Source organism: Gemmatimonadales bacterium, assembly GCA_041390145.1.
Classification (GTDB): domain Bacteria; phylum Gemmatimonadota; class Gemmatimonadetes; order Gemmatimonadales; family GWC2-71-9; genus SPDF01.
On the sequence record JAWKQM010000006.1, the window covers coordinates 1 to 115,054 of the forward strand.

Annotated in this window: 107 protein-coding genes and 5 tRNA genes; 94 read left to right on the top strand and 18 right to left on the bottom strand. The window is 68.4% G+C overall.

Annotated elements, in window-relative coordinates:
• From R2910_06100 to R2910_06115, 4 genes are all read left to right on the top strand, one after another.
• A partial coding sequence (locus R2910_06100; protein MEZ4412538.1) for a hypothetical protein occupies positions 1–1,043 on the top strand: 1,043 nt, incomplete at its 5' end.
• Entirely contained in the window at positions 1,040–2,386 is a 1,347-nt protein-coding gene (locus R2910_06105) for a hypothetical protein (GenBank protein ID MEZ4412539.1), read from the top strand. The genes R2910_06100 and R2910_06105, both read left to right, overlap by 4 nt.
• Positions 2,383–2,595, top strand: coding sequence for a hypothetical protein (locus R2910_06110; GenBank protein MEZ4412540.1), 213 nt, complete (start codon positions 2,383–2,385; stop codon positions 2,593–2,595). Before R2910_06105 ends, R2910_06110 begins: the two co-directional genes overlap by 4 nt.
• A 697-nt stretch (positions 2,596–3,292) precedes the next feature.
• Positions 3,293–3,709, top strand: coding sequence for a hypothetical protein (locus tag R2910_06115; protein MEZ4412541.1), 417 nt, complete (start codon positions 3,293–3,295; stop codon positions 3,707–3,709).
• A gap of 250 nt (positions 3,710–3,959) precedes the next feature.
• Here R2910_06115 and R2910_06120 read toward each other — a convergent pair whose 3' ends face one another.
• The 4 genes from R2910_06120 to R2910_06135 all read right to left on the bottom strand — a co-directional run bounded on the left by R2910_06120 (position 3,960) and on the right by R2910_06135 (position 10,181).
• Positions 3,960–5,123, bottom strand: a complete 1,164-nt coding sequence (locus R2910_06120) for a hypothetical protein (protein ID MEZ4412542.1) — start codon at positions 5,121–5,123, stop codon at positions 3,960–3,962.
• 127 nt (positions 5,124–5,250) lie between these two features.
• Positions 5,251–8,385 (bottom strand): hypothetical protein, encoded by a 3,135-nt coding sequence (locus R2910_06125; protein MEZ4412543.1) that lies wholly within the window; start codon positions 8,383–8,385, stop codon positions 5,251–5,253.
• A 226-nt stretch (positions 8,386–8,611) separates the two neighbouring features.
• Entirely contained in the window at positions 8,612–10,030 is a 1,419-nt protein-coding gene (gene gltX, locus R2910_06130; protein MEZ4412544.1) for a glutamate--tRNA ligase, read from the bottom strand.
• A 59-nt stretch (positions 10,031–10,089) separates the two neighbouring features.
• Positions 10,090–10,181: transfer RNA gene (locus R2910_06135), tRNA-Ser, on the bottom strand.
• A 126-nt stretch (positions 10,182–10,307) separates the two neighbouring features.
• Between R2910_06135 and R2910_06140 the strand changes: the two genes are divergently transcribed.
• Together R2910_06140 and R2910_06145 are read left to right on the top strand one after the other, a co-directional pair.
• Positions 10,308–10,943 carry a DUF4136 domain-containing protein gene (locus R2910_06140; protein MEZ4412545.1) on the top strand — a complete coding sequence of 212 codons (636 nt, stop codon included), beginning with the start codon at positions 10,308–10,310 and terminating at the stop codon, positions 10,941–10,943.
• The gene (locus tag R2910_06145) at positions 10,940–11,554 is read left to right on the top strand and encodes an outer membrane beta-barrel protein (GenBank protein ID MEZ4412546.1); all 615 of its coding nucleotides are present in this window, start codon (positions 10,940–10,942) and stop codon (positions 11,552–11,554) included. Before R2910_06140 ends, R2910_06145 begins: the two co-directional genes overlap by 4 nt.
• A 98-nt stretch (positions 11,555–11,652) precedes the next feature.
• Here the strand turns inward: R2910_06145 and R2910_06150 are convergent.
• The 10 genes from R2910_06150 to R2910_06195 form a co-directional block, all read right to left on the bottom strand.
• Positions 11,653–11,739: transfer RNA gene (locus R2910_06150), tRNA-Ser, on the bottom strand.
• A 27-nt stretch (positions 11,740–11,766) separates the two neighbouring features.
• Positions 11,767–13,932: a DUF2723 domain-containing protein gene (locus R2910_06155; protein MEZ4412547.1), complete on the bottom strand. Its 2,166-nt coding sequence runs from the start codon at positions 13,930–13,932 to the stop codon at positions 11,767–11,769.
• 10 nt (positions 13,933–13,942) lie between these two features.
• A complete protein-coding gene (gene purH / locus R2910_06160) occupies positions 13,943–15,472 on the bottom strand; it encodes a bifunctional phosphoribosylaminoimidazolecarboxamide formyltransferase/IMP cyclohydrolase (protein ID MEZ4412548.1) in 1,530 nt (509 codons plus the stop codon).
• Positions 15,473–15,502: 30 nt separating this feature from the next.
• Positions 15,503–16,096, bottom strand: a complete 594-nt coding sequence (purN, locus tag R2910_06165) for a phosphoribosylglycinamide formyltransferase (protein ID MEZ4412549.1) — start codon at positions 16,094–16,096, stop codon at positions 15,503–15,505.
• Positions 16,097–16,123: 27 nt separating this feature from the next.
• A complete protein-coding gene (locus R2910_06170) occupies positions 16,124–16,735 on the bottom strand; it encodes an HAD family hydrolase (protein MEZ4412550.1) in 612 nt (203 codons plus the stop codon).
• On the bottom strand, positions 16,732–18,105 hold the full coding sequence (gene selA, locus R2910_06175) for an L-seryl-tRNA(Sec) selenium transferase (GenBank protein ID MEZ4412551.1): 1,374 nt from the start codon (positions 18,103–18,105) through the stop codon (positions 16,732–16,734). The genes R2910_06170 and selA overlap by 4 nt, the downstream gene beginning before the upstream one ends.
• Positions 18,102–19,376, bottom strand: coding sequence for an Ig-like domain-containing protein (locus R2910_06180; GenBank protein ID MEZ4412552.1), 1,275 nt, complete (start codon positions 19,374–19,376; stop codon positions 18,102–18,104). The genes selA and R2910_06180 overlap by 4 nt, the downstream gene beginning before the upstream one ends.
• Positions 19,373–20,311, bottom strand: a complete 939-nt coding sequence (locus R2910_06185) for a class I tRNA ligase family protein (GenBank protein MEZ4412553.1) — start codon at positions 20,309–20,311, stop codon at positions 19,373–19,375. Before R2910_06185 ends, R2910_06180 begins: the two co-directional genes overlap by 4 nt.
• On the bottom strand, positions 20,218–22,056 hold the full coding sequence (locus R2910_06190) for a valine--tRNA ligase (GenBank protein MEZ4412554.1): 1,839 nt from the start codon (positions 22,054–22,056) through the stop codon (positions 20,218–20,220). Before R2910_06190 ends, R2910_06185 begins: the two co-directional genes overlap by 94 nt.
• Complete coding sequence (locus R2910_06195) at positions 22,053–22,478, bottom strand: BON domain-containing protein (GenBank protein MEZ4412555.1); 426 nt, start codon at positions 22,476–22,478, stop codon at positions 22,053–22,055. The genes R2910_06190 and R2910_06195 overlap by 4 nt, the downstream gene beginning before the upstream one ends.
• A 99-nt stretch (positions 22,479–22,577) precedes the next feature.
• Between R2910_06195 and R2910_06200 the strand changes: the two genes are divergently transcribed.
• The 20 genes from R2910_06200 (at position 22,578) to R2910_06295 (ending at position 41,737) form a co-directional block, all read left to right on the top strand.
• Positions 22,578–22,730 carry a hypothetical protein gene (locus tag R2910_06200; protein MEZ4412556.1) on the top strand — a complete coding sequence of 51 codons (153 nt, stop codon included), beginning with the start codon at positions 22,578–22,580 and terminating at the stop codon, positions 22,728–22,730.
• The gene (gene thrS, locus R2910_06205) at positions 22,727–24,658 is read left to right on the top strand and encodes a threonine--tRNA ligase (GenBank protein MEZ4412557.1); all 1,932 of its coding nucleotides are present in this window, start codon (positions 22,727–22,729) and stop codon (positions 24,656–24,658) included. The genes R2910_06200 and thrS overlap by 4 nt, the downstream gene beginning before the upstream one ends.
• A gap of 72 nt (positions 24,659–24,730) precedes the next feature.
• Positions 24,731–25,918: an acetyl-CoA C-acetyltransferase gene (locus tag R2910_06210; GenBank protein ID MEZ4412558.1), complete on the top strand. Its 1,188-nt coding sequence runs from the start codon at positions 24,731–24,733 to the stop codon at positions 25,916–25,918.
• Positions 25,915–26,484, top strand: a complete 570-nt coding sequence (locus tag R2910_06215) for a biotin transporter BioY (protein ID MEZ4412559.1) — start codon at positions 25,915–25,917, stop codon at positions 26,482–26,484. The genes R2910_06210 and R2910_06215 overlap by 4 nt, the downstream gene beginning before the upstream one ends.
• Positions 26,481–27,368: a type II CAAX endopeptidase family protein gene (locus R2910_06220; protein MEZ4412560.1), complete on the top strand. Its 888-nt coding sequence runs from the start codon at positions 26,481–26,483 to the stop codon at positions 27,366–27,368. The genes R2910_06215 and R2910_06220 overlap by 4 nt, the downstream gene beginning before the upstream one ends.
• A complete protein-coding gene (locus R2910_06225; protein ID MEZ4412561.1) occupies positions 27,365–28,213 on the top strand; it encodes a 3-hydroxybutyryl-CoA dehydrogenase in 849 nt (282 codons plus the stop codon). Before R2910_06220 ends, R2910_06225 begins: the two co-directional genes overlap by 4 nt.
• A gap of 67 nt (positions 28,214–28,280) precedes the next feature.
• Positions 28,281–29,342, top strand: coding sequence for a Glu/Leu/Phe/Val dehydrogenase dimerization domain-containing protein (locus tag R2910_06230; protein MEZ4412562.1), 1,062 nt, complete (start codon positions 28,281–28,283; stop codon positions 29,340–29,342).
• 75 nt (positions 29,343–29,417) lie between these two features.
• The gene (locus tag R2910_06235; protein ID MEZ4412563.1) at positions 29,418–29,864 is read left to right on the top strand and encodes an RpiB/LacA/LacB family sugar-phosphate isomerase; all 447 of its coding nucleotides are present in this window, start codon (positions 29,418–29,420) and stop codon (positions 29,862–29,864) included.
• Positions 29,861–31,120 (top strand): serine hydroxymethyltransferase, encoded by a 1,260-nt coding sequence (gene glyA / locus R2910_06240; GenBank protein ID MEZ4412564.1) that lies wholly within the window; start codon positions 29,861–29,863, stop codon positions 31,118–31,120. The genes R2910_06235 and glyA overlap by 4 nt, the downstream gene beginning before the upstream one ends.
• Positions 31,117–31,515, top strand: a complete 399-nt coding sequence (locus R2910_06245) for a hypothetical protein (GenBank protein MEZ4412565.1) — start codon at positions 31,117–31,119, stop codon at positions 31,513–31,515. The genes glyA and R2910_06245 overlap by 4 nt, the downstream gene beginning before the upstream one ends.
• A gap of 14 nt (positions 31,516–31,529) precedes the next feature.
• Positions 31,530–31,724, top strand: coding sequence for a hypothetical protein (locus R2910_06250; GenBank protein ID MEZ4412566.1), 195 nt, complete (start codon positions 31,530–31,532; stop codon positions 31,722–31,724).
• A gap of 92 nt (positions 31,725–31,816) precedes the next feature.
• Positions 31,817–33,364 carry an NAD(P)H-hydrate dehydratase gene (locus tag R2910_06255; GenBank protein ID MEZ4412567.1) on the top strand — a complete coding sequence of 516 codons (1,548 nt, stop codon included), beginning with the start codon at positions 31,817–31,819 and terminating at the stop codon, positions 33,362–33,364.
• A 44-nt stretch (positions 33,365–33,408) separates the two neighbouring features.
• On the top strand, positions 33,409–34,986 hold the full coding sequence (locus R2910_06260) for a hypothetical protein (GenBank protein ID MEZ4412568.1): 1,578 nt from the start codon (positions 33,409–33,411) through the stop codon (positions 34,984–34,986).
• Complete coding sequence (gene thiL, locus R2910_06265) at positions 34,983–35,948, top strand: thiamine-phosphate kinase (protein ID MEZ4412569.1); 966 nt, start codon at positions 34,983–34,985, stop codon at positions 35,946–35,948. Before R2910_06260 ends, thiL begins: the two co-directional genes overlap by 4 nt.
• Complete coding sequence (locus R2910_06270; GenBank protein ID MEZ4412570.1) at positions 35,945–36,661, top strand: lysophospholipid acyltransferase family protein; 717 nt, start codon at positions 35,945–35,947, stop codon at positions 36,659–36,661. The genes thiL and R2910_06270 overlap by 4 nt, the downstream gene beginning before the upstream one ends.
• Before the next feature lie 81 nt (positions 36,662–36,742).
• A complete protein-coding gene (eno, locus tag R2910_06275) occupies positions 36,743–38,023 on the top strand; it encodes a phosphopyruvate hydratase (GenBank protein MEZ4412571.1) in 1,281 nt (426 codons plus the stop codon).
• Positions 38,020–38,304, top strand: a complete 285-nt coding sequence (locus R2910_06280; protein ID MEZ4412572.1) for a septum formation initiator family protein — start codon at positions 38,020–38,022, stop codon at positions 38,302–38,304. Before eno ends, R2910_06280 begins: the two co-directional genes overlap by 4 nt.
• 48 nt (positions 38,305–38,352) lie before the next feature.
• Positions 38,353–38,426, top strand: a tRNA-Met gene (locus R2910_06285).
• Positions 38,427–38,674: 248 nt separating this feature from the next.
• A complete protein-coding gene (locus R2910_06290; protein ID MEZ4412573.1) occupies positions 38,675–39,007 on the top strand; it encodes a PadR family transcriptional regulator in 333 nt (110 codons plus the stop codon).
• Positions 39,008–39,019: 12 nt separating this feature from the next.
• A complete protein-coding gene (locus R2910_06295) occupies positions 39,020–41,737 on the top strand; it encodes an ABC transporter permease (GenBank protein MEZ4412574.1) in 2,718 nt (905 codons plus the stop codon).
• 55 nt (positions 41,738–41,792) lie between these two features.
• Here R2910_06295 and R2910_06300 read toward each other — a convergent pair whose 3' ends face one another.
• Together R2910_06300 and R2910_06305 are read right to left on the bottom strand one after the other, a co-directional pair.
• The gene (locus R2910_06300; GenBank protein MEZ4412575.1) at positions 41,793–42,629 is read right to left on the bottom strand and encodes a sulfurtransferase; all 837 of its coding nucleotides are present in this window, start codon (positions 42,627–42,629) and stop codon (positions 41,793–41,795) included.
• 17 nt (positions 42,630–42,646) lie between these two features.
• Entirely contained in the window at positions 42,647–44,140 is a 1,494-nt protein-coding gene (locus tag R2910_06305) for a transporter substrate-binding domain-containing protein (GenBank protein ID MEZ4412576.1), read from the bottom strand.
• Between the two features lie 170 nt (positions 44,141–44,310).
• On the opposite strand from R2910_06305, the gene R2910_06310 reads away from it, so the two are divergent.
• From R2910_06310 to R2910_06345, 8 genes are read left to right on the top strand one after another with little or no spacing between them, the layout of a single operon-like run.
• Positions 44,311–44,484, top strand: coding sequence for a hypothetical protein (locus R2910_06310; GenBank protein MEZ4412577.1), 174 nt, complete (start codon positions 44,311–44,313; stop codon positions 44,482–44,484).
• A 13-nt stretch (positions 44,485–44,497) separates the two neighbouring features.
• The gene (locus R2910_06315; protein MEZ4412578.1) at positions 44,498–45,595 is read left to right on the top strand and encodes a cysteine synthase family protein; all 1,098 of its coding nucleotides are present in this window, start codon (positions 44,498–44,500) and stop codon (positions 45,593–45,595) included.
• Positions 45,592–46,224, top strand: a complete 633-nt coding sequence (locus tag R2910_06320; GenBank protein MEZ4412579.1) for a 1-acyl-sn-glycerol-3-phosphate acyltransferase — start codon at positions 45,592–45,594, stop codon at positions 46,222–46,224. Before R2910_06315 ends, R2910_06320 begins: the two co-directional genes overlap by 4 nt.
• Before the next feature lie 5 nt (positions 46,225–46,229).
• Positions 46,230–46,931, top strand: a complete 702-nt coding sequence (locus R2910_06325; protein ID MEZ4412580.1) for a DUF1295 domain-containing protein — start codon at positions 46,230–46,232, stop codon at positions 46,929–46,931.
• A complete protein-coding gene (gene msrA / locus R2910_06330; protein MEZ4412581.1) occupies positions 46,928–47,464 on the top strand; it encodes a peptide-methionine (S)-S-oxide reductase MsrA in 537 nt (178 codons plus the stop codon). The genes R2910_06325 and msrA overlap by 4 nt, the downstream gene beginning before the upstream one ends.
• On the top strand, positions 47,461–48,981 hold the full coding sequence (locus R2910_06335; GenBank protein ID MEZ4412582.1) for a DUF3943 domain-containing protein: 1,521 nt from the start codon (positions 47,461–47,463) through the stop codon (positions 48,979–48,981). Before msrA ends, R2910_06335 begins: the two co-directional genes overlap by 4 nt.
• Before the next feature lie 46 nt (positions 48,982–49,027).
• Positions 49,028–50,542, top strand: coding sequence for a DUF3943 domain-containing protein (locus tag R2910_06340; GenBank protein MEZ4412583.1), 1,515 nt, complete (start codon positions 49,028–49,030; stop codon positions 50,540–50,542).
• 26 nt (positions 50,543–50,568) lie between these two features.
• Complete coding sequence (locus tag R2910_06345) at positions 50,569–50,985, top strand: hypothetical protein (GenBank protein MEZ4412584.1); 417 nt, start codon at positions 50,569–50,571, stop codon at positions 50,983–50,985.
• 15 nt (positions 50,986–51,000) lie between these two features.
• Here the strand turns inward: R2910_06345 and R2910_06350 are convergent, their stop codons facing one another.
• Positions 51,001–52,350, bottom strand: a complete 1,350-nt coding sequence (locus tag R2910_06350) for a M28 family metallopeptidase (GenBank protein MEZ4412585.1) — start codon at positions 52,348–52,350, stop codon at positions 51,001–51,003.
• A gap of 42 nt (positions 52,351–52,392) precedes the next feature.
• Between R2910_06350 and R2910_06355 the strand changes: the two genes are divergently transcribed.
• From R2910_06355 to R2910_06370, 4 genes are read left to right on the top strand one after another with little or no spacing between them, the layout of a single operon-like run.
• The gene (locus R2910_06355; protein ID MEZ4412586.1) at positions 52,393–53,166 is read left to right on the top strand and encodes an MliC family protein; all 774 of its coding nucleotides are present in this window, start codon (positions 52,393–52,395) and stop codon (positions 53,164–53,166) included.
• A gap of 42 nt (positions 53,167–53,208) precedes the next feature.
• Positions 53,209–53,580 carry a VOC family protein gene (locus tag R2910_06360; GenBank protein MEZ4412587.1) on the top strand — a complete coding sequence of 124 codons (372 nt, stop codon included), beginning with the start codon at positions 53,209–53,211 and terminating at the stop codon, positions 53,578–53,580.
• A 20-nt stretch (positions 53,581–53,600) separates the two neighbouring features.
• On the top strand, positions 53,601–54,248 hold the full coding sequence (locus R2910_06365; GenBank protein MEZ4412588.1) for a nitroreductase family protein: 648 nt from the start codon (positions 53,601–53,603) through the stop codon (positions 54,246–54,248).
• Between the two features lie 5 nt (positions 54,249–54,253).
• Positions 54,254–54,478: a (4Fe-4S)-binding protein gene (locus tag R2910_06370; GenBank protein ID MEZ4412589.1), complete on the top strand. Its 225-nt coding sequence runs from the start codon at positions 54,254–54,256 to the stop codon at positions 54,476–54,478.
• 9 nt (positions 54,479–54,487) lie between these two features.
• On the opposite strand, the gene R2910_06375 is transcribed toward R2910_06370, so the two are convergent.
• Entirely contained in the window at positions 54,488–54,772 is a 285-nt protein-coding gene (locus R2910_06375) for a hypothetical protein (GenBank protein ID MEZ4412590.1), read from the bottom strand.
• Positions 54,773–55,121: 349 nt separating this feature from the next.
• On the opposite strand from R2910_06375, the gene R2910_06380 reads away from it, so the two are divergent.
• The 56 genes from R2910_06380 (at position 55,122) to R2910_06655 (ending at position 115,002) form a co-directional block, all read left to right on the top strand.
• The gene (locus R2910_06380; GenBank protein MEZ4412591.1) at positions 55,122–55,970 is read left to right on the top strand and encodes a TspO/MBR family protein; all 849 of its coding nucleotides are present in this window, start codon (positions 55,122–55,124) and stop codon (positions 55,968–55,970) included.
• A gap of 8 nt (positions 55,971–55,978) precedes the next feature.
• Positions 55,979–59,005 (top strand): DUF6067 family protein, encoded by a 3,027-nt coding sequence (locus tag R2910_06385; protein ID MEZ4412592.1) that lies wholly within the window; start codon positions 55,979–55,981, stop codon positions 59,003–59,005.
• Positions 59,006–59,032: 27 nt separating this feature from the next.
• Positions 59,033–59,296: a hypothetical protein gene (locus R2910_06390; GenBank protein MEZ4412593.1), complete on the top strand. Its 264-nt coding sequence runs from the start codon at positions 59,033–59,035 to the stop codon at positions 59,294–59,296.
• Entirely contained in the window at positions 59,293–59,769 is a 477-nt protein-coding gene (locus R2910_06395) for an SRPBCC family protein (protein ID MEZ4412594.1), read from the top strand. The genes R2910_06390 and R2910_06395 overlap by 4 nt, the downstream gene beginning before the upstream one ends.
• Before the next feature lie 200 nt (positions 59,770–59,969).
• Complete coding sequence (locus tag R2910_06400; GenBank protein ID MEZ4412595.1) at positions 59,970–60,446, top strand: DUF411 domain-containing protein; 477 nt, start codon at positions 59,970–59,972, stop codon at positions 60,444–60,446.
• A 115-nt stretch (positions 60,447–60,561) separates the two neighbouring features.
• Positions 60,562–61,095 carry a hypothetical protein gene (locus R2910_06405; GenBank protein MEZ4412596.1) on the top strand — a complete coding sequence of 178 codons (534 nt, stop codon included), beginning with the start codon at positions 60,562–60,564 and terminating at the stop codon, positions 61,093–61,095.
• On the top strand, positions 61,079–62,041 hold the full coding sequence (locus tag R2910_06410; GenBank protein MEZ4412597.1) for a hypothetical protein: 963 nt from the start codon (positions 61,079–61,081) through the stop codon (positions 62,039–62,041). The genes R2910_06405 and R2910_06410 overlap by 17 nt, the downstream gene beginning before the upstream one ends.
• Positions 62,042–62,079: 38 nt before the next feature.
• Positions 62,080–63,018: a hypothetical protein gene (locus R2910_06415; protein ID MEZ4412598.1), complete on the top strand. Its 939-nt coding sequence runs from the start codon at positions 62,080–62,082 to the stop codon at positions 63,016–63,018.
• A gap of 179 nt (positions 63,019–63,197) precedes the next feature.
• Positions 63,198–64,202, top strand: coding sequence for a carboxypeptidase regulatory-like domain-containing protein (locus R2910_06420; GenBank protein ID MEZ4412599.1), 1,005 nt, complete (start codon positions 63,198–63,200; stop codon positions 64,200–64,202).
• 41 nt (positions 64,203–64,243) lie between these two features.
• Positions 64,244–65,617, top strand: a complete 1,374-nt coding sequence (tilS, locus tag R2910_06425) for a tRNA lysidine(34) synthetase TilS (GenBank protein MEZ4412600.1) — start codon at positions 64,244–64,246, stop codon at positions 65,615–65,617.
• Positions 65,610–66,155 (top strand): hypoxanthine phosphoribosyltransferase, encoded by a 546-nt coding sequence (hpt, locus tag R2910_06430; GenBank protein ID MEZ4412601.1) that lies wholly within the window; start codon positions 65,610–65,612, stop codon positions 66,153–66,155. The genes tilS and hpt overlap by 8 nt, the downstream gene beginning before the upstream one ends.
• Positions 66,156–66,206: 51 nt before the next feature.
• Positions 66,207–68,144, top strand: a complete 1,938-nt coding sequence (ftsH, locus tag R2910_06435; GenBank protein ID MEZ4412602.1) for an ATP-dependent zinc metalloprotease FtsH — start codon at positions 66,207–66,209, stop codon at positions 68,142–68,144.
• Complete coding sequence (gene folP / locus R2910_06440; protein MEZ4412603.1) at positions 68,141–69,319, top strand: dihydropteroate synthase; 1,179 nt, start codon at positions 68,141–68,143, stop codon at positions 69,317–69,319. The genes ftsH and folP overlap by 4 nt, the downstream gene beginning before the upstream one ends.
• A 56-nt stretch (positions 69,320–69,375) precedes the next feature.
• Positions 69,376–71,691, top strand: a complete 2,316-nt coding sequence (locus R2910_06445) for a DUF2723 domain-containing protein (GenBank protein MEZ4412604.1) — start codon at positions 69,376–69,378, stop codon at positions 71,689–71,691.
• A gap of 45 nt (positions 71,692–71,736) precedes the next feature.
• The gene (locus R2910_06450) at positions 71,737–72,423 is read left to right on the top strand and encodes a YggS family pyridoxal phosphate-dependent enzyme (protein ID MEZ4412605.1); all 687 of its coding nucleotides are present in this window, start codon (positions 71,737–71,739) and stop codon (positions 72,421–72,423) included.
• On the top strand, positions 72,420–72,944 hold the full coding sequence (locus R2910_06455) for a DivIVA domain-containing protein (GenBank protein ID MEZ4412606.1): 525 nt from the start codon (positions 72,420–72,422) through the stop codon (positions 72,942–72,944). The genes R2910_06450 and R2910_06455 overlap by 4 nt, the downstream gene beginning before the upstream one ends.
• 23 nt (positions 72,945–72,967) lie before the next feature.
• On the top strand, positions 72,968–76,162 hold the full coding sequence (ileS, locus tag R2910_06460; GenBank protein ID MEZ4412607.1) for an isoleucine--tRNA ligase: 3,195 nt from the start codon (positions 72,968–72,970) through the stop codon (positions 76,160–76,162).
• Complete coding sequence (locus R2910_06465; GenBank protein ID MEZ4412608.1) at positions 76,159–76,542, top strand: TraR/DksA C4-type zinc finger protein; 384 nt, start codon at positions 76,159–76,161, stop codon at positions 76,540–76,542. Before ileS ends, R2910_06465 begins: the two co-directional genes overlap by 4 nt.
• Positions 76,526–77,035: a signal peptidase II gene (gene lspA, locus R2910_06470; protein ID MEZ4412609.1), complete on the top strand. Its 510-nt coding sequence runs from the start codon at positions 76,526–76,528 to the stop codon at positions 77,033–77,035. Before R2910_06465 ends, lspA begins: the two co-directional genes overlap by 17 nt.
• A 10-nt stretch (positions 77,036–77,045) precedes the next feature.
• Positions 77,046–78,056, top strand: a complete 1,011-nt coding sequence (locus tag R2910_06475; protein MEZ4412610.1) for an RluA family pseudouridine synthase — start codon at positions 77,046–77,048, stop codon at positions 78,054–78,056.
• Entirely contained in the window at positions 78,049–78,522 is a 474-nt protein-coding gene (locus R2910_06480) for a chemotaxis protein CheW (protein MEZ4412611.1), read from the top strand. The genes R2910_06475 and R2910_06480 overlap by 8 nt, the downstream gene beginning before the upstream one ends.
• 18 nt (positions 78,523–78,540) lie before the next feature.
• Entirely contained in the window at positions 78,541–78,903 is a 363-nt protein-coding gene (locus tag R2910_06485; protein MEZ4412612.1) for a response regulator, read from the top strand.
• Between the two features lie 4 nt (positions 78,904–78,907).
• A complete protein-coding gene (locus R2910_06490) occupies positions 78,908–80,866 on the top strand; it encodes a chemotaxis protein CheA (GenBank protein MEZ4412613.1) in 1,959 nt (652 codons plus the stop codon).
• Positions 80,867–80,876: 10 nt separating this feature from the next.
• Positions 80,877–81,497, top strand: a complete 621-nt coding sequence (locus tag R2910_06495; GenBank protein MEZ4412614.1) for a chemotaxis protein CheC — start codon at positions 80,877–80,879, stop codon at positions 81,495–81,497.
• Between the two features lie 3 nt (positions 81,498–81,500).
• Positions 81,501–84,194: a tetratricopeptide repeat protein gene (locus R2910_06500; protein MEZ4412615.1), complete on the top strand. Its 2,694-nt coding sequence runs from the start codon at positions 81,501–81,503 to the stop codon at positions 84,192–84,194.
• Positions 84,195–84,197: 3 nt separating this feature from the next.
• Positions 84,198–85,355 (top strand): DUF4388 domain-containing protein, encoded by a 1,158-nt coding sequence (locus R2910_06505; GenBank protein MEZ4412616.1) that lies wholly within the window; start codon positions 84,198–84,200, stop codon positions 85,353–85,355.
• Entirely contained in the window at positions 85,345–86,193 is an 849-nt protein-coding gene (locus tag R2910_06510; protein MEZ4412617.1) for a tetratricopeptide repeat protein, read from the top strand. Before R2910_06505 ends, R2910_06510 begins: the two co-directional genes overlap by 11 nt.
• Complete coding sequence (locus R2910_06515; GenBank protein ID MEZ4412618.1) at positions 86,190–86,540, top strand: roadblock/LC7 domain-containing protein; 351 nt, start codon at positions 86,190–86,192, stop codon at positions 86,538–86,540. The genes R2910_06510 and R2910_06515 overlap by 4 nt, the downstream gene beginning before the upstream one ends.
• Positions 86,540–87,001 carry a hypothetical protein gene (locus R2910_06520; protein MEZ4412619.1) on the top strand — a complete coding sequence of 154 codons (462 nt, stop codon included), beginning with the start codon at positions 86,540–86,542 and terminating at the stop codon, positions 86,999–87,001. Before R2910_06515 ends, R2910_06520 begins: the two co-directional genes overlap by 1 nt.
• Before the next feature lie 3 nt (positions 87,002–87,004).
• The gene (locus R2910_06525; GenBank protein MEZ4412620.1) at positions 87,005–87,607 is read left to right on the top strand and encodes a GTPase domain-containing protein; all 603 of its coding nucleotides are present in this window, start codon (positions 87,005–87,007) and stop codon (positions 87,605–87,607) included.
• Complete coding sequence (locus tag R2910_06530; protein MEZ4412621.1) at positions 87,604–89,592, top strand: DnaA/Hda family protein; 1,989 nt, start codon at positions 87,604–87,606, stop codon at positions 89,590–89,592. The genes R2910_06525 and R2910_06530 overlap by 4 nt, the downstream gene beginning before the upstream one ends.
• Positions 89,592–91,211, top strand: a complete 1,620-nt coding sequence (locus tag R2910_06535) for a tetratricopeptide repeat protein (protein ID MEZ4412622.1) — start codon at positions 89,592–89,594, stop codon at positions 91,209–91,211. Before R2910_06530 ends, R2910_06535 begins: the two co-directional genes overlap by 1 nt.
• On the top strand, positions 91,208–92,029 hold the full coding sequence (locus R2910_06540) for a protein-glutamate O-methyltransferase CheR (GenBank protein MEZ4412623.1): 822 nt from the start codon (positions 91,208–91,210) through the stop codon (positions 92,027–92,029). Before R2910_06535 ends, R2910_06540 begins: the two co-directional genes overlap by 4 nt.
• Positions 92,026–92,514: a chemotaxis protein CheD gene (locus R2910_06545; protein ID MEZ4412624.1), complete on the top strand. Its 489-nt coding sequence runs from the start codon at positions 92,026–92,028 to the stop codon at positions 92,512–92,514. Before R2910_06540 ends, R2910_06545 begins: the two co-directional genes overlap by 4 nt.
• 16 nt (positions 92,515–92,530) lie before the next feature.
• A complete protein-coding gene (gene cheB / locus R2910_06550; GenBank protein MEZ4412625.1) occupies positions 92,531–93,571 on the top strand; it encodes a chemotaxis-specific protein-glutamate methyltransferase CheB in 1,041 nt (346 codons plus the stop codon).
• Positions 93,568–94,005, top strand: coding sequence for a chemotaxis protein CheW (locus tag R2910_06555; GenBank protein ID MEZ4412626.1), 438 nt, complete (start codon positions 93,568–93,570; stop codon positions 94,003–94,005). The genes cheB and R2910_06555 overlap by 4 nt, the downstream gene beginning before the upstream one ends.
• Positions 94,002–94,463 (top strand): chemotaxis protein CheW, encoded by a 462-nt coding sequence (locus R2910_06560; GenBank protein MEZ4412627.1) that lies wholly within the window; start codon positions 94,002–94,004, stop codon positions 94,461–94,463. The genes R2910_06555 and R2910_06560 overlap by 4 nt, the downstream gene beginning before the upstream one ends.
• Positions 94,460–95,332 (top strand): tetratricopeptide repeat protein, encoded by an 873-nt coding sequence (locus tag R2910_06565; protein ID MEZ4412628.1) that lies wholly within the window; start codon positions 94,460–94,462, stop codon positions 95,330–95,332. The genes R2910_06560 and R2910_06565 overlap by 4 nt, the downstream gene beginning before the upstream one ends.
• A complete protein-coding gene (locus R2910_06570; protein MEZ4412629.1) occupies positions 95,269–96,276 on the top strand; it encodes a peptidase MA family metallohydrolase in 1,008 nt (335 codons plus the stop codon). Before R2910_06565 ends, R2910_06570 begins: the two co-directional genes overlap by 64 nt.
• 225 nt (positions 96,277–96,501) lie before the next feature.
• A tRNA-Val gene (locus R2910_06575) sits at positions 96,502–96,575 on the top strand.
• A 72-nt stretch (positions 96,576–96,647) separates the two neighbouring features.
• Positions 96,648–98,360, top strand: a complete 1,713-nt coding sequence (locus tag R2910_06580) for a hypothetical protein (protein MEZ4412630.1) — start codon at positions 96,648–96,650, stop codon at positions 98,358–98,360.
• 47 nt (positions 98,361–98,407) lie between these two features.
• Positions 98,408–98,482: transfer RNA gene (locus R2910_06585), tRNA-Asp, on the top strand.
• 76 nt (positions 98,483–98,558) lie between these two features.
• The gene (gene rsmH, locus R2910_06590; GenBank protein MEZ4412631.1) at positions 98,559–99,467 is read left to right on the top strand and encodes a 16S rRNA (cytosine(1402)-N(4))-methyltransferase RsmH; all 909 of its coding nucleotides are present in this window, start codon (positions 98,559–98,561) and stop codon (positions 99,465–99,467) included.
• Positions 99,457–99,750 (top strand): hypothetical protein, encoded by a 294-nt coding sequence (locus R2910_06595; protein ID MEZ4412632.1) that lies wholly within the window; start codon positions 99,457–99,459, stop codon positions 99,748–99,750. The genes rsmH and R2910_06595 overlap by 11 nt, the downstream gene beginning before the upstream one ends.
• Positions 99,750–101,702, top strand: coding sequence for a penicillin-binding transpeptidase domain-containing protein (locus tag R2910_06600; GenBank protein MEZ4412633.1), 1,953 nt, complete (start codon positions 99,750–99,752; stop codon positions 101,700–101,702). Before R2910_06595 ends, R2910_06600 begins: the two co-directional genes overlap by 1 nt.
• A gap of 2 nt (positions 101,703–101,704) precedes the next feature.
• Entirely contained in the window at positions 101,705–103,162 is a 1,458-nt protein-coding gene (locus tag R2910_06605) for a UDP-N-acetylmuramoyl-L-alanyl-D-glutamate--2,6-diaminopimelate ligase (protein MEZ4412634.1), read from the top strand.
• Positions 103,159–104,511: a UDP-N-acetylmuramoyl-tripeptide--D-alanyl-D-alanine ligase gene (murF, locus tag R2910_06610; GenBank protein MEZ4412635.1), complete on the top strand. Its 1,353-nt coding sequence runs from the start codon at positions 103,159–103,161 to the stop codon at positions 104,509–104,511. Before R2910_06605 ends, murF begins: the two co-directional genes overlap by 4 nt.
• A 6-nt stretch (positions 104,512–104,517) precedes the next feature.
• Positions 104,518–105,645, top strand: coding sequence for a phospho-N-acetylmuramoyl-pentapeptide-transferase (mraY, locus tag R2910_06615; protein ID MEZ4412636.1), 1,128 nt, complete (start codon positions 104,518–104,520; stop codon positions 105,643–105,645).
• Positions 105,645–106,994, top strand: a complete 1,350-nt coding sequence (gene murD, locus R2910_06620; protein MEZ4412637.1) for a UDP-N-acetylmuramoyl-L-alanine--D-glutamate ligase — start codon at positions 105,645–105,647, stop codon at positions 106,992–106,994. The genes mraY and murD overlap by 1 nt, the downstream gene beginning before the upstream one ends.
• On the top strand, positions 106,991–108,133 hold the full coding sequence (locus R2910_06625; GenBank protein ID MEZ4412638.1) for a putative peptidoglycan glycosyltransferase FtsW: 1,143 nt from the start codon (positions 106,991–106,993) through the stop codon (positions 108,131–108,133). The genes murD and R2910_06625 overlap by 4 nt, the downstream gene beginning before the upstream one ends.
• A complete protein-coding gene (gene murG / locus R2910_06630; GenBank protein MEZ4412639.1) occupies positions 108,130–109,218 on the top strand; it encodes an undecaprenyldiphospho-muramoylpentapeptide beta-N-acetylglucosaminyltransferase in 1,089 nt (362 codons plus the stop codon). The genes R2910_06625 and murG overlap by 4 nt, the downstream gene beginning before the upstream one ends.
• Positions 109,219–109,300: 82 nt before the next feature.
• Positions 109,301–110,641, top strand: coding sequence for a UDP-N-acetylmuramate--L-alanine ligase (gene murC, locus R2910_06635; protein ID MEZ4412640.1), 1,341 nt, complete (start codon positions 109,301–109,303; stop codon positions 110,639–110,641).
• Positions 110,638–111,330, top strand: coding sequence for an FtsQ-type POTRA domain-containing protein (locus R2910_06640; GenBank protein ID MEZ4412641.1), 693 nt, complete (start codon positions 110,638–110,640; stop codon positions 111,328–111,330). Before murC ends, R2910_06640 begins: the two co-directional genes overlap by 4 nt.
• The gene (gene ftsA, locus R2910_06645; protein ID MEZ4412642.1) at positions 111,327–112,580 is read left to right on the top strand and encodes a cell division protein FtsA; all 1,254 of its coding nucleotides are present in this window, start codon (positions 111,327–111,329) and stop codon (positions 112,578–112,580) included. The genes R2910_06640 and ftsA overlap by 4 nt, the downstream gene beginning before the upstream one ends.
• A gap of 23 nt (positions 112,581–112,603) precedes the next feature.
• A complete protein-coding gene (gene ftsZ, locus R2910_06650; GenBank protein MEZ4412643.1) occupies positions 112,604–113,758 on the top strand; it encodes a cell division protein FtsZ in 1,155 nt (384 codons plus the stop codon).
• On the top strand, positions 113,758–115,002 hold the full coding sequence (locus tag R2910_06655; protein ID MEZ4412644.1) for a M23 family metallopeptidase: 1,245 nt from the start codon (positions 113,758–113,760) through the stop codon (positions 115,000–115,002). Before ftsZ ends, R2910_06655 begins: the two co-directional genes overlap by 1 nt.
• Positions 115,003–115,054 lie beyond the last annotated feature (52 nt).

Genomic DNA, 115,054 nt, shown 5'->3' on the forward strand with positions numbered 1-115,054 from the left:
GGAGCACGGCGGGTGTGAACCAGGTGCGGGCCAGCACGGTGGAGGGATCGCAGGCGGACTTCGAGTCCACAGGGGAGGCATTCAAGGTTGATCAATTGGCCTCGGCGTGGGGCATGGGGTGCGGCCTCGTCTCCGGTGCAGTCTGGTGCTGGAATTTCAGTGGGCCTGGCGATCCGCCCTCACGAAATCCCGGATGGGGACAGCTCAGTCGTGCCCCAACACTCGTGGACGACACGCACGAATTCATTGACTTGGCTGTCATGGGAGGTGCAGTCTGCGCGCTCGACATCCAGCACACCGTGTGGTGTGCGCGCTCGGGAGAGCAGTCGCTGGTGCTTCAGAGTGGGCTGCCATTGATGAGAAGTATCGCCAGCTCACCGGACGGATTTGGGTTCCTTTCGGATGAGTTGTGCGGACTCGCCGAGGCTGACTCTACCGCGTGGTGCTGGGTATACGGGGGAGCCGGCGTACAGTTGCCGAGATCGCCGGCATTCATCAAGCTGTGGATGGACCCTGGAATTGCATGCGGACTTCGGGTCGACTCGACGGCGGCCTGCTGGGGAAGTGGCCCCCTCGGCGACGGAACAACTGGCGCCTCGGATACGGCGGTGGCCGTTAGCGGCGGGCATCGATTCCTGGAGCTCGCGCTCGGGGTGGCGGTCGGGAGCGCGGGGGCGTGTGGCAGGACCACGACTCGCGAGATCTGGTGCTGGGGCTCCAGTGGTTCCTCACCAGATGTATTGACCCCCATTTTCCTCGAGTCTAACTCGTACGGTGTTGGCATGACCGACAATGTCATCGCCAGTTACTCGTTCGGGCAGAGCATGAATCAGTGGTGGTGGCTCGGGGCTACGAAGAGCGTGATGCGAGTCGGCAGGGGACTGGAGGACTTGCCGGTGAAGGGGTTCTCGACGAATAACAGTCCCTCCTGTGTCCATCTTGTTGACCGGCAGGTCTATTGCTGGGACATCATGTGGGATCAGACGTCCCGCATACCGACCGAAACATACTCCCCGGTGCAACCGGTGAGATCGTTGCCGTGACCCGATGCCTCCTCCGTCTGATCAGCAACCCAGCGCTCGGCCTTAGCGTTGCTCTGCTGGTTTCCGCCTGCCACGACCAGCCGACTGAGCCGGCGCCGGCGGAGCTGATCATCGTCCAGGCGCCCTCCACCGTGGGGGCACCGGGATGGGAGCTGATCGATACGCTCATCGTTCGCGCGGTAGATCCGTCGGGGCAGCCGAGGGCGGGGGTCAAGCTGGCGTGGGCGGTCCGGCAGGGCGGGGGGAGCATCGCGCCGACCGCCGAGGCGACTGATGCGGACGGCTACGCGAAGGCGGTGTGGACGCTGGGGAGCACGGCGGGTGTGAACCAGGTCCGGGCGAGCACCCTTGAGGGCTCGCAGGCCGAGTTTGAGTCCACGGGGGAGGCGTTTCGGGTGGATCGACTGGCATCCAATGGAGGAACAGGTTGTGGGCTGGTCAGTGGCGCACTCTGGTGCTGGAACTTCATCACGAATGGTCCGGCGCCATCGCTGCATCCGGGCTCGGGCCGAAGGAGCGACAGCCCCGCGCTGGTCGATGACAGTCACAACTTCGTCGACCTGGCAGTCAGCGGCGTCGCGGTATGCGCGCTCGACTCCCAGCACGCCGTCTGGTGTGCGACCCAGGCCCAGCCGTCCATGACCCTTCAGGGCGGCCTTCCTCCACTGTTCAGCCTGGCCAGCGACGGGGATGCGTGGGACGGAGACGAGTTGTGCGGGCTCGCGGTCAGCGACTCCACGGCATGGTGCTGGAGGGTCGGCCAGACCGGCAGCGCCGTACCGGGGTCGCCGGCCTTCACCAGGCTCTGGTCGTCTCCTTCGCGCACTTGCGGACTTCTGCAGGACTCCACAGCGGCGTGCTGGGGAGCAGCGCCCCTTGGTGATGGCTCGGCGAGTTCTTCCGATTCCGCCGTGGTGGTGAGCGGTGGCCATCGATTCGTAGACCTGGTGGTTGGAAACAGCCTCGCCTGTGGCCGGACGCGCGCGCTGGAGCTCTGGTGCTGGGGTACCCCTGACCTGCTGACGCCGGCGCTGCTCGAGACGGAGTCGTGGGGAGTCGCCACCTGGACCGGCGACATGGCGAGCCTCCGTCCTGATGGTGAGATGTATCGCTGGATTTGGGACGGGGTGCTCCAGTCTGAGCCGGGGTTCGCGACTGGACTGGAGGGGCTCCAGGTCGCCGCGTTTTCCATTAACAATTGCCTTTCCTGCGTTCGTCTCGCCAATGGACAGGTCTACTGCTACGACCTCATGTGGGATTACTCGTCAGACGTACCGCTTCGGCAATACGTGCCGGTGCAGCCGACGAGGCGCGTTCCACACACATCGGTGGTGGTCCAGTGAACCAGTCCGCCAACCGACTGCTCATTGGGGTGCTCTCCCTGTGGGCTTCTGCCGCCTGCAACGACCAGCCGACCGAGCCGGGGCCGGCGGAATTGGTCATCATGCAGGCTCCCTCCACGGTCGGTGCGCCCGGGTGGGAATTGATCGATACGCTCATCGTCCGCGCGGTGGACGCATCGGGCGCTCGCCAAGGGCGGGCGTGGGGGTGACGTGGACGGTGCGCCAGGGCGGGGAAGCATCGCGCCGACCGCCGAGGCCACTGATGCGGACGGCTACGCGAGGGCGGTGTGGACGCTGGGGGCTACCTCCGGTGTGAACCAGGTGCGGGCCAGCACGCTGGAGGGATCGCAGGCGGACTTCGAGTCCACGGGGGAGGCGTTTCGGGTGGATGAGCTGGCCGCCGCGTGGCCGATGGGTTGTGGCTTGATCAACGGTGCCCTGTGGTGCTGGGGCTTTACCTCAGAGGGCGCACCGTCGTCTCGGCATCCGATCTCGGGCCGTTCCAGCGAAAGTCCGGTCCTCGTGGACGATACCCATGCCTTCACGGACTTGGCGGTCATGACAGGCTACGTCTGTGCATTGGACGCTCAACATGCCGTATGGTGTTCGACGGGGGCTGAGCCTTCGATGACGCTTCAGGGCGGGCTCCCTCCGATACGGAGCGTGGTGAGCAACGCAGATGGGTATGAATTGCTTGGCGACCGGCTTTGCGGGCTCGCTCAGGGCGACTCCACCGCATGGTGCTGGCCGGCGGGCGGAACCCCTGTGCAACTGCCAAGTTCGCCGCACTTTGTCCGGCTTTCCGTGGCGCCCTCACGGGCGTGCGGGTTGCGCACCGACTCGACGGCAGTCTGTTGGGGTTCCGGACCCCTCGGCGATGGGTCCAGCAGCGCATCGGATACCGCCGTGGCGGTCGCCGGCGGCCATCGGTTCGTGCAGATCGCGGTTGGGCAGAAATTCGCGTGCGGCCGGACCGTTTCCTTGGAAGTGTGGTGCTGGGGACAAGCGACCCCGGATGTCTTGACACCGATCCTGCTCGAGACGAACGCGTACGGAGTCTCATCCGTCGGCGGTGACGTGGCGACGTTCTCGCCTGGAACTGCTTTGCAGATCTGGACCTGGGGAGGGGCGACGAAACAGTTCCCGCTGGTTTCGAAAGGCCTGGAGGGATTATCTGTGGCAGGATTCGCCGCAAACAACAGCCAGTCTTGCGTTCACCTGGCGGATGGACAGGTCTACTGCTCCGATGTGATGTGGGATCACACAACCTCGGTGCCGTATGACTACTATGTGCCGGTACAGCCCGTGAGAACCATTCCGTAGCTCGAAGCCTCTTCCTTCGTCTAGGGCGACCTAGCCTCAAGCTGGCCCGCGTGATGCGCCTCACCGCTTGGAAGGGCCAGCCGACCGAGCCCGCGCCGGCTGGGCTGGCTGCTGTCGTACCCGCAATGTGCGTCCTGGCTTCGCGCCACCGAAACCACTGAGCTCCAGGAGGGTCTACAGACCCGTATCGCAGACCGGAGCCGCGCCCGCCGCCCTGCTCGCACAGGCCGGCGGACGCCCTGATCACCGATCAGTTGGGCAGGTGACGTGAGATGTGTAGGCCGAATGCGTTGCGGCCCTGTCCTCCCACGATGATGCGCCCCTGACTATCCAGCAGCACCGCGCGCGCGTCGTCCAGGATGCCCTCCAGCAGGTACCCACCCACCGCGAAGCCGGCGTCCAGCACACCATTGGCCGACATCCGCACCACCAGCTGGTCGTAGCGGCCCGCGCCGGTGCGCTGGTAACCAGCAATGACCAGTCGGCCCTGCGCATCCTCCCTCACGTCCTGGAAGCGGTCCGGCAGGCCGAAATCGTACGTCGCATAGCCGCCGGTGCCGAACGACCCGTTGAGCGAGCCGCCGGGATTGAGTCGAATCGCGAGCGCATCGTTGCCGTTGACGCCCACGGCCATGATGTCCCCATCGTTGAGCAGGCGGATCTTGAGCACATTGCTGAGTGGATAGCTGACCAGGCCGCTCGCGCCGAAGGTCGCGTCGCGGGTTCCGGAAGTGGTGTAGCGCCGCAGTTGCGACGCGTTGCCCACCAGGACCCGTCCGTCCGGCTGCACCGCCAGCATCAGGGGCGCCAGCCCGCCATCCTCGAAGACGATGCCTCCGCTACCGAAGGCCGGATCCAGCGTGCCGTCGGCGTTCAGGCGGATGATGCCGACCTGCTCCGTCAGTCCGCCAGCGTGGCCGGCCACGATGATGTCCTGGCTGGCCCCGTCCTGGTAAAATCCGATGCCCGCGGGGCGAGCGCTGTTGCGGGTTCCCCCCACGGCAACCTGGACCACGCCGTTGGTACCGAACGTGCCGTCGAGCGAGCCGTCCGGGTTGAATCGCGCAACGATCCAGGGATAGGGTGTCGTGATGCTGGGGGCGGCTACCACGAGCTTGCCGTCCGCCTGCACACCGAGCGAGGTGGCTCTTCCCCCCATCGCCGCGAGCACGTCCACCTTTCCGCCCGTCCCGAAGGAGGAGACAAGGTTCCCGCTGGCGTCGAACCTGCTGAGATAGGTATCACCCAGGGTCGCGACGTCGTTCCCGACGGGTACCATGTCGAGGAAGTACGCCTGATTCGAGGACTCTGCGATCTTCAGATATCCCAACCCTGCAGGGCCAAACGACGGATCCATCCGACCAACACCCGTGCCGAGGCCGAGCCGGTAGTCCCGTAGCCCCAGTGATTTCACGCTGATCTGGTACGCGCCGGTTGTGGGGAGAGGACCACCAGGTTTTCTGACGACAGCTCCGTGGCTCGAAACGGCAGGGTGCTCCCTTGGGTCGGGGGAACCAGTTGACCGGTAGGACCGGCGACCGTCAGTTCCGCCGGTCAGCTGGCGGCGCCTTAGGTGGACAGACCGACCGCCGCAGCTGCCGACTGGCGGAGCCCGCGACCACGGAGAGTCTGCCCGCCGGCAGCGGACGCTGGATGACCTGTCCCACGGCATCGGCGTGGGGCCGCTCTGGGAGACCGTCGTCTTGGTGCGGACGTTGCTGGACAGGTCGGCGGTTGATACGCCGGCGGGGACCACGATCGTGGCCTCCGCCGAGACCGTCTGTCCCGCGGTCGGGAGCACGGCGACCACGTCCACATCCAGAACCAGTCCGGGTTGCAGCGCCAAGCGGGCAACCGACGCCTCCCGCAATCGGCGAGCAGGCCAGGCTCGAGCGTACATACTGCGCATCGCCGGTGAACAGCAGGCGCAGCACCGCGCCGTCGATGGCCGTGGTGGTGCCCATGGCGATCGCCTGAATCTGATACGTTACCTCGTCCCCGGCGTCGACCGGGTCCGGGCTGTCGGTGAACTGGTCGATGCGCAGGTCGGCGCTGGAGGCGCTCGCGGTCACCGTGGTCTCGAACCTGTTGTTGGCGGGGTTGGGGTCGGATGCCGACGAACCAGGCGAGACCCACACCGTGTACGTCCCCGGACTCTGGGGAACGAACGCCGCTGGCGGGGCCAGCGTGACACTGTCGGCGTCGAGGGTCCCGACGACGCAGACAATCTCCACATCGGCGACGGCCGGCACCGACGTCTGCGTGCACGCCGGGTTCAGTGCTCCTGCCACAGCATCCCCGAAGATCTGGTAGTACACCACCGCGTCGTCGACGGCGTTTGGCCCGAGGTTTTGCAGCGTTGCGCGGTAGGTGACCGACTGGCCGGGGTCGACGGGGTCGGCCGACTCCGACAGGTTGGCGATCGTCAGGTCCGCCGAACCGCCGAAGCCGATGGTGGTCGTCTCTGCCTGGAGATTGTTCGACGGGTCGGGGTCCGTGATGGGGAAGGGGGCGATGATCGTCGCGGTGATCACGAGCTCGTCCACACCGTCGGCGGGGAGCAGCGTGATCGTCATTCCTTCGATCAGGCCTTCCACGAGCGTGCCAGCGGGACAGGTCACGAAGGTCGCGAGTGGTGCACACCCGTCGACGCTTGCCGACACGAAGGTCGCGTTCCCGCCGTGGACAAGCCGGATGAGCGCGCCGTCGACCGGTTGGGCCGCGTGGGCGCTCACGTATTCGACCGTGTAGACGATGGGGACGCCGGCGCCCGCAGGATCGGGTGCGTCGAGGATGCTCTGCATTGCCAGGTCTGCCTGGCGTTCCAGCACCGCGACCGCGAGCTCCTGCCGGTTGTTGGCAGCGTTCGGGTCCGTCGCCAATGACCCGGAGCTGACCCAGACTGTGAAGTCCCCGACCCCCTGTGGAACGAACGACGCGGTCGGAGCTTGCGCTGCGGCGCCGGCCGCCAGGTCGCCGATGATGCACGTAATCTCGACATCGGCGACGAGGGGGGCGCTGGCCACGGTGCACCCCGGAAGCACCGGGCCGGCCACCGCGTTGCCGAACATCGAGTAGACGACCTGGGCCCCCGGCGCCGTGTCGGGCCCGAAGTTCTGCATGGTCGCCGTGAAGCCGACGGGGAGGCCGAGTTCGATCGTGTCGGAAGATGCGACCACCGCGTTGATGGCCAGGTCCGCGTTTAGCGTCGCCGCCACGGCCGTGTATGTCTCCGTAAAGCGGTTGTTGCCCGGGAGAGGGTCCGTGGTCCCGGAGGAGCCCGGGTCAATCCAGACTTCGAACTCCCCTTCCGACTGCGGAACGAACGATGCCGGGGGCGCTTGGTCACTGGCACCGGCTGCGATGGCACCAACCTCACATCGGATCACGACGGTCGCGAAGACCGGCGCTGGGTCCTCCGCACATCCCGCGCTCAGCGTGCCAGCGACCACATCGCCGAACCCCTGGTACAGCACGAACGCATCGGTCACGCTGCCGGGGCCGACGTTGGTGATCGTCGCGGCATAGGTCACCGCTTCGCCGGGCGCCACCTGGTCGGTGGAAGCTCCTGACCGGCTGATGGCAAGATCGGCCTCGATCGTCTCACGGAAGCCGACGAACCCGTAGGAAAAGTGATCGAGCGGCGCCGTGATCGTGTTGGCCACGACATCCACGGTGCCGACCCGGTCATAGGGAATCACCCCGTTGATGAGCCAGACGCCCAAGAGGTGTTCGTCGGTGCCAGGGGGGAGGTCCTCATCCCGGTACCGCAGCGTCACGGTTCCTGATTTCTGGAACCGCAGGCCATCGGGACTGAAGTCCCACAACGTTCCGGGAATCGGACGGATCCCGGCCAGGGTGGGAAGCAGGTCGAGGTTGGCGTCCAGCGAGAGCCCGGTGCTCCCTGGCACGGCGGCCGCGGAATCGGGCCCGCGCGTGGCATCCGGCGCCGCAAACGGCCATCCGAGTTCGGTAATGTGAGCCTGGATCTCTTCAACGGTTGCCGGCGTGATGGTGATCAACACCGGTTCTGTGAGTGCGCCTGCAGGGATATCGAGTATGGCGTTCCCGTCGGCGGAAGTGACGCGGCCTCCGTCTGGGCCGACGGTGCCCGAGGCGCAGGTGGCGATCCGGTAGGTGAAGTACATCGCCCAGTCGCGTCCCGGCGAGATCGGCTCGCCTTCGGCCCAGGACGGCAGGAGGCCGATCTGCGCGAAGGCGGCGATGACGACGTCTCCGTCCGGCAGGTCGGTCAGGGGGATCTGCCAGATGACCGCTTCGGTGCCCCTCGGGTGGCCACTCTTGTAGGGGAAACGCAGGATCTGTGGGAGGCCCCACCGGGACGTGGGGATCTCCGACGCAGACGATCCGGCGAAGAGCGCGGTGGCCAGCACCGAGCGTCCGGTTTCGCCCTGGTACCTGACGTAGAGGTTCGCATCATCGTTGGTGACCTCGACCGAGCCGGTTCGAAGGTCCGGTCCAAGCATCAAGCCGACTTCCGTCGGGATGCCGCAGCCCGCCGCACTGGCGTCTACGATAAGCGGGGAGATCGGCAATCCAGAAAGATCGGGCAACTCGGAGGCGCCGTCGGTTTCCACGGGTGCCGAGGTCGGTTCAGAGCAGGACCCGGCCGCGAATACCAGGAGAATGAGCAGCAAGTTGCGGAGTGCGCGCATGGGATCTCCAGGGAAGTCGTAACAGAAGAGCGCCCTCGTATCGAGGGTGTCAGTCTGTTGAACGCAATCGAGTCCCAGATCCCGCCATGTGCGCCAGACGCCGTCCGAAGCGAGCCATGTCCGTGGCCGCGAAACGGCGTGCCATTTCTTGCAGTTGAGTGGGGGCTACGCGTGAGGGGGGAGGTTCAGGAGGGTGTCCCGGCACCGCAGACTTGGCGCGGCTTCGCTACCCGGTGGGCTCCTGCCCGATCCGCTTCAGGCTCTCGTCCCGGCCGATTACCACCAGCAGGTCGTTGACCGGCTCCGACACCGTGGAGCCCGTGAGCACCACCCGCACCGGCTGCATCAGGTCGCCCAGCTTGGCGCCCTGCGCCTCGGCCAGCGCCTTGACGTCGGCCAGGATCCGCTCCGAGTTCCACTCGCCGGCGGGGATGGCCTGGAGTGCGCCCGCCACCAGCGCCAGGTTGGCGTCGAACGCGGGCCCGAGCTTGGCGGCCAGCTTCTCCCCCTTCTCGTCCCGCACCACCCGGCTGGCGTCGAGCCGGACCGCCACCTGTTCGGCGATGTTGAGGATGGTGCGCGAACGCGCCTTCACCGAGTCGATCAACGGCTTGAGGTCGCGGCCGCCCGTGGCGACACCCATCCGCTCCAACTCGCGCTCGGTCGGCGCCAGGAGTTCGTCGGCGGAGCGCTGCGACAGGTACTGGCCGTTCATCCACTCCAGCTTGGCGGTGTCGAACACTGCCGGCTTCTTCTGGATCCCCTCGAGTGAGAACGCCTCGATCAGCTCGGCCTCCGACATAATTTCCCGGTCGCCACCGGGGCTCCAGCCGAGGAGGGCGAGGAAGTTCCGCATGGCGGCGGGGAAGATCCCCTTGTCCTGGTAATCGCCGACCGCCGTGGCGCCATGGCGCTTCGAGAGCTTCTTGCCGTCGTCGCCCAGGATCATCGGGACGTGGGCAAAGACCGGCGGCTCGTGGCCCAGCGCGCGGTAGAGCGCGATCTGCTTCGGGGTATTGGAGACATGGTCGTCGCCGCGGATCACGTGGGTGATTCGCATCTCGATGTCGTCGGAGACCACCGCGAGGTTATAGATCGGGGTGTGGTCGCTGCGAAGAATGACCAGGTCGTCGAGGTCGTGGCCCTGGAAGCTGATCCGGCCGTGGACCGCGTCGTCCCAGGCAATCTCCCCCTGCGGCATCCGGAACCGGATGGCACTTGGCGCCCCCGCGGCGACGCGTGACGCCACCTCATCGGGGGAAAGGCGACCGCAGCGACCGTCGTAGCGGAAGGCCGTCTTCATGTGCGCCATCGCCTTGCGCTGGGCATCGAGGTCGTCCGTGGTGCAGAAGCAGCGGTACGCCTTCCCCTCGGCCAGCAGCCGCTCGGCGTCGGCCCGGTGGCGGTCGCCGTAGGCCCCCTGGAAGAACGGGCCCTCATCCCACTCGACGCCCAGCCAGCGCAGCCCGTCCAGGATGACCTGGGTGTGCGCCTCGGTGCTCCGCTGCCGGTCGGTATCCTCGATCCGGAGGACGTGGACACCGCCCATCTTGCGGGCGTAGAGCCAGTTGAAGAGGGCGGTGCGGGCGCCGCCGACATGGAGGTAGCCGGTGGGGGAGGGGGCAAAGCGGACGCGGACGGTCATCGGGTCACCATAGAAAAAGGACTGAGGACATTCATCCTCAGTCCTCATTGCCTGCAGCACGGAGCGGGGGGGATTCGAACCCCCGATAGAAGCTTTAGACCCCTATGTCGGTTTAGCAAACCGGTGCCTTCAGCCACTCGGCCACCGCTCCAACGCGCGAGGAAACTGCCACCGGGGAAGGGTTTACGCAACCCCGCCCCCGGTGTGTGACGGGTGGTTCCTGCGGCGTCATATGGGTATCTTGGGAATACCCTGTCAATCACTCATGGAGCCATTGATGCGCCAGTTCCTGCGGGCGACCGGGCTTGCCGTGGCAGTCGGAGCGGTGCTTGCCGCCTGCTATCCCGACCGCGCCAGCCAGCCAAATGTGTACTCGTCGGTCACGACGCTCTACGACACCCTCTTCGCGTTCGATTCCGCCGTCACCTTCTACATGCCGGACAGTGTCGTGCACCTTGGCGGCACCGACAACATCAGCCACGTCTACGACAGTCTGATCATCGCCACGACAGCGGAAAACATGGTGGGCCGCGGATACACCCGGACAGCCGATCCCACCGCGGCCGACCTGACGCTGAATCCCGCCGTGACGGTCAAGAACAACTACGACTACACCATCGATGACTGGTGCGCCATCTGGGCGGACTGGTATCCCTGGATCTGCACCGGCTGGATTCCCGAGTATCCGGGCGACGTGGTCGGCTACACCTACAGCACCGGTACCCTCTTCATCGCGATGGCGGACCTGACCGGTGGCGTGCCGCCGAACCCTGCCCGGCCCCCCGTGGTCTGGCTGGCCGGCATGAACGGTCTGGTCAAGAATGGATCGACCGCTGCAATCGCCAAGGATATCGTCGACGGCATCGACCAGGCCTTCGACCAGTCTCCCTACATCTACCGGGTGAACCGATGATGCCCCGTCTCCGCGTCGCGACGCTCCTCGTCGCCCTCGGCCTGGCCGGGGCCGCTCCCGCCAGTGCCCAGGTGCTCGGCGGCCTGACCTATTCCTGGTCCAAGCCGGTCGGCGACCTCTCGCGCGACTACATCAGCAACGACAGCTGGCTCTCGTTCACCGTCGAAGGTCGGCGCTTCATCAACCCGAATGCGACCGTCGGCGTCTCGCTTGGGTACACCGCCTTCTACGAAACCACGTCCGACCAGATCTTCTTCCCCGGGGCCACCGTGTCGGGGGAACAGTACCGGTCACTCAACGTCTTCCCCCTGCTGGTGACGGCGCACCTGTACAGCAAGGCGGGAGGGAGGATCCAGACCTATATCGGCCTGGGCCTCGGCGTCTACTACATGAAGCAGTTGATGGACATCGGGCCGGGTACGGTCGAGACCTCCAACTGGATCATGGGGTTCGCCCCCGAACTCGGCTTCATCCTGAACAAGGGAGCTGAAACCGAGGTCGCCGTCTTCGGCCGCTATAACTATCCCGCCAATGCCGGCAAGTTCCTGGGCGGCGAGTCGGCGAGCTACCAGTACCTGAGCGTGGGCCTGTCGTTCATGGGACACCGCTAGCACACACTGGTACCCCTGACGGGACGAGGGCGGGGAGGACGACGGGGCCAAGTGCCCCAGCCGTCCCCTCCGCCCTCGTTCATGTCCATCAATGCCAACGGCGTGGGTGAGATTCGAACTCACGGAACCGTTGCCGGTTCGGCGGTTTTCAAGACCGCTGCCTTAAACCACTCGGCCACCACGCCTGTCCTGACAACGGAAGCGGAGCGCCCCTAGTTCCGCTCCCCCTTCATGATGTTCTGCTGCACCATGGTGGAAATCGAGTCGGCCCGCGCCGCCTCGTCCACCAGCCCCTCCGAACGCAGGATCACGCCCGTCTCCCGGTAGATGATGCCGTAGAGCTGCAGGATGGACGATGACGGCACGTCCACCCAGCCGCGCGGGCGATCCCGGGTGGCGCTCTGCCAATGGTAGGTGTCCCACAGCAGCTGCCGGGTGACCGGCACGTCCACGAAGCCGAGCGTCTTGCTGAGGACGATCCCGTTCCCCTCCTGGATCGGCTTCGGCATCAGCTTCCGCACCAGTCCGGTGGTGAGCAGGTACTCGGTCAGGCCGAAGGTGGCGTCGGGGTAGTTGCCGTCGCTCCAGCTAAAGTAGATGGGGCGCTTGCCGAGGTTGTCACGGATCAGCGCCACGGTGGCGATATCCTGCAGCGTCAGGTAGTCCTGCCCGAAGGCCACCACCAGGCTGTCCACCCGGAGCCCCGACCCCTTCTTGACGGCGATGGCCTCGGGCAGGCTGTCCATCTGCGCTTCCGAAAAGCTGCTGAAGACGGAGCCCTCTGGCTGCGGCCACTCGGGCGACGGTGCCTTCGCCGCCGTGGTGTCGGTCAGCGCCATCCCGGTTTCGGCCGGCCCCGGGCGCCAGACGCGCGCCGCCTTGGCGGCGTCGAATTCAGGCGTCGGACGGCGCTGCAGCTGCCGGAGATGCCACCGGGTGTTCATCAGCGAGAGGTTGGCCAGCGTCACGTCCGGCCGGACGCCGAGCACTTCCTGCGCAAACCAGAGCGGGAAGGTGTCGTTGTCGCCGGCCGTGATCAGGATGCCATACGGCTCGATCGATTCAAGCATGTCGATCGCGAGGTCGCGCGCGAGGTACTCGTTGGCGCGCGTGGCCGAGGCGTGGTTGCCGGCCAGCGGAATCAGGGCCACCAGGAAAACGGGCGACGCGTAGAGCCAGCGCTTGGCGTCGGGAACCCGGGCCGTGAGGGAATCGGCGATCCCGCGGTAGAGCGCACCGAGCCCCAGCGCCACCAGGACGCCGAAGTACGAGAACGACCCCATGAAGAAGTAGTCGCGCTCGCGCACCTCGCGGGGCAGGTCCCGGCCAAGGTGCATCGAGAAGCCGTACTTGAAGTTGAGGTAGAAGACCAGGGCCACGGTCAGGGTGCCGAACATGGCGAGCGCGGCGAAGCCGGCGCGCTTGTCACGCCGGATCAGCTCCCAGAGGCCGTAGAGCCCGAGCATGCCGAACAGCGCCGCGGCGGCGCCGGCGGCGTTGCCCCAGTCGCGGGCGAACTGCCACCGGAAGTACTGCAGGTAGTTCCCGTACTGCGAGAGGAGGTCGGCCTGCCGGTCCATGACCGGGGGCTTGGCGTACTGCACCCGGTTGATGACGTCCATCAGCGCCTTGCTGAAGAAGCCGACCGGCTCTCCCTCGTTGATCGGCGGGAACATCCCGGCCCGGATCGGGAGGAAGAGATAGTTGAGCGACACGCCCACGACGATGGCGGTGATGACGCCGACCACGACCCAGGGCCGCGTGATGACCTTCCAGTCGGTCCAGAGGATGTAGATGGCCACCGCGGGGGCTGCGAGGAGCCCCATCAGGTGGTTGGTGGTGGAGAGGGCCAGGATATAGGCGATCAGGATGACCCAGCGGTCGCGATGCGGACCGGGCTTGTCGTCGCCCCAGTGCACCGCGAGCCAGGTGACCAGTGCCATCGAGAGCAGGGACGCGGTGTACACCTTCTCGTTCACGGCCGACTGGTTCCAGACGGTCCACGAGGTGGCGGAGACCAGCGTGCCGGCGGCGGCGGCAAGGAGGCGACCCCAGCGGACCGGGACGATCTCGCGGAGCCAGCGCTCGGCGATCAGGAACCAGAGTGCGGCCGCCGCGGCGCTTGTGAACGCCGCGAAGAGGTTGATCCGCTTCGCATACTCGCCCGCCAGCGGCAGGAGACCCCAGGTATGGGCCAGGATCACGAAGAGCGGATTCCCCGGCGGGTGGGGAATGCCGAGCACCTTCGCCGCGGCGATGTATTCGGAGGTGTCCCAGAACGCCGTGGTCGGCGCCAGGGTGATGAAGTAGATGCCGAAGACCGCCAGCCCGACCAGGGCGGCCCAGCGGTATGGGGTCGCGGGTTTGCTGTTCGTCACGAAGTCTCCGTTAGTGCCTGAACTGCCGCGATCCGGTGAGGACCATGGCGATGCCACGCTGGTCGGCGGCGGCGATCACGTCGTCGTCCTTGACCGAACCGCCGGGCTGGATGATGGCGGTGATGCCCGCCTCGGCCGCCGCCTCGACGCCGTCGGGGAAGGGGAAGAACCCGTCGCTGGCGAGGACGGCACCGCGCGGGTCGTGCCCCTGCTGCCGCGCCTTGTGCACCGCCAGGAAGGAGGCGTCGACCCGGCTCATCTGGCCGGCGCCGATGCCGATGGCCGCCTCGCCGCGTGCCAGCATGATGCCGTTCGACTTGACCGAGGCGACGCCGGCCCAGGCGAAGCGGAGGTCGCTCCACTCCTGTTCGGTCGGGTGCCGCACCGTCGGCACCCGCCACGCTTCCTCGGAGTGGTCGAAGCGGAAGCGGTCCTGGACCAGGAACCCGCCGCGCACGCACTTGTAGTCCAGCCCCTGTTCGCCGTGGCTGACCGGCAGCTCCACCACGCGCAGGTTCTTCTTCGCCGAGAGGACCTTCAGCGCCTCGTCGTGAAACGAGGGCGCCACGATCACCTCGAGAAACATCTCGACCATCTCCTCGGCGGTGGCCTTGTCCACCACCGTGTTGAACGCCACCACGCCGCCGAAGGCCGACTGGGGGTCGGTCGCCCGCGCCCGGCGCCACGCCTCGAGCGCCGAGCTGGAGACGGCCAGCCCGCAGGGGGTCGTGTGCTTGATGACGGCGCAGGCCGGTCGGTTGGTCCAGGGCGCCACGGCCGCCATCGCGCCGTCGAGGTCGAGGATGTTGTTGAAGGAGAGTTCCTTCCCCTGGCGCTGCTTGAGGTCCCGGATGCCGCGCGGCTCCTCGGTCACATAGAGCGCCGCCCGCTGGTTCGGGTTCTCGCCGTACCGCAGCGACGCCATTCGCTCCAGCGACCCGCCGAGCCGGGCGGGAAGTCCTTCTTCCCGCGGCGTCAGGTACCCGGCGATCGCCGTGTCATAGTCCGCAGTGTGCGCGAAGACCTTGGCCGCGTACGCCTGCCGGATCTCGATCGGCACCTCGCCGGCGCGGAGGAGCGCCAGCACTTCGGGGTAGTCGGAGGGCTCGACAACCGGGAGGACGAATTCGTGGTTCTTGGCCGCGGAGCGGAGCATCGACGGGCCGCCGATGTCGATGTTCTCGATCGCGTCCTCGAACGACACATCCGGCTGGGAAATCGTGGCACGGAAGGGATAGAGATTGACCGCCACGAGGTCGATCGGCGTGATCTCGTGCTCGGCCATGGCCCGCTGGTGGACGGGGTTGTCGCGCCGTCCGAGCAGGCCGCCGTGCACCATCGGATGGAGCGTCTTGACCCGGCCATCGAGCATCTCGGGGAACTTCGTGATCGACTCCACCGACTGCACCGGCACCCCCGCGGCCTTCAGCGCCGCCGCCGTCCCGCCGGTCGAGATGATGTCCCAGCCCATCTGGACCAGGCCCTGGGCGAATGCGACGACGCCCCGCTTGTCACTGACAGAAAGCAATGCCCTCGGCATGGTACTCCCAGGTAGAATCCGACTGCTGAGTCACTCCACGTTCGACATCGGGACCGGCCGGCCCGCCCGGGCCGCCGCCAGCACGGCCGCCGGCAAGAGGCGGTGCTCCTCGGCCAGCACCCGCGCCGCCAGCGCGGCAGGGGTGTCTCCCGGCAGCACCGGCACCCGGCGCTGCGCCAGGATAGCGCCCCGATCATACACCTCGTCCACCAGGTGCACCGTCGGTCCGGACTCCGTGGCGCCACTGGCGATGACCGCCTCGTGCACCCGCTTCCCGTACATGCCCGGCCCGCCGAAGGCGGGGAGCAGGGCAGGGTGGACGTTGACGATGCGACCGGCGTACTTCTGCACGACCCCGGGCGGTACCAGTTTCAGGTAGCCGGCGAGTACCACGAGATCGACATCCCGCCGGCCGAGCCGGGTGATCCACTCAGACGCATCGGCTGGGTCGGCCAGCACCTCGGCAGGGATGCCTGCCTGTCGGGCCCGTTCAAGGCCGCCCGCGTCTGCCCGGTTGCTGAGCACCAGAACGACCCGCGCCGGCTCCTCGCCTTGGAGTCGGTCGAGGAGCGCCTGCAGGTTGCTGCCCCCGCCCGAGACACAGACCGCCACGCGATACGACATAACCCTGAAAAGTAAGGGGGCGACCCCTCACTCCCTAGGGGCCGCCCGGGGCCCCATCGTCCCCAGGATGTGGTCCACCGCCGCGGCTAGATCGGCCACGATGGTGAACCCGGCTGCGAGCGCCTCCGCCTCGTGCTTTCGCCCTGCTCCCGTCCGCACCAGGAGGCCCTGCCCGCCGAGTTCGCGCACCGGTTCGAGATCCGACACCCGGTCCCCGGCGCCCCAACTCGCCCCCAGATCGAGCCCCCACTCCTGCGCGGCCCGCCGATAGAGCAGCGTGCCCGGCTTGCGACACGCACAGGGCCCGCCGACGGCGGGATAGTGGGGGCAGTGATAGGTGGCGTCGAGCCGGGCGCCGGCCTCGGCGAATCGCGTGGTGACGGCTCGCTCCACCGCCTCATACTCCGCAGGGGTGATCAGCCCCCGGGCGATTCCCGACTGGTTGGTGACGACGATGACGGCGATGCCCGCCGCGTTCAGGCGCGCCACCGCGGCCGGGGCCCCCGGCAGGAGCTCCACCGTGGCGGGATCGCGCTGGAAGCCGGGATCGTTGACGAGGGTACCGTCACGATCCAGGAAGGCAGCGGGCCGACGGTTGGGCAGGGTGGCAGGGAGGCCGGGAGGCAGGGGGTCGGTCATTCTGTGATCGCCCTGGCAACAGCCTCAGCCACGATCGGGTGACAGTCTTTGGGCAACGTCCTCGGATCGAGGACGACCGTGCCGCTTTCCACCCGGGCCACGACCGGCGGGTCGCCGAGTCGGAGGGCGAGCGCCAGGGCGTCGGCGCCGCGCGGGCCTGGATCCAGCACCACCAGCGTCGTCGGCAGGGTGGCCGAGGGGAAGGAGCCACCGCCAGTCACTGACATTCCGTCGGTGAGGCGGGGAAGCGGGGAAGCGGGGAGGGCTGCCGCGATGGTGTCCGCGAGGCGCTGTGCCCGGAGTTGCAACTCATCGCTCGACAGCGTCAGCATCCGCAGGACCGGGATCTCGCGGAGCGCGAGTGCAGGGTCGCGATAGAGTTCGAGCGTCGCCTCGAGCGCGGCGAAGGTCATCTTGTCGGCCCGTGCCGCGCGCGCGAGTGGATTGGCGCGGCACCGCGACAGGAGGTCCGCCCGTCCCACCATGCACCCCGCCTGGGGGCCGCCGAGCAGCTTGTCGCCGGAGAAGATGACCAGGTCCGCCCCGTCGGCCACGGCGTCCGGCACCCGCGGCTCGGTGCTCAATCCGAACCGGGATAGGTCGGCCAGCAATCCGCTGCCGATGTCGTGGAGCATGGGCAGCCCATGTTCCCGCGCCAGTCCGGCGAGATCCGCGGCGGCGGGCTCGTGGACGAACCCCGATTGCGAAAAATTCGACCGATGAACCTTCAAGATGGCCCCGGTGCCGGGTCCCAGCGCGCGCCGATAGTCGTCGAGGTGGGTGCGGTTGGTGGTGCCTACTTCGACCAGTCGTGCACCGCTCCGGGCGAGGATGTCTGGAATCCGGAAAGAACCGCCGATTTCCACCAGCTCGCCGCGGGAAATGACGACTTCCATCCCCGCCGCGACGGTGTTGAGGGCCACCACCAGGGCCGCTGCGGCGTTGTTCACCACCAGTGCATCGTCTGCGCCGGTCAGTTCGGCAAGCAGTCGGCGGCCGTGATCGGTGCGGTGGCCGCGCACCCCGGCCTCGAGGTCGAACTCCAGCGCGCTGTAACCCGAGGCGACCGCCGTGACGGCCTCTACGGCGGCACGGGCCAGGGGCGCGCGCCCGAGGTTGGTATGCAGCACGACGCCGGTGGCATTGAGCACCGGGCGCAACGACCGGCGGCCGATGCGGTCGGCGCGCTCGGCCACGTCTGCCGCCCAGTCCTCCGGCACGTCGGACCGGCCGCGTCGAGCCACCGCCACTGCTTCACGAGCGGCCGCGACCACGACGCTGCGGGGAATGGTGTCGAGCAGGCGGCTGATCGCCGGCTCCTGCAGCAGCCGGTCCACGGACGGCAGATGGCGTCGCGGATCGTCGATCATCGGCTCGGCGGTGTCGGCGGCACCGAATCGCTCTTCGGCACCGGCGGTCGGGTGGAGTCCGGCGGGGTCGGCGTCGAGTCGGCAGCGGCCCTGGCCGAATCGGACGGCGCGACGGTGGTGTCGGCCTTTGCTTCCGGCACTTCCAGCGGTCCGCGAATGTCCGCGGCCGCGCCGTTCGCGTTGCGGATAGAGTCCACCTCGATCACGTAGGTGGAGCCGGGCTTCCATGCCTCTGCCACGCGCAACAGCAAGGCGGTATTGAGCGGCGTTCGCGCCGGCTTGGTGCTGTCCCCGACCACCGGGAGGGGCGGCTTGGCGGCGCCCTGCTTCGGCGGGGCGGCGTTCGAGTCGGGTGGCGGCGGTGGTGGGCGATACACCGAATCGTGCTCCCCCCTCGGGAGCAGCGAGAGCACTTCGACCGCGACAGAATCGGGGAGGAGGAGCACGCGGACCGACCCCGGTGCAAACCGCTGCGTCGGGTCGAGCGGCTGCGTGAAGGTGAGCGACGCGGAGAGTGAGTCCGTCACCGCCGCCTTCGAAAGGCGTGGTCCAATCGAGTCATGCGGAAACACCCACAGCTCCGGTACCGCGGTGCTGTCCCTCGGCATCGGTGCGGAGTCCCATGCTTCGCGGCGGTCGAACCGCGCGTTCTTGTTCTGGTCGATGGCGCCGTAGACGATGTAGTCGCCGGACGGCAGCGGTCCGAAGTCGAACTTCCCCGCGCTGTCCGTGATCATCCGGTAGCGCAGGCTGTCCGGCAGCAGGAGGGCAACCACGAGCGACTGGGGCGCCGGGCGCGCCGTCGTCCAGTCCCACACCTGTCCGGTGAGGTGCAGCTCGGGGAGCGGCGCGCCGGTGGTGAAGGTGACGATCCGCGTGCTGTCGTAGCGGTTGCGCCGGAGGTCCATGACACCGGGCAGGAGCTGGACACGATAGACGGTGTTGGGTTGCCAGCCTTCCGCCGGCCGCACCGTCACGCGGCTCCGCTTCCACCGCACCTTCGGGACGCGGTCGCTCGGCGAGAGAATGACGAGCTTCTCGAGGTCGCCGGTGCCGAGACCCATGTTCGGGTTCCCGCCCTCGGAGACGGTCTCGTTGAAGAGAAACTCGACGTCTCCAGAGAAATCGGGCAGGACGGCGAGGGAGTCGGGGACGGTCGCGACCAGCCCTGGCGGAGTTCGGTCAGGCGGGCCGCCCGGCGGGGGCTCCATCTTGGCGCATGCCGCAATGGCCAGCGCCAGGATCGCTCCCGCCAGGCGACGGGCGTTCATCCGCAGCCCAGCCGTCGGCGGTTGTCGGCAAGGGCGTCGGCCTGCGCCAGCCAGGTCGCGAGCTTCTGACGTTCTCCCTCGACCACGGCGGCGGGGGCGCGCGCTACGAACTGCGCGTTGCCGAGCTTTTTCTCCTGGGCCATGACCAGCTGCCGGAGGTGCGCCTCTTCCTTGGCCAGCCGCGTGCACTCCCGCTCCCGGTCGGCGGCGCTCAGCTCAATGGACACCTCGACGCCACCGGGAAGGACGGCGGTCTTGCGGCCGGCGTCGCCGGTGGGTCCGGCGGTGCGGACGGACACGTGGTCGAGGCGCACCCTGCCCAGCCGCGCGATCATTTCCAATTGCGGTTCCAGTCGATCGGCGGCGCGACGCGACCCGGTGGTCAAGGCACCTTCCGCCTTCTCACCAGGGCGCACACCGGCGTCGGCGCAGAGCTGGCGGAAGCTGGTCACGATCTGCTGCACTTCGGCAAACCCTGCGAGGGCTTCGTCATCGGTGGCGCGGTCGTCGGGGCGGGGCCACGGTGCGACGGAGATCGAGGCGTTGGCGTCCCGGCCGGGGAGCCGCTTCCCGAGGGTCTCCGTTACGAACGGCATGACGGGGTGCAGCAGGCGCAGCGCCACGTCGAAGGTCTGGGCAAGCACCGCGCGCGCCACATCGCCGCCCGGTTGCTGGCCGTAGAGCCGCGGCTTGGCCTGTTCGATGTACCAGTCGGCCAGGTCGCTCCAGAGGAAGTGGTACACCGCCGCGGCGGCGTCGTTGAGGCGGAAGCGCTCGAACGCTTCCGTCGCGGTGCGCACCGTGGCGTCGCAGCGGGCGATGATCCACCGGTCGGGCAGGGTCAGCTCGTCCCGGCGACCACGTCGGCATGGGGTCCGGCCAGCGGGCGGGTGGGGCCGTCCAGCGTACCCAGCGCAAAGCGGCCGGCGTTCCAGAGCTTGTTGGCGAAGTTCCGGCCGGCCGCGAACGACGACTCGAGGTCGGCGGGGTCGAGGATGAGGTCGGTGCCGACCGCCATGCCGGAGATGACCGTGTAGCGGAGCGCGTCGGCGCCGTAGCGCTCGATCACTTCCAGCGGGTCGATCCCGTTGCCCAGCGACTTCGACATCTTGCGGTGCTGGGTGTCGCGGACCGTGCCGTGCAGGTACACGGTGTGGAACGGCACCTTCCCCTGGAATTCCAGCCCCGCCATGATCATCCGCGCCACCCAGAAGAAGAGGATTTCCGGGGCGGTGACCAGCGTGTCGCCGGGATAGAACCGCTTCAGGTCCGCGGTCTGCTCGGGCCAGCCGAGACTCGAGAAAGGCACCAGCCAGGAGGAGAACCAGGTGTCGAGGACGTCCTCGTCCTGTCGGACGGCACCGCCGCAGCCGGGGCAGGCGGTCAGGTCGGTGCGGGAGACGCTGATCTGCTCGCACCCGGGGGCGTCGCAATACCAGACCGGGATCCGGTGGCCCCACCAGAGCTGACGGGAGATGCACCAGTCGCGGATGCCCTCCATCCACTGCGCGTACTCGGTGCCGCGGCGCTCGGGAATGAAGCGGACGTCGCCCGTCTTGTACGCCTGGAGGGCGGGGGCCGCGAGCGGCGCCATGCGCACGAACCACTGCTCCGACAGCCGCGGTTCGACCACGGTCCCGCACCGATAGCAGTGCCCGACGGCGTGATGGTGGTCCTCGATCTTGTCGAGGAGGCCCAGCGCCTCGAACTCCCGCACCACCGCCTTCCGCGCCGCTTCGCGTGTCAGCCCCTGGAACCGCGCCGGCGCATTTTCATTGATGTGCGCGTCGGGCGTCAGGATGTTGAGGGCTTCGAGGCCGTGCCGTTTCCCGATCTCGAAGTCGAGCGGGTCGTGCGCCGGCGTCACCTTGACCGCGCCGGTGCCGAAGGCGGGGTCGATTTCGTCGTCGGCGATGATCGGGATGTCCCGGTCCACCAGGGGGAGCCGGATGGTGCTGCCGATCAGGCCCGCGTACCGGGTGTCGGAGGGATGCACCGCCACGGCGGTGTCGCCGAGCATCGTCTCTGGACGCGTGGTGGCCACGGTCAGGTGCCGGCCGTCACTGAGCGGATAACGGAGGTGCCAGAGCTTGCCGTCCTCCTCTTCCTTTTCCGCCTCCTCGTTGGAGAGGGCGGTCAGGCAGCGGGGGCACCAGTTGATGATGTAGTTGCCGCGGTAGATGAGGTCCTTCTCGTACAACCGCACGAAGACCTCGCGCACGGCGCGCGAGAGCCCCTCGTCGAGGGTGAAATAGGTCCGGCTCCAGTCGCAACTGGAGCCGATCGCCTTCAGCTGCTCGAGGATCGTGGCACCGGTCGTGTCCACGTGCTCCCACACGCGCGCCACGAAGGCCTCGCGGCCGAGATCGAACCGGGTCTTTCCTTCGGCGGTGAGGACCCGCTCGACCACGTTTTGCGTGGCGATGCCGGCGTGGTCGGTGCCCGGCAGCCAGAGCACGTCCCGTCCCCGCATCCGTTCGAACCGGATGACCGCATCCTGGATGGTGTTGTTCAGCCCGTGCCCCATGTGCAGCTGCGCGGTCACGTTGGGCGGTGGCATCATGATCACGTAGGGCGTGCCATCGCCACGCGGGGCGAAGAGCCCCGCGTCGGACCACCAGCGGTAGAGTGCCTGCTCGATGTCGCCGGGCTGGTATTGCGGAGCGAGGTCCGTGGTCATGCCGACCGTCCTTCGAGGGTCAGCTCGACAGGGGCGAGGACGTCGTCCTCGCCGTGCACGAGGATGCTGTTGATGATGTCGACGAGACCGGGGGTCTGGGCGGCGATCCGGACGGCCTGCGCCCGCGTCCGGCGGTCGGGCACCCAGCCGGTCAGCTCGACGGTCCCGCGCGTGACGGGGGCAGCGTGCAGCCCATGCTCAGCGAGCGTGGGGTCGGCCTGCAGGGCGGACTGGACCGCTGCGGCGAGGGCCACACTGGACACCCGGCCAGGCGCGCGGAACGCCCGGACCTCGTCGCTGATCCGGCCCCGCGTCACACGACCCAGCCAGCCGGCGGCCCAGAGCCCGCCAACCAGTCCCGCCCCGAATCCGACCATCGGCCAGCCCAGCGTTTCCGCCGTGCTCAGACGCTCCCGCTTCACGCGCGTGCTCCTTGTGCAAATATTGGCTAAGACGCGTTAAGTTAACATGTTCGCGGGTGATCTCGCAGGTATCGTTTCCCCTCATTCCCGGGGTGTCTCATGGCCGACGAACGCTCCAGGATTCCCGGTGGCGAACTGGGCCGCTGGCTCTTCGTTGTGGTCCTCCTGCTCGTCGGGATTGCCCTCTATTTCCGCTATGCTCCCCACGCTGACCCGATCGTGACGCCGACCATGCAGGACACCACACCATGACGCAGATCCGCCTGACCCTGCCCGACAACTCCGTGCGCGAAGTGCCCGCGGGCACCACGAGCCGTGAGGTAGCGCAGATGATTGGCCCGGGGCTGGCCAAGGCCGCGCTGGCCGCGCGCGTCGACGGCGTCATCTGGGATCTCGACCGCCCCATCGACCGGGACGCCGCCTTTGCCGTCCTGACCGACCGCGATGCCGCTTCGCTTGAAATGCTGCGGCACAGCACGGCCCACATCATGGCCACCGCCGTGCGTGAACTCTTTCCCGGCGCCGGCATCGGGTTCGGCCCGCCGATCGAGGACGGCTTCTACTACGACTTCGACGTGCCCCGCCCGTTTACACCCGAGGACCTCGCCGCCATCGAGCAGAAGATGGCCGAGGTGGTGGAGCGGGACTATCCCTTCCGCCGCGAGGTGGTGGATCGAGCCGAGGCCAACCGGCGCTTTGCCGACGATCCGCTCAAGCTTGAGCGGATCAGCGAACTCGGCGACGACGAGGTCATCACGGTCTACACCGACGGGCCGTTCCAGGACCTCTGTCGCGGGCCGCATATCCCATCCACCGGCCGGCTGAAGCATTTCAAGCTCCTGCACGGGGCCGGCGCCTACTGGCGCGGCGATGAGCGTCGCCAGATGCTGCAGCGGATCTACGGGACCGCCTGGTTCAAGAAGGAAGACCTTGCCGCCTACCTGCACCGGCTGGAGGAGGCGCGCAAGCGCGATCACCGCCGGCTCGGCAAGGAACTCGATCTCTTCCTGTTTCACCCCTCGTCGCCGGGGTCTGCCTTCTGGACCGACCGGGGGACGACGATCTACCGCGAGGTCAACGATTACATCCGGGAGTTGCAGCAGGCCGCCGACTACCAGGAGATCAAGACCCCGATCCTGTACAACAAGATTCTCTGGGAGCGCTCGGGTCACTGGGGCAAGTATCGCGAGAACATGTTCATGGTCCTCGACAACGAGTCGGGGGAGCACGACTACTCCATGAAGCCGATGAACTGCCCCAGCCACCACCTGCTCTACGGGCTGCGCAAGCATTCCTACCGCGAACTGCCGGTCCGCTATGCCACCTTCGACGTGCTGCACCGGAACGAGCTGACCGGCGCACTCTCCGGGTTGACGCGCGTCCGCCAGTTCCAGCAGGACGACTGCCACATCTACCTCCGGCCCGACCAGGTGCCGGCGGAGGTCCGGGCGCTCACGAAGATGATCCTCGAGGTGTATGCCACCTTCGGGCTCACGGCGACCCTCAAGTTTGCCACCCGGCCTGAACAGCGGATCGGCGACGACGCGATGTGGGACCGCGCGGAGGCCGACCTGCGCGCGGCGCTCGAGGCGACCGGCCTGCCATACGAGCTCAAGGAAGGGGACGGCGCCTTCTACGGGCCCAAGATCGACTTCGACGTGTCGGACTCGATCGGCCGGAAGTGGCAGCTGGGCACGATCCAGCTCGACTACGCCGCGCCCGAACGGTTTGATCTCGGCTACGTCGGCGAGGACAACGCCGAGCACCGCCCGGTGGTCATCCATCGCGCCATGTGCGGCTCGTTCGAGCGGTTCATCGCGATTCTCATCGAGCACTTTGCCGGGGCGTTCCCGCTCTGGCTTTCACCCGAGCAGGTCCGGGTGCTCCCGATCTCCGATGAGCAGGCCGACGCGGCGGCGAAGGTCGTGGCTCGCCTCCGGGCAGCGGGCGTGCGTGCCACGCTTGGCGCCGGCAACTCCACCCTGAACTACCGGATCCGCGAAGGCGAGGTCGGCAAGGTGCCCTACATGGCGGTGGTCGGGCAGCGCGAGGCCGAGGCGGACACGGTGGCCATCCGGGTGCGCGGGGCGGGGAATAAGCAGGAAGTGATTCCGGTGGAGGAGTTCGTGGCGCGGGTCACCGAGGAGATTCGGTCCCGGGCCCTCGGCACCGTGATCTAGGTCGTCACCTCGCGAAGGTCCTTTTCGGCGAGTATCTTTGGGCAGTCGATTACCTCAACGGATGGATGAATCGTGAGCGACTCCACAACCCCCGTGCTTGTCTCCGCCGTTCGCACTCCTATTGGCCGCTATCTCGGTGGCCTGTCGTCCATGTCGGCCCCGCAGCTTGGGGCCGTCGTCATTCGTGACGCCCTCAAGCGAGCCGGTGTCGATCCTGCCGCCGTGGACGAGGTCATCATGGGCCACGTCCTGCAGGGCGGTGCCGGCCAGGCCACCGCCCGGCAGGCGATGATCCACGCCGGCGTTCCTGGCGTGGTGCCCGCGCTGACCATCAACAAGGTCTGCGGATCGGGGCTCAAGGCCGTCATGCTCGCCGCGCAGGCCATCAAGGCTGGCGATGCCCAGTGCATCGTGGCGGGGGGCCAGGAGGCGATGTCCGCCTCGCCGCACTATGTGTACGGCATGCGGACCGGGATCAAGGCCGGCAACCAGACCATGGTTGACGGGATGATCCACGACGGGCTCTGGGACAGCTTCGGCGACAATCACATGGGAGTCTACGCGGAGTACACCGCCACCAAGGCCGGCATTTCGCGCGAAGACCAGGACAAGTTCGCGTACGAGAGTCACCAGAAGGCGGTCGCCGCCATCGAGGCAGGGGAGTTCAAGGCCGAGATCGTGCCGGTCGAGGTCCCGGGCCGGAAGGGCCCGACCATCGTCGACACCGACGAGTCGCCGCGCAAGGACACCAATCTCGAGGCGCTGGCCAAGCTCAAGCCGGTCTTCCAGAAGGACGGCAGCGTCACCGCGGGCAACGCCCCCGGGCTGAACGACGGGGCCAGCGCGCTCGTGGTCACTTCCCTCGCCTTTGCCAAGGCGAACGGGCTGAAACCGCTCGCGCGGGTGACCGGGTACGCTACCGGCGGCGGCGAGCCCAAGGATCTCTTCTTTGCCCCGATCCTCGCCGTGCAGAATCTGATGAAGAAGACCGGCGCCACCATCGGCAACTACGACCTGATCGAAGCGAATGAGGCCTTCGCCGTGCAGGCGCTGGCCGATGGCCGCGCCCTCGGCTGGGACTGGACCCGGGTGAACGTCCGGGGCGGTGCCGTGGCCCTGGGCCACCCGATCGGTGCGTCGGGTGCCCGTGTGCTTACCACCCTGCTCTACGCCATGAAGGACCGCGGCGTCGGGACAGGCCTCGCAACCCTTTGCCTCGGCGGTGGCAACGCCGTGGCGCTCAGCGTGGAGGCAATGTGATCAGCAAGACCCAGACGCCGACCCTGGCGGCCGCACCCGTGTCGTCCACCGGGCGCCGCGTCGTCGCCATCGCGATCGGCGCCCTCGTCGTGGCGGTGGCCGCGCAGGTGCGGATCCCGCTGCCCGTCACGCCCGTGCCCGTCACCCTGCAGGACCTCGCGGTGCTGACGGTGGGCGGACTGCTCGGTCCCGCCGCCGGTGTCGCGGCGCTCATTACCTACCTCGGCCTCGGCATCGCCGGATTGCCGGTCTTCTCCGGCGGCGCGTCGGGCATCGCCTGGCTGCTCGGCCCGACCGGCGGATACCTGCTCGCCTTCCCGGTGGCGGCGCTGGTCATCGGGACCCTTGCCAGGCGCGGAGGCTTTGGTCGCGCCCTGCTGGGGGCGTTCCTCGGCATGCTGATCATTCACGCGGGCGGCGTCGCGCAGTTGGCCATCCTGACCGGTGACCCCGCCGCGGCGTTCCAGCTCGGTTCGCTGCCGTTCCTGCCGATGGGCCTCATCAAAGTGGTGCTGGCCGCGGCACTGGTCTCCAGGATGTCGCCGAAGCTGGCCAAGCTGCTTTGAGCCGCCGCGACATCGGCCGCGGCTGGAAGGGCCTGCTCAAGGCGATCGGCTGGTCGGTCGCCTTTGGCGTTGAAGGGTTCGTCATTGGTCTTGCGGCGGCGGTCGGCATCGGCGCCCTCTTCACCGGCTCGATCGAGCCCGATTGGTTCCTCGCGCCGGGACTCGCGCAGGCGATGGCCCAGGGAGCGGGGCTGATCATCGGGTTTGGGATCGCCACCTTCCACATCGGACGACAGCTCCTCGGACGATCGTGGGAAGAGTTGCGATGGAAGGCCCAGGCCACGCGCGCCGGCTGGTTTGGGCGGGGCATGGTGGTGGGGCTGGTGGCCGCCGCCCTGGCCATGGTGATGGGGCTGGTGGTGGCCGGGGCGGGGTGGACGACCGGTGACGGGACCGTCATCGAGTGGCTTCGCTCCGCGGCGCTGACAGGCGCGGCGCTGAGCCTGCCGGCCTTGAGCGAGGAGATCGTGTTCCGCGGCGTGCCCCTTGTGCTCCTGGCAGGGGTGATCGGTCGGTGGCCGGCGGTGGTGGCCACCTCGATCCTGTTCGGGCTTTCGCACCTGGGGAATCCGGACGTGACACCGCTGGGGCTCGCCAACATCAGCCTCGCGGGCATGCTGCTCGGCGCGGTGTTCTTCAGCCCCGGCGGCATCTGGGCGGCGTGGGGTGCCCATCTCGGGTGGAACCTGTCGCTGGCGGCGCTCGGCGCCCCGGTGAGCGGGCTGCCCCTCGCGATTCCGCTGCTGGAGTATCATCCCGGCGGCCCCGCCTGGGTCAGCGGCGGCGCCTTCGGACCGGAGGGCGGGATCCTGGCCTCGGTGGCCATGATCGGCGCCATCATTCTCGTGTCACGCTGGACACCGAAGGGGGAGGGGGAGGTATGAAGCGAGCAGCTGTCGTGGGCGCCGGGACCATGGGTAACGGCATCGCCCACGTCTTTTCCCAGCACGGCTGGGAGGTGGCACTCATCGATGTCGCCCAGCCGGCCCTGGACAAGGGCTTGGCCACCATCCGGGGCAATCTTGACCGCCAGGTCAAGAAGGGGACGCTCACCGCGTCCCATGCCGACGAGGTGATGGGCCGCATCCGCGGGCACCTCACGCTGGAGGCGGCCGCGTCCGCCGACGTGGTCGTCGAGGCGGCGTCCGAACGCCCTGACGTCAAGTTCGCGCTGTTCGCCGAACTCGACCGGGTTGCGAAGCCCGAAGCCATTCTCGCCACCAATACCAGCTCGATCTCCATTACCGAGATCGCGGCGCGGACGAAGCGGCCCGGCCAGGTCATCGGCATGCACTTCATGAACCCGGTGCCGGTCATGCAGCTGGTGGAGGTCATTCGCGGTCACGCGACCACCGATGCCACGGCCGAATGGACGATGGAAACCTCACGGTCGCTTGGCAAGACGCCGGTCGAGGTGAACGACTATCCGGGCTTCGTGTCCAACCGCGTCCTGATGCCGATGATCAACGAGGCGATCTTCTGCGTGATGGAGGGGGTGGCCACGCCAGAGTCGATCGACACCGTGATGAAGCTCGGCATGGCTCACCCGATGGGACCGCTCGCCCTGGCCGACTTCATCGGACTCGACGTCTGCCTCGCCATTTTGGAAGTGCTGCATCGAGGCCTCGGAGACGACAAGTACCGGCCCTGTCCACTGCTTCGCCGCATGGTCGCGGCGGGGTACCTCGGCCGGAAGAGCGGCCGCGGCTTTTACGAGTACACCAAGTGACGCTGTCGACGACCGGCCGGATGTTCCGGACCGGTCCCTCAACCGCCATTTCCCAGTGAGCGCCGCCATGGATCTGTTCAAGGACATCGCCGGATACGGCCACGAGCAGGTGGTCTTCTGTCACGAACCCGCCTGCGGCTATTTCGGCATCATCGCCATCCACGACACCACCCTCGGCCCCGCCCTCGGCGGCACCCGGTTCTGGCAATACGACTCCACCGACGCCGCGATCACCGACGCCCTCCGGCTCGCCCGCGGCATGACCTACAAGGCGGCGGTGGCCGGGCTCAGCCTCGGCGGCGGCAAGTCGGTCATCATCGGCGACAACAAGCGCACCGACCGGGAGGCGATATTCCGCGCCCACGGCCGCTTCGTCGAATCGCTCGGCGGCAGGTACATCACGGCTGAGGACGTCGGCACCAGTCCGGCCGACATGGAGTTTGTCCATTACGAGACCAACCACGTGGCGGGACTCACGGGCCTCTCGGGCGATCCGTCGCCGGTCACGGCGCACGGGGTGTACGTCGGGATCAAGGCGACCGCCAAGGCGAAGTGGGGAAGCGACTCGCTGACCGGCAAGACCGTCCTCGTCCAGGGGTGCGGGCACGTCGGGCAGTATCTCTGCACCTACCTGCAGGCCGAGGGCGTGAAGCTGATCGTGTCGGACGTCGACGAGGTCAAGGTGAAGCGCGTGGTCGAGCTCACGGGAGCGACTGCGGTGGCGCCGGACAAGATCTACGACCAGGCGGCCGACGTCTACGCGCCCTGCGCGCTGGGCGCCACGATCAATGACGACACCCTCAAGCGGTTGAAGGTCGGCATCGTGGCCGGCGGCGCCAACAACCAGCTGGCCGAGGAGCGCCACGGCGACGCCCTGGACGCCAAGGGGATCCTCTACGCGCCCGACTTCGTGATCAACGGCGGCGGCCTGATCAATGTCTACGGCGAGATCCACGGGTGGACGGCCGAGCGCTCCAAGAAGAAGGCGGGGGAGATCTACGACACCCTGCTGCGGATCTACGACCTCGCCGCCGCGGAGAAGATCCCGTCGTACCTCGCCGCCGACCGCCTCGCCGAGGGGCGGCTCCAGCAGGTCGGCGGGATGCGGCCGATGTGGATGCCGGTATAGGCGGGGCCGCGGGGCGGGGAGGCAGCGGGGCAGGCCGCCCCGCATCCCCGCCCGGGTACCCTTACATTGATGACAATGCCAGAAATCATTCCGATTGCTTCAGACCACGCCGGCGTGGAGCTCAAGGAGCGGCTGAAGGACGAGCTCACCGCGCTCGGCTACTCGCCGCTCGACATGGGCACCAACGGCGCCGAGTCGGTGGACTATCCTGACTTTGCACACCCGCTTGCGGCGAAGGTGGAGCGGGGCGAGGTGAAGCGCGGTATCCTGCTCTGCGGCACCGGGCTCGGGATGGCGTACGCCGCCAACCGACACCACGGGGTGCGGGCGGGCGTGGTCTGGACGCCGGAAGTGGCCGCCCTGGCGCGGGAACACAACGATGCCAACGTGCTGGTGCTGCCGGCGCGGTTCGTGAACGAGACACAAGCGGTGGACATTCTCAAGCGCTGGCTGGACACTCCGTTCGCCGGAGGCCGGCACGGCCGTCGGGTTGCCAAGATTGAGGAAGGGGAGGGGACGTGAGTCGTCACAATACCGCCGGTCTGCGGGAAGCTGATCCGGCCGTGGCCGCCATCGTGGACCGCGAACTGCGCCGTCAGCGGGATGGCCTGGAGCTGATCGCGAGCGAGAACTTCGCCAGCCGCGCCGTCATCGACGCGATGGGCACGCCGCTGACCAACAAGTACGCCGAGGGCTATCCGGGGCGCCGCTACTATGGCGGCTGCGAGGTGGTCGACGAGGTGGAGCGGCTGGCCATCGAACGGGCCAAGCGCATCTTCGGCGCGGGGCACGCCAACGTGCAGCCGCACAGCGGCGCCCAGGCCAACCTCGCGGCCTACATGGCCCTCATCGCGCCCGGCGACCTGCTGATGGGCATGTCCCTCCCGCATGGCGGTCACCTGACTCATGGCGCGTCGGTCAACCACAGCGGCATGATCTTCCGCGCGGTGCAGTACGGGGTTGACCCGGCCACCGGACTCATCGACTACGACGCGGTACGCGATCTGGCGCGCGCCGAGCGGCCCAAGCTGATCATCGCCGGCGGCAGTGCCTACGCCCGGATCATCGATTTTGAGGCGTTCCGCAGCATCGCCGATGAAGTCGAGGCGTACCTCCTGGTGGACATGGCGCACTTCTCGGGACTCGTGGCCGGGGGTGTGTACCCGTCGCCGATTCCGTTTGCGGATGTGACCACCAGCACCACGCACAAGACGCTGCGCGGCCCGCGGGGCGGCATGATCCTGTGCGGCGAGGCCCTGGCCAAGCAGGTGGACAAGTCGGTCTTCCCGGGGCACCAGGGCGGTCCGCTGATGCATGTCATCGCCGCCAAGGCGGTCGCCTTCGGTGAGGTGCTCGAGCCCGACTTCCGCATCTACGCGCGGAGGGTGGTCGAAAACGCCAAGGCGCTCGCCGTCGCGCTGCAGGGCCGGGGCTTCGACATCGTGTCGGGGGGCACCGATTCCCACCTGATGCTGGTCGACCTCCGGCCCAAGGGGCTGACCGGCAAGCTCGCCGAGCAGCTGCTTGACCGCGCCGGAATCACCGTCAACAAGAACACCATCCCCGACGATCCGCAGTCGCCGTTCGTGACCAGCGGCATTCGCCTCGGCACCCCGGCGCTCACGACGCGCGGCATGGGGACGGCGGAAATGAAGCGGATTGCCCAGCTGATCGACCGCGTGCTCGTGGGCCAGGACGACAGGACCATCGAGACCGTCGGCCGTGAGGTGCAGGAGCTGGCCCGCGCCTTCCCGCTCTACCAGGCAGACCCCGCGTGAACGACCTCACGTTCGTCGCCGACGTCCTGACCCGCTTGCGTTCGCGGGGCGGTCCGTTCGACGAACGCGCCTACCTCTTCGTGCTGGGCGCCATCGAACATGTGCAGTCCCGGCTCCCGGCGCGGCGGCATCTCGCCGGGGCCGAGGTCGCCTGGGCGTGCCGCGACCTTGCCTGGGAGCAGTTCGGACTCCTCGCGCCGTCGGTGCTGGCGCACTGGGGTATCACGTCGACCGACTCGGTCGGACGGGTGGTGTTCGCGCTCGTGGAGTCGGGGCTGCTGGTGGCGCAGCCCGGTGACTCGGCGGATGATTTCATCGGGGTGTACGACTTCGCGGAGGCGTTCCGGACGGGCTATGTCTGGCAGGGCGCCGCGTCGGGACAGGTCGAGACCTAGACTGGGAGGGCATCATGGAAGGGAAAGACTGGCCGGTGTGCCAGAAGTGCGCCGACGGAAAACTGATCCCGCTGTCCGACTACGGTCGCGAGGGCGCGCCGATCACCTACAAGGCCTGGGTGTGCACCAATCCGGAGTGCGGGTTCAACCTGCGCATCGATAACGGCGAGATCTCCTTCGGCCGAGTGATTGGTCAGTCCTTTAAGTAGGTGGCCCGGGGACGTGGGTCCGTTGCCTTAAGGGGTCGATGCGCGTCCACAGGCTCTCATCGCCGGCCCCACGCCCTCGTGTGGAAGTGACCATGCACATCCCGGTAATCACCCCCGCACAATCCGCCGAGTGGGATCGTCGTGCCGAGGCGGCCGGTATCGCCGTCGCGACGCTGATGGATGCCGCGGGGCGGGCGAGTGCGGCCGTGATCGCCACCAGGTTTGGGCCGGCCCTGCGCGGCGGCGTCCTGGTGGCGGCGGGGACCGGCAACAACGGCGGCGACGGGTGGGTGGTCGCACGCACGCTCCACAAGCACGACATCCCCGTCTGGGTCGCGCCCCTGCCCGGCGCCGCCTCCTCTCTCAATACGCAGGTTCGCGCCATCGCCCTCGCCGAGGGTGTCCGGCAGGTGTCTCCTGAAGGACCGTGGCCGACCGTGGCGCTTGCCGTGGATGCCGTGCTCGGCACGGGGGCGTCGGGCGCCCCCCGCGGCGCGGTCGCCATCCTCATGGAGCGCCTGCGCGATCTGCGCGTGCCGCTGGTCGCGCTCGATGGACCGACGGGCGTCGATCTGCTCACCGGCGCCGCCTGGGGTCCCGCCGGCGCGGATCTCTCCATCTCGTTCGGTGCGCCGCGACGGGGCCACCTCCTTGCGCGCGATGAAGTCGGTGACGTCGTCATTGTGGATATCGGTCTCCCGGCGGCGGACCCCGCCTGGCCGGTCCTGATGACCGACGCCCAGGCGGCGGAGTGGTTGAAGCCCTTTCCCGCCCGCGCGCACAAAGGCAATCGGGGACGGATCGTGGTGATCGGTGGCAACGTCGGGATGACCGGCGCCCTGCGGATGGCGGGACGGGGCGCCTTCGCGACGGGTGCGGGGCTGGTCTACGGCGTGGCGCCGGCGGAGTCGACCGCGGCACTGACCGGCGCAGAGCCAGACCTCCAACTGCGTGCCCACCCGTTCCAGGGGACGCCGAGCGCCGACCTCCTCTCGCTCGTGGGGGAGGCCAATGCCGTGGTCATCGGCCCCGGGCTGGGCCGTTCCCGTGACAGCGCCGGGTTCGTCGAGGCTATCCTGAGGGGCTCTTCTGCCGCGGTGCTCGACGCCGACGGGCTGGTGGCGTTCCACGGCGCGCTGCCGCTCCTCCGGGAGATTGCGAGTGGACGGGAACTTGTTCTCACGCCGCATCCGGGTGAGTTCCGCTCGCTCTTCCCGCACCTGGCCGGTACGCTGGACACCGATCCTTGGGGTGCCGCGGAATCGGCGGCGCAAGAGACGGGGGCGACGATCCTGCTCAAGGGGGTGCCGAGCGTCGTGGCCAGCCCGGGGCGTGCCACGCAGTCGATCGCCGTCGGCACTCCCGGCCTGGCCACTGGTGGCAGCGGCGACATCCGCTCCGGCATCTGTGGCACCATGCTCGGAACCGGGCTCCCGGGCGCGCAGGCGGTCGCACTTGCGGCCCAGGCCCTTGGCCGTGCCGGTGAACTGGCCGCGCGGCGTCACACGGCGCGAGCGATGCGACCGATGGACGTGGTGGAAGCCCTTCCGGACCTCTGGCGCGCATGGGCCCTCCTGCGCTCCAGTCCTCCCCGTCCCATTTTGCCGGTGCTGGTAGAACTCGACCGCCCCCGGTCCTGAGCTTCGCCGGCGCCGGTCAAACCGGAATGCGATACCTTTCCTCCATGCGACTGACTTACGCGCTTGCACTGCTCCTCCTCGGGGCTTTTTCTCCGCTGACCGCCCAGGTCTCGCGGAACTGGCGCCCCGACGAGCGGGTCGTGATCGGGGACTGGACGGTCATCCGCGCGGTCGCCGCGGGCCCTGAGCGTGTCTTCGTGGTCTCGCCCGATGCCGTCCTCTCGTGGAACCCCGTCGTCCGTCGCTGGGAAGGACCCTTCGAGGCACCGGTGCCCGGCGCGCTGGAGCGGGTGACCGCGGGCATGATCGACCCGCTCGACAACAGCCTCTGGCTCGCCACGATGACCGGGTGGGTGCATTTCCAAGCCGACCTGCAGCTCTGGGAGCGGGGGGAGGTGGACAGCCGTGTCCTCCAGATCGCCTTCGACATGGCCGCCCCGTACGATGGGCTCTTCATCCGCACGGCAGGCGGGTGGCTGAAGGTTCCGCGTGGAGGGTTCACCGCGGTGCCGTCGGCGGCCCCCATCCGTCCGGTCTCGCCGGCCACCGTGGCGCAGGCAATCGCCTCGAATCCGGCGCTCGGGGGCTCGTCCTCCGCGTTCTTGCTCGACCCCTCCATGCGGACCGCGCGTCTGACCTCCGCGGCGCGCTCGTTCGACAACCTCGGCTGGTACCTCGGCAGCGACGGGGTCGGGGCGCTCTGGGTGCCGGACGGCACGGTCGTTCCGCAGCGGCTCAGCTTCGGGCTTCCCGGTTCGGTGGTGGGCGCCATCTACGCGGTACCGGGAGGCATCTGGGCAATCACCGACGGGGAGGAGTCCTCCCCGGCCGCACTGACGTTCATCTCGAGCGACCTCTCCGAGTTCCGGGTGTTCAGCGGTCCGGCCGCGACCGGCCTGCCATTCACCCGTGCGCGGCGTCTCATCGGGGTCGGGTCGGCGCTCTGGGCCGCGACCGACGCGGGCCTCCTCAAGTTCAGTTCCGACAACCCCGCCAACTTCACCCGGTTCGCCGAGGCGCAGGGACTCCCCGATCGCCGTATCACCACCCTGGCATCACGCCGGGGGATCATCGTTGCGGGCACCGCGCGTGGGCTGGCCCGTCTTGTCGACAGCACTGGCGCCGAGGCACTGGCCCCGGATTACGCCGGTTCGGTGAGCGCCCTGGCCATGGGCGCCGACACGGTGTGGGTGGGCACTCCCAACGGACCCCGCGGCGCCGTACCCGACCAGTCCGCCCTCATCCGGCCAGTGTCTGTGGAGGAGACCGCGGCGTTCGGACGCTCGATCTACGACTTCGCGTGGATGGCGGACACGCTGGTCGGGGTGACGAGCGACCAGTTCGTCTGGAAGGCCCCTGGGGAGGACCGCTGGACGCTGGGTGCGCCGATTTCCGGTGTGCTCGGCCCGCTGCGGCGGCTCGTGGCCGAGGGGGATGGGTTCTGGGTGGCAGGAGATCTCGCGGTCGGTTGGACTGGGTTGGACGGGATCCCGGTTCGGCCCCTGCTTGTCGGGGCCGACCTGCCCGGCATCCCGCTCGACATGGCGGTGGATGCGGACAACCTCTGGGTGGCGACGACGGCGGGCCTGGTGCGCTTCCGTCTCCAGGCGGTGCGGCCATGACGGACATTCCCCTCGGCGGTGGCGCAGAATTCGACCGGATCAGGGCGATCGCTGCCGCACTAGGGCCCGCCGCGACCGGGCTGGGGAACGACTGCGCGGTGCTGCCACCGGGCTTTGGCGAGGTCGTCCTCAGCACCGACCTCAGCGTCGAGGGGGTCCATTTTCGCCGCGAGTGGCTGTCGCTGCAGGAGATAGGGTGGCGGGCCGCCGCCGCGTCGCTCTCGGACCTCGCCGCCGCCGGGGCGGAGGTGGTCGGGCTGACCGCGAGCGTGGGTGCCCCTGGCGATGCCTCTTCTGATGACCTGGTCGAGCTGATGCGAGGGGTGGGCGCCGCCGCCGCCGCCGCAGGAGGGCGGGTGCTCGGGGGCGATCTTGCCCGCTCGCCGACCTGGGTGGTGGACATCACGGTCGTGGGGCGGTCGGCTCGTCCGGTGTCCCGCTCGGAGGCGCGTCCCGGTGATACGCTCTGGGTCACAGGGACGCTGGGGGGCGCTCGCGCGGCGCTGCACGCCTGGGAGCGCGGCGACTCCCCGGCGCCAGGGGCGCGTGAACGGTTTGCCCACCCGGTGCCACGGATCGCCGAGGGGCGGTGGTTGGCGGCGCACGGCGCGCACGCGATGCTGGATCTTTCGGACGGCCTCGGCGGCGACGCCGCGCATCTTGCCGCCGCGTCCGAGGTTCGCATCGAGATTGACCTGGAGCAGATCCCGGTGCATCCCGACGCCGTGACCTGCGCCTTGGCCCGGGGCGACGCCATTCAGGCCTTCGCGGCGCGGGGCGGGGAGGACTACGAGCTGCTGGTGGCGTTGCCGAAGACCTTCGACGACGCCGAGGCGCGCCGGTTCCAGCAGGATACCGGCACGGTCCTCACCAGAATCGGCCGCCTCAAGCGGGGCGCGGGGGTCGCCGCCACCTTTGCCGGGGTCCCCGTCGCGCTCTCCGGTTACGATCACTTCGCGTGACCTTCCTCCGGACGGCATGGCTGCTCCTCGTCGCGCTGCCCGTGACAGCGTTTTACGCCACCTGGTCGGTCCTCGCATCCTGGGTCGGCATCCGATACGCGCCGCACAATGTGTACGACCGCATCATGATTGGATGGTCCCGCATCCTGCTCAGGGCGAACGGCGTGCGGGTGGTCGCCGAGGGCCTGGAACATATCGATCCAGCCGCATCCTACGTGTTCATCGCCAACCACACCTCCATCGTGGACATCTGGGCCCTCCTCGTCGCGCTGCCCAACAGCTTTCGGTACGTGGCCAAGCGCGAGTTGTCCCGCGTCCCGGTCTTCGGCCGGGCCATGTCATCCGCCGGCAACATCTTCATCGATCGCGCCAACCTGGCCTCCTCCTTTTCGAGCTATGACGCCGCGGCCGCGATGCTGAACAACGGGCGCTCGGCCATGGTCTTCGCCGAGGGGACCAGGAGTCTCGATGGCCGCCTCCTTCCGTTCAAGAAGGGACCCTTCGTCCTCGCCATCCGCGCGGGGGTGCCGTTGGTGCCGGTCTGTATCCGCGGTGCCTTCGAGCGAACCCCCAAGGGGGTCCTCAGTGTCCGGCCCGGCGAGGTCATCGTCCGCGTCGGCGAGCCGATCGGCACCGTGGGCATGGCCTACGAGGATCGCGACACCCTGAGCAGCACGGCGAGGGCGGCCATCGAGGCAATGGCGGCGCGTTGACGGCGTTGCAGGCGCACGGGTAGTTTGAGGCGCAGGAGTCAGGAGCGCAGGCAAGCGCAATCACCACTTACCGGTCCATTCATGTCTACGATCATTGAAGTCCATGCACGCGAAATTCTTGACAGCCGGGGCAACCCCACCGTCGAGGCCGACGTCATCCTCTCCAGCGGTGCCAGCGGGCGTGCCGCGGTGCCGAGCGGGGCGTCCACCGGCGAGCATGAGGCGTCGGAGCTCCGCGACGGTGACGCGAAGCGTTTTGCCGGCAAGGGCGTTATGGAGGCGGTCCGCAACGTCAACGAGCTGATCGGCCCGCGGCTCGAGGGGATGACGGCGGAGGACCAGATTCTCATCGACAGCGAGATGATGGATCTCGACGGGACCCCTAACAAGAGCAAGCTGGGCGCCAACGCGATCCTCGCGGTGTCGCTGGCGGTGGCGCGGGCGGCGGCCGAGGATGTGGGCCTCCCGCTCTATCGTTATCTCGGCGGCCCGATGGCGCACGTCATGCCGGTGCCGATGATGAACATCCTCAACGGCGGCGCGCACGCCAGCAACAACGTGGACGCCCAGGAGTTCATGATCGTGCCGATCGGCGCCGAGACCTTTCCGGAGGGGCTCCGGATGGGGGTTGAGGTGTTCCACTCGCTGAAGAAGGTCCTGACCGGCATGAAGCTCTCGACCGCCGTGGGCGACGAGGGCGGGTTCGCGCCGATGCTGCCGAGCAATGAGGCGGCGCTCGACGTGGTGATGCAGGCCATCGAATCGGCGGGCTACCAGCCGGGCAAGGACGTGGCGATCGCGCTCGACGTGGCCGCGTCGGAGCTGTACAAGGGTGGGAAGTACGTGTTCAAGAAGGGCGACGGCAGCGTGCGCACCGCCGAGGAGCTGGTGGATCTCTACGCGCAGTGGGTCGACCGGTATCCGATCGTCTCCATCGAGGACGGGCTGGCGGAGGACGACTGGGACGGCTGGGCCACGTTGACGGAACGGCTGCACGACCGGGTCCAGCTGGTGGGCGACGACCTCTTCTGCACGAACGTGGACCGACTGGCGCGGGGGATCGAGGCGGGCACGGCCAACGCCATCCTGATCAAGGTCAACCAGATCGGGACCCTGACCGAGACGCTCCAGTGCATCGAGCTGGCCAAGGGGAGCTCCTACGGCGTGGTGATCAGCCATCGGTCGGGGGAGACGGAAGACACCTTCATCGCCGACCTGGCGGTGGCCACGGGGGCGGCGCAGATCAAGACGGGGAGCGCCAGCCGGACGGACCGGGTGGCCAAGTACAACCAGCTGCTCCGCATCAATGAGGAACTGGACGAGGTGGCCCATTACCCTGGCCGGGACCTTTATCCGCTGTGAGCCGAGTCGCCATTGCCCGGATCGTCATTATTGTCCTGGCCGCAATCTTTGCGCTGCAGGGCGGGGAATACAGCGTCTGGAACTGGTGGGAACTGCGGCAGGCGGAGGCGCGGGAAACGGCGGCGGTGGCGGAGCTGGAGGAGGCCGTTGACTCGCTGGAACAGGCGGCCAAGGCTATCGAGACCGACCCGCGGGTCCAGGAGCGGGTGGCGCGAGAATCGTTCGGCATGATCAAGAACGGCGAGTTTCTGTTCCGGGTGCTCCCGCCCCAGGAACCTTGATATCCGGCTCGCGCGCGGCTAGGATTGCCGCCCAGTCGTTGCGGTGTTGGCAGGGTAGCTCAGGTGGTTAGAGCACGGCACTCATAATGCCGGGGTCGCGGGTTCGAGTCCCGCCCCTGCTATGCCCCCGAAAGGGGGCCTTTGTTTTTGGGCCTCGGTCTTCGGCTCGAGTCCCGCCCCTGCCAGGCCCCCGAAAGGGGGCCTTTGTTTTGGGCCTCGGCCTTCGGCTCAAGTCCCGCCCCTGCCAGGCCCCCGAAATGGGGCTCTTGCCTTGGACCTGCCGGTATGCTTCTCCCTCTCCTCTTGATTACCGAGAGAAGGATGGCTACTGTCGTTGTACCACCTGGTGCACCTCAGACTCGGAGTCCTGATGTCCCGCCCAAAATCCGACATGATCAAGGGCACCCTCGATCTGCTGATTCTCCGCGTCCTCGCCCGCGAGCCGACCCACGGCTGGGGGATTTCGGAGCGGATTCACCGAATCTCCGAGGATGCGCTGGCCGTCAACCAGGGTTCGTTGTACAGCGCCCTCCATCGGCTCACCCGCGACGGCTGTATCCGCTCCTACTGGGAGGCCACGGAGAACAACCGCCGCGCACGCTACTACGCGCTGACCCCGGCGGGCGCCGCTCAGCTGGAGACGGAGACCGATCACTGGCATCGCCTCTCCGTTGCCGTCCACAAGATTCTCGCCACCGGCTGAGCTGGAGGAATGATGCGGCGCATCTCTGATCTGCTGTTCAGGATCCGCGCGGTGTTTGGTGCAGATCGCATGGAGCACGACCTCGCCGAGGAGCTGCAGTTTCACGTCGAGATGGAAACCGAGAAGTACATCCGGCAGGGCGACGCGCCGGAGGTGGCCCGGGCCCGCGCCGAGCGTGCCTTCGGGAACGCCACCCGTCGCAAGCAGGCGATTCGCGACGGCTGGGGTGTCGGGCTGGTCCGCGACGCCGTCAACGACCTGCGCCACGCGACACGGCAACTGCGCCGCAATCCCGGCTTCACGGTGACGGTGCTGTTGACACTCGCCCTGGGTATCGGCGCCACGACGGCGATCGCCAGCCTCGTCCGCCAGGTCTTGCTGCGCCACGCCCCGGTGGCGGAGCCGTCGCAACTCGCCGCGCTGTACACCTCCTGCCGTCGAGGCGACCTGCGCTGCTCCAGTTCGTATCCCGATTTCATCGACTATCGCGACCGTTCCCGCCTCTTCACCGGCATGGTGGCCGCCAGCCCGCTGTCGCTCAACATCGGGACGGAGGGAAGCGCCCGGCTCGTCACCGGCGAGGTCGTGTCGGAAGGCTTCTTCGAGCAGCTCGGCCTGGCCCCGTCCCTGGGTCGTCTCCTGATGCCCAGCGATGGGGAGCGGGGAAATGCCCAGGCGGTGGCGGTCGTGAGCCACGACTTCTGGCGCGAGGCGTTCGGGGGTGATTCCTCGATTGTCGGACGCGACGTCCTCATCAACGGCGCCCCGTTTACGGTCGTGGGGGTCGGTCCGGCAGGCTATCGCGGCCTCAGCCTCACCACGCCGCGCGATGTCTGGCTGCCGATGCACGCGGCCACCTTCCTCGGACCGTCGGGTGGCTCCGCAAGTCAGCTCGACAATTACGACTCCCGGAACTCCCGGTGGATCGGCACGATCATCGGGCGACTGGCGCCAGGGGCCACCATCGAGGGCGCGCGCCAGGAAATGGCGGGCATTGCGGCACAGCTCGGCGAGGAGTTTCCTGAGGAACGCGCCGCGATCGGAGGGCCGAGGAAGATCACCGTCGATCCCGCGGGACGGTACATCCTGCCGGTGGGCCGCGAGGCGGAGCTCCGCAACTTCCTGGCGCTCCTGGTCGGGACCGTCCTCTTCACCCTCGTACTGGCCTGCGCGAACATCGCCAACCTGCTGCTGGCACGGGCCACGGCCAGGGGCCGGGAACTCGGGGTGCAGCTGGCCATCGGCGCGTCGCGGGGACGGGTCGTCCGGATGCTGCTCACGGAGAGCATCCTCCTCGGCGTGCTCGGCGCGGCCGCAGGACTGCTGGTCGCCGCGGTGATGATCCGGTGGCTCTCCGCCTACGAGCTTCCCGGTGGCGTGGGCATCGGGGCGATGGATGTGACCATGGACGGGACCGTGCTGACCTTCGCGCTGCTGCTGGCGGTCGGGACGGCAATGCTCTTCGGACTCGTCCCGGCGCTGCACGCCAGCCGGCAGGATCTGGTCGGCGTGATCCGGGGCGATCCCCCTCGCCGCGAAGGGATGGCGATCACGCAGGTACGGCGTGGGCTGGTGGCCCTACAGGTGGGGTTGTGCCTGGTGCTGCTGGCCGGATCGGCGATCTTTGCGCGCACGGTGCGCAACAGTCTTGATGCCGACCTGGGCTTCGACGGATCGGGCACCGTGCAGTTGCGGTACAACGCCGGGCTGCTCGGGATGAGTCCGGAACAGCAAGCCGGCGCGCGACGCGTGCTGCTCGACCGGGTACGGGCAATCCCGGGCGTCTCGGCGGCGTCCCTGGCTTCGCTGACGCCGCTGCAAGGCGCCGGGTTCCAGGGGTTTTTCGCCGAGATCGATGGGTATGCGCCGAAGCCCGATGAGGAGATCCGGTTCGACGCGGTCTTCGTCAGCGCCGGGTACTTCGCGGCTCAGGGGATGACCATCCTGGAAGGCCGCCCGATCGAGGACCGGGATGCATCCGGCGCCCCGCCGGTGGCGCTGGTCAACCAGTATGCGGCGCGGCGGTACTGGGGCGACCGGTCAGCGATCGGCGGCCGGCTCCGGCTACCCGATTCCACAGAGGTCGTGATCGTCGGAGTGGTGGCCGACCCCACGTGGGATGCCATCGGTGAGGAGACGACACCCTTTGTCTTCGTGTCCCTGGACCAGTTTCCCCAGTTCGCCTCCAGGGGCTTCCTGACGCTCTCGGCGCGCGGCCCAGGCGATGGACTGGCATTGATCCCTGCGGTGCGGGGGGCGTTTCGGGAGGTGCTGCCGGGATTGTCGCCGAGCCGGGTCGGGACCATGACGGCGCAGGTCGAGTCCGTGCTCATGCCTCAGCGCCTCGGCTCGCTGTTGCTGACGATATTCGGCGGCCTCACGTTGCTGCTGGCGGGCGTCGGGATTTACGGTGTGGTGGGCTACAACGTCCTGCGCCAGGCGCGAGAACTGGGTATCCGCATTGCCGTCGGGGCCTCGTCGGCGACCATCCTGCGGACGGTCGTGGCTGGCATGACGGGGCCGGTCCTGCTCGGCCTCGCGGTGGGACTGGCGGCGGTGATCGTCATCGGGAAGAGCGTCGCCGGATTCCTTTACCAGGTCGGTCCGGCGGATCCCGCAAGTCTGGCGCTCGCTGCCGTTGCCTTGTTGTTCGTCGCGCTGGTCGCCGTGTTGATCCCGGCGTGGCGTGCAACGCGAATCGATCCCGCCAAGGTGCTGATGGCGGAGTAGGGAGGGGGAACCGGCGGGCCCGAGCGGGAGCCCGCCTCTCCTGCCGCTCCCCTGGTCACTGCGCCGAGGGTGCCCCGGTCTCGATCGGCGCCCCCGGCACCCCGGTCCACTCCGCCATCGAGCCGTCGTACATCTTCGTCTCATAGCCCAGGTAGCGGGCCACGAAATAGAGATAGCTCGCCTGCATCCCCGACCGGCAGTAGGTCACCACCTGGTCTCCGCTCCGGACGCCGGCCGCGCGAAACATCTCCTCCAATGCGCCGCGGCTGAGCAGGACCGGCGGGCTCCCTCCCATCGTCGTCTTCCAGAAGATGCTGCGTGCGCCTGGGATGTGTCCCGCCGAGAAATCGGAGGCGGGCCGCGCATCGAGGAACGCGACTCCCGGGCTGTGGAGATGGTCTTTCACCCACTCGGCGCTGACCACGAGTTCCGGCTGCGGATCCGGGGTCAGCGTGCCCCGGTGCGCGGGGACCGTCGCGGTATTGACCGGCCAGCCTCCCTCCACCCACATCTCGGTGCCGCCATCGAGCAACGCCGCCTGGTGGGAATGCCCCAGGTAGTCCAGCGTGAAGAAGAGGCGGGCGGCCGAGAGCGGGTCGCCGGTGACAATGACTCGGGTGTCGTCCCCGATCCCGACCGACTCAAGGACGGAATCCAGGGCGGCCACGGAGGGGAGCTCGTTCGGCACACCGTCTCGTTCGACGATGATCGACGAGAGGGGGAGGAACTGGCTCCCCTCGATGTGCCCGGCGTCAAATGCGGTCCGGTTCCGGTCGACATGCACCACGACCACGCCCGGATCGCCGAGGTGCGCAGCGAGCCACGCGGGGCTGACCAGGACAGTGTCGGCCCCGAGGAGCGTGACAGCCAGCAGGGAAAGTACGGTCAACATGGGATGCTCCGAATGCGTTAGCGGTCGGCCTTGAGCGCGGAATCACGTTGGGCTTCCTGCTCCATGACCAGAGTGTAGGCGACATAATACTTGTGGATATTGGACACGTAAGTGACCGTCTCGCGGCCAATTTCCTGGGCGGCCACCAGTTCAACGTTGCCTTGCCACCTGTTGGGGTCGAGCCCTCGCGCGGCCGCCTTCTTCCGCAATCCTGCCACTCGCGCTGGCCCCGCGTTGTACGCCGCAAAGGCGAAGAGCATCCGATTGAAGGCGTCGAGGGAGTCGTCGCTGAAATGGTCGTCGATCAGCTTGCGGACGTACTTGACGCCGGCGTGGATATTCGGCTCGAGCTGGTGCACGTCACCGACGCCGAGCGACCTCCCGGTGGCCGGCATGACCTGCATGACGCCGATCGCCCCCACCTGGCTGTGGGCGTTCTGGTCCAGCCGCGATTCCTGGTATCCCTGCGCCATCATCAGCAGCATGTCGAGGTCGTACTGGGCCCCGTACTTCCGGAAGAGGTCCACTACCTGGTGGAACTTCCGCATCTCCGATTCGGCGGTCGCGTTCGTGACGAACCGGGTGCTCTTGAGGTAGCGGTGGAGCAGGGTGTTACGCGTCGCGGAGCCGGCCGGATAGTCGGCGAGAAACCGGTTGATCTCGGCCTTGAGTTGCGGGCTGTCCTTCCGGATCATCCAGGCGATGTCGGCGCCGGTCTTGACCGTCAGCCCCGGCCGCGGCGTGATGTCCGGGAGGACCTGCTGCCAGAAATTGGCGATCACGTCGTTCATCACCACGAGCTTGACCAGCCCGGCGTTGAGCATCTCGAGGAGGTCCTCATCCTCCAGCGCCTCCGGAGCCGCCCGGAGGCGCACCGGGGGGAGCCCGCGACGCTTGAAGCTCTCGTTGAGGGCTTGGAGGCTCTCGTAGTATGCGGATGAGGGCCGAACGAAGACCTCCTGGCCCGCAAGGTCCTCAATCGAGTCCAGCCGGGGAGAGGCGGGACCGGTCACCACGACCTCGGAGATGCCCGACACGGTCGGCGCCGAGAAATCTGCCACTGCCTGGCGCTCCGGTGTGATCGTCAGCCCAGCCGCGACGATGTCGCCCTGGCCGGCGAGCAGCGCCGGCAGGAGCTCGTCAGGGCGGACAGGGAGGAGCACGACTTGAATCGGGTCCGCCCCGGTCTGGAACTGCTTGTTAAGACTCTGCTGAAAGAGCGCGGCCGCATCCACCGCGAGCCCACGGGGCCGCCCCTCGTCAACGAAGTACTGGGTCCTGCTCGGGACCACGAGCATCCGGATGGCACGTCGGGCCCGCATCGAGTCGAGGTCTCCCAGCCGCGGCTGCGTCAGCGCCACGAGGGCGGAGTCCGTGGGGACTGCGGCCACGGTGGTGTCGGCAGCCTCGGCATCCGGGCGTACGTCCGTGCCGCCGCATCCCCCAACGGAGATCACCGCCGCAACAAGGAGGCAGAAGGGAAGGGGTGTCGACGACAGGCGACGCGGCATGGGACTCACGTTCAGGAGGATGCTGGAGTTTAGCCCGAATCTCCATCGGAGTGAAGCATCGGGCGGTGCCGCGTGGCGCGTGCCCCCCGGTCCCGAATTGGGTAAGTTTGTGCGTGGTGGGCACCTGGCGTCGTCCGCCACGTCTTGGAGACTCGGACCGGGAGAACATCATGGAATACCTCAGCGGTGGGTATGCCGTGGGCTGGGGCACACTGGCCCTGCTCAACGCCGGACTGGCACAGGCCAAGGGGAAGAGCGGTCTCCTCTGGGGGCTGCTGTCGCTCTTCATCGGCCCGTTTGCGACGCTGATCCTCGTCACCATCTACGCGACATCCAAGCCCTGATCGGGAGCTTCGCATGACTGACCACCGGCCGCAGGAGCGACTGGATGGACTGGCCAGCCTGATCGGCAACACGCCCCTGCTCGCCATCGAATTTGAGTATCAGGGTGCGCGGCGGACCGTGCATGCCAAGGCCGAGCACCTCAACCTGTCGGGGAGCATCAAGGATCGGATGGCGATCCACATTCTCCGCCGGGGCTACGCCACGGGGGCGCTGAAGGCCGGCGCCATGATCATCGAGGCCACCAGCGGCAACACCGGAATCGCATTCGCCTCGATCGGTCGCGCGCTTGGGCATCCCGTCACGATCTTCATGCCCGCCTGGATGAGCAGCGAGCGGATCAACCTCATCCGGAGCCTGGGCGCCAGCATCGTGCTGGTCAGTCGCGAGGAAGGGGGCTTTCTCGGCAGCATCGAGATGGCCGAGGAACTGGCGCGGAGAACGCCGGGCGCCTTCCTGCCGAGGCAGTTCTCCAACCGGGATAACTGCGACGCGCACTACCAGACGACTGGTCCGGAAGTCCTGGGACAGTTGGCGGCGTGGGGGCTGGTGCCGGCAGCGTTTGTTGCCGGGGTCGGCACCGGCGGGACCATCATGGGCACCGGCAGCTACCTGCGAGAAAAGGCTCCGGGCATCAAGTTGCATCCGGTCGAACCTTCGAATTCGCCGACGTTGTCCACCGGACACAAGGTCGGACATCATCGCATCCAGGGGATCTCGGACGAGTTCATTCCGGCCATCGTCGAACTCGACACGCTCGATGGAATCCTCGCCATCGACGATGGCGACGCCATCCTGATGGCGCAGAAACTCGCCACGGAGCTGGGGCTCGGCGTCGGCATCTCCTCGGGCGCCAACTTCCTGGCCGCCATCCGGGCCCAGGACGCCATCGGGGTCGACGCCGTTGTGGCCACCGTCTTCGCCGATGACAACAAGAAATATCTGAGCACCGACCTCCTGCGTGAGGAGCCTCGGCGCGACGGGTTCCTGTCGCCCGAGATCGAGCTCCGTGGCCTCTCGGCGCTCCGCCGCACCTGCCAGACCTGCCACTATCCCGACCCGGCCCCCGCGGGCTGGGAATCGATCGGTTCCCGGCCGGCCTCGGCACGGTGAGTTCCGCGCCACGCGCGTTCCCCTCGGGCGGGGGCGGGCCCCTCGTGCTCGTGGGCCGGGCCGCGCTCCGCCTGATGGGATGGCGGATGGTGGGGGCGCTGCCGCTCCTGCCCCGATACATCCTCATCGTGGCTCCCCACACGTCGAACTGGGACTTCTTCGTCGGGCTCGCCGCCAAGTTCGCGCTCGGACTTCACGCCCAGTGGCTGGGAAAGCACAGCCTCTTCCGTGGGCCGATCGGTTGGATGCTCCGCGCCCTCGGGGGGATCCCGGTCGACCGATCCAAGCCCGATGGGGTTATCGAGGGAGTCCTGGCGGGCATGCAGGACGCCCCGACGTTCGTGCTGGCACTCGCGCCCGAGGGCACGCGCAAGTACATCGATCACTGGAAGACCGGGTTCCACCGCATCGCGGTGGCGGCCGCGGTGCCCGTCGTGCCGGTCGCCTTCGACTGGTCGACCCGCACCATCGACCTGACGCAACCGCCGTTCAGCGTGACCGGCGATGCCTCCGCCGACATCGCGCACCTGCGCGCCCTGTATCGCAAGGAGATGGCGCGTCGACCCGAATACTTCGCGGATGTGCGCGACGTGCCGCTTCCCCCTTCCCGTGGGCGGGACCCCGCGTGAGCGGGATGCCGCGGTGGGCGGACGCGCTGCATCGCGCCAACCGGTACGTGAGCACGGACCTCTTCGGGGGACCGCGGGTCGTGAAGCTGGCATGGGTCATCAATGCGCAGAAGCTCGGCTCGCCGCCCTTCGTGGCCTTCCTGATGTGGTGGTACGGCGACTGGTCACTCGTGGCGTGGATCTACCTGGCGCTATACGGCAGCTACGGGGTCTGCTGGTTCCTGAAGGACATGGCCTTTCCAGACGCGAACTGGCAGCGGCGGGTAACCTGGGGCGGGGGAGCGGCAGCGTTCCTGCTGGGGTTGGCACCCTACTGGATCCTCCCCTGGCTGTTGATCTCGGGGCGGGGACATCCGCCGGCATCCACGCCGGTGCTGGCGTTCGCCGTCGTGCTGCACACCCTCGGGCTGTTCTTGATGACGGCCGCCGACGCGCAGAAGACCTTCACGCTGCGCGCTCGGGGCGGGCTCATCACCGACGGGATGTTCCGGCTGGTTCGCCACCCGAATTATCTCGGCGAGATGATGCTCTACGCCGCCTATGCCGTGCTGGTGGGCCACTGGGCCGCATGGGCGATCCTCCTGCTCATCTGGGGCGTGGAGTTCGTGCCGAACATGCTGGCCAAGGAGGCATCATTGTCGCGGTATCCTGAGTGGGCTGACTATCAATCGCGCACCGGCGCGCTGCTGCCGAGGATCTGGAGATGACGACGGAACTCGCGACGTTCGGCGGGGGTTGCTTCTGGTGTCTCGAGGCGGTGTTCGAACAACTGCGTGGTGTGGAGCGTGTGGTGTCCGGCTACGCAGGGGGAACGGTCGATCACCCCACCTACGAACAGGTGTGTGGCGGGAGGACGGGGCACGCCGAGGTGGTGCAGATCACCTTCGATCCGGCGGTCATCACCTACCGTGACCTGCTCGAGATCTTCTTCTCGATGCATGACCCGACCACGCTCAACCGGCAGGGTGCGGACACCGGGACCCAATATCGCTCGATCATCCTCACGCACTCCCCATCGCAGGCTGCCGAGGCGGCGGAGGTCATCCGGCGTCTGGGCGGGGAAGGGCTGTGGCCCGATCCCATCGTGACCCAGGTGGTGCCGCTGACGGTCTTCTACCCGGCGGAAGCCGGGCACCAGGGCTATTACCGCCGGAACGAGGGCCAGCGTTATTGCCAGGTCGTCATCGCGCCCAAGGTCGCGGCGCTGCGGAAGAAGCACCTCGATCGGTTGCGCGGGTGACGCTGGGCGTTGTGGTGGGCCGGGTGGTCCTGCTGGGTGCGCTCCTGGGAGTGACCGTGCCGGTCGCCAGCGCGGCGGCGCAGGGGACGTCGCTGGTGGAGACCGGTCCCCCGGGGGGCCGTCGCATTCCCGGCCCGCAGCCGATCAATCCCGTGCTGCTGGGGCTCGAACCGCCCGCGAATGACTCGGCCCCCGCGGCCGACTCCCTGCCGTGCCCCGATTGTGACCCGCCGAAGGCGTTCTGGATGGGCATGGGGGGCGTGCTGATCGCCCAGACCGTTCCCTTCCTGGTGAGCAACTACGTCACCAAGGAGACGTGGGCCAAGGTCAGCCCACAGACCTGGGCCAACAACTTCAACTATCCCTGGCAGTGGGATGACAACGACTTCCAGAACAACCAGTTCGCGCATCCCTACCAGGGCAACCTCTACTTCAATGCAGGCCGAACCAACGGCTATGACTTCTGGGCGTCCTCGGCGTGGACGCTGGGGGGGAGCCTGACCTGGGAGTACTTCTTCGAGGCATGGGCGCCCGCGCCGAACGACGTGGTCAACACCACCATCGGCGGCATCGTCCTCGGCGAGTCGCTCTACCGCATCTCCCGGCTGGTGCTCGACAACGAGGCCACGGGGAAGGAGCGGGTCTGGCGGGAGATCGGGGCGGCGGTGCTCAACCCGGTTGGGGGCCTCAACCGTCTCCTCCGGGGCGAGACTCACAAGATCACCGCGAATCCTACCAACTGGCATCCGAGCGCCATTCTCGGCGTCCTGGACTTCGGGTACCGCCGGACAACCCAGTCCATCGGCACGGGTGTCATCAAGACAGGGTCCAACCAGTGGAATGTCTCGTTTCTCCTCTCCTACGGCGACCCGGTCAAGGACCTCTCACGGAAGCCCTTTTCCTACTTCGCCATTCGCGCAGACCTCGCGGGACCCGGCAACGAGGGTGTCATCAACCAGGTCAGCGCGCGGGGGAGCCTCGCCGCCTGGCCGTTGGGCGGCAAGGGACGGCACCAGCTCGCGCTGAGCCTGGAGTACGACTACTTCAATAATCCGGCATTCGAGTACAGCGGGCAGAGCGCCCAGCTCGGTGTCGTCAGCAACATCGGCAAGCCGGGACAGACCTGGTGGGGGCAGACCCAGGTGCTCTTTAACGGAGTGCTGCTGGGCGCCGTGCAGTCCGATTACTACGCTTCTGTCGAGGGCAGGGACTATGACTACGGTCCGGGCGTCGGTGGTATCTTCGCCGGCCGGATCCTTTACAAGAACAAGCTCCAGGGCACCGTCGGATACACCGGCCTCTGGATTCACACGATCGAGGGCACCGAGTCGGCCCACTACCAGGACGCCCTTCTGATCGAGGCGCGGTACTGGGCCAGCCGGAAGATAGGCGTCGGGTTGAGTTATATTGGCTACACGAGGCACAGCGACTATGTGGATCAGCCGAATGTCGCCCAATCGGCTCGATTCCTACGGTTCTTCATCACGAAGGCCATACCAGGTCTGCCGCTCCCCTGAAACGGGGAGGCCGGACCGTCCGCCACCCGCTCACCCGGGCACCATCATGCGACGCGCAACCGCCCACCCTGCGACCACCGTCATCCTCGCTGCACTCTTCGCGTGCGCCGTCACCCCGGCACTCGCCCAGGGTCCCCGGCCGACCTCCAGCCTGGCGCTCACGGCGCAGCAGCTGGCGCGGCCCGCGGCGCTGCCGTCCTGGATGCGCCAGGCCGGGGACAGTCCGATGGCGGCGTCGAGTGACACCCTGCGGTGCCCCGACTGCAATCCCCCCAAGCGGTTCTGGGCAGCTGCCGGTGAGTTGATGCTGGTCCAGCTGATCCCGCATTTCTACAATGCGGATGTCCGTGATGCCGTCTGGGCCCAGGTGAGCGCCCAGAGCGTCAAGAACAACCTCACCTACGCCTGGCAGTGGGACGACAACCAGTTCGTGAACAACCAGTTTTCCCATCCCTATCACGGCAGCCTCTACTTCAACTCGGCGCGGACCAACGGCTACAATTTCTGGGAGTCGTTCGCCTGGCCGTTCGTCGGGAGTGCCATGTGGGAGATCGCCGGCGAGGCGTGGGCGCCGGCGCCGAACGACTTCCTAAACACCAGCTTCGGCGGCGTGGTCCTGGGCGAGACGCTCTTCCGGCTCTCCTCCCTGGCGCTGGACAACACCGCGACCGGCAGCGAGCGCACCTTCCGCGAAATCGGGGGTTTCCTCCTCGATCCGCTCCGCGGCTTCAACCGGCTGATCCGCGGGGAAACGCATGGCGTCTCCGCCAATCCGCCGGACTGGCGGCCGAGCAGCATCTTCGGGGTGCTCGACGTCGGGTATCGGCGCACCGCCAACCAGTTTTCGTTCGACAGCGTCAAGACGGGCATCGACCAGTGGGACCTCGGGTTCAAGCTGGCGTATGGCGATGCGGTGACGGACCTCCGGGGCAAGCCGTTCTCCTACTTCGGGGTGGCGGCCGAGGTGGCCGGCCCGCCGCCGGACAGTGCCCGGCGGCTCAACCGGCTCTCCGCCCGCGGCAGCCTCGCGGCCTGGCCACTCGGTTCGTCGGGCCGTCACCAGTTCGCGCTCATGATGGAGTATGACTACTTCAACAATCCCGCCATCGAATACGGGGGGCAGAGCGTGCTGGCGGGAGTGGTCTCGACCTTCGGGGAGAAGGGCAAGAACTTCTGGGCCCAGACCAGCGTGCTGTTCGACGGTGTGGTCATCGGCGCCACGAAGTCGGACTACTATACCACGCTGGAAGGCCGGGACTACGACTACGGACCCGGGCTCGGCGCATCCTTGAGCGGGACGCTCTTCTACAAGCACCACCTCCAGGCAAACCTGTCGTACCTCGGCATCTGGATCCATACCATCGACGGGTCCCAATCCGCCCACTACCAGGATGCGCTCAGCTTCGAGGCCCGTTACTGGATGAACCGGCGCCTCGGGCTCGGGGCCAGCATTACCCGGTACTCACGGACCAGCGACTACACGGGACAGCCCGACGTGTCCCAGGACGCCGGTTTCCTCCGGGCATTCGTCAGCACTGCCATCCCCGGCATTCCGGAATGAACTCGTATCGCCGCAGGAGCCATGACATGATCCGTAACGCGCGCCTCGTGGCCGCCGCCAGCCTGCTGGTCGCCGCGGCGGTCGGCTGCAGCAATCCGAGCGAGACGCTCGGCCCGAATAACAACGTGGCGGTGACGAACCTGGTCGGGCATTTCCAGCTCACCGCCGAGAATATCCAGAACGTCACTACGACCATGACGTATGCCTGGCAGAATCCCGGGATCTACGCCGCCATCCAGCACCTCAGCTTCATGCCGCATGGTACCACCCTGCTGATCATCAAGGATGCGGACGGCACGGAGGTCTACAACGGGAAGCTGCTCTACGAACTCGACGACCGGACGCTGAACGGCACGCCGGGGAAGTGGACGGTGACCTTCAGCCTCGACAAGAGCGTCGGGCAGATCGACGTGATCCTCGACGCGGCGTACCCGCCGGATTGAGGCAGTTCCGGCGGCTCAGCTGCCACCCGGGAAGGCGACGACGCTGGTATACCCCTCCGGGCTCACGCTCGCCACGCCGAAGAACCAGTTGTCCACGACCAAGCCATCGAACCGGTGGCTTGTTGTCATTCCGACGTCCTCCCAGTGGTCCCAGGTCGCGGCGTCGGTCCGTCGCCAGTAGACCCGATACCCCGCCACGGCGGCGGAGTCCGCGGGCGGCTTCCAGCTGAGCGTGGCCGCCGGCTGGACCGCCCCGCGCAATCGGACCTGCCGTGGCGCCTCCGGCGCCCACGAGAGCGAGGCCAGAACGGCGGCGTCCAGCGCCGTGATCCGCCGCGCGTAGTTGAAGTCGATCCCCTCGATCACGTCGCCATAGGCCACGCCGTCCTCCACCCGGATGTCCTGGTGCTGGCGGGTGTAGTTCTCATGGGCCTCCATCAGCCGGACCGCGGGGTAGCCGAGGTCGGCAAAGGGACGGTGATGCCCGCCGCGCCCGAACCGGTCGAGCCGGTAGATCAGCCAGACATCCAGCTCGGGAAGGACCACCCCGGCGGTCGCCTTGATGTAGCGCGCCAGCTGTCGGGACGCGCCGTCCACCTCGCCACCGGTGTACCGGCGGGCGCGTCGGGCGGAATCGGTCTCGATCGGGGAGGTGCCCTCGGAGAAGACACGCACCGTGGTGGTGTCGTGGATCCCGTCGCCACCGTTGACGTTGCCGATCATGTCGTTGTTGATGACCGCGGTCAGGCGCCAGTCGTCCTCCATCGCCTTGGCGGCAAGGGTCTGGCCGCCCAGCAGGCCGTTTTCCTCGCCGGAGAGCGCGGCATAGACGATCGACCCGCGGAACCGATGGCCAGACAGCACCCGGGCTGCTTCCAGCACCGCGGCCACGCCGCTCGCGTTGTCGTTTGCTCCCGGGCTGGAGTCGGTCGCGTTCATGATGTCGGACACCCGGCTGTCGATGTCGCCGCTCAGCAGGACGTACCGGTTGGGGTCGGTCGAACCGCGCTGGATGGCGACGATGTTGACGACGCTGGTTGGTCCCGGCACCCGGGGCAGCCCCGTGAACACCTCCGAGACGTCGATGACCTCCAGGCACCCGCCGCATCCCGCCGAGATGCGCTCGAACTCTGCGCGGACCCAGCGCCGCGCCGCCCCGATGCCGCGGGTGGCCGAGAGCGTGTCGCTCAGCGTGTGACGGGTGCCGAAGCCGACCAGGGTCCGGACCGTGGACTCCAGGCGGGCGCTCGAGACGGCGTCGGCAATCCCGCGCAGCGAAGCTGCGGTCCGGTCTTCGGTGCCCTGGGCGTCGAGGCGAGTGGTCGATACCAAAAGGAGGATCAGGAACAGGGGTGTTCGATGCACGGCGCGCCTCCGATTCGGTCCTTGCCGCCCCGCCTGTGGGGCATGATCTTCCGAAAGGTATCCCTCTCTTCGTTTGCCCTGCACGCTGGAGGACCTCTGTCCCCCCTCCGGATCATCCCGGTCACGGCGCTGCTGGCCGCCGCGGCCTGTTCGCGGCCCATCGCCCCGACAACCTACCGCTGTCCGGGTGGGGAGGAGATCGTCGTCGGGGTGGGCCCCCGGTACGCGGAACTCCACCTGCCACCTGACCGCACCGTACGCCTGTATCCCGTGCGTGCCGCCTCGGGGGTCCGGTACAGCGATGGCCGCTACGCCGTCCACATGAAAGGCGGAGAGGCGCTCCTCGAGCGGAGCGGGACAGTTCTCCTCAGTTCCTGCCGGGTGGCCGGCGCCACTCCCGCGCCTGATTCGGCCGCGAATCCGGCACGGGCCAGGCAAATCGTGGACTCCATCGACCGGGTCACCGCGGAACTCCAGCCGCAAACCCGCCAGATCCAGGTGGAAGCTCGTGGGGCGCCGCCGCGCGTGCTCTCCCTCTGGGCGGATAGCGGGCGCGCCATCAAGCTGGCGGTCTCCGAGCCAGGCGAGCCTGGCGCGACGAATGGCCTGACCGGATACTACTTCATCGACGGACGCCTTGAGGTCGTGCGCGGGCCGGTGTCGCAGTACCTCTTCCGCGACACGACACTCATTCTCTGGACGACCGACTCCACGCAGCACGTGGCGGAGATGCCGCTGCGCGACATGGTGGCCCGCCAGAATTTCGTGCTTGGGGAGGTTCGACAGTACCTGGCGATGTTTGGCATCGAGCAGTAGGAAAGCGGGCCGCAACGTGCCGCTTCGACAGGGGGAGGGACGATGAAAGAGTTCCTTGGGCTTCGGACGGCGGCCTACACCGTGGCACACCTGGCCGCGGCCAAGTCCTGGTACACCAAGGTCCTTGGTTTCGGGCCCTATTTCGATGAGCCGTACTACGTCGGATTCAATGTCGCGGGATACGAACTGGGACTCCTGCCGGAAGAGAATGCGGCGACGGTTCGCACGCCGGCGGGCGTGGCTTACTGGGGCGTGGCGAACGCCGAAGCGGCCTGGGCGCGATTGATCGAACTGGGGGCGGCGCCCTTCGAACCCATCGAGGATCATGGCGTCAAGATCGGCACCGTGCGCGACCCATTCGGCAATATCTTCGGGATCATCGAGAACCCCGCGTTCAAGGCGGAGTCGGACTAGTGCCGGATGAGCCCCAATTCGTGCCACTGACCACCTGGCGGCCGCTCGCACCGGAGGAGATGCAGGGCCGGGGCAGGGAATTCGCCGACGAGCTGGCCCGCCGGCGCACGGTGCGCCAGTTCAGCGACCGCGAGATCCCTGACGGCGTCCTCGAGGACTGCCTGCGGGCGGCCGCGAGCGCGCCGAGCGGCGCCAACCTCCAGCCCTGGCATTTCGTCGTCGTGCGGGATCCCGCGCTCAAGCACCGCATCCGGGAGGCGGCGGAGCGGGAGGAACGGGAGTTCTACGCCACCGCGCCGGCGGAATGGCTCGAGGCGCTCGCGCCGCTGGGGACCGATGACGTGAAGGCTTATCTCGATGTGGCGCCCGCGCTCATTGCCGTCTTCGCCGAGCGCTATGGCGTGCGACCCGACGGAACCCGGGTCACCCACTACTATGTACAGGAGTCGGTGGGAATTGCGATGGGGATCCTCATCGCCGCGCTGCACCATGCGGGGCTCGTCACGCTGACCCACACGCCGAGCCCGATGGGCTTCCTGAACGAAGTGCTGGAGCGGCCGGCCCGGGAAAAGGCCATGCTCCTGCTGGTCGTTGGATTTCCGGCGGCGGACGCCACAGTGCCCGACATTGTCCGGAAGCCGCTCAATCAAGTCACCACGTGGAGGTGAGACCCATGCCGAAACGACTCCAGAGCTACGAGAGCGACGACATCGTGGTCACGTTCGACCCGAATGTGTGCATTCATTCGGGGGAGTGTATTCGGGGGCTTCCGTCGGTGTTCGATGTGAAGCTCAAACGGTGGATTCGGCCGGAAAACGCCCCGGCAGAGCGAGTGGCGGAACAGGTCCGCCGCTGCCCGTCCGGGGCGCTTCAATTCCGGATGAAGACCGAAGACTGACCGCGGGGCCTAGGGCTTCGCGGGCGCCGCCGGGGGCGGCCCACCCTGCATCCGCTGCTGCATCATCTGCTGCATCTGGGCGACGTTCTTGTCGTAGATCGCCTGCTGTTCAGGGGTCAGCACGGCGCGAACTTCCTGGACCGAGGCCATCGAGAGGCTCCGCATCTTGGCGCGGTCGGCGTCGCTGGGCGGCGAACCGGGGGTCATCGCGGGCATCTGGGCCCTGGTCTTCGCGGTGATGGAGTCGACTTTGGCCTGCTGAGCGGCGGTCAGGGTGATTCCCTGGAGTGCCATCGCCTGCATCCGGCCGGCGCCACGCTGTCCCTGGCCTCCGGGGGGCGGGGTCGTGGGAGTCTGGGCTGAGAGAGTGGTGGCTGCGGCAAGTCCTAGGGCCAGGACTCCTGCCGAGGCGAGTATTCTGAAACGCATGGTGCCTCCGTGATCGGGTGAGTGACATGCTGATTACGCGCGAGCCGGGTAAACCGCTGCGGGTGTGAGCCATGGTGGTCTTGGAGGGGCGGCTGGCCGCTCATCTATGTGATAAATCACTTTATGTTACATATGTTAAGTATCTCATATACATAGCTTTGGAGTCTTTGTATACATGACTGATTCGGCAGGTGGTTCGCGACGCGTAAGACCGGTGACTGTGCTGGTCTGGGTGGTGATTGCGTTGCTTGCCGGCGCTGTGGGCGGCCTGGCAGCGGCCCCGGGTGAGTGGTACGCCTCCCTGAACAAGCCGGCATGGAATCCCCCTTCCTGGGTCTTCGGGCCGGTGTGGACAACTCTGTATGTCCTCATGGGCGTTTCCGCCGCCACCGTGTGGGAAGGCCGCGGAACCCGGTCCGGAAGGGTCGGGTTCTCCCTGTTTGGTCTGCAGCTCGCACTGAATGCCCTCTGGTCGTGGCTCTTCTTTCACTGGCATCGGCCCGACCTCGCACTGGCCGATCTCGTCGTCCTCTGGGCCGCCATCCTCGGGACGATCATCGCCTTTCGACGGATTCGGCCGGTGGCCGGGTGGCTCCTGGTTCCCTATCTCGCCTGGGTCTCGTTTGCCGGGGTTCTCAATGCGTCGATTGTGCGGCGCAACCCACTGGACGCACGGCTCAGCGTCGCTGGCCCTCCGTCGCCCGGGGTCGCCGTGGCCGACTGTGCCCCCTGGGACGGTTCCGCCACGTCGATCTTCCTGTCGAACTCCCCCGACGAGCGACTTCCCCCTCCGCTTCCCTACCTGCAGTTGATCCTTTACGAACCCGGGCCACAGCTCTCGGCCCGCCGGATCGAGCTCGGGCGCATGGAGGATGGCTCCGGGATCGCCCTGCGGTGTCAATCCGGCGGCGGCTGTGCCACGTCCAACCGGGGGACGGTGCAGTTCGACCTCCCCGAGCCTGACGGGTCCCTCGCCGGGGCGTACACCGTCATCTTCGCCGGCGACACGGTCGCCGGGTCCTTCCGCGCGCGGTGGTCCCCGCGGGCGGCCATCTGCGGATGAGGATCTCGATGAACTCTCCGAAGCAGTACTGGCTGTGGACTGCGCTCCCGTGCCTCCTGATCAGTGCACTCGCGACGGCGCCGCTGGCGGCCCAGGCCTACCCCTACCGCACCGGCACCTGGACGGCGGACTCGTTCGGAAACCACCGCGCGGTGGTGTCCGTAACGGCGCCCGCCCCCGCCGTCTGGGCACACCTCCCCTGGCGTCGTCCCGACCGCAACCCGGCCCAGAAGGACATCTGGGTCGTTGATGCGCAGACCGGCCAGCGGGTCATGAACGTGTTCCGCGGGCCGATCAACCGCGAGGCGGGCAATATCGTGTTCGAGCCGACCAGCGGACCGGGGGAGTACTACGTCTACTACCTCCGCTATACCGGAACCGTCGCCTCGAGCTACCCCAAGCTTACCTATCCGGGCCCCGATTCGACGGCCTCCGCCACATGGCTTGGCCTCTTCGATGCCGGGGGCATGAGCCGCCTGCCAGAGGCTCGGCTCATTGCCTTCGAGGCGGCGGACACCCTCGATTCGTTCTACCCGATGCAGGTGATCGCGACCACCACCGAGACCTCACAGGTGCTGGCGCGCTCGCCCGACACGCCTTTTCTCGTCTTTCCCGAGGACCGCACCCACCCTATCGTCATGCCTGGCGACCTGCCGCAGCGCTGGGTGGACCGGACCGGCCCGCCGGCCTTTGCCGGCAGCGCCTTTCGCGGCGAGTTCTACGCCTTTCAGCTTGGTGTGTGGGCGGCGCGGGGGGCACTGACCGATGTGCGCGTGGAGTTTGCTCCGCTGTCGGGAGCCGCCGGCAGTATCCCCGCCTCCGCCCTCCGGTGCTTCAACCAGGGGGGCGTCGATTGGCAGGGGCGGAACTTCACCACCACTGTCGACATTCCCCTCGGTCACATTCAACCGATCTGGTGCGGCGTCCAGGTGCCCGTCGACGCCCGTCCCGGCGAGTATCGCGGCACCGTCACGGTCTCCGCCGCCGGCGTCGCGTCGCTTCCGGTGGCGGTGACAATGGCCGTCTCGCCGGACACCATCCGCAATGCCGGCGCGGATGAACCCTGGCGACTCGCGCGCCTCGCGTGGCTCGACTCCCGCCTTGAGGAAGACCACGGCATCGTCCCACCCTACACCCCCGTTTCCCGCCGAGGCGACACCCTCGGCGTCCTCGGGCGCAAGATGGTCGTCGGCAGGAACGGGCTCCCGACGTCCATCCGGAGCTTCTTCACCATCGAGATGACCTCGATCGGCGAGGCACCGAGAGAGGTCCTCGCCGCACCGGTCCAGCTGGCGGCCACTGGCGCTGACGGCCGAGAACTGGCCTGGACTTCGTCGGGGATGCGGGTGCTCGAGCACGATACTGGCTTGATTCGCTGGGAGTCCTCCTCCGCCGCGGGCGCGCTCCGCATGCAGGTGACCGGCAGTCTGGAGTTCGACGGCAACGCAGAATTCTCCGTGGCGATTGCCGCCGATTCCGCCCTGGCGCTGCGTGACATTCGCCTGGAAATCCCACTGCGTCCCGAGGCAGCGCGATACATGATGGGGCTCGGCTACAAGGGTGGCGCGCGCCCCGACTCCCTCGACTGGACCTGGGAGGTCAAGCACAACCAGGACGGCGCCTGGCTGGGCGACGTGAACGCCGGCGTCCAGTTCAGCCTCAAGGATGACAAGTACAGCCGGCCGCTCAACACCAACTTCTACCTGTCCAAACCGCTGGTGATGCCCGCGTCCTGGGCGAACGCAGGGCAGGGGGGCTGCCGACTCCGCGCGCGGCGGGAGGTCTACTCCGTCGTCTGCTACAGCGGCCCCCGGACCATGGCCGCCGGCGAGGTCCAGCACTACGACTTCCGCCTCTTGCTGACACCCTTCCATCCGATCGACCCGACGGCGCAGTGGGCCACCCGATATTTCCATTCGTATGTGCCGCTCGACTCCATCGCCAAGATGGGGGCCAATACCGTCAACGTGCACCACGCGACGGCCATCAATCCCTTCATCAACTATCCCTTCCTCCGCCCCGATGCGATGAAGGCCTACGTGGACAGCGCCCACGCCATGGGGATGCGGGTGAAGATTTACTACACCGTCCGCGAACTGACGAATCACGCCCCGGAAATCCCCGCGCTCCGGAGCCTCGGCACGGAAGTCATCGCCCCCGGTCCCGGCGGCGGGGCGTCCTGGCTGCAGGAACACCTCGACGGGAACTACATCGGCGGCTGGTATGTGCCGCGGATTCGGGATGCCGCCGTCGTCAACACCGGGATCTCCCGGTGGCACAACTTCTATGTGGAGGGACTGGACTGGCTGGTGGAGAACATCGGGATCGACGGGCTGTACATCGACGATGTCGCCTTTGACCGGAGCATCATGGTCCGGGTGCGGAAGGCGTTGACCCGCGGCCGGCCGGCGCCGCTGATCGACCTCCATTCGGCCAATCAGTACAACCCGCGCGACGGCTTCGCGAGCAGCGCCAATCTCTACCTTGAGCACTTCCCCTTCATCGACCGGCTCTGGTTCGGCGAGTACTTCGATTACGATTCCTCGCCGGCCTACTGGCTCGTCGAAATGTCCGGCATTCCCTACGGCCTCATGGGCGAGATGCTCGAGGGCGGGGGCAACCCCTGGCGCGGGATGCTCTTCGGCATGACCAACCGGCTCCCCTGGTCGGGAGATCCGCGCGAACTCTGGAACTTCTGGGACACCTACCGGATCCAGGACACCCGGATGATCGGCTGGTGGGTGCCTGGTTCGCCGGTGCGCACAGGCCGGCCCGATGTGCTCGCGACGGTCTACCAGGGGGAGGGGCGCAGCATCGTGGCCGTGGCGAGTTGGGCGTCCGATACCGCGCGGGTTCGCCTCGCGGTCGACTGGACCCGCCTCGGCCTCGACCCGGCCACCGCGCGTATCGTCGCGCCCGAGGTGCCTGGCTACCAGCCCGCCGCTGCGTTCGGGCCCTATGATCCCATCCCGGTTGCGCCGGGACGGGGGTGGCTGCTCCTTTTCGAGTCGGTCCCGGCGAAGCCGGGATCCTGACCACACTCTGACTGCGAGGATCGATCCATGACGACCATGCGTGAACGCCTGCGCGAGATGCTGGAAAAGCTCGAGCAGGAACGCGACGAACTGAAGGTGCGTGCGCACCTTGGCAAGGCCGAGGCGAAGGAGGAGTGGGAGAAGATGGAGGGACGGATCGCCGAATTGCGTAGCCGCCTCGACAAGGCGGGCGACGAAGCCGGCGACGTGATGGAGGATGTCGGCGCCGCCGCGAAACTGCTCGGTGAGGAAATCCGCGAGGGCTTTGCACGCATCAGAAAGTCCCTGTGAAGGCAGGGCAGCGGGCGTCCGCCGATCCGCACCGGCTCGAACATCGGGTGCGGATCGCTGCGCCGCGGGATCGGGTCTGGCGGCTGGTGGAGGAGCCGGAGGCCCTGATGCAGTGGGTCCACGGCCTCCGGAGTGTGACGGCAGCGGGGGGTGGGCCGGGCGGGTTCGCCCTTGGCGCCACCTTCGTTCAGCGGGTGAAGATCGGTCTCGTCCCGTCGGCATGCAAAGGCGAGGTAACGGCGTTCGAGGCCCCGTCCCGGCTGGCGGTGGTGGTGCACCACTCGCTGTTTCAGCTTGATATCGGGTATGACTTCGCCGCCGACGGTGGCCGCGCCACCAAGGTGGTCTGCCAGGCGTCGGTGCACGGCCTGGCGCTCGGCACGGTGATTCCGCGGCGGAAGGTGGAGGCGGTCACCTCGGAACTGCTCGAGGAGCATCTCTCCGCGCTGAGGGCGCTGGCCGAGCGCGGGTGAATCCGTTAGAATCCGGAATCTATCTTCCACATGGGGAACGCTATGCCAGTCACGACCTTTGGGCCGATCGTTGTGGCCGTCGCCGTCTGGTGCTTCGGATTGCTGCTGTTCAGGGGGATGGTGTTCGAGTGGCATCGCCGAGAGGCTGAGAGCCGCGAGCCCACTCGCTAAGCCCCGGTCTTCGCCGAAATGAGGTTGTCATGAGAGTGTCCCGAATCGTCCCCGTATTCATCGCGCTGTTCGCCGTCGTGGCGCTTGGCGCCGCCGCCAATAGGCCGGCGCCCGCGAGGTTGGGAGACGCCAGTTCGGTCATCACGGTGTACAAGTCCCCCTCCTGCGGCTGCTGCGGTGCGTGGGTGGACTACCTGCGGGCAAATGGCTTTGAGGTCAAGACCGTCGATCTCGACGATCTCAGCGAGATCAAGACCATGTCGGGTGTGCCCCGGCCGATCCAGACCTGTCACACGGCGGTGGTGGGTGGGTACGTCATCGAGGGCCATGTCCCGGTCGATGCCATCGCCAAAATGCTCAAGGAACAGCCGAACATCGCCGGGATCGGCGTGGCCGGCATGCCGATCGGTTCTCCCGGCATGGAAGTGCCGGGCACTCCCGCGCAGCACTACGACGTGTTGTCGTGGGACAAGACCGGCAAGACGAGCGTGTACGCCAAGAAGTAGTCCCGCCTCGGCGCCGGCGGACAGGCTGGAGCTGTCGGCGCCGCAGGAAACCCCCTCTGTACCGGGCGCGTAGGGCAGGGAGTCCCGTTTTCCACTCCCGTCACCCGAGCGCCTGATGCTTCCTCCCCGGTCCATTCGTCGCAGCCTTCCCATTCTCATCCTGACGCTCACGCTGGCCTCCGCCGGAAGCGCCCAGGCGCAGGGTCAACGGGGCTGTGTCGCTCCCGAATACCGTCAGTTCGATTTCTGGGCTGGTTCATGGTCGGTGACGACCCCCCGGGGGCAGGTGGCGGGGACGAATCGCATTGAGAAGATCCTCGGGGGCTGCGCCCTGCAGGAGCACTGGGCCAGTTCGAACGGTGGAGACGGCACCAGCCTCAACATGTGGAACGCCGCCGACAGCACCTGGCGGCAGGTGTGGATGGATGCCGGCGGCAACCTGCTGGAGCTGAAGGGCAAGTTGGTCGGGAAGGACATGGTCCTTTCCGGGACGCGGCCGACGGCGGGCCATCCGGACCAGGTCACCACGGACCGGGTCACCTGGACGCCGCTCGCCAATGGTACGGTCCGCCAACTCTGGGAGTCGTCCACCGATGGCGGCGCCACGTGGACAACGGCCTTCGACGGTATCTATGCCCGCGAGCCCTGAGCGGCTGCACATCACCAACGGCGATGCCGCCGCCGAGCGCATCCTCGAGGCGGGCGTCGGCGGAAGCCTGCTGCCCTGGCGTGATGTGCTCCACGAAGGGCCGGTGCCTGCCGGCCTCGCGCTGGACGACCTTACGGCTGTCCGCGCGGAGTTCATCGGCGGTGCGGGATGGGACGACCCGGACCAGGTGCTTCCCCGGCTGCGGTGGCGCGACGCGATGCTCGCGGGGTTCCGGGCGTACGCCGAGGTGGTGCTCTGGTTTGAGCATGATCTTTACGACCAGCTGCAACTGTTGCAGGTGCTCGACTGGTTCGGGACAGCCGACCTCGGACCGGTGCGACTCTCGCTGATCAATCCGGGGGAGTTTCTCGGGATGCAGGCGGCGACGCGGATGCGGGACCTATTCGCGGCCCGCCGTGCGGTGACGCCGGAGGTCCTGGCCCTTGCGACCGCCGCCTGGCACGAGTTCCGGGCGACCGACCCGACCGCACTGGCCGGGCGCGCAGGCGCACCGTCGCCGCTCCTTCCCCACCTGGCCCCGGCGCTCACTCGGCTTCTGGAGGAGTATCCCGGCGCTGACGATGGCTTGTCCCGGACCGAACGACAGATCCTCGCGGCGCTCGCCGACGGACCGCTGTCGTTCGGAAAGCTCTTCCGGGCCGCCCATCTCGACCGGGAGGAAGCCGAGTTCCTCGGCGACCTGGTCTTCAAGTGGCAGGTTGCCCGGCTTGCCGACGCCACGGTTCCTCCCCTTCGCTACTGCGATCCGGACAGGCGTGAGATCGAACTCACGCTGGCCGGTGCGGACGCGCTGGCGGGACGGTTTGACCACGTGGAGGTCAACGGCGTGGATCGTTGGATTGGGGGCGTGCACCTGGAGGGGCGGAGCGTGGACTGGCGGTGGTCGCCAGCCCAGGGCAGGCTCTGTTCGGTGTGGCCCGGTTGATCTTGCGCTTCTCGGACTCGATTCCCATACTTGAACTCATGCGCCTCCTCCAAGTTGCCCTGCTGCTCGCAATCCCAGCTCTCCCCGGTCAGCTCAAGGCTCAGGCCGCCCAGACCGTGAGCGACAGGATCGCGCTCCCTGAGGTCAAGCGAGCGGGGAAGTGGGCGTGCGGGGCACAGGCGTCCGAGGACCCTGACATTGCGGCGTTCGCTGACCGGGTGCGCCAGCAACTTCTCTCCGTGCAGGCATCGCTGCGCTCGGGGCAGAACGAGTACCTGTCGGAATCGTGGCGGTATTTCACGAATGGCGGGTTCTTCAATCCGGATGCCTACTGGGCCGCGACCCAGGTTCCCGTGGCGCGCGAGGCCCTGAGCTCCGGTTGGCCAATTCCTGCCCCGCCCCCGGATTCACTCCGCGTTTCCGGATTCGTTGCCAATGCTGAGGACACCTGGAACGGCCCCACCTTCTACGGGCCGGATCCAGAATATTTTCTCTCCGGCAGTTTCTTTGGACAGGCCTGCTTCCGTACGGTGAACGCCGACCTTTCCCCCGTTCTCGAGTGGAAGTACCCGGCCGTGCCCGAGGGATGGGTGGGCCTGGAGTTTCGGCCTGGTCCTTCGAGTGTGAGGAACGCGATCAGGGGTGTGCTTTGGTTCGACCCGCACACGGCTGATCTTGGCGTTCTCGAGTGGCGGTACGTCAATTTGCCGAGCTGGGCCAGCGGCCTGACAGGTGGAGGCAGGTGGGCCGCCCGCTCCTGGGGTGGGGGCCGGATCGACCTCGCATCCCTGGCAGATGGCGGCCGGTTCGTCCGAGAGTGGATCGTTCGGACGCCCGTTCCTGTAGTGGATCCAAGCCGGTACTCCTCGAGTATTGGACGATACCTGGTTCGCGCTGGGCACGTTACCGAAGTCCGGGATTCTTCGGGGAAGGCCGTGGAGCGTTTTCGGTATCGCTACGTGGACAGCGGGAGCTGAAGACCGCATCGGAACACCTTTGGCACTGCGCTGACGCCCGCGCCTCCACCGGAGCAGCGGCTGAGTGGAACAGCCTTGGCAGGGCTGCGTCACGACAACATTCGAATACCTTCCAATCTTGGTACTCGACCCCTCGCCCCCTCCTGGTCCTCCTCCTGCTCCTGTCCCTCGCAGGCATTCTGAACGCCCAGGGCGTCCGCGGCCGGCTCCTCCAGGCCGGCTCCGGCACGCCAATCGTCGGGGCGCTTGTCGTGCTCGAGGACTCCGCGGGGAAACGGGCAGGCCAGGCGGTCACAGGGGCGGAGGGGCGTTTCGCGGTGCGTGCGCCGGCGGCTGGTCCCTACCTGCTGCGAGTCCTCCGGATCGGGTATTTCCCATACGAGTCTTCCGTCCGCATTGAGTCCGCGGAGTTCCTGGATCGAATCCTGAGCCTGTCCGGGACTCCCGTATCCCTTCCCGAGATCTCGGTGGCCGGCACGTCGATGTGCGGCGAGCTTTCGCGGGGAGACACCCTCTCCTCGGCACTGTGGACACAGGCGGGCATCACGCTGAGCATCACGGCGCAAGCCGTCAAGCAGCGATCCTACCGGTTCCAGACCATCGTGCACAATCGCAATGTCGATCGCTTCGGAAACGTCACGGAACTCGATGAAGCGAAGGACGCGACCGTCACGGCCTGGCCAGTCCGTGCCCCTTCGCCGGAACTCCTTCTCTCCGTCGGGTTCATCGATGACATCGACGGCAGCCCGACCTGGTACGGACCTGACCCGGAGTTTCTCCTTTCTGAGTCCTTCTTCCGCGACCACTGCTTCTGGACTGTACCCCCGGGAACCACCGAGTCCCCCGAGTGGGTAGGCCTCGCGTACGCGCCTGGTGTGAAAGACAAGCGAGCCGATATCGAGGGGACGATCTGGCTTGACCGGAAGTCGGCGCAGCTGCGTCGGCTGAATTTCACCTATACGCGAGTCCCTAGGTGGGCACACAAGAACGACGCCACGGGCGTGCTGACCTTCGCCCCGCTTCCCGACGGCGGCTGGATCGTGCAGCACTGGCTCATGCACGTCCCGCTCCCGAAGGCGACGGGGCGGGGGGAACTCCAGATGTACGGGTGGCGAGAGTCCGAAGGGCACGTGATGGCCGTCCTCGATAGCCGCTGGCGCCCGGTCTATCGCTACGACAAGTGAACCTGCCTTCCCCGAGGGCGCCGGACGGCTAAGTTCCGTCCATGCCACCCCCTGAGTCCCCGACTGACACCGCCTCCACCGTACGCACGCCCGAGGCCCTCCTCGCGCGCTTTCAGCGTGCGTGGGTCGCGCTGGAGACACCGCGAGCATGGCGCCGTGTGATGGTGGCGGTCTCCGGCGGATCCGACTCCCTGGCGCTCCTGCACCTGCTCCACGAGACCCGACACACGCACCGGATGGATCTGGTCGTGGCCCACGTCGACCACGGCATCCACCCGGACAGCGCCGAGGTGGCCCAACGGGTGATGGCGGCCGCCAACGACCTCGGAATCCCGATCGTCGTCGGACGGCTCGGATTGGGCGCGGGGACCTCCGAGACCTCCGCCCGAGTTGCGCGCCATGCCTGGCTCCAGCAGGTCCGCTGCTCGGAGGGCGCGGATGCCATCGTACTGGCGCATCACGCCGATGATCAGGTCGAGACCGTCCTCCTGCGTGTCCTCGCGGGGAGCGGCCTGGCGGGCCTCGCCGGCATGCGACCACGACAGGGCCGACTGCTCCGACCGCTCCTTGAATTCCGGAAGGGCGAGCTTGTCGCCTGGCTCGCATCGAAGGGGATTCCGAGTTGGGAAGACCCGGCCAACCTCGATCCGGTACACGAGCGGTCCTGGATCCGCAGCGCACTGCTCCCGATGCTCTTGGAGCGCGAGCCCGCCGTACCCGAACGGCTCCGCCGCCTTGCCCGCCACGCGGCGGTCGACCGTGCGGCCTGGGAGGCGGCGCTGGACACCCTGCCGGGGTTGGACCCGCAACGCTCGGCCGGGCGGCTTTCCGTTGCTGCCCTCCCGCTGGTCACCTATGATTCCGCCCTTGCCAACACCCTCCTGCGCGCCGCCGCCCGGCGGGTGGGCTGCGTGCTGGGTCCCCGTCGCGCCGAGCGGCTCCTCGCCATGGTACGCGGTGGGCGGAGCGGGGCGACCCTCGAGCTCGGTGGCGAGTGGCGGGCGGAACTCTCGTTCGGCCGGATTTGTTTCCATCAGGTGATGGAGGCCCCGCCCCCGATTCCACTGCGCGGCGCGCAGGGCCGCCGGCAATGGGGCACGTGGAGGGTGTTCTGGCGGCGCGCGCCGGCCCCCTCGACCGTCCAGCGCGACGGCTGGGTCGGTTGGTTCATCGGGGAGGAGGCGACGCTCCGTGCGCCGCTGCCCGGAGACCGCCTCCGGCCGCTTGGTGGCACCGGGCGGCGGGCTGTCGCGCGGTTGCTCCAGGAGGCCCGGATCGAGCGGAGCCGGAGGGGTGGGTGGCCAATCGTGGAACTCGAGGGCAACATCGAGTGGGTCGGGGGTATCTGTCGTGGGGCAGGGGCGCTGCCCGCCGCGGGGGACAACGCACTGATGATCGAGGTGAGCCGTGGGTGATCTGGCACGTCGGAGTGGGGGGCGCACGGCGAAGTCGGTGGTGTTCACCGCCGAGCAGATTGCCGAGCGGGTGGCCTCGCTGGGTCGAGAAATCACCGAGGCCTATCCGGAGGGCGAGCTGCTGCTCCTGGGGCTTCTGAAGGGGAGCTTCATTTTCCTCGCGGATCTTGCCCGTGCGATCGAGCGGCCCCTCCAGGTGGACTTCCTGATCGTCAGTAGCTACGGCGCGGGGACCGTCTCGAGCGGAAACGTCCGCCTCCTCTACGATCCGGCCACGGACCTCGCCGGGAAACATATTGTGGTCGTTGAGGATATAATTGACAGTGGGAGGACGCTGACGCGGCTGGTTGAGCTGTTCCGCGCCCGGCACCCGGCCAGTCTGGCCATCTGCACCTTGCTCGACAAGCAGATCGCCCCGGAGCCTCCCCCGGAACTCCGATTCGTCGGATTCCACGCCCCGCCGGCCTTTCTGGTCGGCTACGGGTTGGATCACGCCGAGGACTGCCGGCATTTACCCTATATCGTAGACCTGGACTGACGAATGGCTGATCGCATACCTCCTCGCCCCACGGGACCCAACTGGGCCGGCATGAGCAAGAACCTCGCGCTCTGGCTGCTGGTGGGTCTGTTGGCGTTGACGCTCTACAACACCATGAGTCGTCAGAAGAACCCGACGCAGGAGTTCTCCTACACGTCGTTTCTGACGCAGCTCGACGCGGGCAACGTCGGGCAGGTGACGGTGGTCGATGGGAAGCGCCTCGAGGGCGAGTTCCGGACACCGGTGCTCCAGGATTCCCGCTCGGCCAAGGGGTTCACGGTGCTGCTCCCGTTCACCAACAGCGAGCAGTTGCAGACGCGGCTGGAGCAGTCGGGTGTGACCATCGAGGCGAAGGAGTCGAAGACCGGGCTCCTCAGCGTGCTCCTCGGGCTGCTCCCGTGGATCCTGATCATCGCCCTGTGGGTGTTCCTCTTCCGCCAGATGCAGTCGGGAGGGAATCGCGCCTTCTCCTTCGGGAAGTCGAAGGCGAAGCTGCTCACCGGCGACACCCCGAAGCTGACATTCGCGGATGTGGCGGGTGCCGACGAGGCGAAGGTCGAGCTGCAGGAGATCATCGAGTTCCTGAAGGATCCGCAGCGGTTCACGCGCCTTGGCGGGCGCCTGCCCAAGGGTGCGCTGCTGGTCGGCCCGCCGGGCACCGGCAAGACGCTGCTCGCCAAGGCCGTGGCCGGTGAGGCGGGGCGGCCGTTCTTCTCGATGTCCGGATCGGACTTCGTGGAGATGTTCGTGGGCGTCGGCGCCAGCCGCGTGCGCGACCTCTTCGAGCAGGGCAAGGCCAACGCCCCCTGCATCATCTTCATCGACGAAATCGACGCGGTTGGTCGGCACCGCGGTGCGGGCCTCGGCGGCGGTCATGACGAGCGGGAGCAGACCCTCAATCAGCTCCTGGTCGAGATGGACGGCTTCGAGTCGAACGACGGCGTGATCCTGATTGCGGCCACCAACCGGCCCGACGTGCTCGACCCGGCGCTGCTGCGTCCCGGTCGCTTCGACCGCCAGATCGTGGTCGACGCGCCCGACGTGCGCGGGCGGGAGGGCATCCTGCGGGTGCACACCCGGAAGATCCCCCTCGCGGCGGACGTCCGCCTCGACATCCTGGCGAAGGGCACGCCCGGGCTCGCCGGTGCGGACCTCGCCAATCTCGTCAACGAGGCGGCGCTGCTGGCGGCCCGGACCAACAAGTCGCTCGTGGCGATGTCGGACTTCGAGGATGCCAAGGACAAGGTGATGCTCGGCGTCGAGCGGCGGAGCCTCGTGCTCTCCGAGGACGAGCGGAAGCTGACGGCGTATCACGAGGCTGGCCATGCCGTCGTCGCGCTGAAGACACCGGGCAGCGACCCGGTCCACAAGGTGACCATCGTGCCGCGCGGTCGGGCGCTGGGCATCACCGCCTCGCTCCCGGAAACCGACCGGCACAGCTACACCAAGGACTGGTTGATCGGGAACCTGGCCATGTTCTTCGGCGGGCGGGTTGCCGAGGAGTTGATCTTCGGCCCCGAGAAGGTGACGACCGGGGCAGGGAACGACATCGAGCGGGCCACTGGCCTTGCCCGGCGGATGGTGACTCAGTTCGGCATGAGCGAGCGGGTGGGCGCCATGTCCATCGGCGAGCGGGAGCAGGAAGTCTTCCTTGGTCGTGATTTCGGCCATCGGCGGGAGGTGTCCGAACGCACCGCCGAGATGGTGGACGATGAGGTCAAGCGGCTGCTCGACGAGGCGTACGCCAAGGCGAACACCATCATCACCGATCACAAGGATCTCCTGGAGCGCATCGCGCAGGCGTTGCTGGACCGGGAGACGATCGACCGTGACGATCTCGACCTGTTGGTGAAGAACGAGGCGTTGCCTCCGCGGGAGGCGCCGCCGGCTCCCTCGGCCCCGCCGGCAGCGGCGGTACCTCCCAAGGCTGCCGCCCCGTCCGCCATTCCCAGCCTGGGCACCCCGCCGGCGGAGCCTGCCGGCGCGTGAAGGTGACTCCGCTCGCCGCGGCCTCGCGGGAGGCGGTGCGGGCGGTACTCCGGGCTGGAGGCTTCGAGGAATGGAAGGCTGATGCGGCCGCTCAGGGAACTGAGCCGGCCGCATTGCATTTGTCGGGGCTCGACGCCGGCACCCGGGAGGCGCTGGTGGCCTACGCGGGGGGCAAACTCGGCCTGGACATCCTGACCACCGACTCGGGAGCCGTCATCAGCGGGAGCCGGGCGCGGTTGCAGGCGCTGGCCCGCCCCTGGGTCGGGCCCCCCGAACTCGCGGAGGTCGCATTCCAGGTCGGTCTCGCGCTCCCGATGGAACTTCCCTCGACCTGGATTACCGCCACCGGCATGATCGACCTCGACCGGCCGGTGATCGTCGGGATCATCAACGTCACCCCCGACAGTTTCAGCGATGGTGGACGGCTCCCGACCGTTGAGGCCGCCGTCGCCCGCGCGGAGGCGCTGCTCGAAGGTGGCGCGACCGTCCTCGATGTCGGTGGCGAGTCGACCCGGCCCGGTCAGCCGGAGCCCGTGCCCGCGGCGGAGGAGATGACGCGGGTCGTGCCCGTGGTGGAGGCGCTGCGGCACCGGTGGCCGGAGTTGCCCCTGTCGGTGGACACCGTGAAGGCGGCCACCGCCCGTGCTGTTCTCGCCGCGGGGGCGTCGGCCATCAACGACGTTTCCGGTTTGCGGCTCGATCCCGAGATGGCGGCGGTCGTGGCGGCCACGGGAGCGGGGATTGTCCTGATGCATTCGCGCGGCGACCTCGCCACGATGGCCTCCTACGACGGCGCAGACTACGGCGGTGATGTGGTCGGCGGGGTCGTCGATGAGTTGCGCCAGGCGGTGGATCGGGCCACGTCCGCGGGTATCGGCGCCGACCGGATTGTCGTGGATCCCGGCTTCGGCTTTTCGAAGACCGTTGAACAGAATATTTTGCTCGCCGACCAGTTGGCGGCATTGCACGCGCTCGGGCGGCCCCTGCTCGTGGGACCGTCCCGCAAACGCTTCCTCGGCGCGGTCACGGCGCGCGACGTCGCCGATCGCGACCGGGCCACCGCCGCCTTCTGCGCACTGACGTACGCGCGGGGCGCCCGCCTCTTTCGCGTCCACGAACCTGCCGCGGTGCGCGATGCGCTCACCGTTGCCCACGCCCTCGGAGCGGCCCACTGACCACCCACGACGACAGCCGGCCACCGTATGTCGCGGCGCTCGCTCTCTTCGCCCTCGTGCTGACCGGCTACGTGCTGACCCTCGCCCCCACCGTAACCTTCTGGGACGCGGGCGAGTTGATCGCCTCCATTCACAACCTCGGCATTCCCCACCCGCCGGGAACGCCGCTCTTCGTCCTCCTCGGGCACGTCTGGGCGGCCATCTTCCCGGTCGGCGAGTACGCGTGGCGGACCAACCTGATGAGCGCCACCTTCAGTGCGGCGGCCGCGGGGTTCTTCTTCCTGGTGGCGCATGAGTCGCTCCGCCTCGGCACGGCGGACCTCGCCCCTGACACTCGGCGGCTCGTGTCCCTCGGCGGCGGCATGGCCGCCGGGCTGTTCGCGGCGTTCAGCTTCACGCAGTGGCAGAATTCCAACGAGACGGAGGTCTACACCGTCGCGACCTTCACCATCGGGCTCATCTGCTGGCTCTGCCTCCGCTGGCGGGCGGCGCGGGGTACCGAGCACTCCCTTCGGCTGATCCTGTTGATTGTCTACCTCGCCGGCATTTCGATGGGGAACCACCTCCTCGCCCTCCTGGTGGGGCCCGCGGTCGTGATGTTCCTCATGGCCACAATTCACGGGACGCCTGCCGCCACCGAACGGGAACGCCGGCAGGAGTGGGCCATGGTCGCGGTCGTGGCCGGGCTCTGGGCGCTGCTGATCGGCACCGGCCTGGGCAGCACCCCGCTGATTGTGCTCGGTGGCGTGTGCTTCGTGGTCGCCGCGGCCTTCGCTGCCATGGCCGGCATGCTGCCGTTCGCGCTGCTCGCGCTCTGCCTCGCCGCCATCGGCGTGACCACCTACCTCTTCCTGTACATCCGCGCCGGCCAGTCCCCAATGCCGAACGAGGCCGATCCCTCCACCTGGGACGCCCTCCTGGCGGTCATCCGGCGCGCGCAGTATCCGGTGCGCACGCCGCTCGACGACCCCACGATTCCCCACGGACCGACGAATCCGGGACGGAGCCTGACGATCATCGGGCTGCAGATCCAGAACTACCTGCAGTACTTCAACTGGCAGTGGGCGCGCGGGCTGGCCAGGTGGGGCGGCGGGGTGGTCAACGGGCAACTGGTCGGCGCGGTGCTGGTCACGGTGCTGGGTCTCCGCGGGCTCTTTGCTCAGCGCCGAGCGGATCGGGCGGGATGGTGGCTCCTCTTCACGCTCTTCCTGGTGACCGGGCTTGGTCTCGTCGCGTACATGAACTTCAAGCCCGGTGCCTCGATCGGCTACAAGCTCTTCCCCAATGGACCCCAGCACGAGGTGCGGGAGCGCGACTACTTCTTCGTGGTGAGCTTCCTGGTGTGGGGCGTCTGGGCGGGCATCGGACTCGCCACCACCGTCAAGGATGGGCTGGCTCGCGTGACCCGACCGGCGCTGCGCGCGGCGGTCCCGCTCCTCTTCCTGCTCGCCTTCTTCCCCGCCGCCGCCAACCTGAGCGCCGCGAGCCGACGGCACGGCGCCGACGCGCGGCTGGCGGCCGACTTTGCCTACGACCTCCTGAATTCCGTGCCGCCGTACGGCGTCCTCTTCACCTACGGTGACAACGACACCTTCCCGCTCTGGTGGGCGCAGGAAGTGGCGGGAATTCGGCAGGACGTGACCGTGGTCTGTCTCGCCTTGGCCAACACGCACTGGTTTGCCCGCCAGCTGCGGGACAATCCGGTCCGGCCGTTCAACGAAGCGGCGGCCCCTGCCATCTGGCAGGGCGGGGATCCCGTGCAGCCGGACTGGCCGACATCGCCGATGACGGACGAAGAGATCGAGGCTGCGTACCCGCGACAGCTCGACCGGCCGGTGACCGTCACCTTCGGGCCCTACCGGCGGACCTATCAGGCCGGGACGGTCTTCTACACTGCCGACTTCGTCACGGCGCGCATCATCCAGCAGAATCTCGGGCGGCGCCCGGTGGCGTGGTCAGTGACGACAGGCCGGAACTTTCTGTCGCTCGATCCCTACCTGGTCCAGAAGGGCCTGGTGCTCGAGCTGCAGACATCGCCCCCAGACTCCCTCGCGATCACGATCGACCGCCAGCGGCTGGCGGGCGCGCTCCTGGACGTGCCCACGACCGAGCGGCTGGTGTGGGAGACCTATCGCTACGGGTCACTCCGTACCCGTCCGACGGGAAACCTGGACGTCACGAGCCGCTCCTTCGCCTCCACCCTGGCGCTTCCCGTGACACAGCTCGCCTATGCCTACCAGCTCGTTGGCGACGAGCCGCAAATGGTCCGGAACCTCGAACTGGCGTTCCAGCTGTCGCCCAACCCCGCGCTGGCCTCCGCCCTCAGCCAGGCGAGGCTGCGTCCGCTCTTGCCCACCACGGATTCCCCGTAGGCGCTCCCTGCAATTCGGCGTCAACTCGTTGTATTTTTCATAGTTATGACATTCCCAGAGCTCCCCGACCGACTCACCTCGGTCCGGGAGCGGATCTCCGCCGCGCAGGCCCGCGCCGGCCTTCGGCATGACGTCACGATCGTCGCGGTCACCAAGACCTTCGGCCCCGAGGCGGTGCGGGCCGCCGTGGCGGCGGGACTGCGGGATGTCGGAGAAAACCGGGTGCAGGAGGCGCTGCCGAAACAGGACGCGCTGGCGGACCTCCCCGTGGACTGGCACCTGATCGGGACGCTCCAGCAGAACAAGGCGCGGCGCGTGGTCGGTCGGTTTGCCCTGATCCATTCTGTCGACCGGCTCGGGCTCGCCCAGGAGATCGACCGCCGCACTGCCGAAGGGACCCGGCAGCCCGTGCTGGTGCAGGTCAACTGCTCCGCCGAATCGCAGAAAGGCGGCGTCGAGCCGGCGGAGCTGCCCGCGTTGCTCGATGCGATGCGGGACTGCAGCCGGGTCGAGGTCCGAGGGCTCATGACGATGGCGGAACTGACGGACGACGCCGGTCGTCAGCGCGCGGCGTTCGGGTTGCTGCGCCGGTTGCGGGATGACGCCGCCACGGGTGGGCACGCGCTGCCGGTGCTCTCGATGGGGATGTCGGGCGACTACGAGACGGCAGTTGAGGAAGGGGCCACGATGGTCAGGTTGGGGACGATCCTGTTCGGGGGACGCCACGCATGACGACAGACGACAGCTTCCAGCTCACGCCGCACGACATCCGGGGCCACGAGTTTCCGCGCGCCTTCCGCGGCTACGACCCGGCGCTCGTCGAGTCGTTCCAGCAGCGGGTGTCGGAGGAGTTCGACCGTGTCCTGCGAGAACGGGCGCAGCTTGAGGAACGCCTGCGCGGGTTCCAGGAGCAGCTCCGCGCCTTCCGCGACCGGGAGCGCGCCATGAATGAGGCGCTCCTTGCCGCCCAGCAGCTCCGGCACGACGCCGAGCAGCAGGCGCGGAAGGACGCCGAGATGATCATCCGCGAGGCGAAGACCGACGCGCTCCGCCAGCTGAACGAGGCACAGGGGGAGGATCGCCTGCTGCGCGAGCGGACCGATATCGGAAAGCGGCAGTTCGCCGCTTTCCTGGCCAACTTCCGCGCGCTCCTCGAGCGCCAGCTCGGCGAGGTGGAGGGGCTGCAGGCCTACGCGCGGACCTCCGCGCAGTCCGAGGCCCCGGCCGAGCCCGTGCTCAAGAAGCAGGCGTAAGCGCCCGCGCGCCGCACTCGCTGATGGCCTTTCCCCTCCTTCCCGATCTCGCCGCCGACCAGCTCGAGCAGCAACTGCTCGACACCTGGAAGGCGGAGGACCTCTTCCGGCAGAGCCTCGCGGCCGGCCGGAGCGGGAAGCCGTTCGTCTTCTTCGAGGGCCCCCCGACGGCCAACGGGCGGCCGGGCATCCATCACGTCTTCTCGCGGACCATCAAGGACCTTGTCTGCCGCTTTCGCGCCATGCAGGGGCGTTCGGTCACCCGGATCGCCGGCTGGGATACCCACGGCCTCCCGGTCGAGATCGAGGTGGAAAAGCAGCTCGGACTGAAGGGGAAGAAGGCCATCGAGGAGTACGGCGTCGAGCGATTCAACGCGCTCTGTCGCAGCAGCGTGTTCACCTACAAGTCCGACTGGGAACAGCTCTCCGATCGCATCGGCTACTGGCTGGACTACGAGCACCCCTACATCACGTTCAGCAACGAGTACGTGGAATCGGTCTGGTCGATTCTCCGCCGGCTGCACGACCGTGCACTGCTGTACCGCGGCCACCGGGTGCTGCCGTACTGCCCCCGCTGCGGGACGGTCCTCTCGAGCCACGAACTGGCGCAGGGCTACGAGGAGGTGCGGGACCGCGCCATCTTCGTGACCTTCCCGCTCGAGGACGACTCGGGCCGGGCCCTGGTGGTCTGGACCACGACGCCGTGGACACTGCCGTCGAACGTGGCGGCGGCGGTCCATCCCGAACTTGAGTACGGCGAGTACGCCGATCCGCGCACCCCGGGCCGACGGCTCGTGATGGCCACGAGCCTCGCGCCGAAGCTCCTGGCTCGGCTCTTCGGGGAGAACGGCGTCACGGAACCGCTCCGGGTGGTCCTCGGCGCGGACCTGGTGGGCCTCCGGTATGTCCGCCCGCTCGACGTCGTCGCGCTCCCCGACGACAAGGCGCACAGCATCGTGGTGCCGGGAGACTTCGTCACGGCCACGGACGGTTCCGGCATCGTGCACATGGCGCCGGCCTTCGGGGCCGACGACCACGCGGCCGGTCAGGCCCACGGCCTGGCCCTCGTCAGGCCGGTGGCGGCCGACGGCACCTTTACCGGCACCACCTGGCCCGAGCTCGAGGGCCTGCTGGTCACCGCCGACGAAACCAACGAACTCATCATCCGTCGGCTCAAGGCCGACGGCCGGCACCTGCTCACCGAGCAGTACATCCACACCTATCCGCATTGCTGGCGGTGCCGCAGCAAGCTCATCTACTACGCCCGCGATTCGTGGTTTGTCCGCACCTCCTCCCTCCGCGACCGGATGCTCGAGCTGAACGCCGGGGTGGCCTGGCATCCGCCGGAAGTCGGTGCCGGCCGGTTCGGGGAGTGGCTGTCGAACAACGTGGACTGGGCGCTCAGTCGCGACCGGTACTGGGGCACCCCCCTGCCGGTGTGGTCATGCGACCTCGATCCGGCCCACGTGACGGTCATCGGGAGTTACGCCGAGCTCGCCGAGCGGTGGGGCAAGCCGCTGCCGGAAGGCTTCGACCCGCACAAGCCGTTCATCGACGACTACACCTGGCCGTGCGACTGCGGCGGCACGATGACCCGGGCCCCGGAGGTCATCGACACCTGGTTCGATTCGGGGTCGATGCCGTACGCCCAGTGGCACTACCCGTTTGAGCACGAGGCCGAGTTCAAGGCGCATTTCCCCGCCGACTTCATCTGCGAAGGCGTGGACCAGACGCGGGGTTGGTTCTACTCCCTGCTGGCCATCTCCGCCGCCGCCTTCGACGCACCGGCGTATCGGAACGTGATCGTCAACGAACTGGTCCTCGACGCCGACGGCCAGAAGATGTCGAAGAGCCGTGGCAACGTCGTGAACCCCTCGGAACTGCTGGCAGAGCACGGCGCCGATGTGCTGCGGCTCTACCTGCTCGTGTCCAGCCAGGTCTGGCTCCCGAAGAAGTTCGATGCCCGCACCATCCCCGAAGTGGCGGGCGGCTTCCTCAACACGCTGCGCAACACCTATCGGTTCTTCGCGCAGTACGCCGCCGACTGGACGCCGGGCGCGCCGCTGGGTCCGCTCCCCGCGTCGCATGCCGATCGCTGGATCCTCAGCCGTCTGTCCGCCGTCGTCGACGAGGTCAACGCCGCGTGGGACGGCTACGATGTCACCGCCGGGACACGCGCCCTCATGGGTTTCGTGGTGGACGACCTCTCGAACTGGTATGTCCGGCTGAATCGTGCCCGGTTCTGGGCGGTGGACGGGGAAGCCGATCCGGAGGCGCTCACCACCCTGCATACCTGTCTGGTCACCGTCTCGCGATTGCTCGCTCCGGCGGCGCCGTTTCTGTCCGACTGGATGCATCGCGGCCTGGTGGGCTCGTCGGTCCACCTGGCCCGGTTCCCGGAGCCCGGCGGGGCCCGGGACGAGGCGCTGGAAACGGCCATGGATGCGGTGCGGCGCCTCGCCTCGCTGGCCCGCGCGGCGCGGGAGGAGATCGGCTCCGGTGTCCGGCAGCCCCTCGCCAGGATGATCGTCGCCGTGCCATCGGCGGTGCAGGGCCCCGTGTTCACCTCCCTCCTCGGCCTCCTCGGCCGGGAGGTCAACGTGAAGACGGTCGAGATCGTCGCCTCCGACGCCGACCTGGTCACCCTCCGCGCCAAGCCGAACTTCCGGTCGCTGGGAAAGCGGTACGGCAAGGAGACGCCCTTGGCCGCCGCCGCGGCCGCCCATCTCGACCCCGGGCAGCTCCGGGCGCTGGAGGGGGGCGGGGGGGCAGTGGTGGAGGTGGACGGGCGGCGATTTGAGTATCTTTCCGAGGATGTGGCGGTGAGCAGGGAGGTGGCCAGCGATCTGGCCGTCCAGAGCGACGGGCCCTTCGTGGCAGCCCTGGATCCCGTGCTGACCGCCGCCCTCCGACAGGAGGGAGTGGCGCGCGAGATGGTCAATCGTATCCAGCGGCTCCGGAAGGACGCTGGGTATGACATCACCACCCGGGTGGCCCTGAGCGTCGATGGCGCCCCCGACCTCCTCGCGGCGGTGGAAGCGTACGCGGACTTCATTCAGGGCGAGACGCTCGCCCGCGCGCTGGCAGTGGGATCACGGGCCGACCGCCCGGACCGCGAGCAGACGGTGACGCTCGACGGGCTTGAGGCGGTCATTGGTATTCAACGACATGGCGATGCGCGGCCCGCTGGCCGGCACACAGACACGGACGAGGCATGAACAAGAAGCAGCTGACGTATTTCGAGAAGCGTCTCATCGAGGAGCGCGCGCGCGTGATGAAGGAACTCGGCCACTACGACGAGTCCTTCAATGCCACGCTGCAGGGCTCCGACGGCGACCTCAGCTCCTATTCGTTTCACATGGCCGACCAGGGCACGGATGCCATGGAGCGCGAAAAGCAGTTCCTGATGGCGTCGAAGGAAGGCCGGTATCTCTGGCACGTCAATCAGGCGCTCGGCCGCCTCTACAACAACCCCGAGAAGTTCGGCACCTGCGAGAGCTGCGGATCGGCCATCAATTTCGAGCGGCTCGACGCATTGCCCCACGCGCGGTTGTGCATCAGCTGCAAGGAAAAGGAAGAGGATGCCAAGCGCCGGTGAGCGGCGGCTGTTCTTCGCCACCGCCCTCGGCGTCCTCCTGCTGGATGCGGCGACCAAGCTCGTGGCCGAAGCGTACCTGCTGCGGACCACCGGCATTCCGGTCCTGGGAGAGTGGTTCCAGCTCACGCTGGTCTACAATCCCGGCGCCGCCTTCGGGCTGCACCTCGGCGCCTACTCCCGCTGGATCTTCCTGGCGCTGGCCCTCGGCGCCGTGGTGCTCCTGACCCGGATGTCAGCCACCGCGGAGCCGGGCGACCGGTTGCGGCAACTCGCGCTCGGCCTGGTGGCCGGCGGCGCCGCCGGCAACCTGATCGATCGGATCCGGAGCGCCCGCGGCGTGGTGGACTTCCTCGATTTCGGTATCGGCAGCTTGCGCTGGCCAACCTTCAACGTCGCGGACATCGCAGTGACCTGCGGTGCGGTGGCGCTCGCCATTTCCCTCTGGCTGGAAGACAGCCGGCAGGCCCGCCACGAAGCTGCGTCGGCCGGCTGAGGCCGGCCCCATGACGGAACCCCAGCGTTTCACCGTCCTCGCCGACGGTACCGAGCGGCTCGACCGCTTCCTCGCCGACCAACTCCAGTATTCCCGCACCCAGGCCGCCCGCCTCGTGGCCGACAAGCGGGTGACCGTCAACGGGAAGGTGGCCCGGGCCTCCCGGCTGCTCATCCGCGGCGACGCCGTGGAGGTGACGCTGCCGGAGGACGAGCCGCCGAGGCAGATCCGACCCGCCGACATCCACCTCGATGTCATCCACGAAGACGAGCACCTCGCGGTCATCGACAAGCCGGCGGGCCTGGTGGTGCATCCCGCCCCCGGACACTGGGACGACACCCTGGTCAACGCTCTCGTGGCGCGGGGCACGACGCTGTCCGGCGGGGCGGCAGGGCGACCCGGGATCGTCCATCGGCTGGACAAGGACACTTCCGGGCTGATGCTGGTGGCCAAGACGGATCTGGCGCATCGTCGGCTGGGACAGATGCTTTCTGCCCGGCGCATCCGCCGGGTATATGCGGCCCTCGCCTGGGGGCATCTCGACGAGAGTCCGACCCGGATCGAGGCCCCGCTTGGCCGGCACCCGGCCGACCGCAAGCGGATGGCCGTGCTGGTCGAGGGGCGCGCCGCCAGGACCGACGCATGGAGCGTGGCCCGGTTCCAGGTGGCTGACCTGCTGCGGCTCGAACTGCACTCCGGGAGGACCCACCAGATCCGCGTGCATCTGGCCCACATCGGTCATCCGGTCATCGGCGACCCGGTGTACGGCGCCGGAGGCAGCCGTCGGATCTCGGGGTCGGCACGGTTGATTGCGGAGGCGGTGGAGCGTGCGGCTGGGCGCCAGGCCCTCCACGCGGCCTCGCTCGCCTTCAAGCATCCGGTGACCGAAGCAGCCCTTGAATTCCGGTCAGAATGGCCGGCCGATTTGCACGAGGCGCTGCGGCTCACGGCGGGGGACTCCATCTCTGTTGCTCCCGATGAGGCTCTTCGCTATCTTCTTTTCTTTAATAGAGATGGCTGACTCTCAGGCGGTGCGCGTCGTCGTTTTTCAGGTGGGCAATCTGGCCTGCGGGATGCTTGCCAGCCGTGCCCGCGAGATTCTGGCGCCCCTTCCGACTACCCGGATTCCAGGCGCCCCCGACACTATTGTCGGTCTGGTCAATATCCGGGGCACGCTCCTTACCGTTGTGGACGGTCACCGGCTGCTTGACCGGGCCCCCTTGCCAGAGCATGAAGGGGCCCTCCTCATCGTCGACGTCGGGACTCGTCGGCTTGGCCTGGCGGTGGGGCGGGTCGATGACTTGTTCGAAATCCCGGCCGACCAGCTGGAAGCGCGCGAAGCGTTGCCCGGCGTGGACGTCCGGCTCGTCAAGGCGGTCGGGCGCCGGGACGGCCACCACTTTGTGGTACTCGATACCGAGGCGCTGCTGGCACCACTGCTCAGCGCTGTCAGCGGCGCGGACCGCTCCTTTTCACGAACCTCTTAGACGCCTGGAGACTGACCTGTGAGCCACTCGGTCCTGGTGTGCGACGATGCCATCTTCATGCGGACGATGATCAGCGACATTCTCACCCAGGCCGGGTTCGAGGTCGTCGGTGAAGCCGAAACCGGGGTGCAGGCGGTGGAGAAGTTCCGCCAGCTGAAGCCCGATCTCGTCACGATGGACATCGTGATGCCTGACATGGGCGGCATCGATGCCGTTCGCGAAATCTGCCGGGAGTCGCCTGACGCCAAGATCCTGATGTGCAGCGCGATGGGGCAGCAGGCCCTCGTCGTCGAGGCCATCCAGGCCGGCGCCAAGGATTTCGTCGTGAAGCCCTTCCAACCTTCCCGGGTGCTCGAGGCGGTACAGCGCGTCCTCGGCTGATGCCATGGACCTGAACAAGTACGCCGCCCTCTTCCTTGCCGAGAGCCGCGAACACCTGACCACCTGCAACCGGCTGCTGCTCGAATGGGAGCGGGAGCCTGGTTCGAGCGACGCGGTCGCGGGGCTGTTCCGGGCCATTCACTCGCTCAAGGGCATGGCGGCCACCATGGGGTACGTGCGGCTGGCCGACCTGGCCCACCGGACGGAAAGTCTGCTGGACGCGATTCGGGGCGGCCGTGCCCCTGGTGGTCCCAGTGTCGTGGACCTCCTGCTCAAGGCGGTCGACGCCCTGGAGCGCGGAGTGGACGAGGCCGCGGCAGGAAGCGACGCCGCCTTTGAGGCGGGGGCACTGCAGGCGGCGCTCGAAGCGGCGTCGGAAGCGGTGCCGGCCAAGAAGGGCAAGGCGGGGAGCCGGAAGGGCAAGAAGGCGGACGCAGCGGAGCCGGCCCCGGATATCGTGGTGCCCGCCCTGACGCCGATCCAGTTGGCCGATCTCCCGGACGATGCCGGACGCGTCGTGCGCGTCGAGATCCGTCCCGATGCCCCGCTGATGGGGGCCCGGGCGCATATCGCGCTCCGTCGGGCGGAGCAACTCGGCAAGGTGACCGGCGTGATGCCGCCCGCCACGGCGTTTGACGCGCAGGGGTTCGACGGGCACTTCACGTTCCGGCTGGACGCGCCGATCGGTGAGTCCCAGATCGTTGCGGCCATCGAAGCGGTCGGCGACATCGCCAGCGTGGCGGTGGACGCCGACACCGTCCAGACGGCCGAGTGGAGAATTCCCACCGCGGCGGCCCCGGCGGCGCCCGCGGCGCCGGCGGCGCGCAGCGGACAGATCCGGGTCGATCGTCGGCGACTCGACGCCCTGATGAGCCAGGTCGGCGAGCTGGTGGTGGCGCGAAACAGGCTGGTCGAACTGGCCCAGCTCGACCCCGGCGGTGAACTCGAGGCGCTCGGCGCCCGGATCAGCCGGTTGGTCTCGGACCTGCAGGCGGAAATCATCGAAGCGCGCATGACGCCGGTATGGCAGGTGTTCGACCGGTTCCCGCGGGCGGTGCGCGACCTGGCCCGCCAGCTCGGCAAGCAGGTGCGATTCGAGATGGAAGGGGAGGGCATCGAGCTCGACCGGGCCATCCTCGACGAACTGGGCGATCCGCTCCTGCATCTCTTGCGGAATGCGGTGGATCATGGACTCGAGTCTCCGGAGGAGCGGCAGGCGCAGGGCAAGCCGGCCGAGGGTCGTCTGGTCCTGTCCGCCGCCCGGGAGCACAGCAGCGTGGCCATCCGGATCCAGGACGACGGGCGCGGCATCGACCGCCGCGCCATCCTGGCCAAGGCCAAGCGCGAAGGGGTGATCGGCGCCGAGGTCGAGACCCTCACGGACGACCTGCTGCTCAAGGTCCTCGGGCGTCCGGGGTTCAGTACCGCACAGCAGGTCAGCAGCGTCTCGGGTCGGGGAGTCGGCATCGACGTGGTCCTGACCCGCGTGCGGGCCCACGGAGGCGCGGTGGAGATCTCGAGTGCCCCTGGCGCCGGCACGACCTTCACGCTGCGGCTCCCGCTGACGCTCGCCATTCTGCGGGTGCTTACCGCGCAGGTCGGCGGTGAACGGTACCTCTTGCCGCTCTCCTACGTGGCGGAGACGGTGGACTTCGATGTCCAGCCGGCCACGGAGGTCAACGGCCGGGAGGCCATCGTGCTGCGGGACCGGGTCATCCCGACCGTACACCTGCGGGCGTTGCTCGGCGTCGCGGGCGGGGACCCTCCGGCGCGGCGGCCGGGACTCGTGCTGGAGGTGGGCGACCGCCGGTCGGCGGTCGTCGTGGACTCGTTGCTGGGACAGCAGGAAGTTGTCGTCGAAGCGTTCGATGCCCCGAAGGGGACGGCACCGCTCTTCAGCGGCGCCACCATCCTCGCGGACGGCACGCCGGCCCTGATTCTGGATGCCGCGGCCCTCGTCTAGGGAGACTCGTATGGAAGACGTGCGCGATCTGAAAGAGCTCCAGTTCGACGCCCTCAAGGAGGTGGCGAACATCGGGGCGGGGCACGCCGCCACGGCGCTTTCCCAGATGACCAACAAGAAGATCATGATCAGCGTGCCCCAGGTGACGGTCACGCCGCTCGAGGAAGTGCCCGAGGTGCTCGGCGATCCCGAGGAGGTCGTGGCCGCCGTGCTGATGCACATGATGGGCGACCTGACCGGGCGGACGCTGCTCCTCTTCCCCGAGCCCTCCGCCCACGCCCTCTGCGATATACTGCTTCGGCGCGCGCCCGGCACCACCACCGAGTTCGGGGTGATGGAGCAGTCGGGCATCAAGGAAGTGGGCAACATCCTGAGCAGCGCCTACCTGAACGCGCTCAGCGACTTCATGGGCATGATGCTGGTGCCCTCCGTGCCCAGCCTGGTGGTGGACCTCAGCGCCGCGGTGCTGACCTCGACCTACCTCAACTTCGGCTCGGAACGCGACTACGTCTTCTGCGTTGAATCCGAGTTCCAGTTCGAGGGCGAGTCGTCCAACCTCAAGGGGCACTTCCTCCTCTTGCCGGACTTGGCGTCGCTGCGGGCCATTTTCGACGCCATCCGCGTCGGCTGATCGATGGGCAGTCCGGCGCTGCCCGAACGGGACCTCGCGGTCCTGCGGTCGTTCGCCCGCCGCATTGACCCGTCCGATGCCGGGGCGCACAACAATCTGGGTGTGCTGTACTACCAGAAGGGCCTCATCCCCGAGGCCGTCGCCGAGTTCTCCCGCGCCCTCGAGCTCGATCCCCGCATGCAGGTGGCGCAGGGCAATCTCGAAATCACCTACCGTGCGAGCGGCTACTACGACAAGCGCGTTGCCGAATTGCGCGAGCGCCTCCGCCGTGAGGCGGGCGATCGCGAGGCCCGGTGGGAACTCGCGCGCGCCTACGCCGCACTGGGGCACACCGACGAAGCCGTGGCGGAGTTCGAGGCGCTGCTCGCCTGGCACCCCGACGACATTCCCGCCCTCCTCCAGCTCGGGCTCGCCGAGAAGGCCCGGGGGCGTGTCGAGGTGGCGGAGGACTGGTTTCGCCAGGCGGCGGAACAGGATCCGGACAGCCCGGTCGCGCTCTTCTACTATGGCGAGGCGCTCTACAATCGCGGGCTGAACGAGTCCGCGCTCGAGACGCTCCGGCAGGCAGTCCACCGCAATCCCGACTACGCCGACGCGCACTACCTGCTCGCCTTCGTCCTCGGGGACATGGGCCTGCACGATGACGCCCGTGCCTCCACGAAGCGGGCGATCGCGCTCAATCCCACCCTGGGTCGCGCCCAGGCCAACCTGACCATCGACAGTCCCGAGGATGGGTCGGTGCCGGGTCGACAGTCGCTCGCCGATTCGATGCGGCCGGCGCTCGCCGAAGGCGGGACGCTGGCGCACTTCAATCTCGGCCTCGCCTTTCGGCAGAAGGGCTACTACCCGGAAGCGTTGCGTGAGTACCGGATGGCGCTCGATCACGGCGAGGATCGCCGCCTCACCCTGCAGGCCATGGCGGAGGTGCACCTCCTCCGGCGGGACCTGACCAGCGCGCTGGAGTTGTACGATGCGCTCGTCGAGGAGCATGCCGACTCGCCCAAGAGCTGGAACGAACGCGGGGTCTGCCTGCACCAGGCCGGCCGGCGCGACGCCGCTCGCGACTCGTACGAGCGGGCCATCTCGCTCGACGCCGATTACGCCCTCGCCTGGAACAACCTCGGGGTCCTGCTGGCACACGACCCGGGCACCGGCGAGGCCGAGGCCGCGTTCCGTGCCGCGATGCAGGTGCGCCGCGACCTGGCGGCGCCGCGCCTGAACCTGGCCCTCCTCCTGTTCCAGTTGCGGCGCTTCCAGCCGGCCCTGGAGACGTATCGCGCCGTACTGGCTGATCATCCCACCAACGCCGCCGCGTGGAACGGCATCGGCCTGGTGCTGATGGAACTGCACCGGTACGCCGATGCCAAGAACGCGTTTGCGCGCGCGGTGGACGCCGCGCCGGACTACGCCTCCGCCCACTACAACCTGAGCTTTACCCTCAGCCAGCTGGGCGATTTCGACGGCGCGTTGCGCGCGACGAAGCGGGCCCTGGAGCTGGAGCCCTACTACATCCAGCAGAAGTTCCAGCTCTCCATCGACCTGCAGTACGAAGACCCGCTGATTGCAATCGTCCCCGAAATCAGCGCCGACGTGACCGCGGCCGACCTGGGCGATTCGTTCGTCTTCGACGCCACCCTCCTCGAGGGAATCTTCGAGGACCTGGCCCCCGCCGTCCCCGCCGCGCCGGCCCCGCCGGCGGCTGAGGAGGCCGCGCTCTCCCTGGCCCGCGACTACATCAGCAAGGGGCTCCTGGAACTGGCCTCCGCGGAACTGACCCGCGCCATCGGGCGCGGCGCCTCCCGGGCGCGCGTCGCGGTGCTGCTGGGTGACATCTTCGGCAAGCGGGGGCTTCACGGCGAGGCGCTCGAGCGATACCGCGAGGCGCGCAGCGCCGATCCCGCAGACGTGAACGCCCTGCTCGGTGAGGTGCGGTCGCTCCTGGCCCTCAACCGGCCGGACGAGGCGGTGGCAGGGGCGGAAGGGCTGGCCCAGTTGGCGCCGAATCACGTCGAGGCGCTGGTCGCCTGTGCCCGCGTGCGCCTCGCCACCGGGGACCCGGTGCGCGCCCTCGACGCGCTCCGCGAAGCCCAGTCGCGCGCGCCGGGCCGGGCCGACCTCCTGCAGCTGCAGGCCGGCGTCTCCCGCCGCCTCGGCGAGCGGGAAGCCGCGCTCGACGCGTACCAGGCGGCCCTGCAACTCGACAGCGGGCTCGTGCAGGTCTGGCTGGAGCTGGGAACACTGGAGGAGGAGCGGGAGAACTGGACCGGCGCCCGGCTCGCCTTCCAGCGCGCGCTCAACCTGCTGCCGACCTACTCCGAGGCGGCGCGGGCCCTCGCCAAGCTGCTCCGGCGGGTCGACACGCCGAAGACCGCGATGGGTCCGCTCATCACGCTGCTCGGCGCCGACCCGTGGGACCTCGAGGCGCTGACCCTCCTCGGCGAATTGCTGCTCGAGGACGGCCGCCCGGACAAGGCGATCGAAGCCTTCGAGCGCGTGTTGCGATTCGATCCGGATGCCGGCGCGGCGCGGCTCGCCTACGGTGCGGCGCTCGTCCGGGTGCGCCGGTACCGGGAGGCCTCCGATCAGTGGGAGGCGGTGGTGCGCGCCGACCCGGGCGGGGCGCTCGCCTCGGCCGCCCGAAACCAGCTCCGCTCGACGCGAGACCTGGTGCACATCTTCACCGCCGCGGCGGAGTAGCCAGTGCCGATCGAAGGACCGCTGAAGGAACTGCAGATCCACGACGTCTTCCAGTTGCTCGACCTGGGACGGAAGACGGGGGTCCTGCGCGTCACCTCGGAACTCCGACAGAACGCCGGCGTGGTGTATTTCGATGCGGGCGGGGTCATCGCCGCGGAAATCCGCAGCAACCCGCACCAGCTCGGCGCCATGCTGGTCCGGACCGGCAAGGTGCACGAGGACGATGTGACCCGGGCCGCGGCCATCCAGCGGACCCGCCCCGGGCACCGCTTCGGGGATATCCTGGTCGAAATGGGCGCGCTGCCGAGGAAGGAACTCGAGCGTCAGATCCGCGCCCAGGTCGAGGAAGTCATTTTCGAGCTGATGAGCTGGTCAGAGGGCTATTTTTCGTTCGAGGACGGCCCCCTCCCCGATGCGCTGGGGGAGGCGACGATCCGCATTCCGACCGAGTCCCTCCTGATGGAGGCGGCGCGGCGCATCGACGAGTGGTCCCGGATCGAGCCGAAGGTCCCGCACCTGGGCGTCATCCCGCACTTCACCGGGTCGCCGGACGATGACGGGGGACAACTGGACCTGCTCCCGTTCGAGTGGGAGGTGCTCGCCGGGATCGACGGCGTCACCGACGTCCGGTCCATGGCGGCCCAACTGGGGCGGTCCGATTTCGATGTGGCCCGGACCCTCTTCGGCCTGGCATCGGCGGGGGTCATCGCCGTCTCCGAGCCGAGCGCCCTCGGCCAGGGTGCCGAGGCCCCGGTGCACGACCTGGCCGTGCTCATCGCGGCAACCGAGGAGGCGCTGCTCCTCGGGGAGGTTGCGCGTGCCCGGTTCACCGCGGAAGAAGCGGTGCTCGCGTTCCCCGAGGATGCCGCCGCCCATCTGCTGCTCGGCCGCGTGCTGCTCCAGGAGGTGCGCTACGATGAGGCGGTGCTGCGGCTGAACCAGGCGCTTCACTGCGAGGCTGACATGCCCGCGGCGCTGCGGCTCGTCGGACTCGCCGAAGCGGGCCGGGCGCAGTTCGGCCCGGCGCTCGAAGCCTGGGCCCGTTGGGAAGCGCTGGAGACTCGGCCCGACAGTGAGCGGGGCCGGGAGGAGACGGTGCGCCGCTGGCGAGCCGCCGTGACAACCCTCAAGGATGCACTGGGAGGACGCCGTGAGCATTGAAGACATTCGCGTCCTGACCGGGCAACTCGCGGCTGATCCCTCGAGCTTGGTCTTCCTTCCGCTCGGCGAGGCGCTGCGCCGGCGTGGCCAGCTGGATGCCGCGGAAAAGGTCGCCATTTCGGGTCTCACCCGGTATCCGGAGCTGGCGGACGCCCATGATCTCCTCGCCCGCATCCTCGGCGACCGGGGTGACCTGGAACGGGCCTTCGACGAGTGGGACATCGCCCTTCGCCTCGACGCCGGCCATGCAGGCGCCCATAAGGGCATCGGCTTCCTGTATTACGTGGCCGGCGAATTGCCCAAGGCACTGGAGCACCTCGAATTGGCATTGGCCGCCGACCCGGGCGCCGAAGGGGTCGCCGCGGCGGTGGCCCGGGTGCGCGAGGCACTGGCGTCGCCGAGTACGGGCGCCGCCGGCCCACCGTCCATCACCCCAGCGGAGGACGCCGCACCGCCTCCGGAAGCCAGCGCCGCCGAGGTCCGCAAGGCGGTGTTCGAGGGGCTGGAGGGGGCGCAGGATGGCCTGCTGCTCCTCGATGCCCAGGGGCTGCGGGTCGGCGGCGGACTCTCGTCGCCCGACGGCACGCCGGTCGGCGATGCGGTGGCGGCCCATCTCGCTGGCGTCTTCCGGGACGCCGAGCGCGCTGCCCGGCTCTCGCTCGGCGCGTGGAGCAGTGTCGCGGCCGAAACGTCGGACGCGAACCTCTTCCTCTGTGCGCCGACGCCAGAGTCGCTCCTCCTGCTCGTGCGCGACAGCAGCGTGCCCATTGGCCGGCTGGCGCTGCAGGCCGAACGGGCGTCCGAGGCGGCTCGTCGGTGGCTGGAGGGTGCCACATGAACGTCGACATCGTCAGTGCCCTCGAGTCGATCACCCGGGTGCGGGGCGTCCGCGGTGCCATGATCGTCTCGTCCGAGGAAGGACTGGTCGTTGCGGAATCCTCCATGGAGGGCATCGACGGCGCGGCCGTGGCTGCCCTGACCGCCGGGGTTCTGGCACGACTGACACGTGCCACCGAGGCCGCCGGGCGCACAGCCCCGGCGTTCGTGCACCTCCGAGCCGAGAGCGGCGGGCTGATGGCAGTCCCCGCCCAGGGAGACCTGTTGGTGGTGGCGGTGACGGACCCCGAGGTGAACGTCGGCCTGGTCCGGCTGGAGATGCGGCGGGCCGCGGAGAACGTCGCCTGATGCGTGTCATCGAGCCATGGGTGGCCGAGCCGCTGCAGCGCTTCCTCGCCGAGTCGGCCGCCCGTGTGGTGCTGCTGACGACGTCGTCGGGGCAGGTCGTGGCGCAGCACGGCTTCACCCGCGCGCTCGATGTGATGTCCGCTTCGGCGCTGGGTGCGGCGATCATGGCGAGCACCGAGGAACTCGGGCGGCTGACCGCCTCGGGTGCCTCCCGGTCGCTCAGTCACCAGGGACCGTCCCGGGGGCTCTTCCTGTCCGGCTTCGACCTGCCGCAGGGCCGGTGGATCGGGCTGGTGGTGTACGACCACGACAGTTCGCTGGGTTTGGTGCGGCTCTTCTTCGACCGGATGGTGGAGGAATTGCGCGCGCTCGCGCCGGTGGAAACGCCCGCGCGCGAGGTGCTCGCCGCGGATTTCGAGAATGAACTCAACGCGAGCCTGCGCTCGCTGTTCGGACGGTAACGGATGTCGCTCGTCAATTTCACGACGCGGGAAATCACCTGCAAGATCGTCTACTACGGGCCGGGACGGTCGGGCAAGACGACCAACCTGCAGTACATCTATGGGCGGGTACCGGAGGGGCGGCGCGGCCGGATGGTGTCCCTCGCGACCCAGTCCGACCGGACCCTCTTCTTCGATTTCCTTCCGATCGACCTCGGCAGCATCAGCGGGTTCACCACCAGGTTCCAGTTGTACACCGTTCCCGGGCAGGTCTACTACAACGCGACCCGCAAGCTGGTGCTGCAGGGTGCTGACGGCGTGGTGTTTGTCGGCGACAGCCAGGCGCGGCGGTACGACGACAACGTCGAGAGCCTCCAGAACCTGCAGGAAAACCTCCTGGCGCAGGGCGTGGACATCCGGCAGTTGCCCGTGGTCTTCCAGTACAACAAGCAGGACCTTCCCCGCGACCTGATCCTCAGCCCCGACGAGCTCGACGACGCCCTCAACTTCCGCGGCGTCCGCAGCTTCGGGGCCGACTGCCTGCACGGACACGGGGTGTTCGAGACGCTGAAGGGAATCTCCGAGCTGGTGCTCCAGCGCCTGGCGGCGGGGAACACGGCCGCATGACCACCCAGCTGAGCCCCCAGCTGCGCTTCGACGGCTTCGTCGTGGGCGCCGCGAACCGCCTCGCGGCCACGGCGGCCCGCGCCGTCGCGGAATCACCAGGCACCGGCTACAACCCCCTCTTCATCTACGCCCGCCCCGGCCTCGGGAAGACCCACCTCCTGATGGCGATCGGGCACGCAGCCCAGGCCATCAACCCCGCGTTGAGCGTGGAGTACGTGACGCTGGACGACTTCGTCGAGGCCTTCCACACGGCGGTCGGCGCGGGGCAGGGCGACGCCTACCGCCGTCGCTTTGCCGATGCGGACATCCTGCTTCTCGATGACGTGCAGTTCGTCGCGCATCGCCGCGAGACGCAGGCGGAGCTGCTCCGCCTCGTCGACCAGATGCAGGCCACCGGCCGGCAGATCGTCCTGACCAGCGACCGTCCCCCCGCGGACATCGAGGCGTTCGACGAGCGGTTGCTCCGTCGGGTGGCGGGCGGGCTGGTGATCGATATCGCGGCGCCCGACTATGAGACCCGTGTGGCCATCCTGCGGCGCAAGGCCGAGGAGCGGCAGGTCACCTTCCTGCCTGGCGTCCTCGATGCGGTCGCCTCGCTGGCGCTGGAGAGCGTGCGGGAACTGATCGGCGCGCTCAATCGGCTCGTGGCGTTCCAGTCGGTCGGCAACGCGCCCCTCGACGCCGAACAGGCGCGCCTGGTGCTCGGTGTCCGTGCCACGGCCGGGGACATACCCAGCGTCGTGTCGCACGGCGAGGACAGTTCATCCGGCGACGGCGGCGGCGTGGAAACAGCGGAGGCCATGCAGCCGGCGGACGAGTTTGGCGAATTCCTCAGTGAGGTGGCGGAGACGCTCACCCGGCAGGTCGAGGGGTGGCGGCGCCGCGTCGAGGAAGCGGTCGCCCGATGGGAGGGGCAGGGGTATCAGACGGGGCGACTCAAGGGCCTCCTCGACCGCGGGGTGGACGGCGATCCCGCCGAGGCGCTGGCGGGCTTCGTCGCCGATGTGGAGAAGCTTCAGGCATTGCAGGAGGAGGCCGCCGCCCTCGCGGCCGAACTGGGGAGCGACCCCGTCTTCCGGAATCCCGACGCCATCGCGGAGGCGGAAGCCTTCCTGCTCAAAGCGCGCGAGGGCGGGGCGCCCCCGCCGGCGCCCGAGCCGGTCTGGGTGTTCGACGACCTGGTGGAATCGGAGGGCAATCGCGTGGCGCTCCGTTCGGCGCGCGAGGCGGCCGGCCGCCCCGGCGCCGTGTACAACCCGCTGGTCATCGTCGGCGGCGCCGGCGTCGGCAAGACGCACCTCCTGCACGCCGTGGGCAACCTGCTGCAGGTTGTGCCCGGCGCGACGGTCGCCTGCCTCAGCGCCCAGGATTTCTCGGAGGAACTGATCGAGGCGATCGAGCGGGAGCGGATCATGCCGTGGCGCGCGCGCTACCACCGTGTGAGCGCCTTGTTGCTCGATGACGTGCAGTTGCTTGCCAACCGGGAGCGCACCCAGGAGGAGCTCTACCTCCTTTACAACCACCTGGCGGAGCGGGGAGCCCAGCTCGTCTTCACCGCCTCCACTGTTCCGGCGCAGATCGAAGGGTTCGAGGAGCGGCTCGCCAGCCGGATGGGCGGGGGGCTGGTCGTGGAGTTGCCGGCACCGGAGCGGGAGGTGCGGCAGGCCGTCGTCGAACGACTGCTCGGCGCCCGCTACGAGACTGTCGACGCCGAACTGGCGACCTACCTTGCCGGGCGACCAGCGGAGTCGGTCCGGGCGGTCCAGGCGCTGGTGCAGCGGATTGAGGCGGCCGCCGATGCGCGTCACACCGAGCCCGACGTGGCGTTGGCGCGTGAGGTCCTGGAAGGAGCGGCGCCCCGTGCACCGCGTCCCGCCGCAGGGGTGCGCACCAGCGGGGTCGGGGCGGGCGGATTTCGGAGTCCCGAGAAGGGGGTCTGGGAGTGGCCCGATCTCGGCGAGCGCCTGATCGAGGAGTGGCGCTGATGGCCATCAAGGGCAGTCTCAAGGAAGCCAGCCTCCCCGACGTCATCCAGCTGCTGGCCCTCGGCCGGAAGACCGGCTGTCTCGCCGTGGCCGACCGGCAGAACTTCGGCTACACCTATTTCGACGATGGGCGGATCATCTACGCCTCCATCGTCAACCGGCGTGACCGGCTCGGCGACCTGCTGGTCCGGAACGGGCGAATCACCGACGCCCAGCTCCGCGCCGCGGTGGACATGCAGTCGGGGGACCGGGACCGCAAGATCGGCGAGATCCTCGTCGAGCTCGGCCACATCACGCGCGCGGAGCTGGAGGATCACATCCGGGTCCAGGTCGAGGAAGCGGTCTACTACCTGTTCACCTGGAGCAGCGGAACGTTCAACTTCGAGGCGGGGGTGCGGCCGGAACGGGAGGACTTCCTGGTCTCGATCAACCCCGAATCGTTGCTCCTCGAGGGCGCGCGCCGGGTGGACGAGTGGAGCCTCATCGCCAAGAAGATCCCCACCTTCGACATCGTCTTTGAGGTCGACCAGGCGCGGCTGCAGGCGGCCGGTGTCCGGCTCAGCGACGAGCAGGAGGCGATCCTGACGCTCCTCAACGGGCGCAACGATGTGCAGGACGTCATGGATGCCTCCGGGCTGGTGGAGTTCGAGGTGGGCAAGGCCATCTACGGCCTGCTCTCCGCCGGGTTTGTCCGCCGCGTCGGCACCTCCGCCACCCAGCAGTCGGAGCAGGTCAACGACGCGCGCGTCGAGGAACACCGGAATCTCGGCATCGCCTTCTACAAGACGGGGATGTTCGAGGAGGCGGAGCGCGAGTTTCGGCGGGTCTCCGAACTGCGGCCGACGGAAGGAAACGCGCCATTCTACCTCGGGCTGATCGCGCTCCGGCAGGCGCGCTGGGAGGACGCGGTCGAGGCGTTGCGGAGCGCGATCGAGCTCGGCGGGGCGCGACCGGCGGGGCTGCACAACCTGGCGCTCGCGCTCGAACGGGCGGGCCGGCTGACGGAGGCGGAGGCGGCCGGGGCGGAGGCGGTGGCTCGCGCGCCCGAGGATGCCCGCCCGATGCTCCTCTGGGGAGTGATTGCCCTGAAGCGCGAGGATCCGGAGGTGTCGGAGGGACGGTTGGCCAAGGCGCGGGAGCTGCTCGGGGATCGACCGGTACCCCCGCTCTGGTTCTGGGCCGCCGCGCTCGCCGCGGGCTCCGCGGGCGACATGACACGCGCCGTGACCCTCGCGAGGGAAGGGGTCAAGGCATGGCCCCAGCACCCGGTGTTGCGGAACAACCTGGCGATGCTGCTCGAGACGACCGGTGATCTGGTTGAGGCGGAGCGCCTGCTCCGCGCGGCGCTCGCCGACGAGCCGAGCCTCCCGCAATTGTCGAAGAACCTGGGCGACCTGCTGTACCGTGCCGGCCGGTACGACGACGCCCAGGCGGCCTTCGACCGCGCGGCCAAGCTGTCGCCCGACCTGGGTGACGATCTCTACTTCAAGCTCGGCAACCTCGCCTTCCGGCAGCGGGACCGCGACCGCGCGCGCGAGTGCTGGCGCCGGGCCGCCGAACTGAACCCGGGGCACCAGCTGGCGCGGTCGAATCTGGAGATCCTGGACGTGCCGGCATGATCCCGGACGACGAGGCCGGGTTCAGGGCGCTGACGCGCCGGGTGTCACGGGAGGCGGGGCTTACCCTCGACGCCTACAAGGACAAGTGCCTTCGCCGCCGGCTCCTGGTCCGCATGCGGGCCTGCAGCGTGCACACCTATGCGGACTACATGGGTGTGCTCGACCGGACGCCGGAGGAATGGGAAAAGTTGAAGGATGCGCTCACCATCAACGTGACGCGCTTCTACCGGAACGCGGAAACATGGGACCGCCTGCGCACGGACCTCCTTCCGGACCTGCTGCAGGCACGAAACGGGCGGTTGGCGGCCTGGAGCGCGGGGTGTTCTTCCGGGGAGGAACCGTACACCATGGCCATGCTGTGCGCGGAGGCGGCCTCGGCAGCCGGGCATCCCTCGTGGACCGAGCGGGTGCGGATCACGGCCACCGACATCGACCGCGCCAGCCTCGAGCGCGCCAAGGCGGGCCTCTACCCGCAGGCGGCGTTTCTCGAGGCACCGGCGTGGATCACGGAGAAGTACTGCACCGCGGCCGGGGAGTGCTGGCAGGTCAGCGACGCGGTGCGCAGGATGGTGACGGTCCGTCGGCTGGATCTGACGCGCGAGGTCATCCCCGCGGCGTCGTACGACCTGATCTTCTGCCGCAACGTGGTCATCTATTTCGATCGTCCGACGCAGGAGCGGCTCTTCGCGCAATTTGCCGAGGCGCTCCATCCAGGCGGCATTCTCGTGCTCGGCAAGGTCGAAACGCTTCTGGGTGTCGCCCGGGAGCGGTTGACCCTGGTCGACGCCCGTGAGCGAATCTTCCGGAGGGCGGCATGAGCGCGGGCGAAATTCTGATCCACGTCGCGGAGTACAAGACGGGCGGCAGTGGCGACGTCCTCCTGACCGTGGGGCTGGGGAGTTGTGTCGCGGTGATGCTCCACGACGCCAAGGCGAAGGTCGGCGGCATGGCCCATATCCTTCTGCCTTCGCCCACGGCCAGCCGGCGGGACCAGAACCCGGGCAAGTTTCCGCAGACCGCGATTCCGCTCCTGCTCCAGGAGATGGTGGGGCGCGGGGCGCGGGCCGGGCACATCACCGCCCGGATCGCCGGCGGGGCGTCGATGTTCGCCAACCTGCAGCCGTCGGGGACGATTCAGATGGGCGAGCGCAACGTTGTGGCGGTGCGGACGGCGCTGACCCATCACGGAATTCCCCTGGTCGGCAGCGAAGTGGGCGGTGACTTCGGCCGGACGGTCCGGCTCTTCGTGGACGACGGGAGGATCGAGGTGTCCACCGTGCGCATGGGCGTGACACATCTCTAGCCTGCCGACGGTGCTCGTGGCGGACGACAGCGCCCTGATCCGTCGCCTCCTCACGGAGATCATCGACGGGTCGGGGGAGTTCCGTGTCGTGACCACGGCGCGCAACGGCGTCGATGCGCTCCGCAAAGTGCACGAGTATCAGCCTGATCTGGTGACGATGGATCTCGAGATGCCGGAACTCGACGGGCTCGGTGCCATCGGCTACCTCATGTCCGAGTCTCCGCGGCCGGTGGTGGTCGTCAGCTCGTATGCGGGTCCCGGTACGGCCGGCGCGATCCGCGCCCTCGAGCTGGGCGCGGTGGAACTGGTGGCGAAGGAGGCGGGGCGGGACGAGGCATCGCGCGACCGCTTTGGGGCGCGTGTCCTCGAGGCGCTCCGGGCGGCGCGCGTGGCCGACATCCATCGATTGCCGATGCTCGCCCGGCCCAATCGACCCGAGCTTCCCGCCGGCCTCTTCGCGCTGCCGGGGCGGGCACGCTTCTGCGTGGCCATTGCGGCGTCGACCGGCGGCCCGCGCGCACTCGCGGAGGTGGTTCCCCGGATCAGCCGCGGCCACCATGCGGCGGTCGTGATCGTGCAGCATATGCCGCCCCGCTTCACCCGGAGCCTGGCGGAACGCCTGTCGGGGCAGAGCGAGCTGACGGTCGTCGAGGCGGAACATGGGGCGCCCCTGCTCTCGGACACCGCCTACATCGCACCGGGGGATTATCATATGCGGGTGACGGGGGGAACCGACGGGCTCGCGCTCGCGCTCGACCAGGAGCCGCCGCTCTGGGGCGTGCGTCCCGCGGCCGATCCCCTCTTTCGCTCGGTGGCGCAGATCTTTGCCAATCGGGCCATCGGGGTTGTCCTGACCGGGCTCGGCCGCGATGGCGCGGAGGGGTTGCGCCAGATCCACGACGCCGGCGGGACGGGCATTGCGCAGGACAAGGAAAGTTCGACGATCTTCGGCATGCCCAAGGAAGCGCAGGCGGCCGGCGGCGCCGACCTCGTCCTTCCCGTGTCGGATGTCGGGGCGCGCGTCTCGGCGCTGTTGCTGCGGATGAACGCGGTATGAACGCGACCGGCTCCTGCCAGTACCTGCTCGTCCAGGTCGGCGGCAGGGACATCGGCCTCGATGTGGCCGAGGTGCTCGAAGTGGTGGACCTTGCCGCGACCTTTCCGGTGCCCACTCACGATGCCGCCGTGCGCGGGGTCGTCGCCGTGCGAGAGCGGCTGGTCCCGGTGGTGAACCTCGCGACGGTGCTCTGGGGCGGGGAGTGCCCGGCGACGGTGGGAGCGGTCGGCGTGCTCGCACGCGCCGGGCGGCAGCGGATTTGCCTCGAGGTGGACGGGGCGGAGGCGGTGCTCGCCGAGGAAGTGGTGCCGGTGCCGGCGGGGCAGTCGCTCCCCTGGGCGCTGGGGGTGGCGCGCCGCGACGGCGCGCTGGTACCGATACTTGACCTCAAAGCCCTGGGAGCACGGCTCCTGGGCGGGAAGAGCGGTCCATGACGACCGGCGATGACATTCAGGTGGTGATCTTCCAGGGTGGGACGCAGGAGTTCGCCCTCGAGATCTCCCAGGTGGACCGGATCCTCAGGTACCAGGCGCCCTCTCCGGTGCCGAGCGCACCGGATTTCCTCGAAGGGGTGCTTCCCTACGGCGGGGGGGTGGTGCCGGTGGTCGACCTGCGAAAGCGGCTCGAGTTGCCGGCCACCCAGGTCGAGGAAACCCGCGTGATGATCGTGACCATGGACGGCCAGCGTGTCGGCATGGTGGTCGACGGCGTCCGCGAGGTGCTCCGCGTCGACAGCCGCCGGATCGCGCCGTCCCCGCCAATGGTGCGCGGGCTGGCGGCCAAGTACATCCTCGGCGTGCTGACGCTGGAAGACCGCACCGTGATCCTGCTCCAGGCCGGGCGCCTCTTCAGCAGCGAGGAACGCCTGCAGCTCGAGGCTGCCGCCACGTGACCGAGGCATGGCTCACCGGCCTGCGCGACGAGTACGCCGCGCTCGCGGCCCGGCTCGACACGATGCCGGTCGGTCCCGAGCGACAGGCGGTCAAGCGCGATATCGTGGCGTACTTCAAGCGCGTCGACGGCGCCCTCGGTGAGCTGGGAGCGCTGAAGGAAGAGATTCGCACTCTGGTCGAGCGATACAAGCAGCTTGCGGCGGATGCCGACGGCGTCGCCGCACCCCAGTTTTCCGGGGCGCGCCCGGTGCTGCAGGCGGATCATCTCGGCGCCTCGACCTTCATCGAGAAGGGCTGGAGCCTGATTTCGCTCGGTGATTTTGCCGGGGCAATCCAGGCGCTCGACAAGGCGCTGGCCCTCTCGCCCGAGGACATCCAGGCGCTCTCGCTCCTGGGCTGGGCGCAGATGCTGGCGGAGGAATATGACGAGGCGCTCGGCACCTTCTCCAAGGTCCTGATGCGCGAACCTGCCAACGCGCTGGCCCGGATCAACGTCGGGTATATCTGCCTGAAGAAGGGGATTTTCGGCGAGGCGATCGAGCACCTCTCGCGCGCGATCCGGCTCGACAACGACCGCAAGGCGACGCTCTACGCGCATTTCTACCTCGGGCTGGTGTACCAGGAGCGGGAGATGTACGAGGATGCCGAGGCGTTCTTCCGCAAGGCGCTGACCCTCGGCCCCAACCTGATCGAGGCGTACTACGAACTCGGACGGTCCCTCTGGTTCCTGGAGCGGCAGGACGACGCGCGCCAGGCGTGGACCGAGGGGCACAAGGCCAACAAGTTCAATCCCTGGGGCAAGCGGTGCCGCGAACTGCTCGACGCGGTCGCCGCTGGCGGAGATATCCCGCGACGTACGCCAGCCTGATTCTCGCATTCGCGCTCCTGCTGCAAGGTCAGCCTACGGCGGTCACCGTCGGCCGGGTCACCGCCGTGGCGTGGCCGGGGCAGGAAGCCCTCGCCATCGGGCTCGCGGAGATCGCCGATCAGCCGGGTCCGTGGCCGGGACTTGGTGCCAGGGATCTCGGGGAGATCCGGCTGGTGATCACCCCCGACTCCCAATCGTTTCGGGACTTCACCCGTGGGCGGCTGCCGGGGTGGGGCGCCGGAGCGGCCTTTCCCGGCGGGCGGACCATCGTCTTGCGTGCCGACGCGGGGGACCTGATGGGCACGCTGCGCCACGAGTTGGCGCACCTGGCGTTGCATCAGGCCATCCGGGGCAGGGTGCCGCTCTGGTTCGACGAAGGCTACGCGACGATGGCGAGCGGGCAGTGGGATCTCTTCGACCGGCTCGGGTTGAATCTGGCCGTGGCACGCGGACAGGTCCCGGGATTGCGGGCGCTCGACGGGGAACTGCGCGCCTCCGCCCAGTCCGCCGATGCGGCCTACGCCCTGGCCGCGACGGCCGTGCTGGAGCTGGCCCGGAGAAATCCGACCGGCTCGCTGGAGCCGCTGTTCCAGCAGTTGGCCAACGGCGTCGGGTTTGAGGATGCGGTCATCGCCACGACCGGGTTGACGCTCGACCGGTTCGACGAGGCGTGGCGGAAGAGTGTCCGGACGCGGTTCGGACTGGCCACCTGGATGGTGGGCACGGGGATCTGGCTCGCCATGGCGCTGCTGGTCCTGCTCGGGTACGATGTGCGACGCCGGCGAGACCGCCCCCGTCGCGCGGCACTCGACGCCGGATGGTCCTACCCGCCGGAGGAGCCGATTCCCGGACCGGCGCGCCCGATCGATCCGTCCGTCCAGCCGTCGCCGGAACTGACCTCAAATGAGGCCACTCCGCTTGACCATCACCGCTCACCCGGCTAGCGTTCATCGCTTATGTCTCAATCTTCTAAGCCGACCAAGGTACGTGCTATCCCGCTGGGGCCTCGAAACTTGGCCCTGCTCGGTGCCGGCGCCGTGTCGTTGCTGGCGGGATACTTGCTCCTGTCATCAGGGAGCACCAGTCTCGCGGCCGTGTTGCTGGTCCTGGGATATTGCGTCCTACTCCCATTGGGGATCGCGCTCTAGCTCCGGTCCACGCTGGCAGCCGGGCGAATAGCTCAGCTGGTTAGAGCGCCTGCCTTACACGCAGGATGTCGGGGGTTCGAATCCCTCTTCGCCCATTGGCCGGGAGGCGCATTCTTCCGACCGCATCGTTTCCGCCGTCTGTCCTGAATTCTCTGGAGGCCGCAGGAATGCGCCTGAATCGACTCGCCCCGCTCGCCGCGATTGCCGTCCTGATCGCCCCCACGGCCCAGGCCCAGATTCCTTCCGGCGCCCGGCGCCTCGGTGCCCCCGTGGCCGCCGCGCCCAAGCTGATGGTCGCGACGCCATTTGCGTTCGTGGAAGGGGACTCCGCGCTCGCCGTGGACATCGGCAACGCGATGCGGAAGCGTATGGAGCGGGTTGCCGGCTCGACCTATCGGGTCGTTCCACTTGAGCAGATGCAGTCCGCGCTGGTTCAGTACGGGTATCCGGCCGACGCCATCCTGTCACCGGTCGTCGCCCGCGTCCTCGCGCTCCAGCTGCAGGCCCGTGTCCTCCTGACTTCCGCCCTGAGCAAGAACGAGACGGGTGTCTACGCGGTGACCGCGCGCCTGGCGGGTGTCAACGACGACGCCGGGAACGTCGTGGTCCTCCGGCAGGCGCCGGGACAGTCCAGCAAGGACTTCGGCGAGGCCATTGCCGACGCCTTCTCGCCGGCGGTCAAGTCGGCCGACCAGGCCAAGCAGTGCGTGGATGACCGCGCGACCAAGCCGGACAAGGCCGCCGAGGCGGCGCGGAAGGCCATCGGGATCCTGCCGACCAACGGCCTGGCGCAGTATTGCCTCGCCATGCTGGCCCAGGACCGCAAGGCGCCAGCGTCGGAAGTCATCGCGAGCCTGCGTGAGTCCGTCAAGGGAGACCCGCAGAGCCTGCCCGCCTGGACGGCGCTGGCCAAGGAGTACGAGGCCGAGGGTGACAGCTCCGCCGTCATCGACGCCTTCCAGCGCATGCTTCTCGCGGCGCCGACCAACCAGCCGCTCCGCGAAGCGGCCTTCAAGCTCTTCCTGCAATACGGCCGTCCCGACGCGGCGGTCGACGTCGCCAAGGAAGGCCTCCGGCTTGACCCGTCGAACGCCGACCTCTGGGACCTCCTGAGCAACGCCTATGCGACCGCGGGCGACTACGGTCAGGCCATCGGGGCGCTGGAACATGTGTACACCGAGGCGCCGGACCGGGCTGATTCCACCTACTTCCTGAAGGTCACCGTCTTCGCCGCGGTCCAGCCGGATACCGCCGCGCTGCTCAAGTGGTCGCGGCTTGGCGTGGACAAGTATCCGGACAACGCGACGCTGCTCGGGCAGCTGGTCACCGCCTACAGCCTCGCCGGCCCGACGGACAGCCTGGTGGCGGTTACCAGCCGGCTGATGGCCATCGACCCGACGGCGATCGGTCCGGCCCTCGAGGCTGCCAAGGCGCTCGCCGCGCAGGGCAAGATGGCGGAGGCGCTGATCTTCGCCGACTTCGTCATCCAGAACGGTGACGACCAGTCCAAGGAGGCCGCCGCCGCGGTGCTGACCAACGGTGCGCTGCCGCTGCTGCAGGCGGAATCGAAGAACCTGCCGCTCGCCGCCGATGTCCTGCGGCGTGCCGTCTCCGCCGCGAATCCCACCGGCCCGGTCGCGCCCACCGCCAATTATGTCCTTGGCCTGGCGACCTTCCTCCAGATTCCCGACGTCGACAAGGACGCGGAGTTCAACAAGTCCTGCGACCTGGCGCGGCAGGAGGAGGGGCTCCTCACCGAGGCCAAGACCGCCTTCACGCTCGGCAAGTCGGCCAAGCCCGATGATGTCGCCCGCTATCTCGGCTACGTGACGCAGTACGAGCCGCGCGTCGCCTCGATGATCAAGGCGTACTGCAAGTAAGGGCTTCCACCCGGAGCCGCCTCCGGTTATTATGGTGCGCTGTATCGGGGGCTGTAGCTCAGCTTGGTTAGAGTGCCGCACTGTCACTGCGGAGGTCGCGGGTTCGAGCCCCGTCAGCCCCGCTCCCAGAACACCCGGCACCCCGTTCGCCTTGGCGGACGGGGTGTTCGCTTTGGACGCTCCCTCCCAGGACTGCCGGTGACCGACTTCCACCTTCCCGTCCTGCTCGACGCCGTGCTGGAGCTCGCCTCCGGCGCCCGGCGTGCCGTCGACTGCACCCTCGGGGACGGGGGGCACACGGCAGCCTTGCGCGCGGCAGGCATCGAGGTGCTCGGCATCGACCGCGATCCGGAGGCCATCACGCGCGCGCGTGCCCGGCTTGGCAGTGCGGGCGTCCGATTGCTTTCCGCTCCCTACGCCTCTTCCGAAGCGCTCCAGGCCGTCGCCGACTTCCATCCCGATTTCATCCTCCTTGATCTCGGGGTCTCCTCCCGCCAGCTCGATGACGAGGCCCTTGGCTTCACCTTCCGGCGTGGCGCCGCGCTGGACATGCGCATGTCGCGCACCGGTCCGACGGCGGCCGACCTGTTGAACGAGGAGCCTGCGGAAGCGCTCGCCGGGATCTTCAAGGATTTCGGCGACGAGCCCAGGGCCCGGCGGCTCGCCGCCGAGGTGGTCGAGCGCCGATCCCAGGCGCCCTTTGTGACCAGCGACGATTTCGTCAACGCAATCCGGCGGGTGCTCGGCCCGCGTTCCGGGCCGGGCGATTTTGCGCGTCTCTTCCAGGCGGTCCGGATTGCGGTCAACGACGAACTGCCGGGACTGGCGCGCGCGCTCCCCGCGTTGCGGGACAGCTTGACCCCCGGTGGGCGGCTCGCGGTGATCAGTTATCATTCAGGTGAGGATCGGCTGGTCAAGCACGCCTTTCGCGAATGGGCCACGGTCTGCATCTGCCCCGCGATCCAGCCGATCTGCACCTGCCGCGGCCGTGCACTCGGCACGGTGACACCGCGGAAGTCGATCCTCCCGTCCGCCGAGGAGATCGCCGCCAACCCCCGGGCGCGGAGCGCGAGGCTCCGCGTGTTCCAGGTCGCCGATGACGCTTAAGGGCCGCCACTGGGTCATGCTCTGGCTCCTCCTCTTCCTTTTCGTGGCCACAGTCGTCCAGCTGCGGCAGACGGCGAGCATCCGCATGGCCCGGCGTGTGGCCGACCTGCGGCAGGACCGGGCCAACCTCGAAGCCAGGCAGGCAGACTTTGAGCGCCGCATCCGTGACGCCTCCGGGCGCGCCGTCCTCGGCCGCAAGGCGCTGGTGGACCTCGGGCTGCACTTTCCGAAGGATTCCGAGCAGGCACCCCTCCCGCTCCCACCGCTGACGGGAACCCGCTGATGGCGCGCGTGCGGGCCCGGATCGGGCTGATCCAGGTGGTGCTGGTGGCCAGTTTGCTGGTCGTCGTGGGGCGCGCCGCGCAGGTGCAGCTGGTCAAGGGTGGGGAGTATGCGACGGAGGCGGCGCAGAGCCGGACCGAGCTGCGCACACTCGAGGCACGCCGGGGCACGCTGTACGATCGGGGCGGACTGCCGATGGCGGTGACGCAGGAGTTCTACCGGGTGGGGATCGCTCCGAACGAAGTCGACGAGCGTTCGGCCCTGATCCGCGTCGCCTCGCGGCAGCTCGAGGTACCTGCGGCCACCCTGAAGCGCGATTTTGCCCGCAAACCCTACCTCTATTTCTACGGACCATTCACCGCCACCGATGTGGAACCCCTGCGGGCCTTCAAGGGGGTGCACATTGAGGGTGAATTCCTCAGGTTCTACCCATCACAGCGACTCGCAGGCCGGGTCATCGGGCGGGTGGGGCCGGAGGGTGGGTCTGCCTCGGGGCTGGAGCGGGCGCTGGCGCCGCTGATTACCGGGACGCCCGGAGAACAGGTGGTCCTGAAGGATCGGCGCGGCCGGCGCTACGAGTCGCCGGGGCGGCTCCGCAAGGACCCGGTTCCCGGCAACGATGTCGTCCTGACCATCGACGCCGAGCTGCAGGACATTGCCGAGCAGGCGCTGGCAGAGACGATCGCGCAATTTGACGCGCAGGGGGGTGACGTCATCTTCCTCGATCCGCGCACCGGCGAGATCCTCGCGGTGGCCTCCCAGAAGCATGGCGCGCCCGACCTCATGGCCTTCACCGAACCGTTCGAGCCGGGCTCCACCGCCAAGCTCTTTACGGCCGCGGCCCTCCTCTCCCTTGAGCGGGTGGACAGCAGCGACCGGGTGAACAACGAGGGCGGCCACTGGGAGATGGAGCTCTCCAACGGCCGCACGCGGGAGATCAACGACGAACACGCCAAGCCGGGCATGCTCACCCTGGCACAGGCCATCGAGGTGTCGAGCAACGTGGCCATGGCGAAGCTGTCCGATCGGCTCACGCCAGTCGAGCAATACCAGCAGCTGCGCGACTTCGGGTTCGGGGCGCCCACCGGTGTGGAACTGCCCTCCGAATCCCGCGGGATCGTCTACCGGCCGGAACGGTGGCAGCCGGAGTACGACCGGGTGAGCGTCGCGATGGGGTATTACTTCGAGGTGACCGCGCTGCAGCTGGCGGCCGCGTACGCCGCGATTGCCAATGACGGGATCCTGCTCACCCCCACGCTCATCCGCGAGGTCCGCGCCCCCGACGGCACCGTCCTCTACCGGCACCAGCCCGAGCCGGTTCGCCGCGCGGTCTCGCCGGAGGTCGCCGCGCAGCTGCGCGAGTTCCTTCGGGGCGCCAGCGGGAGCGGCGGCACCGGCAGCAGGGCGCAAGTCGGGAGCTACGGAGTGCTCGGGAAGACGGGGACCGCCCGGCGCATCCGAAACGGCAAGTACGTGAACGAGTACGTGGCCTCGTTCGCGTCAATGTTTCCTGCCGAGGATCCGCAACTGGTCGTCGTGGTCAAGATCGACGGGCCGACCAGCGGGCAGTACTATGGCGGCGAGGTTGCCGCGCCGGTCGTCCGGACGATGCTCGAGCAGGCGCTCGCCTCCAAGCGAGTCTCGTTTGACCGGGCCCGGATGCTCGGCGGTCAGGCGGCGGGCGTGGCGGCAGCCTCGCCGGACCAGTCGCGGGCGACGCAGGTCGCCACCTCGCGCGTCATTGTCCCGTGGCCGACCCCGCCTGATTCGGCGGAGGCGAAGCGGGCGACGGTGCCGGTGGTGACCGGCATGAGCGTCCGCGCGGCCGCCCTCGCGCTCCATCGCCGCGGGTTCGAAGTGTCGGCGGCGGGAGCCGGCACGGTACGAGGATCGAGCCCGGCGGCAGGTGCCTCCGTTCGGGTCGGCACCACTGTCCGCCTGCAGGTGGAGTGACGATGGTCGACTGGAATGAACTGATTGCGGCGCTTCGGCGGGAGGGCGTGCTGGTGCACGCGCCAGCCAACGGCGCGATCCTCACCGGACTCGGCATCGACACCCGGACCATTGCCCCCGGACAGCTCTACTGCGCCGTACGGGGAACCACTGCCGACGGGCACGACTATGCCGCGGAGGCCGTGGCGCGCGGTGCGGTGGCGGTCATGGGCGAGCGTCCGATGGACGCGGGGGTGCCCGAGATCCTGGTGACCGACGGCCGGCGTGCCGCGAGCGCCGTGGCGCGCGCGTGGTATGGTGATCCTGCCGCCGCCATGACGCTCGTCGGCATCACCGGCACCAACGGCAAGACCACGACAACCGGCTTGGTGCGGCACCTCTTCAACGCCGACGGGACGGCCGGCAGCATCGGAACGCTGGGCGCCTTCGACGGGGCGGGGGAGCGGGTGCCGTCGACGGCAGGGAGCCTGACCACCCCCGGGCCGGTGGACCTGCACGCGACCTTCGCCAGGTTCCGCGACCGCGGCGTCACCCACATTGCGATGGAGACCTCCTCGCACAGCCTCGACCAGGGGCGGCTCGACGGCCTCAGCTTTGCCGCAGGCGTCTTCACCAACCTGACCCACGAGCACCTGGACTACCATCGCACGATGGAGGCGTATCTCGCCGCCAAGCTGCGACTCAGCGCGCTGCTCGGACCCGCCGGGTACGAGATCGTCAACGCCGACGATCCGGCATGGTCCGCACTGCCGCCGTTCCCGCGGCGCGTCACTTTCGGTGAATTGCCCGACGCCGAGGTGCGGGCCGAAGAGGTGCAGCTCGAGGCGGGCGGCAGCACCTTCCGGCTCACCGGTCGTTTCGGGCGGGCGGACGTCCGCATTCCGCTGATGGGGTCATTCAACGTTTCCAACGCGCTGGCGGCGGCGGCGACGGCGCTGGCGCTCGACCGGCCGCTCGCCGAGGTTGTCGATCGCCTGGCGGCGGCGCCGCAGGTCCCCGGCAGGATGGAACGGCTCGCCGACGCGCCGATGGTGGTCCTCCGCGATTACGCCCACACGCCTGACGCGATGGCGCGTGTGCTCGCGACGCTCCGGCCCCTCACGCCGGGCCGGTTGATCCTCATCTTCGGCTGCGGGGGCGATCGGGACCGGACGAAGCGCCCCGAGATGGCGCGCATTGCGGTGGAGGGGGCGGATCTGGTGGCGATCACGCCGGACAATCCCCGCACCGAAGATCCCGAGCGGATCATGGACGACATGGAGGCGGGGATGGGTGGCGCGCATCACCTCAGGTTCAACGACCGTGAGGTCGCCATCCACCAGGTCCTTGCGGATGCCGGGGCGGGGGACACCGTGCTGCTGGCCGGCAAGGGCCACGAGACGTATCAGCTCATCGGGAAGACCAAGTACCCCTTCGACGAGCGCAGTATCGTACATGCGGCGCTGGACGGCCGGCGATGATCTGGACGAGCGCCGATGTGCGTCGGGCGCTGGGGTTGCCTCCCGGCGAATCCGGCGGTGCACCCTATACCGCCGTCTCGACCGATACGCGGTCTCTCCCCGCCGGCGCGCTGTTCGTCGCCATCGCCGGCGAGCGATTTGACGGGCACGCTCATCTCGACGAAGCGGCGGCGCGAGGCGCGTTGGGGGCCGTGGTTCGCGCCGGCACGCCACCGGTCCCCGGGCTGGTGCTCTTCGAGGTCGCGGATACTGTGGAGGCGCTCGGATGGCTGGCGCGGGCGCGTCGGCGGACCCTGACGGGACCGGTGGTGGCCGTCGCGGGGAGCAACGGCAAGACCAGCACCAAGGAAATGCTGGCGGTTGCGCTTGGCACCCGGTACAAGGTCCACGCGACCCGGGCCAACCTCAATAACCTCATCGGCGTGCCGCTGACCATTCTCGAGGCGCCCGATGACACCGAGGCGCTGGTCATCGAGGCGGGGGCGAGCGTGCCGGGGGAGGTGCCAAGGTATCGTCAGATCATCGAGCCCACGGTGGCCGTGGTCACCAACGTGGCCGCCGAGCACCTCGAGGGCTTCGGGTCGCTGGAGGTCGTCCTCGCCGAGGAAGTCGCGATGGTCGACGGGGCGCCGCTGGCTGTCGTCGGCACGGAGCCGCCCGAGTTGGCTACGCGCGCGCGCGCCCTGGCCCGGCGGGTGGTGACGGCCGGGCTGGGAGGCGCCGAGTTGCGCCCGGAATCGGTGTCGCTCGACTCGGCTGGCCGGGCCACCGTCGTCACCGACCGGGCGCGGTTTACCCTGCCCCTGCCTGGCCGTCACCTCGCGGCCAACGCGATGCTCGCCTGGGCCGTCGCGATTCACCTTGGGCTCGATCCGCTCGCGGTGGCGAGGGCGCTGGAACGGGTGGAGGTTCCGGGCGGCCGGGGGCAGGTCATGGCGTTCGGCAAGCTGACCATCCTCAACGACTGTTACAACGCCAACCCGCTGTCGTTCCGGGCGGCGATCGCCACGGCCCAGGCGATGCGCGCCGGGCGTCGGCTGGTCTTCGTGGCGGGCACCATGCGCGAACTGGGAAGCGAGGCGTCGTCGTGGCACGAGGCGGTGGCCCGCGACCTGGTCGCCCTCAAACCGGAGCTGCTGGCGGCGGTTGGCGACTTCGTCCCGGCGCTGGAGCCCTTCCGCGGGGAGCTTGGCGACCGCCTCGTGGTAGCCGACGACGTGGCCGCGCTCGGCCACCAGCTGGCCCCGCTTCTCGAGGGCACAGAGCTCGTGGTGCTCAAGGCGTCCCGCGGTGTGGCACTTGAGCGTATTATTCCCCTGCTCACCCCGCGAGCAGCCCACGGATCCTGAGGCGCGATGTTCTACTTCTGGCTGGCCCCGCTCGGCAAGCAGTTCATCCTGTTCAACCTGTTCAACTACATCGCCTTTCGCGCCGCCGGCGCCGGGGTGACGGCGCTGGTGCTGTCGTTCATTGTGGGTCCCGCCGTGATCCGGCGGCTCCGGGCCCACAAGATCGGTCAGATCATCCGGGCCGAGGGCCCGGCGAGCCACCAGGGCAAGCGGGGCACGCCCACCATGGGCGGACTGGTCATCATCTTCGCCACCATTCTGCCGACCCTGCTCTGGGCGCGGGTCGACAACCGGATGGTTGTGGTGGCGATGCTCGCGACGCTGTGGATGGGCGCCATCGGGTTCCTGGACGACTACCTGAAGATCGTGCAGGGGAAGTCGCGCGGGCTCGTGGCCAAATGGAAGCTGGCCGGACAGTGCACGTTCGGCCTCGTGCTCGGGCTCTATCTGCTGTTCTTTCCCGTCGTCCCCGTGACCATCATCCCCGCCACCGCCACCACGGTGCCGTTCTTCAAGTACCTCGTGATCAACTTCGCGCCGCTGCTCTTCGTCGGATTCGTGGTGTTTGTCATTACGGCCTGGAGCAACGCCGTCAACCTGACCGACGGCCTCGACGGGCTGGCCACCGGGTTGACCGCCATTGCCGCGGCGACGTTCGCGGCGTTCGCCTATCTCTTCGGCCGGGTGGACTTCACCTCCTACCTCAACCTGATCTACCTGCCGGGCGCCGGGGAACTCGCCGTATTCTGCGCCGCCCTGATGGGCGCGGCGCTCGGGTTTCTCTGGTTCAACGCGCATCCCGCCGAAGTCTTCATGGGTGACACCGGCAGCCTCGCCATCGGCGGCGCGTTCGGAACGGTGGCGATCCTCCTGAAGGCGGAATTTCTCCTGGTGCTGATTGGCGGGGTGTTCGTGGCCGAGGCGGTGTCGGTGACGCTGCAGACGTCCGTGTACAAGTGGTTCAAGCGGACGCGCGGGCGGGAGTACGCCGATGCGCACAAGGTCTTCCGGATGGCGCCGCTGCACCATCACTTCGAGAAGCACAGCTGGGGCGAAACCACGGTGGTCATCCGGTTCTGGATCCTGGGCATCCTCTGTGCGCTGGTGGCGCTGGCCACGCTGAAGGTGCGCTGATGTTCCCGGAGTGGCGCGGCCCCGGGCGCGAAGTGGCCGTGATCGGGCTCGGCAAGAGTGGCGGTGCCGCGGCCAGGCTCCTGCGGCATCATGGAATTGCGGTCTATGCGTCGGACGGGGGGAGCGGGCCAACCCTCGACAGTCAGGCGGCCGTCCTCCGCGCGGCAGGGGTGGAGGTGGAACTCGGCGGCCACGATCTTGAACGGATCGGCCGCGCGGTGGCCGCTGTCGTCTCGCCGGGAGTGCCGCCGGACGCGGCGGCGTTGCGCGTGGCGAGGGAGGCCGGGGTGCCGGTGCTTGCCGAGTCGGAGCTGGGGCTCCGGTGCCTCGCGTCATCGCGGACCCTGGCGATCACCGGCACCAACGGGAAGACGACCACCACCGCCCTCACGGCGCACCTCCTTGTGACGGCCGGCCTCCGGGCGGTGGCGGCAGGCAACATCGGGCAGCCGCTGTCGGCGGTGGCACTTGAGCCCGAACCGCCGGAGTGGATCGCCGCCGAGCTCTCCTCCTTCCAGCTCCACGGCATGCCGAGCCTGGCGCCGACGGCCGGCGTGCTGACCAACCTCTCTCCCGATCACCTCGACCGCTATCCGACGCTGCAGGACTACTACGCCGACAAGGCGCTGCTCTTCCGGAACGCCACGCCCGGCTCGACCTGGATCACGAATGCTGATGATGCGGAGGTGGAGCGGATGGTCGAGGGCGTGCCGGGCCGGCACCAGCAGTTCTCGGTCCGGCGGCCTGCCGACGCCTGGTACGACCGTGAGGCGGGGCAGCTGATGCTGGCCGGCGTCGCGGTCCTGCCACGGAGCGAGCTGATGCTCCTCGGCGATCACAACGTGGCGAACGCGCTGGCGGCCTCGCTGGCGGTCCGGATGGCCGGGGTGCGCCTGGAAGCCGTGGCGGAAGGGCTCCGCTCGTTTCGTGCGCTTCCGCACCGGCTGGAGCCGGTCCGCGAGGTCGGCGGCGTGCTCTGGATCAACGACAGCAAGGCGACAAACATTGCGTCGACGGAGGTGGCGCTCAACGCGCTCGACCGCCCCTACGTGCTGCTGCTCGGCGGGCGCCACAAGGGCGAGTCCTATCAGCGGCTGGCGCCGGTGCTTGCCCCGCGATGCCGCGCCATCGTGGCCTACGGCGAGGCTGCACCGCTGGTGGACGGGGATCTCGGCGGGTCGGTGAAGGTGGTTCGTGCGGGGACGTTTGCCGAGGTGCTGGCCACGGCACGCGGCCTCGCCGAGCCGGGCGACGCGATCCTGCTCTCGCCGGCCTGCTCCAGCTACGACATGTTCCGCAACTATGAAGAGCGCGGCGCCGAGTTCCGGGCGGGGGTGGAGTCGCTGTGAGCGCCCCGGCCGCGCGGCACCCCGGTGAGCTGCGGTGGGAGACCCGCCTCCTGGCGGTGGTCACCGCGACGCTGGTGGTGTTCGGTATCGCCAACGCCTATGGCGCGCTCAGCCTGCAGACGGCGGGCGGCACCGGTGCGGGCTTTGCGATCCGCCAGCTGGTGGGTGCGATGCTGGGCCTGCTGGGGCTGAGCGTGGTTTCCCGGATCGATTACCATCTCTGGCGCCGGTTCGCCTGGCCGTTCTTCTTCGCCACGATCGTGGTGCTGCTGATTGTCCTCCTGCCGGGGACCGAGCGGATTGCCCCCAGGATCAACGGCGCGCGCCGCTGGGTCGATATCGGCCCTCTGAACTTCCAGCCGTCCGAGATTGCCCGCCTTGCCATCATCGTCTGGTGCGCCGCGCTCGCGGCCAAGAAGGGCGTGCAGGTGCGGGACTTCAAGAAGGGCGTGCTCCCGTTCCTGGTCGGGATCGGAGCGATCGCGCTCCTCATTTTTCTCCAGCCAAACCTGACCATGGCAACGCTGGTGACCCTGCTCGGCCTGATTGTCCTCTTCTCGGCAGGCGCCAGAATCGGGCACTTCATCCTGCTCGGGTTCGGCGTGCTGCTGCTCCTCTTCGACAAGATCCAGTCTGCCCAGTATCGGATGGCGCGCTGGACCACCTTCCTCAACCCCGGCGACGCGAAGGATGCGGGGATGCAGATTCACCAGTCCCTCGTCGGCATCGGTTCGGGGCGACTGCTTGGGGTCGGGTTCGGGGAAGGCCAACAGAAGCTCTTCCTGCCGTACGCCTACTCGGACTTCATGTTCAGCACGATCGGGGAGGAGTGGGGGTTTCTGGGCGTCGTGCTGGTAGTGGTCCTCTTCGGCCTCTTCCTCTGGCTCGGCTTTCGAATCGCGCGAAGCGCGCCCGATCCCTTCGGGCAGTTCCTCGCGGTCGGCATCACTGCGATGATTGGCATCACGGCGGTGATGCACATGGCGGTCTCCCTGGCCCTGATGCCGACGACCGGGCTGACCCTTCCCTTCATGTCGTACGGCCGGTCCAGCCTGGTCATCTCACTGGTGAGCACCGGTATCCTGATCAACATCGGGCGCATGCGGGGACGACCCGCACCCAAGCCGGTCGCCGAATGAGCACGGTCCTGATTGCCGGCGGCGGAACGGGCGGACACCTGATGCCGGCCCTCGCGATCGCCGCCGAACTCCGTCGACAGCGGCCCGATCTGGAACCGGTGCTCGTGGGGGCGGAGCGCGGCATCGAGCGTACCCTGCTGCCGACCCGGGATTTCCGGTACGCGCTGCTCCCGGCGGAGCCGCTCTACCGGCGGCAGTGGTGGAAGAACTGGCGCTGGCCGTTCCTGGCGGGGCGGCTCCTCCGCGCCGTCGGCCGGCTTCTCGACAAGGAGCGTCCGCTCGCGGTGCTGGGCACCGGTGGATACGCCTCGGCGCCGGTGGTCTACCTGGCGGCCCGGCGCGGCATCCCGACGGCCATCCAGGAGCAGAACGCGGTCCCCGGCCTCGCCACGAAGCTGGTGAGTCGCCGCGCCCGCCACGTATACCTTGGGGCCCCTGAAGCGGCGCGCCAGTTGGCAAAAGGGAACGCCACCCGGGTCTTCGAGACCGGCAACCCGATCAACCCACCCGATCGTTCACGTAGCGAAGCCGCTCGAGCCCGTTTCGGACTCACGGCCGACCGCCCGGTCGTGCTGGTCACCGGGGGAAGCCAGGGAGCGGTCGCCATCAACGAAGCCACGGCGGGTTGGGTCTCGTCCGGGGGAGCTGCCGGAGTCCAGTTGCTCTGGGCCACGGGAAAGGGCTCGCACGCCCGGTTTGCCGCCGCGCATCGGCCGCCCGGAGTCCAGGTGTTCGACTTTCTCGACCCGATTGCCGATGCGTTCGCCGTGGCGGACCTGGTGGTTGGGAGGGCCGGGATGATGACCTGCGCTGAGATCTGTGCCTGGGGTCTGCCGAGTATCCTCATCCCGCTTCCGACGGCGGCGGCTGACCACCAGACGGGCAACGCGCGGGCGCTGGAGGCATCCGGGGCCGCCATCGTCCTCCTCCAGCGCGACCTGACGCCTGAGTCGCTGGGGGAGGCTGTTTCGGGGCTCATCGGGAACCCGACCCGGATGACCACCATGGCGGGTGCCGCCCAGGCCCGGGGCCGTCCCACAGCCGCCAGCGACATCGTGTCGCATCTTTTGACGCTTCTGGAGTAGCCTCGCTCTTTCGCAACTCTCGATAAGATTTTACATTAGCTCAATTCCAATGGACTTATTCAACCCCTCGGATCCGCGGCCTGTGCACTTCGTCGGCATCGGCGGGGCGGGGATGAGCGCCCTGGCGTTGATCACGCGTCGGCGGGGGGTGCCTGTGACCGGTTGCGACCCGGCTCCGGAAGGCGCTGCCGATGTGGCGGCTCTGGGAGCCAAAATCGCCGACCGACACGATCCTGCCCACGTCGAGGGGGCCCGCGCGGTGGTGTACACCGCGGCGGTCCCTCAGGACCACCCGGAGCTGGTGCGGGCCCGTGAACTCGGGATTCCGGTTGTGCCGCGCAAGGAAGCGCTCGCCGGTCTGGTCGCAGGTGGCACTGTCGTCGGGATTGCGGGGACGCACGGCAAGACGACCACCACGGTGATGACGACCGAGGCACTGGCGGCGGCCGGCCTGGCCCCGACGGGACTGGCAGGCGGACGGGTCGGCCAATGGGGTGGAAACGCCCGGCTCGATGGTAGCTCGCTCTTTGTGGTCGAGGCCGACGAGTACGACAAGGCCTTTCTCGCCCTCCACCCGACGGTGGCGGTCGTAAACAACGTCGAGGCCGACCACCTCGAGTGCTACGGGTCCTTCGACGCGCTCGAGGAGGCGTTCGCCACATTCGCGGCGCGGGCTCGCGTGCGGCTGATCGGCGTCGACGATGCAGGCGCGGCCCGTCTGGCGGCACGGCTCGGGCCGGGGATTCTGAGGTTCGGGGTGGCGGCCGACGCCGAATGTCGCATCTCCGACGTCCGGCAGGAATCATTGCTGACCGTGGCTTCGGTGACGCTGCCGGGGCGGAAGGCCGTGACGCTCCGGTTGCGTGTGCCGGGGCTCCACAACCTCCGGAACGCCACGGCGGCCCTCGGGGTTGTCCATGCGCTCGACGGGCCACTGGAGCCGGCGCTCGAGGCCCTCGCGGAGTTTCCCGGTGTGGGGCGGCGGTTCGAGCGGCTCGGCGATGCGGGCGGCGTGACGCTGGTGGACGACTATGCGCACCACCCGACGGAACTGGCCGCCACGCTTGAGGCTGCGCGCCAGGCGTTTCCAGGTCGACGACTGGTGGCGGTGTTCCAGCCCCACCTCTACAGCCGGACCCAGGCGCACAGCACCGCGATGGGGCAGGCGCTTGCCGGGGCCGACCTGGCGGTGGTTACCGAGATTTATGCCGCGCGGGAGCAGCCAGTGCCCGGCGTGAGCGGTGTGCTGGTGGCCGAGGCGGCCCGGGCTGCAGGCGCAAACGTGCATTTTGCGCCTGACCGGGGGGAGGTCGGCCGGTTGGTGCTGGGACTCCTGGCGCCGGGCGATGTGCTCCTGACCCTCGGGGCGGGCGACATCACCAGGCTCGGGCCCGAGCTGGCAGCCGGGCTGCGGGCCGGATGAGGCGCTGGCTTCGACCGGTGCTCCTGGCCGTCGCTGGTGTCGCGGCCGGCGGGCTCCTCTGGTTTGGCGGCCCGCTCCTCCTGAGGAAGGTCAACTTCTTTCAGGTGCGGAGGGTCGAGCTGGTCGGGGTGAGCGCGGTCAACCCACCGGATCTCGTCGCGGCGCTGAAGATTCCGACCCGGGGCAATCTTTTCGACGATCTCCGCCCGTACCAGCAGCGGGCGCTGGCCTTTCCGGGGATCCGGAGTGCGCAGGTGCATCGGCGCCTCCCGGGGACGCTCGTGGTAGAGGTCACGGAGGCGCGAGCGGTCGCGCTGGCGCCAAAGGACGGGCGCCTCGCCATGATCGGGCGGAACGGGAAGTTCCTGCCGTTCGACCCGGCGGTGTCGGCGCCGGACCTCCCGGTGGTCGACCAGCCCGGCGTGGCGGTTGCCCGGGTGCTCGGGCGCCTGCAGGAACTCGATCCTGAGTTATTTTCGAGGGTGGTCACGGCCTCGCAGGTGAATGGGGACGTGCTGGTGGACTTGGGCGGACACCGACTGTGGTTCCGCCCTGACGTGACAGCGGAGGTTATTCGCGCGGTGATGGCAGCAGAACAGGTACTCGGCCAGCAGGGCCGCGCGTGGGTGGAACTGGACGGCCGATTTGCCGGACAGGTGGTCGTGCGGGGACGGGGACGTCCGGCATGACCGCCTCTCCGCAACGCCTGGTCGCCGCACTCGACCTTGGTTCCACTCGCACCGTCGCCATCGTCGCCGAAGCGACCGGCGACTCCCGGGAGCCGCTGGCCCGAATCCTCGGCGTCGGCATCGAGCGGTCTGCGGGGATGCGTCGGGGCGTCATCCGGGATCTCGAAGAGACGACCCGCGCCATCACCAAGGCCATGGCGGACGCGCAGCGGATGGCTGGCGTCGAGGTCGGTACCGTGTACTGCGGCATCGCCGGCGAACATGTGGCCGGCCGGAGCTCCCACGGGATGGTGTCGGTCACGGGAGATGAGATCCGCACGGGCGACGTGGCGCGCGTCAATGACATGGCCAGCAACGTCTCCTTCGGCCGCGACCACGAACTCCTGCACGCCATTCCGCAGGATTACATCATCGACCAGCAGCCGGGGATCAGCGAGCCCATCGGGATGAGCGGTTCGCGGCTCGAAGCCGAGGTGTACCTGGTCACGGTGCTCTCGAGCGTCTTGCAGAACCTGCGGCGTGCAGTGGAGCGGGCCGGCTTCCATGTGGGAGAGTTCGTGCTCGAACCGCTGGCCGCCTCGCTGGCCGTGCTCACGCCCGACGAACGGGAGCTGGGGTGCGCCATCGTGGAGCTCGGAGGCGGGTCCACCAACGTCTCGATCTTCCAGGGCGGCAAGATTCGCCATACCGCGTCGCTGCTCTGCGCCGGTGGGCATGTGACCGCCGACCTGGTGCACGGCCTGCAGGTGACCCAGCAGGACGCCGAGCGCATCAAGGAGCGGTTCGGCGCCGCCTACGAACCGCTGGTGCCGGAAGACGACGTCATCCAGCTGCCCAGCACGCCGGGTCAGGGGGCGCGGAGCGCGCACCGCCGGGTGCTTGCGCATATAATGCACATGCGGCTGCAGGAAGTGCTGGAATACGCCCTCGACGAGATCACCCGCGCCGGGTACCACCAGCGCCTGCCGGCCGGCGTCATCCTGACCGGCGGCGGCGCGCAGGCCACCGGCATCGTGGAGCTGGGCCGCGAGGTGTTTGCCATGCCGGTGCGGGTCGGCATCCCGCGGCAGGGGCTCACCGGCCTGGCCGACAGCGTGGAATCGCCGCGGATGGTGGTGCCCGCCGGGTTGGCCCTCTATGGCGCACGGCAACTGGCGCTCGGCAGCGGCTTCGGCAGCGGCGGGCGTCGCGGCACCCAGGTTGAGAAGTACCTCGCCCCCGTCAAGCGTTGGCTGCAAGACTTCTTCTGATCAGGTCCTGAGAGGACACACCCATGATCTTCGAGCTCGAAGAAACGGTCACCCAAAGCGCCAAGATGAAGGTCGTCGGCGTCGGCGGCGGCGGTGGCAACGCGGTGAACCGGATGATCGAGGAGCGCCTGCTGGGCGTGGAGTTCATCTCGGTCAACACCGACGCCCAGGCGCTCACGGCCTCGCGGTCGGACATCAAGGTCCAGATCGGCAAGAAGCTGACCCGCGGCCTCGGCGCCGGCGCCCGGCCCGAAATTGGCCGGCAGGCGGTCGAGGAAAACCGGGACGAGATCATCGCCGCGGTGCAGGGCGCCGACCTGGTCTTCGTGACCTGCGGCATGGGCGGCGGTACGGGAACCGGAGCGGCGCCGATCGTGGCCCAGGTGGCGCGGGACATCGGCGCGCTGACCGTGGGCATCGTGACCAAGCCGTTCCTCTTCGAAGGCCGGAAGCGGATGCGGCAGGCCGAGATGGGCATCGCCGAGCTGCGCAACAACGTGGACACGATGATCGTGGTTCCCAACGAGCGGCTCCTCGCGGTGGTCGGGAAAGGCATCCCCTTCCAGGATGCGCTCAAGAAGGCCGACGAGGTGCTGCTCCACGCCACGCAGGGGATCGCCGGGCTGATCACCTCGACCGGCATCATCAACGTCGACTTCGCCGATGTGCGGACGATCATGCAGAACGGTGGGGCGGCGCTGATGGGCACCGGGACCGGGCGGGGTGACAACCGCGCCATGGAAGCGGCCCAGCAGGCTATTTCGAGCCCCCTGCTCGACAACGTCTCGATCACCGGCGCCACCGGCGTACTGATCAACATCACCGGCGGCAACGACCTGACGCTCGGCGAGGCCAGCACCATCAACCAGATCATCCACGACGCCGCCGGCGACGATGCCGAAATCATCTTTGGTGCGCACAACGATCCGGCCATGGAGGGCGAGGTCCGGGTGACGGTCATCGCCACCGGGTTTGACCGGACGATCACGCACGACGTCGGCGGCCGCTCGGCGCCCGGCATCCTGCCGTTCCCGACGCCGCGTCGGACGGCCACGCCTCCTCCGCTCAGCAATCAGACTCCTGCCCCGGCCAGTCGGCCGGAACCGCGCCGGCCCGCCGCCCCGTCCGATGTGCCGGACATGGAAATCCCGACCTTTATCCGGCGGCAGATGGACTGATGAAGGTCGCGCGGTTTCTTGTCGCCTTTGCGATCGTCCTGTTCGGGGCCTGGGCCGCGATCAACCACTCCTGGCCGTGGAAGCGCGTGCTGGTCGCCCCGCCCATCGTGGTGGACAACGCCTGGACCGAGAATACCGACACCCTGCACCGGGGTGAAACGATCTCCGAACTGCTCGCGCGCCAGGGAGTGGTCGGGCTGAACCTGCAGGACGTCGTCGAGCGCTCGAGCTTCGATCCGCGCCGCGCTCGCGCCGGCATGGTCTTCAGCTTCCGGCGTCCCCGCCTGGACTCCTTCCCAAGCGCGTTTTCCGTGCGCACCGGCGCCGAGCAGCGCCTCCAGTTCCTCCGGGCCGACAGCGGCGGCTGGACGACCGAGATCCAGCCGATCGAATGGCGCCCGGAGGTGGTGCGGATCGAAGGGCCGATCGACAACTCGCTGTATGTGGCGCTTGACGACGGGGTCGACGCGCAGCTCCTGGGTCCGGGCGAGCGGGAGCGACTGGCCTGGGACCTCGCGGATGTCTATGCCTGGTCCGTGGACTTCACTCGGGACATCAGGTCGGGGGACCGATTCCAGGTCGTGTTCGAACGTGAGGTGTCCGAGGAGGGGGAAGTACGGTTCGGAAAGATCCTGGCCAGCGACCTCTCCATCAACGGGCGGAACCTCACAGCCTACCGGTTCGAGACGGCGAGCGGCGCGGCGTCCTACTACGACGCCGACGGCCAGTCCCTCCGGCGTGCCTTCCTCCGGGCCCCCCTCCAGTTCCGCCGCATCTCCTCCAGCTTCAACCGCTCCCGCCGGCATCCGATTCTCGGATACGCCCGCCGCCACGAGGGCACAGACTACTCCGCCGCCTACGGTACCCCGGTGCTGGCGGCCGGCGAGGGGACCGTGGTCAAGGCGGGGCGGGCCGGGGGATACGGCAACCTGATCGAGCTGCGCCACGCCAACGGAATCACCACGCGCTACGGGCACCTGAGCGCCATCCTCGTCCGGGTGGGTACCCGGGTCAGCCAGGGACAGGTCATCGGCCGGGTAGGCGCCACTGGTTTGGCGACGGCCTCGCACCTGCACTACGAGTTCCGGGTCAATGGCGTCGCGCGCGACTCCCGTCGGATGGACCTCGGCAATGGCAAGCCGGTGGCTACCGCCGATCGTCCGGCGTTCGACATGGAACGGGACCGGCTGGCGGCCGAGTTGTACCCGGTGCCGGCACCGACGATGGCTCACCTCGGCGACTGATATCCCGCCGCCCTTCCGCGTCGCCCGAATCCTGACGCCGCCTCCCGCGTAG

Excerpts from the sequence above, each read along its gene's own strand:
- ftsZ (MEZ4412643.1), top strand. The coding sequence starts at position 112,604 with ATGATCTTCGAGCTCGAAGAAACGGTCACCCAAAGCGCCAAGATGAAG.
- ftsA (MEZ4412642.1), top strand. The coding sequence starts at position 111,327 with ATGACCGCCTCTCCGCAACGCCTGGTCGCCGCACTCGACCTTGGTTCC.
- R2910_06555 (MEZ4412626.1), top strand. The coding sequence starts at position 93,568 with ATGAACGCGACCGGCTCCTGCCAGTACCTGCTCGTCCAGGTCGGCGGC.
- lspA (MEZ4412609.1), top strand. The coding sequence starts at position 76,526 with ATGCCAAGCGCCGGTGAGCGGCGGCTGTTCTTCGCCACCGCCCTCGGC.
- eno (MEZ4412571.1), top strand. The coding sequence starts at position 36,743 with ATGTCTACGATCATTGAAGTCCATGCACGCGAAATTCTTGACAGCCGG.
- R2910_06385 (MEZ4412592.1), top strand. The coding sequence starts at position 55,979 with ATGAACTCTCCGAAGCAGTACTGGCTGTGGACTGCGCTCCCGTGCCTC.
- R2910_06345 (MEZ4412584.1), top strand. The coding sequence starts at position 50,569 with ATGATCCGTAACGCGCGCCTCGTGGCCGCCGCCAGCCTGCTGGTCGCC.
- R2910_06260 (MEZ4412568.1), top strand. The coding sequence starts at position 33,409 with ATGCGACTGACTTACGCGCTTGCACTGCTCCTCCTCGGGGCTTTTTCT.
- R2910_06455 (MEZ4412606.1), top strand. The coding sequence starts at position 72,420 with ATGACGACAGACGACAGCTTCCAGCTCACGCCGCACGACATCCGGGGC.
- R2910_06490 (MEZ4412613.1), top strand. The coding sequence starts at position 78,908 with ATGGACCTGAACAAGTACGCCGCCCTCTTCCTTGCCGAGAGCCGCGAA.
- R2910_06500 (MEZ4412615.1), top strand. The coding sequence starts at position 81,501 with ATGGGCAGTCCGGCGCTGCCCGAACGGGACCTCGCGGTCCTGCGGTCG.
- R2910_06235 (MEZ4412563.1), top strand. The coding sequence starts at position 29,418 with ATGCCAGAAATCATTCCGATTGCTTCAGACCACGCCGGCGTGGAGCTC.
- msrA (MEZ4412581.1), top strand. The coding sequence starts at position 46,928 with ATGACGACGGAACTCGCGACGTTCGGCGGGGGTTGCTTCTGGTGTCTC.
- R2910_06515 (MEZ4412618.1), top strand. The coding sequence starts at position 86,190 with ATGAACGTCGACATCGTCAGTGCCCTCGAGTCGATCACCCGGGTGCGG.
- murG (MEZ4412639.1), top strand. The coding sequence starts at position 108,130 with ATGAGCACGGTCCTGATTGCCGGCGGCGGAACGGGCGGACACCTGATG.
- R2910_06525 (MEZ4412620.1), top strand. The coding sequence starts at position 87,005 with ATGTCGCTCGTCAATTTCACGACGCGGGAAATCACCTGCAAGATCGTC.
- R2910_06605 (MEZ4412634.1), top strand. The coding sequence starts at position 101,705 with ATGGTCGACTGGAATGAACTGATTGCGGCGCTTCGGCGGGAGGGCGTG.
- mraY (MEZ4412636.1), top strand. The coding sequence starts at position 104,518 with ATGTTCTACTTCTGGCTGGCCCCGCTCGGCAAGCAGTTCATCCTGTTC.
- R2910_06595 (MEZ4412632.1), top strand. The coding sequence starts at position 99,457 with ATGACGCTTAAGGGCCGCCACTGGGTCATGCTCTGGCTCCTCCTCTTC.
- purN (MEZ4412549.1), bottom strand. The coding sequence starts at position 16,096 with ATGTCGTATCGCGTGGCGGTCTGTGTCTCGGGCGGGGGCAGCAACCTG.
- R2910_06340 (MEZ4412583.1), top strand. The coding sequence starts at position 49,028 with ATGCGACGCGCAACCGCCCACCCTGCGACCACCGTCATCCTCGCTGCA.
- R2910_06125 (MEZ4412543.1), bottom strand. The coding sequence starts at position 8,385 with ATGCGCGCACTCCGCAACTTGCTGCTCATTCTCCTGGTATTCGCGGCC.
- R2910_06255 (MEZ4412567.1), top strand. The coding sequence starts at position 31,817 with ATGCACATCCCGGTAATCACCCCCGCACAATCCGCCGAGTGGGATCGT.
- R2910_06600 (MEZ4412633.1), top strand. The coding sequence starts at position 99,750 with ATGGCGCGCGTGCGGGCCCGGATCGGGCTGATCCAGGTGGTGCTGGTG.
- R2910_06535 (MEZ4412622.1), top strand. The coding sequence starts at position 89,592 with ATGGCCATCAAGGGCAGTCTCAAGGAAGCCAGCCTCCCCGACGTCATC.
- R2910_06200 (MEZ4412556.1), top strand. The coding sequence starts at position 22,578 with ATGGCCGACGAACGCTCCAGGATTCCCGGTGGCGAACTGGGCCGCTGG.
- R2910_06545 (MEZ4412624.1), top strand. The coding sequence starts at position 92,026 with ATGAGCGCGGGCGAAATTCTGATCCACGTCGCGGAGTACAAGACGGGC.
- gltX (MEZ4412544.1), bottom strand. The coding sequence starts at position 10,030 with ATGACCGTCCGCGTCCGCTTTGCCCCCTCCCCCACCGGCTACCTCCAT.
- R2910_06655 (MEZ4412644.1), top strand. The coding sequence starts at position 113,758 with ATGAAGGTCGCGCGGTTTCTTGTCGCCTTTGCGATCGTCCTGTTCGGG.
- R2910_06325 (MEZ4412580.1), top strand. The coding sequence starts at position 46,230 with ATGCCGCGGTGGGCGGACGCGCTGCATCGCGCCAACCGGTACGTGAGC.
- R2910_06305 (MEZ4412576.1), bottom strand. The coding sequence starts at position 44,140 with ATGCCGCGTCGCCTGTCGTCGACACCCCTTCCCTTCTGCCTCCTTGTT.
- R2910_06290 (MEZ4412573.1), top strand. The coding sequence starts at position 38,675 with ATGTCCCGCCCAAAATCCGACATGATCAAGGGCACCCTCGATCTGCTG.
- R2910_06170 (MEZ4412550.1), bottom strand. The coding sequence starts at position 16,735 with ATGACCGACCCCCTGCCTCCCGGCCTCCCTGCCACCCTGCCCAACCGT.
- R2910_06190 (MEZ4412554.1), bottom strand. The coding sequence starts at position 22,056 with ATGACCACGGACCTCGCTCCGCAATACCAGCCCGGCGACATCGAGCAG.
- R2910_06465 (MEZ4412608.1), top strand. The coding sequence starts at position 76,159 with ATGAACAAGAAGCAGCTGACGTATTTCGAGAAGCGTCTCATCGAGGAG.
- R2910_06415 (MEZ4412598.1), top strand. The coding sequence starts at position 62,080 with ATGCGCCTCCTCCAAGTTGCCCTGCTGCTCGCAATCCCAGCTCTCCCC.
- R2910_06560 (MEZ4412627.1), top strand. The coding sequence starts at position 94,002 with ATGACGACCGGCGATGACATTCAGGTGGTGATCTTCCAGGGTGGGACG.
- R2910_06410 (MEZ4412597.1), top strand. The coding sequence starts at position 61,079 with ATGCCCGCGAGCCCTGAGCGGCTGCACATCACCAACGGCGATGCCGCC.
- ftsH (MEZ4412602.1), top strand. The coding sequence starts at position 66,207 with ATGAGCAAGAACCTCGCGCTCTGGCTGCTGGTGGGTCTGTTGGCGTTG.
- thiL (MEZ4412569.1), top strand. The coding sequence starts at position 34,983 with ATGACGGACATTCCCCTCGGCGGTGGCGCAGAATTCGACCGGATCAGG.
- R2910_06530 (MEZ4412621.1), top strand. The coding sequence starts at position 87,604 with ATGACCACCCAGCTGAGCCCCCAGCTGCGCTTCGACGGCTTCGTCGTG.
- R2910_06640 (MEZ4412641.1), top strand. The coding sequence starts at position 110,638 with ATGAGGCGCTGGCTTCGACCGGTGCTCCTGGCCGTCGCTGGTGTCGCG.
- R2910_06360 (MEZ4412587.1), top strand. The coding sequence starts at position 53,209 with ATGAAAGAGTTCCTTGGGCTTCGGACGGCGGCCTACACCGTGGCACAC.
- R2910_06230 (MEZ4412562.1), top strand. The coding sequence starts at position 28,281 with ATGGATCTGTTCAAGGACATCGCCGGATACGGCCACGAGCAGGTGGTC.
- R2910_06295 (MEZ4412574.1), top strand. The coding sequence starts at position 39,020 with ATGCGGCGCATCTCTGATCTGCTGTTCAGGATCCGCGCGGTGTTTGGT.
- selA (MEZ4412551.1), bottom strand. The coding sequence starts at position 18,105 with ATGATCGACGATCCGCGACGCCATCTGCCGTCCGTGGACCGGCTGCTG.
- ileS (MEZ4412607.1), top strand. The coding sequence starts at position 72,968 with ATGGCCTTTCCCCTCCTTCCCGATCTCGCCGCCGACCAGCTCGAGCAG.
- R2910_06400 (MEZ4412595.1), top strand. The coding sequence starts at position 59,970 with ATGAGAGTGTCCCGAATCGTCCCCGTATTCATCGCGCTGTTCGCCGTC.
- R2910_06310 (MEZ4412577.1), top strand. The coding sequence starts at position 44,311 with ATGGAATACCTCAGCGGTGGGTATGCCGTGGGCTGGGGCACACTGGCC.
- R2910_06480 (MEZ4412611.1), top strand. The coding sequence starts at position 78,049 with ATGGCTGACTCTCAGGCGGTGCGCGTCGTCGTTTTTCAGGTGGGCAAT.
- tilS (MEZ4412600.1), top strand. The coding sequence starts at position 64,244 with ATGCCACCCCCTGAGTCCCCGACTGACACCGCCTCCACCGTACGCACG.
- purH (MEZ4412548.1), bottom strand. The coding sequence starts at position 15,472 with ATGCCGAGGGCATTGCTTTCTGTCAGTGACAAGCGGGGCGTCGTCGCA.
- R2910_06390 (MEZ4412593.1), top strand. The coding sequence starts at position 59,033 with ATGACGACCATGCGTGAACGCCTGCGCGAGATGCTGGAAAAGCTCGAG.
- R2910_06540 (MEZ4412623.1), top strand. The coding sequence starts at position 91,208 with ATGATCCCGGACGACGAGGCCGGGTTCAGGGCGCTGACGCGCCGGGTG.
- R2910_06520 (MEZ4412619.1), top strand. The coding sequence starts at position 86,540 with ATGCGTGTCATCGAGCCATGGGTGGCCGAGCCGCTGCAGCGCTTCCTC.
- murD (MEZ4412637.1), top strand. The coding sequence starts at position 105,645 with ATGTTCCCGGAGTGGCGCGGCCCCGGGCGCGAAGTGGCCGTGATCGGG.
- R2910_06370 (MEZ4412589.1), top strand. The coding sequence starts at position 54,254 with ATGCCGAAACGACTCCAGAGCTACGAGAGCGACGACATCGTGGTCACG.
- R2910_06315 (MEZ4412578.1), top strand. The coding sequence starts at position 44,498 with ATGACTGACCACCGGCCGCAGGAGCGACTGGATGGACTGGCCAGCCTG.
- thrS (MEZ4412557.1), top strand. The coding sequence starts at position 22,727 with ATGACGCAGATCCGCCTGACCCTGCCCGACAACTCCGTGCGCGAAGTG.
- R2910_06225 (MEZ4412561.1), top strand. The coding sequence starts at position 27,365 with ATGAAGCGAGCAGCTGTCGTGGGCGCCGGGACCATGGGTAACGGCATC.
- R2910_06145 (MEZ4412546.1), top strand. The coding sequence starts at position 10,940 with ATGATGCCCCGTCTCCGCGTCGCGACGCTCCTCGTCGCCCTCGGCCTG.
- R2910_06450 (MEZ4412605.1), top strand. The coding sequence starts at position 71,737 with ATGACATTCCCAGAGCTCCCCGACCGACTCACCTCGGTCCGGGAGCGG.
- R2910_06580 (MEZ4412630.1), top strand. The coding sequence starts at position 96,648 with ATGCGCCTGAATCGACTCGCCCCGCTCGCCGCGATTGCCGTCCTGATC.
- R2910_06300 (MEZ4412575.1), bottom strand. The coding sequence starts at position 42,629 with ATGTTGACCGTACTTTCCCTGCTGGCTGTCACGCTCCTCGGGGCCGAC.
- R2910_06355 (MEZ4412586.1), top strand. The coding sequence starts at position 52,393 with ATGATCTTCCGAAAGGTATCCCTCTCTTCGTTTGCCCTGCACGCTGGA.
- R2910_06405 (MEZ4412596.1), top strand. The coding sequence starts at position 60,562 with ATGCTTCCTCCCCGGTCCATTCGTCGCAGCCTTCCCATTCTCATCCTG.
- R2910_06180 (MEZ4412552.1), bottom strand. The coding sequence starts at position 19,376 with ATGAACGCCCGTCGCCTGGCGGGAGCGATCCTGGCGCTGGCCATTGCG.
- R2910_06375 (MEZ4412590.1), bottom strand. The coding sequence starts at position 54,772 with ATGGCACTCCAGGGAATCACCCTGACCGCCGCTCAGCAGGCCAAAGTC.
- murF (MEZ4412635.1), top strand. The coding sequence starts at position 103,159 with ATGATCTGGACGAGCGCCGATGTGCGTCGGGCGCTGGGGTTGCCTCCC.
- R2910_06475 (MEZ4412610.1), top strand. The coding sequence starts at position 77,046 with ATGACGGAACCCCAGCGTTTCACCGTCCTCGCCGACGGTACCGAGCGG.
- R2910_06140 (MEZ4412545.1), top strand. The coding sequence starts at position 10,308 with ATGCGCCAGTTCCTGCGGGCGACCGGGCTTGCCGTGGCAGTCGGAGCG.
- R2910_06250 (MEZ4412566.1), top strand. The coding sequence starts at position 31,530 with ATGGAAGGGAAAGACTGGCCGGTGTGCCAGAAGTGCGCCGACGGAAAA.
- R2910_06495 (MEZ4412614.1), top strand. The coding sequence starts at position 80,877 with ATGGAAGACGTGCGCGATCTGAAAGAGCTCCAGTTCGACGCCCTCAAG.